This is a genomic window from Bradyrhizobium sp. PMVTL-01, from assembly GCF_051861855.1.
GTDB lineage: Bacteria > Pseudomonadota > Alphaproteobacteria > Rhizobiales > Xanthobacteraceae > Bradyrhizobium.
The window spans coordinates 3373700-3484451 of the sequence record NZ_CP193982.1; the positions used below are offsets into that span (position 1 = coordinate 3373700).

Consider the following 110752-nt stretch of genomic DNA (forward strand, 5'->3'; position numbering starts at 1 on the left):
CCCCGGGACCACGCTCTACAAGCGGCTGCCCGACCTGCCGCTGCCGTATGACGAGGCGCGGCAGCTCGTCGCCAGGGTCGCGACCGCGCTCGCCGACCTGCACAGGCAGAACGTGATCCATCACGACATCAAGCCCAGCAGCATCATGTTTCGCGAGAGCGGCGAGGCGGTGTTGATCGACTATGGCCTGTCGCACCATGACCATCTGCCCGATCTCCTGCAGGAGGAGTTCCGCCTGCCTTACGGCACCGCGCCGTACATGGCGCCGGAACGGCTGCTCGGCGTGCGCGACGATCCGCGCAGCGATCTGTTCTCACTCGGCGTGCTGCTCTATTTCTTCACCACCGGCGAGCGTCCGTTCGGCGAGGGCGAGACGCTGCGCGCGATGCGGCGGAGGCTCTGGCGCGATCCGCATCCGCCGCGCGCGCTTCGCGCCGACTATCCGCCCTGGCTCCAGGAGGTGGTGCTGCGCTGTCTGGAGATCGAGCCGGTGTGGCGCTATCCGACCGCGTCCCAGCTCGCCTTCGATCTGGCCCATCCGGGCCAGGTCAAGCTGACGACACGCTCGGAGCGGCTGAAGCGCGATCCACTCAGCATCGCCTGGCGGCGCCGCTTCAACCAGGGCGTCATGGCCCCGCGCGCGAAATCGGATGTCGCAGCGCAGATCGCATCGAGCCCGATTCTCGCGGTTGCACTCGACACGGCGGAAGGCGCGCCGGAGCTGAACGAGGCCCTGCGCGTCACCACCGAGCGCATTCTCGCCACGCTGCCCTCGGCGCGGCTTGCCTGCGTCAACGTGCTCAAGCTGAACCGCATCGCGATCGACCGGACTCTGGACGAGCAAGGCTCGAACAAGCATATCGACCGCCTGGTCGCGCTCCGGCATTGGGCGACGCCCTTGAAGCTCGACGAGAGTCGGCTCTCGGTTCACGTGCTGGAGGCCGTCGATCCCGCGGCGGCGCTCTTGGAATTCGCCGAGGTCAACCAGGTCGACCACGTCATCATCGGCGCGCGGCAGAGCTCGTTTCGCCGCACGCTGCTCGGCAGCGTCTCGGCCAAGGTGGCCGCGGAAGCGGCCTGCACCGTCACCGTGGTACGGCCGCCGCGGATGGCGGCGGATGCGGATGAGGTCAATTAGACCAAATCAGGCTGCGTGAGCGGTGTGGACGACGCGCTTGCGGCGGATGGGCCAGGAGAATTGCTGCCCCGGCTCGCCGTGATCCGCGCTGCCGCCAAAATACTGGATGATCTCGCGGCAGGGCTCGCAATTGAACAGGTTACGCGACGCGGATGCCTTGGTCATTTCCTTCAGGCAGTTGGGGCAATGCGGTTTCATGGCGTCGTTCCGAAAAGGAGATCGTCAGTGGTGGCGCTGGGACGGGTGGTCCAGGTCCGAATTGTCGGGCCTGGCATCGTCGACCGGCGCGCCGTCAGTGCGTTCGAGCCGACCGAAGAAATAGTCGAGGCTCGGATGGGGGCGCCGCGGAATCCGGCACCTGCGTTTCGGCAGGCGCTTCACGAGGGCGATCTGCATGGGCGTCAAGCCCGATGGCGGTCGTGACGGATGTTGCGGGCCGAACGCGCCGGGGCCTCGACCGGTCCGGCCGACGGGCCGAACACGACAAATGCACCGAAACCGATCCACAACGCCACGCCAGTCCAAACCAGGGTCGTCGTCATGATGTGCTCCTGCAAAAACCGGCAGGAATCACTTGCAGTGATTTGCACGAGGCAGTGAAGCCCGGATGAGTACGGGTCGAAGTTGCAATTTTAGGCATTGCCCGCCGCAGCACCCGTAAGGTCCGAAGGATGCGGGCGCTTCTTCGGTCTTCAGATCGCCTCGCCACGCGCCCCGAGCGCCGCGTTGCGGATCGCGGCGATGTTGGCCTTATAGGCGTCCTGCGTGCCGCCCCTGAACACGGAGGTGCCGGCGACGAAGGCGTTGGCGCCGGCGGCCGCCAGCGGGCCTGCGACGTCGGGGCCGACGCCGCCATCGACCTCGATGTCGATCGGACGGCCCGCGACCATTGCCCGGATGTCGCGGATCTTGTTGATCGCGGAGGGAATGAAGGCCTGGCCGCCGAAGCCCGGATTGACCGACATCACCAGCACGAGGTCGACGAGGTCGAGAACGTATTCGAGCGCGCTGATGGGCGTGCCCGGGTTGAGCGAGACGCCGGCCTTCTTGCCGAGCGCGCGGATGGCCTGGAGCGAGCGGTGCAGGTGGGGACCGGCCTCCGCATGCACCGTGATGTGGTCGCAGCCGGCCTTTGCGAAGGCTTCGAGATAGGGATCGCAGGGCGAGATCATCAGATGCGCGTCGAAGATCTTCTTCGTGTGCGGGCGCATCGCCTTGATGACCTCGGGGCCGTAGGAGATGTTGGGAACGAAATGCCCGTCCATCACGTCGAGATGGATCCAGTCCGCGCCGGCGGCGTCCACTGCGCGCACCTCCTCGCCGAGTCTCGAGAAATCCGAGGCCAGGATCGAGGGCGCGATGGCCAGGGGGCGGGGGGCGAAGGCTTGGGTCATGGCGCTGTTTCCCGTGGCGGCCGGACGACGAATGGGCCTCGCCTAACATGGGTCTCCGTGGCGGGCAATGAGGAGGGGCGCGCTTCCTGTGGGCGGAAATTTCTGCCGCGACCGGCATGAATTGCCGATGTTCCCGCGACCCGCCAAGCGTGGCTGATGCGGATTTCATTGAGCTTTTCGCGCTGGCACGACGCTTGCTGACTTCATCTGCAGAACGTTGGCTGCGGCATGCCGCATCGGTCGGAGTTGTGCAATGCTGTTCGCCCTTGGCGCCGTCTCGAGTGCCCTCGACGCGATCCAGTCGCTGACGAACTCGATATCGTCGTCGGCGCAGAAGACGGGATCCGCCCAGAGCGCGCCGACCAATCCGTTCGCGATCGACAGCCGCAGCAGCGCGACCAGTGGGGCGACCTCGTCGGTCAATGCCGGCAAATATCCGCAGATCTCGCCGGAGACCATGAACGCCTTGTTCGCCGCGCAAAGCCAGTCCTCGGACGGCATCGGCGGCGCGACCGGTTCGACTTCGTCGAGTTCGACGAGCCGGCAGGCGGCGCTCAAGAACCTGTTCTCGAAGATCGACGCGGACGGCGACGGCAAGATCACCAAACCCGAGTTCGAGAACGCGCTCGGAGCCGGCGGCACCAACCTCGCGCAGGCCGACCACGTGTTCTCGAAGATGGATGCGAATGGGGATGGCAGCATCGATCTCGGCGAGATGACGAAGGCGCTGAGGGCCGGCCATCGCGGACATCACGCGCAAGATGCGGGCGATGCGTCGGGCAGCGGCTCGAATTCCTCGTCGTCGTCGAGCGGCGGATCGACCTCGACCACGACGACCAACGCCGACGGCTCGACCACCACCACCGTCACCTATGCCGACGGTTTCAAGATGTCGACCACGGTGCCGGGTGCCTCCAGCAGCTCGAAGGCGAACGGTGGCGGCAATTCGCCCTATGACTGGTTCGGCCAGATGATGCAGCGCCAGGCGCAGGCCGCCACCGCGACCGCGTCCTCTTCGATGTCGATGAGCGTGTGACTTTTCACCGCGCCCCCGCTTGCGGCGAGAGCTCGAATTCGGGTGGGGAGCTCTCCGCGAGTCTAACTCTCACCGCTCCCGCGGAGATTCCCCTTCACCCCAACCCTCTCCCCGCAAGCGGGGCGAGGGAGCGCACCGTTGCCGCGGCTATCTGCCGAACCGATCCTTCCACGCCGGCTGAGCGCCGGGGAACGGCAACGCCGTCGCGCTGTACACGCCGCGGGCGATCGCGCGCGCGACCACATTGGCGGCGACCGTGCCGAGCTCGGTGAGGCCGGCCAGCGGCTCGATCGGCTTCTCGCCGGTCGCCGCCGCAAACAGCACGTCGCCGTCGGTCGGTGCATGCACCGGATAGATCGCGCGGGCAAAGCCGGTGTGCGCGATCATCGCCAGCCGCTTGGCCTGGGGCTTGGTCAGCACCGCGTCGGTGACGATGGCGCCGATGGTGGTGTTTTCGCGCGCGGTCGCCGCGGGACCGCCCTTGATGCGCATGCGCAGCATGTCGTCGGTGAACTTCTCGGGCAGGCCGCGTCCGCCGAATTCGCCTCCCAGCTCGAACGGCGCCGCCCAGAACCACGGCCCGTCGCCGACGGTGACAGTGCCGACCGCGTTGACGGCGACGATCGCCGCGACCTTCACGCCGTCAGGCGTGATCGCGGAGGCCGAGCCGAGCCCGCCCTTGAACGTCGCAGTGGTGGCACCGAAGCCCGCACCGACGCTGCCGAGCGCGAAGTCCGCGCCGGCCGCGGCCGCCGCGGCGTAGCCGAGGTCTCGATAGGGCGAGAAGCGTCCCCAGGCCTTGTCACCGCCATTGAGGAGGTCGAACAGGATCGCGCCCGGAACGATCGGGATCAGCGCCTCGCGGACGCGGTGGCCGCGTCCCTGCTCGGCGAGCCAGGCCTGCACGCCACCGCCGGTATCGAGGCCGAAGGCGGAGCCGCCCGACAGCGCGATCGCGTCGACGCGCTCGACCGTGTTGGCGAGATCGAGCAGTGCGTCCTCGCGCGTGCCGGGGCCGCCGCCGCGGACGTCGATCGCCGCGACCGCGGGCTGGTCGAAAATGATCGCGGTCGTGCCGGAGGCGACTTTGGCGTCCACGGCATGGCCGACGCGAACGCCGGCGATGTCGGTGAGCAGATTCTTCAAGACAGGCCTCGTGCGCTGAAGGAGTTCGTCCTTGCGATAGCGCAGGGATGCCGCCGGCTCAACTGGCGAGCGCGGTCCTCAGCATCTTGGCGAGCTCGGACTTGCGGTAGGGCTTTGCCAGCAACAGCACGCCGGAATCGAGCCTGCCGTGATGGACGATGGCATTCTCGGTGTAGCCGGAGGTGAACAGCGTCTTCAGGTCGGGGCGGCGGCGGGCCGCCTCGTCGGCAAGCTGGCGGCCGTTCATGGCCCCCGGCATGATGATGTCGGTGAACAGCAGGTCGATCTCCTCGTCGGCATCGATGATGGTGAGGGCTTCGGCCGCGTTGGCGGCTTCCAGCGCGGCATAGCCGAGGCTCTTGACCTGGGTCACCACATATTGCCGCACCAGGGCGTCGTCCTCGACGATCAGGATCTTCTCGTCGCCGCCGGCGAGGGGGACGCTCTGCAGCGCCTCGAACTCGGTCTCCTGCACGCCGTTCGAGCGCGGCAGGTAGATCTTCACGCTCGTGCCGTGACCTTCCTCGCTGTAGATCTTGATGTGTCCGCCGGACTGCTTGACGAAGCCGAACACCATGCTGAGCCCGAGTCCGGTGCCCTTGCCGACCTCCTTGGTCGTGAAGAACGGGTCGAACACCCGGTCGATCAGGTCGGCCGGAATGCCGCTGCCGGTGTCGCTGACCGCGATCATCACGTAATTGCCGGCGGTGACGTCGGGGTTCATGCTGGCATAGCCGTCGTCGAGGAAGACGTTGCGGGTCTCCAGCACCAGGGTGCCGCCGTCGGGCATGGCATCGCGCGCGTTCAGCGCCAGATTGAGGATCGCGGTGGAGAGCTGGCCGGGATCGACCAGGGTCGGCCAGGCATCCTCGGTGAGCTGCGGCATGATGGTGATCTGCTCGCCCAGCGTCGGATGCAAGAGCTTGGCAGCCTCGAGCGCCAGCGCATTGACGTCGATCTCGCGCGGCTGGAGCGGCTGCTTGCGGGCGAAGGCGAGCAGATGCTTGGTCAGTTGCGCGCCGCGCTCGGCGGCATCGTCGATCAGCTTGGTGATGGCGGCAAGCTCCGGCCGGTCGGCCACGGCGTCTGCCAGGATGCCGATCGTGCCGGTGATCACCGTCAGCACGTTGTTGAAGTCGTGGGCGACGCCGCCGGTGAGCTGGCCGATGGCGTCCATCTTCTGGACCTGCCTGAGCTGGGCCTCGGCAGCCTGCTTCTCGGTGAGGTCACGGCCGATGAAGAAATGGCGTTTCACGGGCTCGGACCAGGTGCCCATCCAGTTCAGCGTGACCTCGTGACCGTCGCGGTGGTAGTAGCGCGCCTCGAAGCTGCGCTTGACCGCGCCGCGCCGCGCCGCGCGCATCTCGCCCCGGGTCTTCTCGAGGTCATCAGGGTGGATGAACTCGATCGCGCTGTGCCCGACCATGTCCTCCGGGCTGAAGCCCAGGATGGTCTTCACGCTGGGGCTGACCTGGATGAAATTGCCAAAACCGTCGGTGACCAGGATCAGGTCCTGCGAGGTCTCGAAGATGCGCTGGCGCTCCTCGATCTCGCGATTGAGAGCCATCTCGGCCCGCTTCCGCTCCGTCACGTCGCGGGCCACCTTGGAGGCGCCGATGATCTTGCCGTCGGTCGAGCGCAGCGGGACCTGGCTCAGCACCACGTCGATCGGTTGACCGTTCTTGTGCAGCCGCACCGCTTCCTGCTGGTCGATGACCTCGCCATTGCGGGTGCGCGCCAAATTTTCTGCGATGTCCTCAAGCTGGTCGTCCGGCATGATGATGTCGATGGAGCGGCCGACCGCCTCGCTGGCGGAGTAGCCGAAGACGCGCTCGGCCGCGTGGTTCCAGGTCGTGATCGTGCCGTCGAGCGAGTTGGTGATGATGGCGTCGTTGGAGGATTCGACCACGGCGGTGAACAGCCGCTCGCGCTCGGCGTGGTAGTCGCGCTCGGCGTCCGACTTGCGTTTCAAGGCGCCGACCATGCCCGCGGTCTGGGCCTGGAGGCGGACGTTCTCGACAAGCAGCACCGCGAGCACGAAGGTCGCCGAGCAGAGGCCATAGAGGCGGCCGGCATAGAAGCCGAGATCGAAGCGTGCGACGTTCACGATCGCCGAGAGCGCGATGTCGAACAGCCAGGCGCACATCACGACCATGAGCCAGATGTCGATCACGGAATGCGGCTTGCGAAACCACAGCGAGACGAGGGCGGCAAAGCTCAGCGACCACACGAAGGCCACGACGCCGATCATGGTCGGCGTGTAGCGGCCGTCGCGCAGCAGGACCGGGAGCAGCTCGTGCTGGGCGGTAACGATCCAGGCGAAGACGACCATGGCGGCGATGACGCCGAACACGATGCTGCAGATCGCGCCGGCCGTCGTGCCGCGAATCCTGGCGCCGCCATCGGCCTCCTTCAACCAGGCGTAGCCCAGCACGCAGATCGGGAAGCCGGCGTGCCAGATCATGTAGAGCCAGACCGTGGTCTGCGGGCCCGCGCCGAGAAGCCCGGTCGGCGTGAACAGGCCGGGGAAGGTGAGGGCATGGACCACCGCGGCGGCGGCGGTGAACAGATAGCCGGTCGCGAGCCACAGCAGCGCGCGGGTCCGCAAGACCGAAAACTGCGACAGCAGCAGCACCGCGGTGACGATGTCGCTGACGGCGAGGGCGGATTGATAACTCGCGACAAAGGCGGGAACGGGCAGGAGCCGGATACCTGCGAAAGGCACGGCCAGCGCGAACAGGATTGCGGACACGCCGACGATCGCCAATGCGGCGGTGCGGTCGGTTGAGTTGGCCGGCAGCGTCGAAAGGAATGTGCTGCGGTCGATCGTTGCGGGCACGTCCATCTCTCGCAGACCGGTCTTCGCCATCGTCATCGACGTCATTTGGATTGCCTTGGGCCAGCTCCATGGTAGCGGGTTATAGGCTCGTATCGTGCACCGTTACGGCCGCGACTCAACCGAAGGTTACAGCTTACTTAATTTTAGGGGGGACGCGGAATAGGGTCGGTAAGATGGGCTTTACTGGACGGTGTCATAATGCCCTTCGGCCGTGGCGGGTTCCACGTTTGAATCCTTCGATCTGATCTCGATATCCGGGAGTAGTTCCCTATGCCCCGCGTTCTCATCATAGACGACCAGAAGGACGTCCGCGCGATGGTCGCGATCGTGCTCCGGGTCCATCGTTTCGAGGTCGTGGAGGCCGACAGCGGCGCGGACGGGCTGAAAGCTTTCGCGGAAAGCCCGTGTGACGCTGCAATCGTCGATATCTTCCTTGGCAACACCAGCGGCGTCGACGTCATCGCGAGCCTGCGCGAGCGTGCGCCGGGACTTCCCGTCATTGCGGTGTCGGGGATGACGACGCTCGATTTCCTGCACCAGGCGCCTCACCTCGCCAATGTGGTCTGCCTGCAAAAGCCGTTTCGGCCGAACGACCTCCTGCAAGCACTGCGGAAGGCCCAGGCCGAGACGGGCGGCGAGCTGCCCGCAGCCGTCTGACCTCGGCGCAAGAAGAAACGCCCCGCCGCAAGCCGGGGCGTTGTGACGGTTGGATGGCAGCCTGAGGCCCGAAAGCGCGTCAGGTGCCGTTGCCCTTGATCTCGGCGTAGCCGCCCTTGGCGTCCCACTTGTAGACGACGTAGTCGATCTGCTTGATGTCGCCCTTGGCGTCGTACTCGATCGGGCCGATCACGGTGTCCCACTTGCCGCCCTTCATAGCCTCCATGACCTTCTTGGCATCAGTGGTGCCGGCCTTCTTGGCCGCCTGCGACCACACCTGCATCGCCGCGTAGGTGTAGAGCGTATAGCCTTCGGGATCGATGTTCTTCGCCTTGAAGGCATCGACGATCTTCTTGGCCGTCGGCTTGTTGCGCGGATCGGGGCCGAACGTGAACAGGGTGCCTTCGCCGGCGGGGCCGGTGATGGAGGCGTACTCCTTGTCGGCGAGCGCGTCGCCGGCCATCAGCACCGTCTTGAGGCCCTGGTCACGCATCTGGCGCAGGATCAGGCCGCTCTCCTGATGGTAGCCGCCGACATAAACGAGGTCGATGTTGTCGCGCTTCAGGCGCGAGACGATCGCGTTGAAGTCCTTGTCGCCCTTGTTATAGGACTCGTACATCTTCTCAGTGATGCCCGCCTTGTTGAGCGCCTTCTTGGTCTCGTCGGCAAGACCCTTGCCGTAGGTGGTCTTGTCGTTGAGGATCGCGATGTTCTTGCCCTTGTAGTTCTTGGCGATGTACTGCGCAGCGATCAGGCCCTGCTGATCGTCACGGCCGCAGACGCGCGCCACGTTCCAGAGCTTGCGCTCGGTGAAGAGCGGGTTGGTCGAGGCCGGGGTGATCTGAAGGACGTTGCCGTCGGCATAGGCCTCGGAGGCGGGGATCGACGACGACGAGCAATAGTGCCCGGCGACGAAGGGGATCTTGGCGCCGGCGATCTTCTCGGCGATCGAGCGCGCCTGCTTCGGATCGCAGGCATCGTCCTCGACGGAGAGCGCAAGCTTCTTGCCGTTGACGCCGCCGGCGGCGTTGATATCGGCCACCGCCATCTCGGCGCCGTTCTTCATCTGGCGGCCGAAGGCGGACTCGCCGCCGGTCATCGGGCCTGCGACTGCGATGGTGACATCCTGCGCGAATGCCGCGCTCGACAGCGCGATCGACGCGCCGAATGCCAGACCGATGAGCTTCAGTGATTTCATGAGATACCTCGCGGGTGGTCGCCTGTGGAAGTCGCCGGGCATGCCCGGTCCAAACCGGCACCATTCTTGAATGAATTCGAGGAGAAGTCACCGGCAAAATACGGGCATTGGCGGAGATATCTCGCCGCATTGCGCTGCAGATGGCCGCGCTCAGCCGTGCCGGCCGCCTTCCAGATAGGCTGCGCGAATCTCGGGGCGCTGCAGCAACTCGGCGCCGGTCCCGGCCAGCGTGATCAGGCCATTGACCATGACGTAGCCGCGGTGGGCGAGCTTGAGCGCATGGTTGGCGTTCTGCTCGACGATCAGGACGGTCAGGCCGTCCTGCCGGTTCAGGGTGCGGATCGCGTCGAAAATCTGGCGGGCGATCAGCGGCGCGAGCCCGAGCGAGGGCTCGTCGAGCAGGAGCAGGCGGGGGCGGCTCATCAAGGCACGGCCGATCGCCAGCATCTGCTGCTCGCCGCCGGACAGGGTTCCGCCGCGCTGGGCGTAGCGTTCGTTCAGCCGCGGAAATAGCGTGAAGACGCGCTGGAGCGTCGCCTCGCGCTCCGCATCGGTGCATTCGGTGGCATCGGCCCCCATCTGGAGGTTCTCCGCCACGCTCATGCGCGGGAAGATGCGGCGGCCCTCCGGCGATTGCGCGATGCGCAAATGCGCGATCTCATGGGTCGGCACGTCGGTGATGTCACGGCCTTCGTACAGGATCTGGCCGGCGCGGGCGCGCGGCTTGCCGAAGATCGTCATCATCAGCGTCGACTTGCCGGCGCCGTTGGCGCCGATCAGCGCCACGATCTCGCCGGCATTGATCTCGACGTCGACGCCCTTCAGCGCCTCGATCTTGCCGTAGGCGGCGCGCAAGGACCGGATCGCGAGCAGGGGAGTGGGTGCCGCCGTCACGTCCCGCCCTCCATCACGGCCACCGCCTCTTGCTCGTCGGTGCCGAGATAGGCGGCGATCACCTTGGGATCGTCGCGGACCTCGCGCGGCGTGCCTTGCGCGATCTTGACCCCGTGGTCCATCACCACGATGTGGTCGGAGATCTCCATCACCACCGACATGTCGTGCTCGATCAGGAGGATCGAGGTGCCGAGCTCGTCACGGATCGAGAGCAAGAGCTCGCTCAGGGCGGCGCTCTCGCGCGCATTGAGGCCGGCGGCCGGCTCGTCGAGGCACAATAGCGCGGGCTCGGTGCACATCGCGCGCGCGATCTCGAGCCGGCGCTGGTCGCCATAGGCGAGGTTGCCGGCAGCGTCGTCGGCGCGGTCGAGCAGGTTGACGCGCCTCAGCCAGTCGGTGGCCAGATCAATCGCGTGCTTCTCGGCGTCCCGATACACGGGCGCGCCGACGAGGCCGAGCAAGGTGAAGCCGGAGGCGCGCATCAAGGCGTTGTGCTGCGCCACCATCAGGTTTTCCAGCGCGGTCATGCCGGGAAACAGGCGGATGTTCTGGAAGGTGCGCGCGACCTTGGCCTGCTTGGCGATGCGGAAATCGTTCAGCCGCTCCAGCGCGATGACCCGGCCGTCGTCATGGGTGAGGCGGATGGTGCCGCCGGTCGGCTTGTAGAAGCCGGTGATGCAGTTAAAGACGGTGGTCTTGCCGGCGCCGTTCGGCCCGATCAGCGCGGTGATCTTCTTCCGCTCGGCGGCAAAGGAGAGGTCCTGCACGGCGACGATGCCGCCGAACCGCATGGTCAGCCGGTCGACGCCAAGAATCTTATCGCCAGTCTCGTCGCTGCTCATCCGTGCCCTTCCTTGACGAGGTCGGAAGAGATCGCCTGGGCCTTGGTCAGATATACGGTCGGGGCACGATGGCCGATCAGGCCGCGCGGCCGCCAGATCATGATCAGCACCATGGCCAAGCCGAACACCAGCATGCGATAGGTCTCGAGGCCGCGGAACAGCTCGAAGCCGCCAATCATGGCGAGCGCGGCGAGCGCGACGCCGAGCTGGGATCCCATGCCCCCGAGCACGACGATGGCGAGCACCAGCGCCGATTCCTGGAAGGTAAAGGATTCCGGGCTGATGAAGCCCTGGCGGGTGGCGAAGAACGCGCCGGCGAAGCCGCCGAACATGGCGCCGGTCGCGAATGCGGTGAGCTTCGTCGTCGTGGTGTTGATGCCGAGTGCGCGGCAGGCGACCTCGTCCTCGCGCAGCGCCTCCCAGGCGCGGCCGATCGGCAGGCGGCGCAGGCGGATCGTCACCCAGTTTGTGAGCAGTGCCAGCGCAAGGATCAGGTAGAACAGGAAGATGATGCGGTGGGTCGAGGAGTACTCGATGCCGAGTTTTGCTGCTAACCCGTCATCGCTGTTGTCGAGCGGGATGCCGAAGAGGGTGGGACGCGGAATGCCTGAGACCCCGTTCGGGCCTCCGGTCAGGCTCTGCCAGTTGATGATGACGAGACGGATGATCTCGCCGAAGGCCAGCGTCACGATGGCGAGGTAGTCGCCGCGCAGCCGTAGCACGGGAAAGCCGAGCAGCACGCCCCAGAACGCGGCCAGGATGCCGGCGAGCGGCAGGCAGATCCAGAACGACCAGCCGAAATTGGTGGCGAGCAGCCCGTAGGAATAGGCGCCGACCGCATAGAAGGCGACGTAGCCGAGATCGAGCAGGCCGGCGAGGCCGACCACCACGTTCAATCCCCAGCCCAGCATGACGTAGGTGAGCACCAGGATCGCGAGGTCGAGGATGTAGCGCTGGTTATAGAAGATCACCGGCACCAGCAGGGTGAAGATTAGGAGCGCGGGCGCAAGATAGCGGCCGACGAACGACAGGCCGCTCTGCACCGCCGGCGGCACCAGCTTCTCGGTTCCGGTCGGGCCGATCCACTGCCGCAGCAGCTCGATCACGATCGAGCCGCTGAACACGATGGCGACCAGGGAGGCGAGCTCGCCAAAACGCGTCCAGTAGGTGAGCTGGCCGTCGGGGCCCGCCTCGGTACGGATGCCGACCATCAGCGAGAACAGCACCAGCGCGATCGCAGCGTTGATGAAGGCGGTCTTGAAGAGGGCTGGGATGCCCGTTGCAGGTTTGGCCGTGTTGATCGAGGGAGCTGTCACGCGCGACCGTCAGACTTTTTCGACTTCGGGACGGCCGAGCAGGCCGGTCGGCATGAAGATCAGCACGACGATCAGGATCGAGAACGCCGCGACGTCCTTGTATTCGACCGAGAAATAGGCCGACCAGAACGTCTCGATCAGGCCGATCGCCAGACCCCCGAGCATGGCCCCCGGCAGCGAGCCGATGCCGCCGAGCACGGCGGCGGTGAATGCCTTGATGCCGGCGACGAAGCCCATGAAGAAGTCGACCAGACCGTAATAGAGCAGGTACATCAGGCCGGCGACCGCGGCGAGCGCCGCGCCGATCACGAACGTCATGGAGATGGTGCGGTCGACATTGACCCCGAGCAGTGCCGCCATGGTCTGATCCTGCTCGCAGGCGCGCATGTCGCGTCCGAGCCGGGTGCGCGACACCAGCCAGGTGAAGATCGCCAGCAGCACGATGGTGATGATGACCACCATGATCTGGATGTTGGAGAGCTGGATCACGAAGCCGTCCGTGCTCTCGTGCAAGGTGTAGCCCCCGGTGATGAAGGGCGGGATCGGCTTGACCCGGGCGCCCTGCGCCACCTGCGAGTAGTTGGTCAGCACGAACGACATGCCGATCGCCGACAGCATCGGGGCGAGGCGGAAGGAATGGCGCAGCGGCCGGTAGGCGATGCGTTCGATGGTCCAGCCGTAGAGCGCGGTGATCGCCATCGACACCAGCAGCACGACCAGCAGGATCACGGGGATCGCGGTGAGGCCGAGCGAAATCAGGATCAGGAAGGTGATCAGGGCGATGAAACCGCCAATCATGAAGACGTCGCCGTGGGCGAAATTGATCATGCCGACGATGCCGTAGACCATCGTGTAGCCGATCGCGATCAGGCCGTAGATGGAGCCGAGCACGAGGCCGTTGATGAGCTGCTGGGCGAAATAATCCATAGGCTGCCGTTACCAAACCTGACGCGGAGCTCTTCGAGAGAGAGTGATTGAGTTTCTTCTCGGGCCCCGGCAGCCCTCGAGCGTTCTGCCGGTTTTGTAACAGGAGGGAACTGGCTGCCGCAACAGCTCGCGCCTTGGCAGAAGGTCTTGTACAGAGGTCATTTTCGTTTCCGGGTTCCGCAGCTGCGAGGAACCCGGGTTCCAGGGCAACCAAAGCCGGGATCGGCCGTTATCATCGTTCTCTGACGTCCAACAAGGGAGTTTCCCCCGATGACGAAGCAGCAGAACCAGAATCCGGGTCAGCAGAAGCAGAACCCCGGCCAGCGCAACCCGCAACAGGGCGGCGGCCAGAAACCCGGACAGCAGCAGCAGGACCCGATGCGCCAGGGCGATCGCCCCGGCCAGCAGCCGGGTGGCCAGCGCAGCGAGGACGAGTAGTTCGGGAGCCCCGGAGTGGGAGGGCCCCGCCGAAAGGCGGGGCCCTTTTCTTTGCCTGGCGTCATTCCGAGCCGGCTTGAAGAGTCGAACCTTGAACTCAAGATTCCGGGTCTGGTGCTGGCGATCCTGCCGCAAGGACGGCGTGGATCAGCCAGTTAAGGTAAACAAAGGGTTTAAATTGCCGCCAGCCTCTCATGCGAGTTAGCTCCCGGCAAAGCCTTCCCCTCGAAGGCGGATGGCAGGCGAAGCGGGTAGCGGCATGTTCAGGAATTGGCGGATCGGCTCAGTCAATGGCGCGCTGCTGGGGGCCTATTTCATCCCGGCCTGGGCGCTGGTCGCGTTCAACATCTTTGTTGAACCGGTGCACGGCCTCTACGAGCGTCCGAGCGTCGCGGTGGCGCTGTTCCTGAGCGATCATCTCCAGATGGCGGGGATAGACACGGTGCGTGCCGCCTGGCTGCTGGCGCTGGGACGGCTGACCGTCGTGGCGTTCTTCGTGATCCATCTCGCGCTGGTGTGCATTCCCCGGACCCGCAAGAACGGCGGCAGTGACGAGGCGCTCGCCATCGCGCTCTTGATCGGCAGCCTGATCTCGTTTGCCAGCATGGTCATGGCCTCGAAGGTCGGCGAGATGGCCGCCCTCCGCCTGCATGCCACCGAGCTGCTGCTGCTGCTGGGGGCCGCGATCGTGCTGGTGATCGAACGGCCGGAGGCGGCACCAAAGGCCGTCGCGGCCGCCGCGCCGCCAAGTCTTCAGCCGCTAGGACTTGAGCAGGCCGAGCTCCTGCACAATCGCTGAGGCTTCCTTGACGGCGTGGTTCGCCGCCGGCACGCCGCAATAGATCGCCTGCTGGAGCAGGACTTCCTTGATGTCATCGGGCGTGAAGCCGCCCTCGGCGAGCGCTGCACGCACATGCAGGCGGAATTCGTCCCATTGCCCGAGCGCGACCATGGTGCCGATCACGAGCACCCGCCGCGTGCGCTCGTCGAAATGTGGCCGGGTCCAGATCTCGCCCCAGGCGTAGCGCGTGATCAGGTCCTGGAAATCGGTGTTGAACGCATTGCGGTTGGCGATCGACTTGTCGACCCAGGCATTGCCCAGCACCTTGCGGCGCACGTTCATGCCGGCATCGCGGCGCTTCTGGTCGTCCATTCTATCCTCCTTCGCCTTGCGAGCGCAGCAATCCAGGATCTTTCCGCGGAGGCAGTCTGGATTGTTTCGCTGCGCTCGCAATGACGGCTGTGGCTAAGGCTGCGTCAGGAATCCCACCACCGCATCCGTGAATGCGTGCGGCTGTTCGACGTTCGAAATATGGGCGGCGTCGATGATGGTCATGCTGGCGCCCGGGATGTTGGAGCGGATCAGTTCGCCCGCCGAGACCGGCGTCGCCATGTCGTGGCGGCCGGCGATCACCAGCGTCGGGCTCTTGATCTTCGGCAACAGCGCGCGCTGGTCGAGCGTCGACAGCGCCTCGCAGCAGGCGAGATAGCCTTCGACGGGCGAAGCGAGCAACATCGATTTCATCCGTGCGGTGATCTCGGGCTCGCGCTCGCGGAAATCCTGCGTGAGCCAGCCCGCGAGCACCGTATCGGCGACCGCTGCGATGCCGCCCTTCTTCACCGCGTCGATGCGCTCCAGCCATCTGGTCGGCTCGGCGTAATAGCAGGAAGTGTTGGCGAGGATGAGCTTGCCGAAGCGCTCCGGCGCGTTGGCGCCGAGCCACTGCCCGACCATGCCGCCCATCGACAGCCCGCACCAATGCACCTTCTCGATGTTGAGGTCGTCGAGGATCGCGAGCACGTCGCGGCCGAAGCGCTCCATCGTGTAGGGGCCGGGCGGGACGTTCGACTTGCCATGGCCGCGGCGGTCGTAGCGGATGACGCGGAACACCTGCGTCAGCGCCTTCATCTGCGGCTCCCACATCTGCAGTGTGCAGCCGAGCGAGTTGGACAGCATCAAGGTCGGCCCGCCGTCGCGGCCTTCGACGGAGACATTGAGAAGGCAACCGTCGGCATCGATCATGGGCATGCGGCGTCTCCGTATCTATTCGCTGTCAAGGCTGCCGAGCAGCCGGTCGATCAAGGCCTGCGACGCCCCTTGATAGGCCATCGGCTCGAACAATGCCGCAATTTTTTCCGGCGTCAGATGCACGGTGACCTGCGAATCGGCTGACAGCACCTCGCGCAGATGCTTCTTCTCGGCGACCGCGCGCTTGCTCGCGGCCTCGATGAGATGATGGGCATCGCTCTTGCCGATCTTGTCCGCCAGCGCAAAGGTGACGGCCTCGGCCATGATCAATCCGTGCGTCGCGTCGAGATTGCTGCGCATCCGCGCGGCATCGACGTCGAGGCCTTCGGCGATGTCGACGATGGCGGCCAGCGCCCCGGAGGCGACCAGCATCAATTGTGGCAGCGTCGGCCATTCCGCGTGCCAGGGCCCGGCGCTGCGCTCGTGGTCCTGCACCTGGGCAGCAAGAATCGTCGCGGCGAGTTGCGGCGCCATGGTGGCTGCGCCCAGCGCGCTCGCCGCGGCCACCGGGTTGCGCTTGTGCGGCATGGTCGAGGAGCCGCCGCGGCCTTCGCCGGCGGGCTCGAAAGCTTCGCCGACATCGGTCTGCATCAGCAGCGAGACGTCGCGCGCGATCTTGCCGCAACTGCCGGCAAGAATCGCAAAGCTTGAGGCAGCCTCTGCGATACGGTCGCGATGGGTGTGCCAGGGCGCTTCCGGCAGCGGCAGGTCCAGCTCCTGCGCCAATCTTTCCGCAACGACGAGCCCCTTGTCGCCGAGGGCTGCGAGCGTGCCGGCGGCGCCGCCGAACTGCAGTGCCAGGCCCTCGCGGCGGAGCCGCCGCAGACGGCAGCGGGCGCGGGCGAGGCTCGATGCGTATTCCGCGGCCTTCAGCCCGAACGGCATCGGCAGCGCGTGCTGGAGCCAGGTCCGCGCCACCATGGCAGTGTTGCGATGGGCGCGGGCGAGCGCCGCAAACCCCTTGATCGCGCGGCTGAGGTCGGCATCGAGTGCATCGATGCCGGCGCGAACGGTGAGCATGGTCGCGGTGTCGATGACGTCCTGGCTGGTCGCGCCCCAATGCACGTAGCGCGCGGCCTCCGCATCGGCCTTGCCGACATTGGCGGTCAGCGCCTTGACCAGGGGAATCGCGAGATTGCCGGATCGCGTCGCGGCGTCGGCCAGGGCCGCGATGTCGAAGGAAGTCGCCTTGCAGGCGACTTCAATTGGCCCGACGGCGGCTGCGGGAATCACGCCCGTGGCGGCCTCCGCCCGTGCCAGCGCTGCCTCGAAATCGAGCATGTTCTGCAGGGTCGACTGGTCGTCGCAGACGGCGCGCATGGCTGGGCTCGACAGCATCGGCGCGAGCAGGGGGGAGAGGGATGTGCTCATGTTGCGCGGGACCTAACCATCATGGGCCGCCTCTGCCAATCCAAATCCGCTCGCGCAAGCTTTTTGCAGTTGCGAATATGCATTGAACGTGACCGGGGTGGCCTTTCCTTTGCGCCGTCCGTGCGTTACTTGAGCAACATTATTTTGATGCGATCTCGGGAGGCACCCCATGGCCATGACGATGAACGGCGAAGTCCAGCTCGCAGCGCCGCGCGAGGCCGTGTGGGCCAAGCTCAACGATCCCGAGGTGCTGAAGGCCTGCATCCCCGGCTGCGAGGAGCTGGAGAGGACCGACGACGGCGGCTTCCGTGCAACGGCAAAAATGAAGGTCGGGCCGGTGTCGGCGCGCTTCAAGGGCAAGGTGATGCTGTCGGATCTCGACCCGCCGAACGGCTACAAGATCTCGGGTGAAGGCGAGGGCGGGGTCGCCGGCTTCGCCAAGGGCGGGGCGGCGGTCAAGCTCGCGGAGAAGGACGGCGGCACGCTGCTCTCCTACGACGTCGAGGCGCAGATCGGCGGCAAGTTGGCGCAGCTCGGACAGCGCCTGATCAACGGCACGGCGAAGAAGCTGGCCGACGAGTTTTTCGCGAACTTCGCCAAAGCTGTACAGGGCTGAAACCTATCGCCTTTCGGCATGGCGGCTTGCGTCCGTGGTGATGTTGCCCCGGGGGACAATGGCCCATATGATGGGTTGGAATAATTATAAGAACCGCTTCGACGGGACCCGTCGGGGCGCTGATAGAGAGTGCTTATGGCAAAAATCTCCCTCATCGTGAACGGCAATCCTGTGACGGCCAACGTCGATCCCCGCACGCTTCTGGTGCAGTTCCTGCGCGAGAATCTGCGGCTGACGGGCACCCATGTCGGCTGCGACACCTCGCAGTGCGGCGCCTGCGTCGTGCATCTCGACGGCAAGGCCGTGAAGTCCTGCACCACGCTCGCCGTGATGGCCGACGGTCACGAGGTCAAGACGATCGAGGGACTGGCCGCCGACGGCGCGCCGCTGCATCCGATGCAGGAAGCCTTCCGCGAGCACCATGGCCTGCAGTGCGGCTTCTGCACGCCGGGCATGATCATGACCGCGATCGACATCGTGCACCGCAAGGGCCATGAACTCGACGACCACACCATCCGCGAGGAGCTGGAAGGCAATCTCTGCCGCTGCACCGGCTACCAGAACATCGTCGCCTCGATTTCCGCCGGCGCCAGGGCGATGGCGAAATCCGATCTCGCGTAACGCGCCTCCCGCGATCAGGACATTCAGATGTACGAATTCAAATATCATCGCCCTGGCACCGTGCGTCAGGCGGCCAACCTCCTGGTGAAGAACGAGGACGCCAAGGTGATCGCCGGCGGCCACACGCTGATTCCCGTCATGAAGCAGCGCCTCGCAAGCCCGCCGCATCTGGTCGACCTCTCCCACATCGAGGGGCTCAACACGATCGAGATGAAGGGCCGCTCGCTCGTGATCGGCGCCACCGCCAAGCACGCGGAGGTCGCGACCTCCGCGATCGTCGGTGAGGCGATCCCGGCGCTGGCGAGCCTTGCCGGCGGGATCGGCGATCCCGCCGTGCGCCACCGGGGCACGATCGGCGGCTCGCTCGCCAACAACGATCCGACCGCGGACTATCCGGCTGCCGTGCTCGCGCTCGGCGCCACCATCGTCACCAACAAGCGTCGCCTCAAGGCCGAGGAGTATTTCCAGGGCCTGTTCTCGACCGCGCTGGAAGCCGACGAGATCATCACCAGGGTGATGTTCCCGCTGCCGAAGAAGGCCGCCTATGTCAAATTCCGCAACCAGGCCTCGCGCTACGCGCTGGTCGGTGTGTTCGTCGCGCGGCGTCCATCGGACGTGCGTGTTGCCGTCACCGGCGCCGGGTCCGAAGGCGTGTTCCGTGTCACCGCATTCGAGGAGGCGCTGAAGAAGCGCTTCGCGTCGAAGGCGATCGAAGGCATCGAGGTGCCGGCGGAAGGGCTCAACAGCGACATCCACGGCAGCGCGGAATATCGCGCGCATCTCATCGGCGTCCTGACACGGCGCGCCCTTGATGCCGCCAACGCCAAGGGGTGAGGTGATCTCACCCCTCGGCACAAAGACTTGCCCCGTGAGGGGCGTAAACGAGACTGGCCTTTCATGACTTCAGCGGCCAATACTTCCGGTGCCATGCCGACATCGGTCGATGCGATGCTCGAACTCTTGACCTCGCGCGGCTATCTGGCCGAGCGGTCGCTGGCGACGGTGACATATCTGTCGCTGCGGATGGGCCGGCCGCTGTTCCTGGAGGGCGAGGCCGGCGTCGGCAAGACCGAGATCGCGAAGGTGCTGTCGGCAGCGCTGGGGCGGAAGCTGATCCGTCTGCAGTGCTACGAGGGCCTCGACGTCTCCTCGGCGGTCTACGAGTGGAACAGCGCGGCGCAGATGATCGCGATCCGGATGGCGGAAGCCGCCGGCGACACCGATCGCGATCAGCTCTCCTCCGACATCTTCGCCGACCGCTACATGATCAAGCGGCCGCTGCTCCAGGCGCTGGAGCCCGACGTCGCCGGGCCGCCGGTTCTGCTGATCGACGAGCTCGACCGCGCCGACGAGGCGTTCGAGGCCTACCTGCTCGAAATCCTCAGTGACTTCCAGGTGACCATCCCCGAATTCGGCACCGTGAAGGCGCCGCATCCGCCGATCGTCATCATCACCTCCAACCGAACCCGCGAGATCCACGACGCGCTGAAGCGGCGCTGCCTCTATCACTGGGTCGATTATCCCGCCGCCGAGCGCGAGCTGGCCATCGTCAAGACGCGCGTGCCCGACATCTCGGCAAAGCTCTCGCAGCAGGTCGTCCGTTTCGTGCAGGCGCTGCGCAACCAGGACTTCTACAAGTCGCCTGGTGTCGCCGAGACCATCGACTGGGCCACCGCGCTGTCCGAGCTAGATGCCCGCTCGCTGACGCCGCAAGTGGTCGGCGACACGCTGGGCGCGCTGCTCAAGTACCAGGACGACATCACCCGCATGCAGGGCGATGCCTTGCAGAAGGTGCTGAAGGAAGCGACGAGCGAGAATTGAAGCGCGCGCGTCATCACTACTCCCGTCATTCCGGGGCGACGCGCAAGCGTCGAGCCCGGAATCGATAACCACGATCGGGAGCATGGATTCCGGGCTCGCGCCAAGTGGCGCGCCCCGGAATGACGAGGGGATGGATACGAGACCCATGGCCATCAACCACCTTGCCCCCGAGCAGACCGAGCAGTTCGCCGACAACATCGTCGGCTTCGCCCGCGCGCTGCGTGCGGCGGGCATGCCGGTTGGACCGGGCGCGGTCATCGACGCCATGAGCGCGCTGCAGGTGATCGACATCGGCCACCGCTCCGATGTCTTCACGACGCTGGAGGCGATCTTCGTCAAACGTCATGAGCATGCGCTGATCTTCAAGCAGGCCTTCAACCTGTTCTTCCGGCCTTCCGAAGAATGGAAGCACATGCTGGATTCGGTGCCGCTGCCGGAGCAGGCCAAGAAGAAGCCGCAGGCCGGCTCCCGCCGCGTCCAGGAGGCGATGTCGCAGCCGCGCATGACCGAGACGCCGCAGCACCAGGAGCAGGATTTGCGCCTGTCGGTCTCCGACAAGGAGATCCTTCAGAAGAAGGATTTCGCGCAGATGAGCGCGGCGGAGATCACCGAGGCGCTCCATGCCGTCGAGCGGATGCACCTGCCGCAGGCCGAGCTGCTGACGCGCCGGCATCGGCCTGATGCTCGCGGCCTGCGCCTCGACCTGCGCCGGACGCTGCGCGCGTCCTTACGCACCGGCGGCGACATCATCGACATCCACCGTCTCGGCCGGATCGAGAAGCCGGCACCGATCGTGGCGTTGCTCGACATTTCGGGCTCGATGAGCGAATACACCCGCCTGTTCCTGCATTTCCTGCATGCGATCACGGACGCGCGCAAGCGCGTCTCGGTGTTCCTGTTCGGCACCCGCCTCACCAACGTCACCCGCGCGCTGCGCCAGCGCGATCCGGACGAGGCGCTGGCGAGCTGCTCGGCGTCGGTCGAGGACTGGGCCGGCGGCACGCGGATCTCGGCCTCGCTGCACAACTTCAACAAATTGTGGGCGCGGCGTGTGCTGAGCCAGGGCGCCATCGTGCTCCTGATCTCCGACGGGCTGGAGCGGGAGGCCGATTCCAGGCTCGCTTTCGAGATGGACCGGTTGCACCGGTCCTGCCGGCGGCTGATCTGGCTCAACCCGCTGCTGCGGTTCGGCGGCTTCGAGGCCAAGGCCCAGGGCATCAAAATGATGCTCCCGCACGTTGACGAATTCCGCCCGGTACATAATTTGAGTTCGATCCAGGAGCTGATCACCACGCTCTCCGAGCCGCTGCCGCCGCATCACCGCAGCCTGATCCGCTCCGCAGCTTGAGAGGCCAGCCATGCTCGATCGCGACGAGGACATCCTGAAGGCGGCGGAGGACTGGCAGAAGGCCGGCCGTGGCGTCGCGCTCGCCACCGTGGTCGAGACCTGGGGCTCGGCGCCGCGCCCGGCCGGCTCGAGCCTCGTCATCAACGACGAGGGGACCTTCCTGGGCTCCGTTTCCGGAGGCTGCGTCGAGGGCGCCGTGGTCACCGAGGCCATGGACGTGATCGAGAGCGGCAAGCCCAAGATGCTGGAATTCGGCGTCGCCGACGAGACCGCCTGGAATGTCGGGCTGTCCTGCGGCGGCACCATCCGCGTCTTCGTCGAGAAGGTCGGCTAGCCGTGAAGCTCGCGATCCTGCACGAACTCAATACCGAGCGTGCCGCGCGTCGGCCAGTGATCCTTGTTACCGACACCGAGAGTGGCGAGCAGCGCCTGGTGAAGGCCGCGGACTTTCCCAAGGACCCGCTGCGCGCCGAGCTGGAAAAGCAGCTTCGCATGGGCAAGAGCGCCAATGTCGAGGCCGGCGGCAAGAAACTCTTCCTCAATGTCTACGCGCCGACCGCAAAGCTCGTCATCATCGGCGCGGTCCATATCAGCCAGGCCCTGGCGCCGCTGGCGCGCTCGCTCGGCTACGACGTCACCGTCGTCGATCCCCGCACGGCGTTTGCGAGCCCCGAGCGCTTCCCCGACATTCCGCTTGTTGCCGAATGGCCTGATACCGCGCTGCCGCCGCTCAACGTCGATGCCTATACGGCGTTCGTCGCAGTGACACACGATCCCAAGATCGATGATCCAGCGCTGCTGCATGCCTTCGAGCGCAACTGCTTCTACATCGGCGCGCTCGGCTCGCGGAAGACGCACGCCAAGCGCGCTGACCGGCTGCGGGCGCAGGGCGCCAAAGAGAACGACATCGCGCGCATCCACGCGCCGATTGGGCTGGCAATCGGCGCGGTCTCACCGTCCGAGATCGCGGTGGCGATCATGGCCGAGATCACCGCGGTGCTCCGCCTCCCACCCAAAGAAAAAGAAGAAGCGGCATGAAGTTCGGCCCGGCGAGCCCCAGGGATGCAATCGGCGGGGTGACCGTCCACACCCTGCGCCAGGGACCGCTGGTGTTGAAGAAAGGCACGACGATCGGCCCTGCCGAGGTCGAGCAGCTCACGCGCGCCGGGATCAAGGACATCGTCGTGGTGCGGATGGAAGAGGGCGACGTCTCCGAGGACGTCGCGGCCGCCAGCATCGCGCTTGCCGTCGGCGGGGAGGGCATCCATGTCGAGCGCGCCTTCACCGGCCGCGCCAACCTGTTCGCCGCGCAGCCGGGCGTGCTGGTGATCGATCGCGCCGCGGTCGATCGCATCAACAATATCGACGAGGCCATCACCTTTGCGACGCTCACCGCCTACAAGCCGGTGGTCGAGGGCGAGATGGTCGGCACCGTCAAGATCATTCCGTTCGGCGTCGAAGGAAGCTTGCGCGATGCCGCGGTGAAGGCGGCGGGCAAGGACGTCCTGAAGATCGCGCCTTACGTGATCAAGCGCGTCGGCGTGGTCTCGACGCTGCTGCCAGGGCTGTCGTCCAAGGTGATCGACAAGACGCTGCGCGTCACCGCCGAGCGCCTCGCGCCGGCCGGCGCCAGCATCATCGCCGAGCGGCGGGTCCAGCACGACGAGCGCGCGCTGTCGGCCGCGATCAAGGAATTGCTCGGCTTGGGAGCCGAGCTCGTCATCGTGTTCGGGGCCTCCGCGATCGCCGACCGCCGCGATGTCATCCCCGCGGCCGTCACCGGCATCGGCGGCGAGATCGAGCATTTCGGCATGCCGGTCGATCCCGGCAATCTCCTGCTGATCGCCCGCGCCGGCAATGTGCCGGTGCTGGGCGCGCCGGGCTGTGCGCGTTCGCCGGTCGAGAACGGGTTCGACTGGGTCCTGATGCGGCTGCTCGCCGGCATCAAGGTGACGCGCTCCGAGCTGATGGGCATGGGCGTCGGCGGCCTCTTGATGGAGATCGTGACGCGACCACAGCCGCGCGCCCAGCCGGAGACCGAGGGCAACAGCCAGGTCGCGGCCATCGTGCTCGCGGCCGGGCGTTCCACGCGCATGGGCGGACCGAACAAGCTGCTCGCCGAGCTCGCCGGCAAGAAGCTGGTGCGGATCGCGGCCGAGCAGGCGCTCGCGTCGAAAGCATCCGAGGTGATCGTCGTCACCGGCCACCAGACCGAGCTGGTCGAGCAGGCGCTGCAAGGCCTCAAGTTGAAGTTCGTCAGGAATCCGGATTTCGCCGGCGGCATCGCGAGCTCGGTCAAGGCCGGCATCGCGGCCGTGCCCGAGACCTGCGATGGCGCCCTGGTTTGCCTCGGCGACATGCCGCTGATCGATGCCGGCCTGATCGATCGCCTGATCGACAGCTTTGCGCCGGACCGTGGCAATCTCATCGTCGTGCCCGTCAGCGAAGGCCGCCGCGGCAATCCCGTGCTGTGGTCGCGCCGCTTCTTCAAGGAGTTGATGACGCTGGACGGCGACGTCGGCGCGCGGCATCTGATCGCCAAGCACACCGAGGCCGTCGCCGAAGTGCCGGTGGATGGTGAGAGCGCCTTCCTCGACATCGACACGCCGCAGGCATTGGAAGCGGCGAGACGGGGATGACTGTGCCGTGATGCCGTGGGGTGGGTTAGCCTTGCGGCTGCGCGAAGCGCACGCGCTGGGCATAACCCACCATATTTCCGCGTTTGCCGAACGAAGGTGGTCGATTACGCCGTGCGGACTGCGCTTCGCGCAGCCGCGAGCTGATCCACCCTGCTCACCACCTTCGCCGCTCGCTACTTCTTCGTGTTCGACAGCTTCTCGCTGGCGGCCTTCAGCTCGACGCCACTCCCCGTCAGCAGGGCCTTGTCGCCGCTCGAGAACGTGAAGGTGTCGGCGCCCGCGCTGATGCCGTTCCATGCGACGGCCTCGGCGAGCGACAGATACCACAGTCCCTGGAATCCAGATGAGTTATTGAGCTGTCCGGTCCAGACGGTGGTCGAGCCGCAGCCGAGGAAATTCACCGAGAAGCTGATCGCGGTGCCGTTGTTGCCGGAGGCCAGCCAGCCCGTTACGCCCTGCGGCTTGCCCTCATCGCAACTGCTTGCCGCGTTGTTGGTGTAGGTCCCAGCGATCGCGCCCGTGCTCTGGTTGAAGCTGGTGATGGCCAGCGTCGAGCCGTACTGATTGGTCCAGGTCCAGTTCACCGACTGCGCATGCGCCGATCCGATCAGGCACGTCGATGCGATTATTCCAAAGAGCATTCCATTGATTCGATGCATGGCGGTTTCCTCCGGCCGTTTGCCTGGCGCTTCCAGCTGCAACCACCTTAAATAATGCGGTTTGGTAACACAACTAAAAGGTGCATCCAAGCTTTCAACCAGCCATTCACCATCTGGAAACGACCGCCGCTTAGAGTTGCCGCCACCTGCCTTGGGGGTGAGGGGTTTTCCATGGCTTCGAATGTCGTCGCGCGCCGTTGCGCGATGTTTTTCTTTGCGCTGTCGGTCTGTGTTGCCGGTGCCCGCCACATCACGAATGCGCATGCCGCCGGTGCCTTTGCTGTCGGCAAGTGCGGTGCCTATGGCCAGGCTTTTGACTACGGCGCGGAGCACGAAGCTCGCGCCGCGGCGCAGAAGCAGTGCAAGGGCGACTGCACGACCGTGACGATGAAGCGTGCCTGCGCGGCGATGTCGGTTGATCTCGCCAATCCCTGCGGTGCCTATGGTTATGCGGTGAAGCCGAAGATCTCTGCTTCGCTCAATGCCGCCACGCGCGAATGCTACAAATATGGCGGCAAGGAATGCGTGATCCGCGCCTGGGCCTGCGACGCCAAGGGCTGATTTCTCTTGCTGTCGTTCCGGGGCGATGCGTAGCATCAAGCTTCGAGAATGACAGTTGAGGAACGATATGCAGTTCGACACCAAGATCGCCGTCGTGATCCGCACCGATCTTCAGGCCTGGCAGAAGCTCAACGTTGCGTCCTTTCTCACCAGCGGCATCGCGGCTGCGTTTCCCGAATGTATCGGTGATCCCTATGAGGATGCTTCGGGCACGAAATATCTTTCACTGATCGGCCAGCCGATCCTGATCTACGGTGCCGATGGTCCTGCCTTGTCGCGCGCACTCGATCGTGCACTGACGCGTAACGTCAAGCCCGCCGTCTACACCGACGACATGTTCAAGACCACGCATGATGCCGCCAATCGCGAGGCGGTGAGGGCGGTCGCGCGTACCGATCTCAATCTCGCCGGCATCGCGTTGCGCGCCGAACGCAAGGTGATCGACAAGATCGTCGATGGCTTGAAGTTCCATAGCTGACCCGGCCGTCCAGCTATCCGTCGCGGCGCTGTCACCCGGCATCGAACGGCGGCTTCGCCGAATATGTCATCGCCTCGGCCGCCTTCCCGGCCAAGCTGCCGGCGAAGATCGATTCTCTGCGAGCGCGCCGGCCTCTCCCGCAAGCGGGAGAGGCGAAGCAAGCCCGCAGACGGGGTGCTATCGCTGCTCATCCCGGCGGCATGCCCTCGAATTTCGGCAAGTCCGGGTCGAACTGATCCCAGCCGTGCCCGCGCGCGGCGTAGGTCACGGCCTGCGGCTTGTAACGGGCGGGCTCGTCCAGGCTTGCGGCGCGGATGGTGAAGATGTCGGGCATGGCGGCGAAGGTCAGGTAGACCGGCAGGCCGCATTGCGGGCAGAAGCCGCGCGTCTTCACGTTGCCGCTGTCGCCGACCATGTCCCAGTGCTTCGCCTCGCCGCTCAGCGTGACGCCCGCGCGCGCGAAGGTCGCGTAAGAGCCGTGGCCGCTGCCGCTTTCCCGCTGGCAGTCCCGGCACTGGCAGTGATTGCTGAACAGCGGCTCACCGACGATCGAATAGCGGATCGCGCCGCAGGCGCAGCCGCCGGTATAGGGCTTGTCCATCGCAATAACTCCTTACTCGCCGCTGATCTCGTCGAGCTGGCGGACGACCTTCTTCCAGCCGCCGCTCATCACCGTGTAGGCCGACTCGTTCCTGGGCAGGACGAAGCCGGCATGAACCAGGCGGATCCGTGTGCCGGCTTCGACCGGGGTGAGGGACCAGGTCACGACGGTGTCGAGCGGCGCGCCGTAGCCGGTGTTGCGCTCATCGCCGCCCTTCCAGGCGTAGACGAGGCGGCGGTTCGGCACGACCTCGATGACCCGGCAATGGATGACGCCGTCCCAATTGCCGCCCGGTTTGGTCTGGAACGTGAAGGCGTTGCCTTCGACGGCTTCGAAGCCGGTCGGCTGCATCAGCCAGCGCGCGATCAGTTGCGCGCTGGTCAGCGCCTTCCAGATCGTCTCGGCCGTGTGAGGGAACACCTCGTCGATGACGATGTCTTTTGTTTCGGCTTGCAACGCGGCTGCACTCACGGATCGATCTCCTTCAAGAGGTCCCGCAGATTCTGGAAGCGCTCGCGCCAGAAGACGCCGTAATGATCCATCCAGGTCACCAGTGGCTCGAGTCCTTGCGGCGCGGCGCGGTAGTAGACGTTGCGGCCCTCGGCGCGCTCGGCGACGAGGCCGGCCTGCTTCAGCGACTTCAGGTGCTGCGAGACGGCTCCTTGGGTCACGCCGCTGCCGCGCGTCAGTTCGGCGACGCTGATCTCCTTGCTCTCGAATACACGCTCGAACACGGCGCGCCGCGTCGGATCGGCGAGCGCACGCATGACGGTGGTGACGGGGTTTGGGGTGGCTTCAAGCATGTAAATTAATTAGCGGTGGCTAATGCATTAGTCAATGCTAATTCATTCCTGGACTGCCTCACCGTCTTGACTATGACTGACCGGTCAGTCATAATCTTCAAATGAACAAGAAGCCGACTAAATCCGATCCGCCGTCTGCAACTCGCGCCAGCGCGAAGGGCTCGGCGCCTGCCGGCACCATGGAGGTACCCGCCTCGAACCGCGCCACGCGCGCGGCGGAGCGGCGTACGGCGATCGTGGAGGCTGCGATGGAGGAATTCATCGCCCGCGGCTTTGCCGCGACCAGGCTCGACGACATCGCCAAGCGCGCCGGCGTCGCCAAGGGCACGATCTACCTGCACTTCAAGGACAAGGAATCGATGTTCGAGGAGCTCGTGCGCATCGTCATCGTGCCTGTCGTGGCGCGGCTGACCACGCTGCCGCCTCCGGCGGGCTCGGTGCGCGACCTGATCGAGACCTTCGCCGGCAATTTCCTGAAGGAAGTGATCGGCACGAGGCGCGGCGATTTGGTGCGCCTGATCGTGGCGGAGGGGCCACGTTTTCCAGCGGTCGCCGACTTCTATTACCGCGAGGTGGTCTCGCGCGGGATCGCCGCCATGCGCGCGCTGATCGAGCTCGGCATCGCCCGCGGCGAGATCCGCGAGAAGGACCTCGCGCGCTATCCGCAGATCCTGGTCGCGCCCGCGATGATCGCGGTGATCTGGCAGAGCCTTTTTGCGCGGCATGCGCCGCTCGACGCACAGGACATGCTGCGCGTCCATCTTGATTTGATTTTTGGCGAACGGAGGACGACATGAGGTCGTCGCGAACCATCTCTCACCTCATCCTGAGGAGCGCGGAACGCGCGTCTCGAAGGATGCGGGCCCGGCTGTGGCTCCTCGCCCTTCGAGACGCCGCTTCGCGACTCCTCACGGTGAGGGATCGACAGAAGTATCTGACGCGGCTCTGCTCCATCGCAGTTCTCGTGCTCGCGACCGGCCTTGCTGCTTGCAAGGAGAAGCGTGAACCTGGCTTCCAGGGCTGGGTCGAGGCCGACATGATCTATGTCAGCCCCGATGAAGCGGGCCGGGTGACGAAGCTCAACGTGCGCGAGGGCGACGAGGTCAAGGTCGGCGATCAGCTCTATTCCGTCGACGACGACCTCCAGCTCGCCGATCTGAACCAGCAGAAGGCGACGCTGGCGAATGCGCAGCAGACCTACGACCGCGCGGCCTCGCTCAGCAAGACCGGGGCGGGCACGCAGGCAAATCTCGACTCGGCCGTCTCCGCCCTGCGTGTCGCGGAAGCGCGGGTGGCGACGTCGGAGACGCGGATGGCACGGCGCAAGGGTTTTGCGCCGGTCGCCGGCACCATCCAGCAGATCTATTTCCGCGAGGGCGAGATGGTCGCGGCGCAGCGGCCGGTGCTCTCGATCATGCCCCCCGGCAACATGAAGCTGCGCTTCTTCGTGCCGGAGACCGAGCTGCCGAAGCTTGCGATCGGCGACACGGTGCGGATCGCCTGCGACAATTGCGCCGCCGATCTCACGGCAAAGATCTACTTCATCGCCACCTCGGCGGAATACACCCCGCCTGTCATCTACAGCCTCGAGGAGCGCAACAAGCTGGTCTATCTGATCCAGGCGCGGCCCTCGCGTCCCGACGCTCTTCGCGTCGGGCAGCCGATCGACGTCTACCTCAACCCCAAGACTTCTGAAATCAAGACACCCGTGGCGGACAAGCGATGAACGGCGATAGCGGCATCGCGATCGACGTCAAGGGCCTGTCCAAGTCGTTCGGCGGCCGCGAGGTCGTGCACGATCTGTCGATGCAGGTGAAGCGCGGCTCGATCTACGGCTTCCTCGGGCCGAACGGCTCGGGCAAGACCACCACCATCCGCATCCTCTGCGGTCTGCTCACGCCCGACAGCGGCGAGGGCACCTGCCTCGGCTACGACATCCGGCGCGATGCCGAGAAGATCAAGCGCCAGGTCGGCTACATGACCCAGCGCTTCAGCCTGTACCAGGACCTGTCGGTGCGCGAGAATCTCGAATTCGTCGCACGGCTCTATGGCCTCGCTGACGCACGCGGCGCGGCCCGGGACATGATCAGGCGGCTAGGGCTGTCGGGGCGCGAGGAGCAGCTTGCGGGCGAGCTCTCCGGCGGCTGGAAGCAGCGGCTGGCGCTCGGGGCCTGCACGCTGCCGAGCCCAAAGCTGCTGCTGCTGGACGAGCCGACGGCGGGCGTCGATCCCAAGGCGCGGCGCGATTTCTGGAACGAGATCCATGCGCTCGCGGCCGACGGCCTCACCGTCCTGGTCTCGACCCACTACATGGACGAAGCCGAGCGTTGTCACGAGATCGCCTATATCGCCTACGGCCATCTGCTCGCGCACGGCACGGTGGAGGAGGTGATCGCGAAGTCGGCGCTCACCACCTACACCGTCACCGGAGAGGATCTGAACGGGCTTCAGGCCGCGCTCACCGGAAAGCCGGGCGTGGACATGGTGGCGCCGTTCGGGACCTCGCTGCACGTCTCCGGCCGCGACGTCGCCGCGTTAGAGGCCAGCATCGCGCCCTGGCGCGACAAGAGCGGCCTGCACTGGCATAAATCATCGCCGTCGCTCGAAGACGTCTTCATCGAGCTGATGAGCCGCTCCAGGGACAATTTCCAATGAGCGCAGCCGATCAACCCGCCCCGACGCACGAAATCCGCGAGCACTTCGGCTTCTGGAGGCGCTCCTATGCGATGCTGATCAAGGAGTTCATCCAGCTCCGGCGCGACCGCGTCTCGTTCGCGATGATCGTGATGCTGCCGGTGATGCAGCTCCTGTTGTTCGGCTATGCCATCAACACCACGCCGCACAACCTGCCTAGCGCGGTGCTGCTGCAGGAGGATTCCGATCTCGCCCGCTCGATCCTGAAGGCGCTGGAGAACACCGCCTATTTCCGTTTCCTCTACGAGGTGCGCGACGTCGACGACTTCGACAATCTCTTGAAATCCGGCAAGGTGCTGTTCGGCGTCGAGATCCCGCGCGGCTTCGAGCGGGCGGTGCGGCGCGGCGACAAGCCGGCGCTGCTGGTCGCGGCCGACGCCACCGATCCGGTTGCGGCGAGCTCGGCGATCGGTTCGCTCGGTACGGTCGTGCAGACCGCGCTCAAGCACGATCTCTACATCGGCGATCCCCCGGAGATGCCGTTCGAGATCCGCGCGCATGCGCGTTATAATCCGGCCGCGTCGTCGAGCCTCAACATCGTGCCGGGCCTGGTCGGCACCATCCTCACCATGACCATGCTGATCTTCACCGCGCTCTCGGTGACGCGCGAGGTCGAGCGCGGCACCATGGAGAGCCTGTTATCGATGCCGATCAAGCCGGTCGAGGTGATGTTCGGCAAGATCATCCCTTACGTGCTGGTCGGCTTCGTCCAGGCCTTCCTGATCATCGGCATCGGCGTGTTCCTGTTCGGCGTGCCCGTGCTCGGCAATCTGTTCCTGCTGGCGCTGCTCTCGACGCTGTTCATCACCACCAATCTGTCGATCGGCTACACCATCTCGACATTGGTGCAGAACCAGCTCCAGGCGATGCAGATGTCGATGATGTTCTTCCTGCCGAGCATTCTGCTGTCCGGCTTCATGTTCCCGTTCGCAGGAATGCCGGCCTGGGCGCAATATGTCGGCGAGGCCTTGCCGCTGACGCATTATTTGCGCATCGTCCGCGCCATCATGCTGAAGGGCGCGAGCATGCAGAACCTGCGCTTCGACGCGCTGGCGCTGGCCGCCCTGATGCTGATCGCCATGACCATCGCCGTGACGCGCTTCCGCCGCACGCTGGATTGAGGCAAAATAGCCCTCGGGAGCCATTCCGGGGCACGCGTAGCGTGAGCTATGGTGCGCAATTGTGCACCTGAGAATCTCGAGATTCCGGGTTCGCGCCTGGGTCGCGCCCCGGAATGACCAGGGGGAATGATGGTCCGGTTTGCGAGCAGGAAGTCGCGTCAGCACGCCGTGCTATCGGAGGATTTCGAGCGCGAGCTGACGAGGGAAGTGCTGCGCACCGAGCTGTTGCGGGTGCGGACACTGATCATCACCGGCTGCGTCATGGTCATGTTCCTCACCTCGACCTACCTGATCGACCCTGCTCTCGTGAACCGGGTCTGGCGCGGGACGGAGGGCCTCGTCCGCGAATACGTCCTGCTGGGAGGCTTCATCCTCTTCGAAGCCTGGGTTCACGGCCAGATCAGGCGAAACCTGAGGCTCGATCGCGACCTCCCGGTGATCAGGCGCTATGTCGGCGCCTTCATCGAAACGTCGCTGCCGACCATCATTCTGATCCTGCAGATTCGCAGCATGGGTGCGGCCCAGGCGCTCGGCTTCGTGCTGCCGCTGGCCTATTTCATCTTCGTCATTCTTTCGACGCTGCGGCTCGATTTCTGGCTGTCGACCTTTACGGGATTTGTGGCTGGAGCCCAGCTCCTGGCTGTCGCGCTGTATTACAATTCGGTGAACGACGCCGGCGAGCCGCTGATCTACTTCCACGTTGTGCGCAGCACCGTGATCCTGGTCTGCGGCGTGCTCGCAGGCTCCGTCGGCGCGCAGCTCCGCCGCCAGTTCGCCGCGAGCATCGCAGCCGCCACCGCGCGCGACCGCGTGACGAACCTGTTCGGCCAGCACGTCTCACCACAGGTCGTGGAACGGCTGATGGCGGCGGGAACCAGCGCAAGCGGCGACGTTCGCCGCGTCGCCGTGATGTTCGTGGATTTCCGCGGCTTCACCGCCGGCGCGCAGTCGCGCACCCCGCAGGAGGTGGTCGACCGGCTCGACGGCGCCTTCGCGGTGCTGGTCGACATCCTCGATCGCCAGGGCGGCATCGTGAACAAATTCCTGGGCGACGGCTTTCTCGCGCTGTTCGGCGCGCCACTGGAGGCCTCCGACGCCGCGCACCGCGCGGTCGCCGCAGGACGCGAGATGCTGACCGCCATGGACCACATCAACGCGGGGACGAGCTGGCCGCTGCGGATCGGCATCGGCATCCATTTCGGCGAGGTCGTCGCGGGCAATATCGGCTCGCCCCGGCGCAAGGAATATACCGTCATCGGTGACACCGTGAATTTTGCGTCGCGCCTGGAAGCCCTGAACAAAGAGTTCGGCTCGCAGCTCCTGATCTCCGCATCCGTGCGCGAAGCGCTGGGGAAGGACGGTGACGATGCCGTCGCGCTCGGCGAGGTCGAGGTGCGCGGCTACGAGCAGAAGGTGGCGGTGTTTCAGCTGGGCTAGGGCGCGTTCAGGCGCCGGTCGCGTTCCGTTGAAGGGACGTGAGCAAATATCGCGAGGCCTTGTTCCGCTCATGCACTCTGGAAGCCGAACCATCGGCTTTCCGTTTGTTCTACGGGGGAAACCAACACCCGATTGACCCTTGTCCGCCTTGATTGCCGCCCCCCGACCTCGCGTTCTCCACGATCCAGTCTCGCGCACCGCGTTATCAAGGAGGCGCTTGACATCGGTCTCATCTAGTCATCTATATGACTATATGAATTCATCGCCCCTCGACGACCGCCTACCCCGCTACCAGCGCCTGCGCGACGATCTCGCCGCGCGGATCAACCGCAATGAATGGCGGCCAGGCGAGCCGATCCCATCGGAGGCTGAGCTCGGTGCGCATTACGGTGTTGCCATCGGCACCGTGCGCAAGGCGATTGATCAGCTTGTCAGCGATAACGTGCTGGAACGGCAGCAGGGCCGCGGCACCTTCGTGCGCCGTGCGCGCTTCAATTCCTCGCTGTTCCGCTTCTTCCGCTTCCAGTCCGAAAGAGGCGAACGGCGCGTGCCGAAAAGCCGCATCCTCCGCCGCAAAAGCCTGCCGGCGACGTCGGCGGTGGCGTCCGCGCTGCGCATTCCCGTCGGCGAAGCCGTGATCAGCCTGTCGCGCCTGCGGCTGATCGACGATGTGCCGCTGCTCGCCGAGGAGATCTGGCTGCAGCAGTCGCGTTTCGCGCCGATCCTCGACATCGACACGGCCGATTTCGGCGACCTCCTCTATCCGCTCTACGAGGAGCGCTGCGGCGAGGTCGTGGTGTCGGCCGAGGAAATCCTGACCGTCGAGACCGCCAACGAGATGCAGGCCCGCCTGCTCAGGCTCGAGGCCGATGCGCCGCTGATCGTGATCGAGCGCCTCGCGCTCGACCTCGAGCGGCGGCCGATCGAATGGCGCAGGTCGCGCGGGCCGGCCGACCGCTTCCGCTATCACGCCGAGATCCGGTGAAGCGGCTCTTCAACGTCATCAAGCAATAACGAGTACAGGGTAGGAACACATGTCGAACTGGTACAGCGAAAGCTCGCCGCTGGAGCGGCGCACGTTCTGGGCTAGCTTTGGCGGCTGGGCGCTGGATGCGCTCGACGTCCAGATGTTCGGCCTCGCGATCCCCGCGCTGATCGCGGCGTTCGGCATCAGCAAGGCCGATGCGGGTCTGCTCGGCTCGATCACGCTGTTCTTCGGCGCGTTCGGCGGCTGGTTCGGCGGCGCGCTCGGTGACCGCTTCGGCCGCGTCAAGGCGCTGCAGATCACGGTGGCCACCTTTGCGCTCGCGACCTTCGCCTGCGCCTTCGCGATGACCTACACCCAGCTCCTGGTTCTGAAAGCGATCCAGGGCCTCGGCTTCGGCGCCGAATGGGCCTGCGGCGCGGTGCTGATGGCCGAGATCATCCGGCCCGAGCATCGCGGCAAGGCGCTCGGCTCGGTGCAGAGTGCCTGGGCCGTGGGCTGGGGCGCCGCCGTGCTGCTCTCGGCGCTGGTCTTCACCTATGCACCGGCCGACATCGCCTGGCGGCTCTTGTTCGCGCTCGGGCTATTGCCCGCGCTGCTCATCATCTTCATCCGCCGCGGATTGAAGGAGCCGCCGCGCGCGGTCGCAGCCGAGAAGACGCCGTTCTTCGCCACGCTCTCCGGCATCTTCCATCGTGACGTGTTGCGCTCGACCCTGATCGGCGGCCTGTTCGGCATCGGCGCCCATGGCGGCTATGCCGCGCTCACCACTTTCCTGCCGACCTATTTGCGCGAGGTGCGGCACCTGTCGGTGCTGGGCTCCAGCGGCTATCTCGCCGTCATCATCGTCGCCTTCTTCTGCGGCTGCGTGACCAGCGGCATCATCAGCGACCGCATCGGACGGCGGGCCAACGTCGCCTTCTTCGCCACCGCCTGCATCATCACGGTGCTGGTCTACATCTTCGCGCCGCTGACCGATGGGCAGATGCTGGTGCTCGGCTTTCCGCTCGGCTTCTTCTCCGCCGGGATCCCGGCCAGCATGGCGGCGTTGTTCAGCGAGCTCTATCCAGCCGGCGTGCGCGGCACCGGCGTCGGCTTCTGCTACAATTTCGGCCGCATCGTCTCCGCCGCGTTTCCGTTCCTGGTCGGATTCCTCAGCGATCACATCGGGCTTGGACCTGCGATCGGCATCGATGCCGCCTTCGCCTATTCGCTCGTGCTGATCGCGGTGCTGCTGCTGCCCGAGACCCGCGGCAAGGTCTTTGAACAGACCGCGGCGACGCGCGCCTGACGACGGATGGGGAGCATCAACCATGACATTCGCACAGCGCGGCCTCACGCGCCGCCAGTTCGGCGCCGGTCTCGCGTCGCTCGTCACAGTGGCCGCGGCCACAGCCAGGAGTGAGGCGGCCTTGCCGACGATCGATACCCATGCCCATGTCTTCCACCGCGGTCTCAAGCTCGCACCCGGCCGGCGCTATGCGCCGGACTATGACGCGCCGCTGGCGCTCTACCTGGAGCAGCTCGACCGGAGCGGCATGAGCAATGGCGTGCTGGTGCAGCCGAGCTTTCTCGGCACCGACAATTCCTACCTGGTCGACTGCCTGAAACAGGCCAATGGCCGCCTGCGCGCCATCGCCGTGGTCGATCCCGCAGTGTCTGCGGAGGAGTTGCGCGCACTCGATCGTGCCGGCGTCGTCGGCATTCGGCTCAATCTCGTCGGGCAGCCCTTGCCGGACCTCGCGGCCGGCGAATGGAAGGCGCTGCTCGGGCAAGTGAAAGCGATGGGCTGGCAGGTCGAGATCCAGCGCAACGCGGCCGATCTCGCCGTGCTTGCGCCGCAACTGCTCGATCACGGCCTCACCATCGTGCTCGATCACTACACGTTGCCAGATCCGAAGCTCGGCGTAGCCGATCCCGGTTTCCAGTCGGTGCTGAAGCTGGGCGCGACGAAGAACGTCTGGGTCAAGATCTCGGCGCCCTATCGCAACGGCGCGGCCGGCGAGGAGTTTGCGAAGCAGGCCTGTCCGCTGCTGCGCAACGCCTACGGCCTCGATCGCCTGTTGTGGGGCAGCGACTGGCCGCACACGCAGTTCGAGGCAACGCAGACTTACGCGAAGAACCGCGAATTTCTCGATGCGCTGATCGTCGACAACAGCGAGCGCGCGCAAGTGCTCGCCTCGCCCCGTCAGCTCTTTCGCTTCTAGAATCTCTTTCCGCCATTGCTCCGATTGCACTCAATTTTGGGGCATGACGAGCGATGTTTTCGACTTGTAGAGTGCTGCGCGATGCGGCCGGTCCTGGCCGCCATTTGCATGGGGAAGTGACGATGCAGCGCCGCTACATCACCGTCGACGTGTTCACCGACCGCGCCTTCGGCGGCAACCAGCTCGCCGTGGTGCTCGATGCCGGCGGCCTGTCGACCGCGCAGATGCAGGCGATCGCCACCGAGTTCAACTATTCCGAGACCACCTTCGTGCTGCCGCCGCGCGACAAGGCCAATGATGCCGAGGTGCGCATCTTCACGCCGGTGAGGGAGCTTCCCTTTGCCGGCCATCCCAATGTCGGGACCGCCTTCGTGCTGGCGAGTCTCGCCAGGGAGCCGAAGCCGTGCCTGCGGTTCGAGGAGAAGGCGGGGCTCGTGCCGGTCGACATTCGAAGAGAGCAGGGGAGGGTTGTCAGCACCGAGCTGACCGCGCCGCAGCCGCTGTCGCGACTGGCGGAAGTGTCCGCCGTCGATGTCGCGGCCTGCATCTCCCTGACGGCCGATGACATCAGGACCGATCGCCACGCGCCGCAGGTCGTCGGCGTCGGGACGCCGTTCCTGGTGGCGGAGCTGCATTCACGCGATGCGCTGGAGCGGGCGAGGCCCGATGCGGCCGCATTCGGCAGCGTGCTTCCGCGCGACGGTGCCTTCTCGGTCTGGTTTTACACGCGCGACGTGGTCGCGACGGAGGCGCCTTGCGACATCCAGGCGCGGATGTTCATGCGCGGCGCCAGCGGTTTCGCCGAGGATCCGGCCACCGGCAGCGCCACGGTCGCCGCCGCCGCGCTGTTCGCCGATCTCGATCCCACCCGCGACGGCGAATTGAAGCTCACCATCGGCCAGGGCTTTGACATGGGCCGGCCGAGCATCCTCCTGACGCGCGTGCGCAAGCATGACGGCAAGATCGTCTCAGCTCATGTCGGCGGCAGCTGCGTGCAGATGATGGAGGGGACGTTTAGGTTGGCGGGGGAAGGATAGGCGCGCCTGTCCAAACTCGCACCACGTAAACCCGTCATCCTGAGGTGCGAGAGCGCGATGCAAAGCATCGCGCTGGGAGCCTCGAAGGATGAATTGCCTGGGTGCAGCCCCGGGCACGCCGTCGTCCTTCGAGGGCCGCTGAAGAAGCGGCCGCCTCGGGATGACGGCTACGGTGAAGGCCGGTGCCAACGACGCCTACGCCTGCCGCCCCGCCAGATTCTTCACCGTCACCCCGTCGCGCTCCTCGATGATTTCCGCGATCATCTGGCGGTGGCAGTGGGTGTGATCGCGCTCGTAGCAGAGCAGGCAGACGGGGCCGGCCTTCTTCACCAGCGCCGAGAGCTCGTCCATCTCTTCCTTCGCCTGCGGCGTCTTCAGGTGCTTTGAATAGATCTTCTCCAGCACGTCGTATTGCCCGCTGCGGGCGGCTAGCCGCCCCTCCTTGGGCGTGCCGAGCGCGGCGAGATGGACATAGGCGATGCCGCGTTCGTCGAGGCCTGCGGACAGCTGCTTCTTGGAAAAGCCCGGCCGGCGCGACGACGTCACCGCGCGCACGTCGACGACGAGCTTGACGCCGGCGTCTTCGAGCTCGTCCAGCACCGCCTTGGGCGGCGTCTGCTCATAGCCGATGGTGAACAGCTTCTTCGCCTTTGCCATGAAGCATCCTCAGCTCACCCGCGCGATCAGTTCCATGGCGCCGTGCGGCGCGCGCACCTTGCCCTCGTGGATGACATAGGCGAACACGTCGCGTGGTTCCTTCTTCGGCTTTGCCTTGTCAACCTTCGGCAGGTCGTCCGGTTCACCGCCCGAAGCCCAATCCTTGAAGCGCTCGGCCCAGGCATCGAGCTGCTTCGGCGGATAGCAGGTCTTGATGTCGTCGTTGCCCTTCTGCAGCCGCGCATAGACGAAATCGCCGGCAACGTCGGCCATGGCTGGATATTTGCCGTGCTCGGCGAACACCACGGGCGTCTCGAATTCGCGGATCAGCGCGACGAAGTCAGGCGTGCAGAAGCTGTCGTGGCGGACCTCGACCACATGGCGCAGCGCACGCCCGTCGAGCTTGCGCGGCAGCAGCTCCAAAAACTTGCCGAAATCGGCGCCGTCGAACTTCTTGGTCGGCGCGAACTGCCACAGCACGGGGCCGAGATGGTCGCCGAGTTCCAGCACGCCGGAATCATAAAACCGCTTGATGGAGTCGCCGGCCTCGGCCAGCACGCGGCGGTTGGTGGCGAAGCGCGGTCCCTTCACCGAGAACACGAAGCCATCGGGCACCTCGCTCGCCCATTTGCGAAAGCTCTCCGGCTTCTGCGAGCCGTAATAGGTGCCGTTGATCTCGATCGAGGTCAGCTTCGATGCCGCATAGGACAGCTCCTTCGCCTGCGTCAGCTTCTCCGGATAGAACACGCCGCGCCAGGGCTCGAAGGTCCAGCCGCCGACGCCGATGAAGATCTTGCCGGATTTTTTGGACACGGTTTTTGCTTTGGCCACGGAAGGATCTCGCATCGACGTGGAGGGGAGGTCGGCATACTAGTCAAACCAGTTGTGATTGGCCAGTTGCCGCGTCCCGTCTAAGCTTGCGGAGATCATCTGCGCAGAAGGAGAACAAGATGCGGCTGCTGAGGCTGGGAGCGGCGCTCATCATGATGACAACTGCTGCCATGACGTCTGCTGTGATGGCGGACGATGACGACGACAAGAACGCGCAGAAGCTCGCCCTGCAGGGTCGCGACGATTACTGGCATTGCCTGGCGCGGGAATATTCGCGCGATTCCAATCAGGGCCTGTCGGAGCAGGATTTCGGCCGCTCGGTCGCCGGCGCCTGTCCGTCGGAGCGGCAATACTACCGCGTCGCCTTGCTCGACTATCTCACCACACAATATCCGAACATCGATGCGGGCGCCCATCTTGCGACCGCGAACAGGGCGGTGGAGTCGGCGCAGAAGGACATCGTGACGGCCTTCGTCAAGCACAGGCCGCCGCAGAAATAGTACGATTGACCACTGTGGCCCCGTGGCCCTTCCGGCACCGCGCGCATCCGTGGTATCACTCGCCGCATCTGGAACAGGGACGGGCTTCCATGTCGTCTGAGTCGGTGGGTGGCATTCTGGGCGCGATCGTGGCGGCTGTCGTGCTCGCGGTCGCCGTCGTCTTCGGGCCGATTGGCCAGTACGGCAAGCCCCCCAAGCCGGCCAGGGTCGAGCCGGCCCCAGCTGCGGCGCCCGCAGCCCCCGCCGCGCCCGCGCCGCGAGGCCCGGTGATCCGGGAAGTGCCCAACCAATAAGGGCGCGAGAATCGGCCCTTTTGCCCCCTTGCGAAGCGCTTTTGTCGTTCCTATCTAGCCTTCAACGGCGACGTTGAGAGAGATACTCCGGCGCTGGGACGACCTTGGAATAGCTTGGGCCTGCGCCGGATGTACGCGCGGTCTGCCGTTCCGGGGTCGTTGGCATTTTAGGGCCGCTTTTGGCCCGTTCCTCCTCAAAAACCCCGGCTTGGCAGCGCAGGACGCGGCGGATATACGCTGCCGTCATGAATGAAGCGATCAGACCGGGCTCCGACCATCCGCCGCAGGCTCAAGAAGGGCCGGAACTGTCGGTCATCGTCCCGACTTTCAACGAGCGCGACAATGTCACGGTGCTGTACCGGCGCCTTGAGGCGACACTCGTCAATATCGCCTGGGAAGTCGTGTTCGTCGACGACAATTCGCCCGACGGCACCTGGGACGTGGTGCGTGATCTGGCGCAGCGCGACAGCCGCGTGCGCTGCGTCCGCCGCATCGGCCGCCGCGGCCTGTCGGGCGCCTGCATCGAGGGCATCCTGGCCTCCAGCGCGCCGTATGTGGCCGTGATCGACGCCGACCTCCAGCACGACGAGACGCAGCTGCCGAAGATGCTGTTGCTGCTCGCCAGCGACCAGGCCGAGCTCGTGGTCGGCAGCCGCTACATCGAGGGCTACAAGAGCGAGGGCTTCAACAAGCAGCGCGCCGGCGCCAGCGCGCTTGCGACCGAGGTGGCAAAGAAGGTGCTGCGGGTCGAGATCGCCGATCCCATGAGCGGCTTCTTCATGATGCGCCGCGACCGTTTTGAGCAGCTCGCGCCAAAGCTGTCGGTGCACGGCTTCAAGATCCTGCTCGACGTCGTCGCGACCGCCCATGGCAGCTTGCGCACCGTCGAGATTCCCTACACCTTCGGCGCCCGCCAGCACGGCGAGAGCAAGCTGGATTCCATGGTCGCGCTTGATTTCCTCGGCCTCGTGCTGGCCAAGCTGACCAACGACATCGTCTCGCTGCGCTTCATCCTGTTCGCGATGGTCGGCGGCATCGGCCTTGTGGTGCATCTCACCACGCTGTTCATCGCACTCCAATTGTTCAAGGCCCCGTTCGCGGAGGCGCAGGCCGCCGGCGCCATGGTCGCCATGACCAGCAATTTCATCCTCAACAACTTCCTCACCTATCGCGACCAGCGGCTGAAGGGCTTTGCGCTGCTGCGCGGCCTGATCGCCTTCTACATCGTGTGCAGCGTCGGTCTGCTCGCCAATGTCGGCGTCGCCTTCTCGGTCTATGACCAGGAGCCGATCTGGTGGCTGGCCGGCCTGGCCGGCGCGCTGATGGGCGTGGTGTGGAACTACGCGATGTCCGGACTGTTCGTCTGGCGCAAGAAATAGCGCGAGATGGGCGGAGCTGACGCGCGGATCGTCCGCAACACCGCGCTGGCGATTCTCGCGCTGGTCGCCCTGCGGCTCGTCGCGGCCGCCTTCACGCCTGTTACCTTCGACGAAGCCTATTACTGGATGTGGTCGAAGAACCTGGCCGGTGGCTACTACGACCACCCGCCGATGGTCGCCTACGTCATCCGCGCCGGCACCATGATCGCCGGCGACACCGAGCTCGGCGTCCGCCTCGTCTCGATCCTGCTCGCGCTGCCGATGAGCTATGCGATCTACCGCTCGGCCGCGATCCTGTTCGGCGGCGCCCGTGTCGCAGCGACCAGCGCCATCCTGCTCAACGTGACGCTGCTGGCCTCGGTCGGCACGCTGATCGTGACCCCCGATGCGCCGCTGCTGGTCGCCTCCAGCTTCGTGCTGTTCTTCCTCGCAAAAGTGCTGGAGACCGGTCGCGGCGTCTGGTGGCTTGCGGTCGGCGCCGCGGTCGGCGCGGCGCTGCTGTCGAAATACACCGCGATGTTCTTTGGCGCCGCCATCCTGATCTGGCTCGCGTCCGTGCCGAAGCTCTGGCGGTGGTTTCTCTCGCCCTGGCCCTATCTCGGCGGACTCGTTGCGCTGGCGCTGTTCTCGCCGGTGATCCACTGGAACGCGGACCACCAATGGGTCTCGTTCGCAAAGCAGCTCGGCCGCGCCAGGATCGAGGACTTCCGTCCCGTCTTCATCGCCGAGCTGATCCCCACCCAGGTCGCGTTCGCGACCCCGCTGGTCTTCATTCTAGGGGCGATGGGCCTGCACGCGCTGACCTGGCACCGGGCCGGCGCGCTGGCCTCGCGCGTGCTGATCGAGGCGATGTTCTGGACCATCGTCGCCTATTTCGTCTGGCATTCGCTGCATGCCCGCGTCGAGGCCAACTGGTTCGCGCCGGTCTATCCGCCCTTCGTGATTGCGGCCGCGGCCGCCGCCAATCTCGTGCAATGGCCGCCGCGCCAGCGGCGCCTGGCGGACTTCTGCCTGCGCTGGGCCGCGCCCACCGGCATCGTGATGTTTGCGGCGCTGATCGTGCAGGCGAACACCGGCTGGCTGTCGGGCTATCGCCGCGACGCGACCGTGCGCAGTGTCGGCGTCGGCTGGCGCGAGCTCGCCGCGCAAATCGAAGCCGAGCGCGCGCGCAATGGTGCGACCTGTCTGCTCGCGCCGGATTACGGCACCACGGGCTGGCTCGCCTTCTATCTTCCGCGTGGCACCTGCGTGGTGCAGCAGAACCAGCGCATCCGCTGGGTCAACATGCCCGAGCCCGATCCCAGGCTGCTCGCCGGCAAGCTGCTCTATGTCGACGAGCTGCGCGCAGGCGGTCATCCCGCGCTCGACGAGCTCTTTGCGAAGGTGACGCAAATCGCGCAATTGCAGCGCAAGCGCGGCCCGCTCGTGGTCGAGACCTACGGTATCGATTTGCTGGAAGGCGCCAGGGGCGACGTGCTCGACCGCTCGCCGCCGCCGGAAGCGCGGTAGGCGGCCGCGCTGTCTCCGCCCGGACGACAGCGGAATGTTGGACGCATAGCGGCGGTTATTCAGTCGATCATCTCGGCTCCGGGGGCCGCCGCGCCCGGCTTGCTCTCGTCGCGCCAGAACCAGACCGCGACCGTACCGGAGCGGCCGCGGACCTGCGTGCGCAGCGGGCCTCTCAACGTGCTGTCGGGGTCGCCGAGGTAGTCGGCCGCATCCAGCAGCGTATCGCTCAGCGCGAGGCACGCGCCGTTCTGGGCCGCGACCTCCATCAGCCGGTTCGCGACGTTGACGGTGTCGCCGGTCGCGGTGATGTGCTGGTGGCTGCCGCCGAGCCGCGAGGCGACGATCGGGCCGCAATGCGCGCCGATCTTGAAGCCGAGCTGATCCCCGATTACGGGCGGCAGCGAAGCGATCCAGCGATCGACGCTGCGATGCAGCTCGATGGCGCATTTGAGCGCGCGCGCCGCATCATCAGGCATCGCGCCGGGCAGGCCGAACAGGATCATGGCGCCGTCGCCGAGGAAGCTGGTGACGATGCCGCCGCACGCGGTCGCAGCCGTGTCGATCCGCGCGTGAAACGCATTCAGGATGTCCCGCAACGCATCGGGATCGGTCCGCTCGCTGAGCGCGGTGAAGCCCGAGAGATCGATGAAGACGACGGCCGCATCCTGCCGCACCGGCTTCGCCAGGAAATCGGGATCCCGCGCCAGCCATTCCTGCACCGCCGGCGCCTGGAACTGCGCCAGCGACCTGCTCTTGGCAGTGAGATATTGCGCCTTGCGGCCGCCGGCCCAGAGCTGCACGCCGGCAAAGACCGCAACCGGCGGCACTGTCGCCGCGAGCGTGGTCGCAGCGTTGAGCCACAGGCCGTGCGTGAAAGCGAACAGGTTGAGCCCGGCCCAGGCGATCATCACGACGGCGGCCGCGACGAGCCCGAGCGCGCTGCGCCGCCAGGCGAGCAGGCCGACCAGCAGCACCGGCAGCAGGATCGCGGTCAGCGCGTCGGCGATATGAACCTTGTGGTCGCGCACGATGCCGTCGCCGGCGACGAGATGCGTGATGGCAGTGGAGATCACTTCGACGCCGGGCATGAGGGAATCGAACGGCGTCGGATAGAAGTCACCGCCGCCGGCGACCGAGGCACCGATCACCACGATCCGGTTCTCGATCGCCGCGCGGTTGAGCGTGCCGTCGAAGATGCTCTGTGCGCTCACGGTGCGGATGGTGCGGCGCGGACCGTAATAGGTGATCGGCAGCGCGAAGTCGCTGTCGGTCGGCACCGCGCGATCGCCCAGCATCAAGCGATCCGGCGCGATCGTCAGCGGCTTGTCGAGCGCGCGGGTCGCCACGCGCAAGGGGAATGAGAGCTCGACCTTGTCGTGCGTCCGGAACAGCATTGGCACCGAAAGCGGCGAGCCCGATTGCCCGGTCGCGACGTTGACGACGCCGACCTCGGCGTGGTCGGCAAACGCCGGCAACGGCAGCAGGAAGCGCTCGGCCTGCGGCAGCACGGCGAGGGGGCCCCGGCTGCCGGACTCCACGGTCTCGCTGGCGCTCGGGAAGATCGCCGCGGCGGCAAGCACCATGGGACCGGTGGCTAGCGTATTGGCGAGCGTGGCATCGCCGATCGCGGCGCTGGGGTCGACCAGCAGGAGGTCGATGGCGACGACCTTGGGCTTGAACTGCACGATGCTGTCGACGACACGGGCGAGATCGGCGCGCGGTAGCGGATAGCTGCCGCCGCGCTTCACCACGGTGTCGTCGATTGCGACAATGGTGACGAGATCTGGCGGCGCCTGCACGCCGCGGACCTGCGTCCGCCAATCCGTCAGCGTCGCCTCGAGGCGATCGAGAAAGCGCAGATGACCGTTGGCGTGAGCCGCATAGATGCCGGCGCCCCACAGCGCGGTGAGGACAAGAGCCACCAGAATCTGAACGCGTCTCGTCATGACGTCATGCAATCTTCTTTGTCGCCCGGGCCTTGCTGCGCGAACCTTAATCGTATTCTCGGGGCCTCATTGGCCCAGTCTTATTGACCCAGTCTTATTGACCCAGTCTTGCCATCAGCGCGTCGACGCGCGGCTGGCCCCATGTCTTGACGGTCAACGGGCCGGTCGCCTCGACGTCGACGCCTTCGCCCGCTCCGAGCACGACGCCGCGCCCGCCACTCCTGCGGGAGACGCCGACACGGCCATCGGCGACGAAGACCGCGGTTTTGGCCTCCGCGACATCGACGGCCCATTTCGTGCCGCGCACCGCGGCGATCGCCCGTGGCGTCAGCACCTTGAAAGGATTGCCGCCGGGCTTTTTGGGCACATCGACCAGCAGCGCCTTGCTGCTCAACTCGACGGAGTCGATATGTCCGTCGCGGTTGGCGTCCTTAAGTTCAAACCTGGCGCCATTCTCCGCAACGATCGTGATGCCGTTGTCGCAGCGCCAGACTTGCGTTCCGGCTGCGGATGGCGACGGCGTGCAACCTGCGTTGGCCGGCTGCGCCGCCGCGCGTCCCGTCAACGACAACGTCCACGCCAGGGCAATGAATCCGGCGCGTGCGACCCCTTTCATGCCAGCCTCCGTTTTGCGTGCTCGGCACAGTTCAAGGCGATGCTGATACGGTACCGTATCACCCGCGGAGGCTGCTGAACAGTGCCGCCTCTCGCAGGTATTTTCGCGCTGCGGCATTTTCCAGATCCGATGCGATCAACTTTCAGTCAGGGCAGCCGCGCTGCGTGAGCACCGACTCTTCTCCCTCTCCCCGTTCTGACGGGAGAGGGTCGGGGTGCGAATGGGACATGGCGCGCACCAGCCTCGCGCAAGCTTCCCCGTTATGATCGGGGCATTGAAGACCACGAAAATGACTTGGTTGGATGTCCTAGAGAGGTGGCCGTAAGACGTCGGTTGATCGCCAGATCCGGCCGAGAATTATGGTTAACAAACGCGACTAAGTCCGCAGTTCTGCGGGCTTTTTTCTCACAATGAGACAGCGTTAACGAGCTGCCCCACATCTGCCCGAACTTAATCCGCATTTAACTAAAAGTCGCCTTAATGACGCTCCGACCCTCTGCGAGATGCTGTTCCCGGATCGTGACCAGCGGCGCTTCGAAGGGGGACTGAGTGACACCGTTCTGGACGCAAGGCGAATGAGTACGAGTATCGCTGCGCAGAGTAACGCGGCACGAAAGTCCAAAAATCCTGGCAAGAATTCTCTTCGGAAGCCTTCCCGGAAAATGACGACCACCAATTGGCTTGGCGCCGCCGCGATCGGCTGCGCCGTGATCGGCGCCGCCTGGACCATCCACAGCAACATCTTCGGCGCGAGCGTCTATCCGACCGTCGGCAGCATTGGCTACGACGAGCCCGTGATCAAGCGTGCGCCCAAGGTGGTGCTGCGCGAGGCCAGCGAGGCCATCAACGAGACCTTCGCCCTGCTGCCGGACCGGCTCCAGGTCGCAGCGCCGATCTCGCGCGAGATGTTCAACGAGCGCTTTGCCGCCGCTGCCACGCAGGGCGTGCCGTCGAGTGCGGCGAGCGCCGCGCCGGCGACCCAGGTTGCTGCGGCCAAAGACGCCCCGAAGCAGAGCGTGATCGCGAAGGTCGCGGAAGCGCTGAAGCCGGCTTCTGCCAAGGTCGCGGATGCCGCCAAGGCCAAGCGCGCGCCGGAGGGCCAGGTGCAACTCGCCTCGGCGGATCCGGCCGAGATCGTGCCGGCGCCGGAGGCAAAACCAAAGTCCTTCGCCGACCGCGCCAAGGCCGCGGTGATGTCGATCACCGGTCCGCGCCAGTCGATGGTGGAGAAGCTCTGGGGCAAGCGTGAGCCGTCCGGCGGGCTGCTCGCCTATGCCTCGGCCGATGCCAGCGTGACCGCATCCATCGCGCCGAGGGAGCAGAACCCGATGCTCGGCGGCGCGCCGCCCTATGAGCGCGACACTGCGGTGTACGACATCACCGCCAAGATGGTGTATCTGCCCGATGGCACCAGGCTCGAGGCGCATTCCGGCCTCGGCTCCAATCTCGACGATCCGCGCTCCTCCAAAATCCGCATGCGTGGCGTGACGCCGCCGCACATCTACACGCTGAAGCCGCGCGAGGCGCTGTTCCACGGCGTGCCGGCGCTGCGCCTGACCCCGATCGGCGGCGAGAGCGCGATCTACGGCCGCGACGGCCTGCTCGCGCACACCTTCATGCTCGGGCCGAACGGCGACTCCAACGGCTGCGTGTCATTCAAGGACTACTACGCGTTCCTCGACGCCTACCGCAACAAGGGCATCCGCAAGCTCGCGGTGTTGGCGCGGGTGGATTGATCCGCGCCTAGGCCGCCACGCTCTTGCGCAGCGCCATCTCGGTCGCGATCGCCTCCCGCACCGCGGGCCGCGCCTGCATGCGTTCGAGATAGGCCGCCAGCGACGGCCACTGGGCGACGTCTACCCCTGCGGGACGGAGCAGCAGCAGCGCCCAGGTGAGATGGGCATCCGCGACGGTGAAGCTGTTGCCGACGAGGAATTCGCGGTTCGCAAGGTGCGCTGACGGCACCGACAAGGTCTGCGGGATTCGTGCCCGGGGCTTGGCGAGCGAGCCGTCGTCCTTGTACCAGAAGGTCGGAAACAGGAACGCTTTGTGGATCTCGGCGCCGATGAAGCTCAGCCATTCCTGCAGGCGATAGCGATCGGGATCGCCGAGCCGCGGCGCAAGACCCGTCTCCGGTTTCAGATCGGCGATGTATTGCAGCACCGCCGCGCTTTCAGTCAGCCGCTCGCCGTTCTCCAGCACGAGGACCGGCACGGCTCCCTTCGGCGATACGCCGTGAAAATCGCTGTCGTCGTCCGCGATCATCTTGGTCCTGAGATGCACCAGATGATAGCGCGCGTCGAAGCCTGCTTCCATCAGCGCGATACGGCTCGCGAGCGAGCAGGCCATCGGCGAGAAATAGAGTTGCAGCATTGCGTTGCTCCATTATTTCAGTGCATCGCCGCGCGCGATGATGGCGAAGCGGTCGGATAGCTCGGCGAGCGCAACCTCATGAATGGTCCGAGCGTCCAGCGTGCCGCCGCGGCCGTCCGGCAGGTCGCGCGTGGCGCAGGCGTCGGCGTCGATCGTGGTGCGAAAACCGAGGTCGAGCGCGGCGCGCGCCGTGGAGCTGATGCACATATGCGTCATGAAGCCGGCCAGCACGATGTTCTTCCTGTCGGTCGCGGCGAGGCGCGCCCGCAAATCGGTGCCGGCAAACGCGTTCGGCAGCTCCTTCTCGATCACCAGCTCACCCGCAACGGGGCTGAGTTCGGCGACGATGGCGCCGCGCTCAGCGCCGCGATCGAACAGGCCGCGGGCCTTGCCGCGATGGGCGATATGGATGATCGCGGCTCCGCTCTCGCGTCCCCGCGCCAGCAGCGCGGCTGCCCGCGCGATCGCAGGTCGTGCGTCGGCCAATGCGAGAGGGCCTGCGAGATATTCGTTCTGGATATCGATCAGCACCAGCGCTGCGTCGGCAAGACGCGGCGGGTTGAGATCGGCGCCGGCGAGCTGCAGCAGGGTCTTGGCGTTCGTCATGGTGTTTGAAATCTCCGGAGCAAAAGGCCGAACCAACATAGCCCCGGCGATGGCTGCCGATATGCAGGGATATTGCAGCGGATGGCTGCGATATTGCAGGCTCCTCCCGCCCGGTATAACCTCGCACGATGAATTGGGACGATCTGCGCATCATCGCCGCCGTCAGGGACGAGGGCAGCTATGCCGGTGCCAGCGCGCGGCTGCGCATCGACGAGACGACGGTCGGGCGCAGGCTGTCGCGCATCGAGCGTGCGCTCGGTTTGCGTCTGTTCGAGGCCGCCGACGGCGTCCGCAGACCGACGCGCAGTTGCGAGGCGGTGCTGGCGCATGTCGAGGCGATGGCCGCCCATGCCGCCGAGATCGGCCGTCTCAGCGCAAGCCTGGAAGGTCCGGTGGGACGCCTGCGCATCGCTTCCACCAACACGGTCGCCGAGGAGGTGCTGTCGCCGCGCGCGAGCGACTTCCTGCGTGCAAATCCCGGCCTGACGCTGCAATTCCTCACCTCGAGCGAGAACGTCAAATTTTCGCGCTGGGAGGCCGATCTCGCCATCCGCCTGCGCAAACCCGACAAGGGCGACTTCGCGATCTCGAGGCTCGGCGACATCCGCATCTATTATTTCGAGCCTGATACGACCGGGGGCGAGCCGATGCTGTGCGCCTATCCGGACGAACTCGGTGCCATTCCCGAGACGCAATTCCTGCGCACGAAGAAGGCCCGCGCGCGCTGCGTCACCGACAACGTTCGCGTCATTCGTAACCTGATCCGCGCGCATCAGGCCGCCGGTGTGCTGCCGGAATATGTTTGCGCGGACCTGCTCGGCGATCGCCGCCTGCGCGCCACGCTGCTGCCGAAGCGGCGCGACGTCTGGCTGCTGGTGCAGAACCATCTCAAGCGCGACGCTGCAGCGCGCGTGACCATCGACTGGGTGAGGGCGTGTTTCCACGAGATGTCGCGCGGTTGACGCGATGCCTCGGTGTGACGATCGCGTCACAGCGCGCAAGGTGCGAGGAAAAATCTTGCCACCCCTCTTGCAACCCGAACGTGCCTGGTCTATTAGCGCCGTCCTTCGCTAGGCCATGGGTTCGGGCTTCCTGGGATCCCGACTGGCGCGGGCCGGTCTCCGGTTTCGTGTTCCGCCGAATGAAGGAGAAACGCAGGACGTAGCTCATGGAGAGCGTCGGGCTGAACACCCGAAGGCATCGGTTCGATTCCGGTCTCTTGCACAAAGGATAGCTCAGTTTGGTAGAGCAGATGACTGTTACTCATCCTGTCGCGGGTTCGAATCCCGCTCCAGCGCTCCGTTTCAGCCTGATAAGCTGATACCTCTGAAGGGGACCGGACGCGCGCTTCAGTCGCCGTCCGGCCGCATTGCCCAAAAGGCTTTCGTCCGAACAACGACACTGTGAGACCGGCTTTGCGCCGCGGGTAGATACCGCTTGCGCCGATGCCGGGTGGCTCCGCACGGCCGCGCGACAGGCGTCGCGCGATCGCGCGCGTGCGCCCGTCGCGACGCAAGCTCAAGCCCCGGCCCGCCGATTTTTCAGGAAGCGTCGTCCGTGTCCTCACGTCCTTTGCAAACGCAACCCGCCATCCGGCCGCGTCCGGCCGGAGGCAACATGATGGAGGCGTGCGATGACTTCTGAACAGACTTGGCATCTGCTGACGCTGAACGTGACGGTGAAGGATGGCGAGCGTGCGTTGCTGACGCGCAACGGGCAGCTCGTGCGCGTGCTCGCGCCCGGCAAGCACCGGCTGTTCGATCCACTGCACGAGCTGAAGGCCGAGGTGCTCGACGTGGTCCGCAGCGAATTTTCTGCGGAGCGCTACGCGGTGCTGAAGGCCGCGCGGCCCGATCTTGCCGCCGAGCTGTTCGAGGCGGTCGAGACCAGGGCGGACGAGATCGCCATCGTCAGCCTCGACGGCCGGCCCGTGCATCTGATGACGCCCTGGCAGGTGCGCGTCTACTGGAAGGTCGCAACGCGCATCGATGTCGAGCGCATCGATGTGTCTGCTGATCCCAAGGTCAGCGCGCGGCATCTGGCCATGATCGAGCGCAACCGCTCGGCCGTGACGTCCGAAACGGTGGTCGAGAACCACGAGGCGGGCCTGCTCTATGTCGAGGGCCGGCTCGTCGAGCGGCTCGCGCCCGGCCGGCACGCCTTCTGGACCGTCGGCCGCAAGATCGAGGTGAAGCGCCTCGACCTGCGGCCCCAGGCGGTCGAGATCACCGCGCAGGAGATGCTGACCAAGGACCGCATCGCGCTGCGGGTGACGCTGACGGCGTTCCGTAAGGTGGTCGATCCCGAGCGGACGGTTGCGACCGTGCCCGACGTGGATGCGTGGCTGTACCGCTTGGTGCAGTTCGCGATCCGCGAAGCGGTCGCGGGCCGGACGCTGGACGAGGTGCTGTCTGCGAAGGCGGCGCTGGATGCGGAGCTGCGCGACTATGTGCGCGCACGCGTCGCGGAGTCCGGCGTGGAAGTGACGGAGCTCGGCGTCAAGGACGTGATCCTGCCCGGCGAAATCCGCGAGCTGGTGAACAAGGTGGTGGAGGCGGAGCGGGTCGCGAAGGCGAACCTGATCCGCCGGCAGGAGGAGACCGCGGCGACGCGTTCGCTCCTGAACACCGCCCGCCTGATGGAGGAGAACCCCCTGCTGCTGCGGCTCAAGGAGCTGGAGTCGCTGGAGCGGCTGGTCGAGAAGGTCGGCCGCATCGACCTCCATGCCGGCGACGGCCAGGGCCTCGATGCCCTCCTGACCCGGCTCGTGCGCCTGAAGGCGCCCGACAGCGCATGAAACCGAAGGGCCGCCCACGGGCGGCCCTTCACATCCGCGTCGCTTGCGGTGAACGCGATCCGCGCGACGCGCGACCAATTCGCAGGTTCGCGGGGGATTGCACGCGCGCGCAGGTTGCGTACTCTCGCGACGACTATTGTCTTGATCGGGGCAGGCGCATGAGCACTTTTCAGGAGAGCATCCGGCCCGCGGCGCGATCCAGCGAATGGAAGGCGATCGTCGTCCTGATCCTGCTGATCCCGGTGCCGTGGTCGCCGCCGTTCCTGGTTCGCTTCTTCCTCTACCAGCCGTTCAACGTCCCGTGGGCTCGATGACGCCGACGCTGGTGGTCGGCGACTACGTCTTAAGGAGGTGTTCGCCGATGCCGCGTGCGGAGGCGATGACCAGGCGAAGGCCAAACGCTGGCGCGAGACGCTGCCGAACGGCGCGAACTATGTGACCTACGACTGCATCGACAACGGCTTCCTCGACAACACCAGCGTCTACACCGTGTCGCCAGGCCATTTGTTCGTGCTCGGCGACAACCGCGACAACTCCACCGACAGCCGCATGATGAGTGCGATGGGCTTCATCCCGATGGACAATCTGATCGGCAAGGTGACGCGGATTTTCTGGTCGCTGGACGAGAACGGCGATCCGCATATGGAGAGGCTGGGGAAGGTGGAGTGAGGGGACCGTCGTCCGGGACGGCGCGGGACGCCTGGTTGCGCCACGCTATATCCGGCTGTCATTCCGGGGCAGCGCGAAGCGCTGAGCCCGGAATCCATCAATCTGGCTCAGCTCGCAATTTCTGGATATAGGTCGATCCACTGAGGATTCTTCTCCTCAATAAGCCGGACCTTCCATTCCCTTCGCCACTTCTTCAATTCCTTCTCGCGTGCGATGGCGGTGAGGAGATCGTCGTAAATCTCGAACCAAAACGAGCCTGTCGACAGAGTATCTTTTGCTGAAACCGGCGACGGCTTTGCTCTTATGCTCATGGATGCGGCGGACGATGTCGTTCGTCACGCCGATGTAGAGCGTACCGTATTTCTTGCTGGCAAGGAGATAGACGTAATAGGCCATGTGCAAGTAGTGAAATGGATTCCGGGCTCGCGACTTCGTCGCGCCCCGGAATGACCAATTGTACTACTTTGGCGTGTATCGCTCAAAACAAAAACCCGGCATCGCTGCCGGGGTTTCGTAGTCCTCGAGGTAGCCGGACCTTAGAAGTCCATGCCGCCCATGCCGCCGCCCGGGGGCATCGCCGGGCCGGCGCCGCCCTTCTTGGGCAGCTCGGCGACCATGGCTTCCGTGGTGATCAGGAGCGCGGCCACCGAGGCAGCGTTCTGGATCGCGGTGCGGACCACCTTGGTCGGGTCGATGATGCCCTTCTTGACGAGGTCGGCATATTCGCCGGTCTGGGAGTCGAAGCCGTAATTGTAGGCCTTGTTCTCCAGGATCTTGCCGACGATCACCGAGCCGTCTTCACCGGCGTTGATCGCGATCTGGCGAGCGGGCGCCGACAGCGCCTTGCGCACGATCTCGACGCCGGTCTTCTGGTCGTCGTTCTTGGTGCGCAGGCCCTTGAGCTGCTCGGAAGCACGGAGCAGGGCGACGCCGCCGCCCGGGACGATGCCTTCCTCGACGGCCGCGCGGGTCGCATGCATCGCGTCATCAACGCGATCCTTGCGCTCCTTCACCTCGACCTCGGTCGCGCCGCCGACGCGGATCACCGCGACGCCGCCGGCGAGCTTGGCGAGACGCTCCTGGAGCTTCTCACGGTCGTAGTCCGAGGTGGTCTCCTCGATCTGCGCCTTGATCTGGGCCACGCGCGCCTCGATGTCGGCCTTCTTGCCGGCGCCGTTGACGATCGTGGTGTTCTCCTTGTCGATCATCACCTTCTTGGCGCGACCGAGCATGTTGAGCGTCACGTTCTCGAGCTTGATGCCGAGATCTTCCGAGATCGCCTGGCCGCCGGTCAGGATCGCGATGTCCTGCAGCATGGCCTTGCGGCGATCGCCGAAGCCTGGAGCCTTGACGGCCGCGACCTTCAGGCCGCCGCGCAGACGGTTCACGACCAGGGTCGCGAGCGCTTCGCCTTCGACGTCCTCGGCGACGATGACCAGCGGCTTGCCGGTCTGCACCACCGCCTCGAGCAGCGGCAGCAGCTCGTTCAGCGAGGAGAGCTTCTTCTCGTTGATGAGGATGTAGGCGTCGTCCATCTCAACGCGCATCTTGTCGGCGTTGGTGACGAAGTAGGGCGAGATGTAGCCGCGGTCGAACTGCATGCCCTCCACGACGTCGAGCTCGGTCTCGAGCGACTTGGCTTCCTCGACGGTGATGACACCCTCGTTGCCGACCTTCTTCATGGCGTCGGAGAGGAACTTGCCGATCTCGGCATCGCCGTTCGCCGAGATGGTGCCGACCTGGGCGATCTCGTCGTTCGAGGTGACCTTCTTCGAGTTCTTCTCGAGGTCAGCAACCACGGCTTCGACCGCGAGGTCGATACCGCGCTTGAGGTCCATCGGGTTCATGCCGGCGGCGACCGACTTGGCGCCTTCCTTCACGATCGCGGCCGCGAGTACGGTCGCGGTGGTGGTGCCGTCGCCGGCCGCGTCAGCGGACTTGGAGGCGACTTCGCGCACCATCTGCGCGCCCATGTTCTCGAACTTGTCCTCGAGCTCGATCTCCTTGGCGACGGTGACGCCGTCCTTGGTGATGCGGGGCGCGCCGAACGACTTGTCGAGCACGACGTTGCGGCCCTTCGGACCGAGCGTGACCTTCACCGCATTGGCGAGGATGTCGACGCCGCGCAGCATCTTGTCGCGCGCTTCAACCGAGAATTTGACTTCTTTGGCTGCCATCTGGAATTTTCCTTGGATAATGTTTGACTGGAGGGAGGAGAGGGGCTCTTAAGCCGCCTTCTTCTTGGACTCGTTGACCTCGAGAACGCCCATCACGTCGCTCTCCTTCATGATCAACAGGTCCTGGCCGTCGATCTTGACCTCGGTGCCGGACCACTTGCCGAACAGCACGCGGTCGCCGACCTTGAGGTCGATCGGGATCAGCTTGCCAGCTTCGTCGCGGCCACCCGGGCCAACGGCGACGACTTCGCCCTGGGAGGGCTTTTCCTTGGCAGTGTCGGGAATGATGATGCCGCCTGCGGTCTTCTCTTCTGCGTCGATGCGCTTGACCACGACGCGGTCGTGAAGCGGACGGAATTTCATGCAGTCCTCCTAAACATTTGCACGAGTTGAGGATTTTGGATTGTTAGCAATCGATGCCCGCGAGTGCTAGCACGAGCGAGGTTGAAATAGGACAGGATTTTTGCGGGGGCAAGGGCTTCTAGCAGAAAAATCAGCACCCGGAAGCGGGGACTGCCAGAATCTCTTTTCCATCGTTAACCAGCCTGGAGGCCTCTTCGAGGCCCCTTGGGAGACCGTATTAGCACGGAGACATGTCTGCTGCTAACGCATTGAACTTCAACAGCTTGTTAAACTTTTGGGCTTGAGATGGGTTGTCAGTTTGCGTCACATTTCTCTCATGTGAGCGCATCGATTCCGGGTGGCTCCCGGGGCATGGATCAAGCCACCCCCTGTATGCGCTCCTGCAAAGGAGGTTTGGCATGGGACTGCGCGTTGGGGGTGTTTCCGAAGACTTCCGGAAACAGATGCTGGGCTACGGGCTGACGACGGCACAAATTCTCTACCGGATGCCGGATCATCCCTCGCTGCTCCAGACCTATGTCTGGCAGAACTACGACATGTTTCCAAAATTCCCGGCGCTGACGGATTTCCTGGCCTTCTGGCAGGAAAAGCTCGACGGTCCGCTCCATTCGGTCACCGTGGCGCATTCCAAGCTGATCAAGCCGGCCGAGCTGCGCGCCGTCGACGGCGTGTTCCGGCTAAATTGATTTAAGGCGTGGTCTCGTCGGGTGGGCAAAGGCGCGCTCCTCGCGCGCCGGGCTTGCCATTGCTCCGCGATCGCATCCGATATGGTGGGCACGCTTCGCTTTCCCCACCCCACGAACACGCTGCTACTCCTGGCTCATCATGCGGGAGATTAAGTCGCGGGGGAACGGATACGAGACGACGGCCGTTCGCCACGACAGCTTCGGACAAGCTACGAGCGGTCGGCTCCATCGCGTCTGCTGGCCCGAGCCCGCAATTGCTGCCTGGTCCAGGACTGGCTAGTCTGCCGTCGGGTTGCACCCGTCCGGCGGGCGCGGCCCAGATCAGGGAGGCAGACAATGGCCAGGCAAAAGGCATCAAGACCCGCAACCAAGACCGCGGTGAAGAAGCGGAGCGGCGCCAGGGCCGCGGCGCGGTCCTCCGCGCGCAAGGCGGTGAAGGCAAAGGCGCGCACCACCGCACCGAAGAGGCCCGCACGTCGGAAGCAGCGCATCGCGATCAGCCATCACCGCGAAGAAGACTTCAAGGCCGACGGCTTGCGCGCCTACGCAAAATACCGCGACCTCGGCATCGCCGATGCGACCCATGGCCTCGCGCAGGCGCATGTGATCCGCCTGCAAGGCCCCTGCGATCCGGCAGAGGTCTCAAAGCTGCATTTCCACGACGTCGAATTCCAGATGGTCTATGTGCTCAAGGGCTGGGTGAAAACCTACATGGATGGGCAGGGCGAGACCTTGATGAAGCAAGGCAGCGCCTGGACCCAGCCGCCGAAGATCAAGCACATGATCCTGGATTATTCGGACGATGTCGAATTGCTGGAGGTGATCCTGCCGGCGGAATTCAAGACGGTGGAGCTGAAGGCTTAGAGGCGTAGGTGTCGGAGGGGGCGCCCAGGTCTCTCGCTCGTCATTGCGAGGAGCCCTTGCGACGAAGCAATCCAGACTAACTCCGTAGACGCATTTCTGGATTGCTTCGCTTCGCTCGCAATGATGGGTGGACAGAGCTAACTCAACACCCCCACCACTGCCCCGATCAAGCACGTGGTCAGCGTCCCCGATACGATCGACTTGAGTCCCAGCGCGTTGATCTCCTCGCGCCGCTCCGGCGCCATCACTCCCAGGCCGCCGATCATGATGCCGAGACTGGCGAAATTGGCGAAGCCGCACATCGCGTAGAGCATGATCAGGCGCGAGCGCGGGTCGAGCGCATCGGGCGGCAGCTTCGAGAAGTCGACATAGGCGATCAGCTCGTTGAGCACGGTCTTGGTGCCCATCAGGCTTCCGGCCGTCACCGCCTGGTCCCACGGCAACCCCATCAGCCAGCACACCGGCGCCATGACGAGGCCAAGCAGGCGCTGCAGCGAGATCGCGGCGCCCCCGATGTTTGGCAACAGGCCGAGAATGGCGTTGACGAGATAGACCAGCGCCACCAGCACCAGCAGCATCGCGACGATGTTGATCAGCAGCTCGATCCCTGCGCTCGCGCCCTTCACGATCGCGTCCATCGTGCTGGCGACCTCCATCTCCGGATCGTCCAGCGCGCCGCCGGTGCGCTTGTCGGAGGTTTCCGGCACCATGATCAGGCTGACGAGGATCGCCGCCGGTGCGCCCAGCACCGAGGCGATGACGAAATGGGCTGCGGCGTCGGGGATGAGCGGAGCCAGCAGCGTCGCATAGAGCACCAGCACCGTTCCGGCGATGCCGGCCATGCCGCCGGTCATGACCAGGAACAATTCGCTGCGGGACATTTGCGAAAGATACGGCCGCACGAACAGCGGCGCCTCGACCATGCCGAGGAAGATGTTGGCCGCGGTCGACAGGCCGACCGCGCCGCCGACCCCGAGGGTGCGCTCCAGCAGCCAGGCCATGCCGCGCACGACCGGCGGCAGCACGCGCCAATAGAACAGCAGCGTCGTCAGCACGCTCATGACGAGCACGATCGGCAACGCCTGGAACGCCAGGATGAAGTCGGCGCCGGGCACCTTCAGGTCAAAGGGCAGGGGGCCGCCGCCGACATAGCCGAACACGAAGGCGGAGCCGGCGCGCGAGGCCGCCGAGATCGCGCCGACGGCGTCGTTGATGGCGCCGAAGGCATGGGCGACGACCGGCAGCTTCAACAGCACGACCGCGGTGATGAAGGTCGCGGCGAGGCCGATCGCCGCCTGGCGCAGCGAGACCGCGCGGCGATTCTCTGCCAGCGCGAAGGCGATCAGCAGCAATGCGAAAATGCCGAGTGCCGATTGCAGGCGAAGCATGATGTCCCCAAAACCCCCAATGATTATGGCCGCGCGTGCGTTGCAAAGGCAATGCCGACCGGTCACCGAAGTGCCCCGTTGTTGACAAGCGGAGCCGTCTCAGCCACGCGGGAAGGCCCATCAGATCAAGGAGCGGCAGTCCGAGGTGACCGAAGAGGCGATGCCAGAGCAGCGAAGATCCCAAAATCCGCCGGTCAGCGCCGGCGCGCTCCTCGCCCACCGCGCCTTCCTGTTCTTCCTGCTCTCACGCAGCCTGTCGCGCTTTTCGAGCCAGATCGCGGCGGTCGCGATCGGCTGGCAGATCTACGATCTCACCGGTTCGGCCTTCGATCTCGGCATGGTCGGGCTCGTGCAGTTCCTGCCCACCGCGCTGCTGGTGTTCGTCGCCGGCCATGCCGCCGACCGTTTCGAGCGCAAGCGCGTCGTCCAGCTCTGCCAGCTCGTGGAAGCTCTGACCGCGCTCTATCTCGCAACCATCACCTATCTCGGCGCGGTCAGCGAGGTGCAGATCTTCATCGCGACTTTCGTGCTCGGCATTGCCGGCGCCTTCGAGAGCCCGACAACCGCGGCGCTGCTGCCGCTGATCGCGCCGCAGGGATCGCTCCAGCGCGCCACCGCGGTGGCGAGCGGTGCGGGGCAGGTCGCGACCATCACCGGTCCCGCACTCGGCGGTTTCGCCTACGCGATCGCGCCACATTTCGCCTATGCCTTGATGCTGCTGTTCTGGATTCTTGGGATGATCCTGACGGGCTTCATCCGGCCGCGCCCGCAGGCCGTCACCAAGGACATGGACGACGCGGACAATATCTTCGCCGGGGTCCGATTCATCCGCAGCAATCCCGCGATTCTCGGCACCATCTCGCTCGATCTGTTCGCGGTGCTGTTCGGCGGCGTCACCGCGCTGCTGCCGATCTACGCCCGTGACATCCTGCAGACCGGCCCGGTCGGTCTCGGCGTGCTGCGTGCGGCGCCCGCGGTCGGCGCGCTGCTGATGACCATGGTGCTGGCCCGTCAGGCCATCTCGCGCCATGTGGGCCTGCGCATGTTCCAGGCCGTGATCGTGTTCGGCATCGCCACGATCGTGTTCGCGTTGTCGTCATGGATGTGGCTGTCGGTGCTGTCGCTCGCGATCCTCGGCGCAGCCGACACGATCAGCGTCGTGATCCGCTTCTCGCTGGTGCAGCTGTCGACGCCGGACGAGATGCGCGGCCGGGTCGGTGCGGTGAATTTCCTGTTCATCAACGCGTCGAACCAGCTCGGCCAGTTCGAGAGCGGGCTGACGGCCGCCCTGTTCGGCACCATGCCCGCCGCCGTGCTCGGCGGCGTCTGCACGGTTGCAGTGGCGCTGCTCTGGATGAAGCTGTTTCCGAGCCTGCGGCAGGTGGAGAGCCTGGAGTAGGGGATACCCCTCTCGACGTCATTGCGAGGAGCCCTTGCGACGAAGCAATCCAGAATCTCGCCGCGGAGGCAGCCTGGATTGCTTGGCTTCCGCCGTCGCTCTTCGAGCTATGGCGGACAAGGCGCGCGCAAGGAGGATTGTTGAAACAGCTCGTGGACTTAACTCGCGCCATCCCAGCAGCCGGCAGAAGTCGGCGCCTCTTGCCGCCTACTGTGCATGGGGTTGTTTTCGCAATTTTTGTCAGCCCCGTCCGACGAACGGCATCTTGGTCGCCATGACCGTCATCGTCAGCACGTTGGCATCGAGCGGCAGGCCGGCCATGTAGGCGACCGCATCGCCGACCGCCTTGGCGTCCATGCGCGGCTCGTGCTTGGTGGTGCCGTCGGGCTGCAGCACGCCGGGGCCATTGACCATGCGGTCGGTCATCGGGGTTGCGGCATTGCCGATATCGACCTGGCCGACCGCGATGTCATACATGCGTCCGTCGAGGTTGCTGGCCTTGGTGAGGCCTGTGATGGCGTGCTTGGTCGAGGTGTAGGCCGCCGAGAACGGCCGCGGCGCATGCGCCGAGATCGAGCCGTTGTTGATGATGCGGCCGCCGCGCGGGGTCTGGTCCTTCATGATGCGGAAGGCGTGCTGGGTGCACAGGAACGGGCCGGTGAGGTTGGTGTTCACCACCGCCTGCCACTGCTCGAGGCTGAGGTCCTCGAAGTTGACGGCGGGCGCGCCCATGCCGGCATTGTTGAAGAGCACGTCGAGCCGGCCATAGGTCGCCTTCACCTTGTCGAACAGCGCGGCGATCTGGTCCGGCTTGGTCATGTCGGCGGTGACGCACAGGCTCTTTCCCGCCGGGCCGAGCTTGGCGGTCTCCTCGAGCATGTCGAGCCGACGGCCTGCGAGCACCACGGTGAAGCCGGTGTTCATCAGCGCCAGCGATGCCGCGCGCCCGACACCGGTGCCCGCGCCCGTCACCACTGCGATCTTTTTCGCTTCACTCATCGTTTCCTGCCTTTTCTCTTCTGTCAGGTTTTGGATTCTTTTTCGTTCTTGTAGGGCGGGCGCGGGATGTTCTGGTGCGCGGCGCGCAAGGCCGCCGACCAGCGCGAGCGCAGATCGTGGAAATAGGGCTCGCCCGCCTCGATGCGGTGGTTGAGATCGGCTTCGCAGGCGTCCGTGCGCACCACCAGAACGTCGATCGGCAGGCCGACGCCGAGATTGGACCGCATCGTCGAGTCCATCGAGATCAGGCCGGTCTTCAGCGCCTCATAGAGTTCGACGTCGTAATGCATGGCGCGGTCGAGTACCGGCTTGCCGTATTTGTGCTCGCCGATCTGCAGGTAGGGGGTGTCGGTGGTGCACTCGATGAAGTTGCCGGCGGTGTAGACCATGAACAGGCGCATGCGCGCGCCCTTGATCTGGCCGCCGAACAGGAAGGAGACGTCGAAGGAAACGTCCTCGGACTTCAGCGCGGGCCCTTCGGTTGCATGCACCGCCCGGATCGCCCGGCCGATGCGCTGGGCGGCCTGGAACATGGTCGGCGCGTTCATCAGCGTCTCGATCTCGCCCGTGTTGGGGTCCTCGAGGCCTTCGGTCAGCGTCGAGAGCACCGATTGGCTGATGGCGAGGTTGCCGGCGCTGGCAATCGCCATGATGCGGTCGCCGGGCTTGGAGAAGATGTGCAGCTTGCGGAAGGTCGAGACGTTGTCGAGACCGGCATTGGTGCGGGTGTCGGCGATCATCACCAGACCGTCCCGAACCAGGATTCCGCAACAATAGGTCATTTCAAGTCCTCGAACGCGAGCGCTTTTGCCAGCGCCAAACTAGTAGCCAATTTCGCCGGCCGCTCCAACCCCCGAATCCCGCGGGGGGAGGTCGTCAATCCGGGGCGCGACGGTAGTCCGACTCAGTCGACGGCATCGACCAGAAATGCCTCGTCGACGGGGACGCCGAGCGCTGTGACCAGCCGGTTCGTTTCCGCCGCCATCCCGACGATGGCGAGCAGCTCGCCATATTCGGCCGCGGTCATGCCCTTGGCCCGGGCGGCAGCGGTGTGGGAATGGATGCAATAGCTGCAGCCATGCGCGATCGAGACCGCGACATAGAGCATCTCCTTGACCTTGGGATCGAGCGCGCCCGAAGCCATCACCTCCTTGAGGCTCTCCCAGGTCCGCCGCAGCGTCTTCGGATCATGCGCCAGCGCGCGCCAGAAATTGTTGACGAAATCCGACTGCCGCACCTTGCGGATGTCGTCGAAAACGGCGCGCGCCTCGCTGGAGAGCTCATCGTCCGAAAGCAGCTTCACGGTCGCCATGGGTATCCCTCGCAGGGTCTGATCTGAATCCTGCGATTGTAACACGGCTCAGTTGTCCGGCTGGCTGTGCCTAGCTCTGCCGCTGTGACTGCCACTGCGATTGCCCGCCGCGGCCGGCCTGCTCGACCTTGACCGCGACCGTCAGCGTCTCCGCGCCGCCGCCATAGCGGGTGCCGCGCACGGGGGCGGCGCCGAGATAGTCGAGCCCGATCGCGACGCGAACATGGGCGTCCGTGGTGCAGATGCAATTGGCGGGATCGAAGCCGACCCAGCCGAGATCAGGGACATAGGCCTCCGCCCAGGCGTGGCCGGCGTCCTGGTGCACCGTGCCGTCGGAGCGCAGGAAATGGCCGGAGACGAAGCGCGCCGGCACGCCGCCGGTGCGGGCGCAGGCAATGAAGATGTGCGCGTAGTCCTGGCAGACGCCGCGCTTGAGCGTGAACGCCTCGGCCGCCGAGGTGCCGCTGTTGGTCGGGTCTTCGTCGAAGGTCATGTGGTCGCTGATCTCGCTCATCAGCGTGTGCAGGAAGCCGAGCGTGTCGCTCTCCGCCTCGCTGCGCAGCTGCCGTGCGACCGCCGTCATCGCCGGATTGACCGAGGTGAGATCGGTCGGGCGCAGGAACATGCCGGGCGGAAAGCGCTCGTCGGCGCCGCGCAGCACGCCGCCGGTGTCGTGGGTCTCGATCAGCCCTTCGGCGGTGATCTTGATGTCGCCGACGGGGCCGCAGGACAGCACATGGGTGACGTTGCCGAAAGCGTCCTCGTGGGTGTCGAGCCTGGTGTCGGTAAAGACGTCTATCTGCCACTCCGCCACATATTGTCCGTCATGGCTGCACGGCGTCATGCGCAGGATCTGGATCACGCTAGTGGCCGGCGGCTCGTAGCGATAGGTCGTGGTGTGCTGGATTCGCAGGCGCATGGTGTTTCTAGATCGGTCATTCCGGGAGGCGCGACGTTACCGCAAAGCGGCCCGGTGCGCCGGACCCGGAATCTCGAGATTCCGGGTTCGATGCTGCGCATCGCCCCGGAATGACGAAGGGTGAGTGGTTCGGTCCTGACTAGATCAAATACTGCTTCGTGATGATTTCGCCCAGCCTGGAATTGTCCGCGATGAATTCCTGAATGAATTCATGCACCCCATGCTGGAAAATGTCGTTCATGTTGCTGTGTTCCAGCCGGTTGCGGATGCCGCGGGCGTGGCGCTGGGCCGGACCCTGGCGGCCATAGGCGACGCCGATCTGGTCGAGATTGCGCACGAGGTTGCCGTAGCAGCTGGCGAGCGAGCGCGGCAGCGTGTCGTTGAGGATCAGGAGATCCGCGATCAGCCAAGGCTTCAGCGTCTCGCGATAGACCCAGTGATAGGCCGTCAGCGCCGAGACCGAGCGCAGGATCGAGCTCCACTGATAGAAGTCGAGCGGACCGCCGACATGCTCTTCCTCGGGCAAGAGCACATGGTACTTCACGTCGAGGATGCGGGCGGTGTTGTCGGCGCGCTCGAGGTGCACGCCCATGCGCGAGAACCAGTAGGCGTCGTTGCGCAGCATGGTCCGGTAGGCCGAGCCGTCGAAGCGCAGCGAGGTCTCCTGCACGAAGCGCAGGAATTTGGCGAGATCCTCGCGCGTCGAGGTGCCCTTGCTCCAGACCGCCTGGAGCTCGATCCAGGCCGAGTTGATGGTGTCCCACATCTCGCTGGTGAGCGCGGTGCGCACCGAGCGCGAGTTCAGCCGCGCCGCCTCGATGCAGTTCCTGATGGAGGACGGGTTGTTCGGCGAGAACGACAGGTACTCGACGACGTTGTGCTCGTTGGCTTCTTCATAGGCCTGATAGAAGCTCGCCGCGACGCCGGCGGTGAGCAGCGCCGAGTCCCATTCATTGGTCTTGCCGATATAGGCGGCGGGAAGCGCGGTGACACGCAGCGTCGCATCGATGGTGCGCGCCAGATATTCGGCCCGTTCGACGTAGCGGGCGAGCCAGTAGAGGTTTTCGGCGGTACGCGACAGCATTCTCTCTACTCGTCCAAAATCCAGGTGTCTTTGGTGCCGCCGCCCTGGCTCGAATTCACCACCAGGGAGCCTTCCTTCAGCGCGACGCGGGTGAGGCCGCCCGGCACGATCGTGGTGCTCTTGCTGCCGGTGAGCACGAAGGGGCGGAGGTCGACATGGCGCGGGGCAAGGCCGCTTGCGGTGCAGGTCGGACAGGTCGAGAGTGCCAGGGTCGGCTGGGCGATGAAGCCTTCGGGCTCGCGCTTGAGCTTTTCACGGAAGGCTTCGATCGTCGCCTTGGTCGCGGCGGGGCCGATCAGCATGCCGTAGCCGCCGGAGCCGTGCACTTCCTTGACGACGAGCTCGCCGAGATTGTCCAGCACATAGGCGAGATCCTTCGGCTCGCGGCAGCGCCAGGTCGGCACGTTCTTCAGGATCGGCTCCTCGCCGAGATAGAATTTCACGATGTCAGGCATGTAGGAGTAGATCGCCTTGTCGTCGGCGATGCCCGTGCCGACGGCGTTGGCGAGCGTGATGTTGCCGGCCGAATAGGCCGACATCAGCCCGGGCACGCCGAGCACGGAATCGGGACGGAAGGTGAGGGGATCGAGGAAGTCGTCGTCGACGCGGCGGTAGATCACGTCGACCCGCTTCACACCCTCGGTCGTCCGCATGAACACTTCGTTGTTCTTGACGATGAGGTCGCGGCCCTCGACCAGCTCGATGCCGAGCTTGTCGGCCAGGAACGAGTGCTCGTAATAGGCGGAGTTGTAGACGCCCGGCGTGAGCAGGGCGACCGTCGGCTCGCCCGAGGCGCTCTGCGGCGCGACCGAGCGCAGGGCCGCGAGCAGCTCGTCCGGATAGCGCTCGACCGGCGCCACCTTGTGGCGGGCGAACAGGTCCGGAAACAGCCGCATCATGATCTCGCGGTTTTCCAGCATGTAGGACACGCCCGAGGGCGTGCGTGCATTGTCCTCCAGCACGATGAAGTCCTCGGCGTCGACCCGGACGATGTCGATCCCGGCGATGTGCACGTAGACGTCGTGCGGCACCTGCTGGCCGTTCATCTCGGGGCGGAAGACCGGGTTCTGGAAAATCAGATCGTCGGGCACGACCTGGGCGCGGATGATATCGCGGCCGTGATAGATGTCGCGCAGAAACATGTTGAGCGCGCGCACGCGCTGCTTCAGGCCCTTCTCCAGCAGCGCCCATTCCTTGCCGGACATGATCCTGGGGATCACGTCGAACGGGATCAGGCGCTCGGTCGATTCGGAATCGCCATAGACCGCGAAGGTGATGCCGATCCGGCGGAACAGGAGCTCGGCCTCCTGGCGGCGATATTCGAGCGCCTCGGGAGGCGTCTCCTTGAGCCAGCGTGCCAGCTCCTGATAGGCGGGGCGAAGGTCCCCGCCGGGAATATTCATTTCATCAAACGCGACTGCCATAGATCCCGACTTGTCTCCGCAAGGCCTTGCGCCATTGGACAGGTCGTCAGGCCTTGGTGAAGACCGCAACGTCCTGGCCATGCGGCAAGAGTGCATGACTTTCATGTGGTAGCAAGGGCCGGGCCAGCGCGATAAGCATGGACTGGCAGGATTTGCCGGGGATGACCGGTGGCTTGCCTGAAAAAATGGCTGAGGACTGCTTATTTCGGCAGCAAAACCGCGTGACTTCAACGCGTTACCTCGGCAAAGTCGGACCACAGGTGAGGGACAGAGTTTATGAGCGAGATCGTCACGGCGGGCATTCTGGTCATCGGGGATGAAATCCTGTCCGGCCGGACCAAGGACAAGAATATCGGCTTCATCGCCGAATACCTGACCAACATCGGCATCGACCTGAAGGAAGTCCGGATCGTCTCCGACGACGAGGCCGACATCATCGCCGCGTTGGATGCACTGCGGCGTCGCTACACCTACGTCTTCACCACCGGCGGCATCGGGCCGACGCATGACGACATCACCGCCGACAGCGTCGCCAAGGCCTTCGGCGTCGGCATCGATCATCACCCGGAGGTGGTCGCCCGCTTCCGCGAGCGCTGGAGCGAGCAGGACCTCAATGAGGCCCGCCTGCGCATGGCCCGCATCCCCGACGGCGCCGAGCTGATCCAGAGCGCCACCATCCTCGCCCCGGGGTTCAAGATCGGCAATGTCATCGTGATGGCGGGCGTGCCCTCGATCATGCAGGCGATGATGGACATCGTCTCGCCCAAGCTGAAATCCGGCGTGCGCATGCTGTCCGAATCGGTCCGCGCCAATGCGCGGGAGGGTGACATCGGCAGCCCGCTGCGGGCGATTGCCGCCGCCCATCCCGACACCATCATCGGCAGCTATCCCTTCATGGACGAGGAGCAGAAGCCGAACACCAATCTGGTGGTGCGCTCGCGCGATCCGGATAAGCTGGCAGCAGCGATGGCGGCGGTGAAGGAAATGCTGGCGGGATTGAACATCACTCGCTAGCAGAGAGTTTGCCGGCAGATGAAGCAGGAGAGGACAATGGCTGGTGAAGCACCGGAGCTGAGCGCGCAGGAGCGGGCAGGCAAAGCCTTTCCGGTCTCGTGGGACCAGTTCCACCGCGATTGCCGGGCGCTGACCTGGCGACTCAACGAGGTCGGCCCGTTCCACGCGGTGATCGCGATCACCCGCGGCGGCCTGGTGCCGGCCGCGATCGTCGCGCGCGAGCTAGGGGTGCGCGTGATCGATACGGTCTGCATCGCCAGCTACGATCACAACAAGCAGGGCGAGCTGCAGGTGCTCAAGGGCATTTCCGAGGCTGCCATGAAGCTCGGCAACGGTACCGGCAGGGGTCTCCTGATCGTCGACGACCTCGTCGACACCGGCAAGACCGGCAGGCTGGTGCGCGAGATGCTGCCCGATGCGCATTTCGCCACGGTCTATGCCAAGCCGATGGGCCGCCCACTGGTCGACACCTTCATCACGGAGGTGTCGCAGGATACCTGGATCTTCTTCCCCTGGGACACCGCGCTTTCCTACCACCCGCCACTGCGCGATGGGGCGGCGTGAGGGACGCCGTCATTGCGAGCGCAGCGAAGCAATCCAGAAATGTATCCGCGGCGGCAGTCTGGATTGCTTCGCTGCGCTCGCAATGACGGCGCAGCACCATGCCCCTGCAAAACCGCGTCACGGCCACCGGGGACATCATCGCAACGCCACATCGGGGCCTCTTCACCGGCAATCGCGGCATCATCCACGATCCCGCAACGAAGACGCTGCTGAACAAGCGCTGGTCGTCACCGGCCTGGATTACCTGCCTGTGCGAATTCCGGGGATGGCGGCGTCCGGTGATGGCTCGGCGGAGCTGGACCGAGCTGTTCTTCCTCGACGAGGCGACCGCGTTTGCCGCAGGGCACCGGCCCTGCTTCTTCTGCCGCCGCGACGACGCCAATCGCTTTCGCGCGGCGTGGGAGAAGGGGAACGGTGTCGGCGGCATCAGCGCGAAGGCGATGGATGCCGTCCTGCATCAGGAGCGGCTCGATCGTGGCAGGAAACGGCTGCATGAATTGCCGATGCCGCTCGCGCAATTGCCCGACGGGGCAATGGTGCATCAGGGTGACCAGAGCTTTCTTGTGATGCAGGGCAGGACGCTGCTGTGGTCGTTCGCGGGCTACGCCCCGCATGCGCGCGCTCTCGATCGTCCGATGTTGCTGACGCCGCCGTCGACGCTGCGTGCGATCATTGCCGGATATCAGCCGGTGCTGCATCCGACGGCGCGCAGCTAGCGCAGCGGCTTGCCCTCTTCATCGACGGCCATCCGCGCATCGCGCAGCGCCCATTCGCGGATCAGCTGACGGCAGCGGGTCAACTCGGCTTCGCGGGCGGCATGCGCATCCTTCGACGCCCGTTCGACAATGGCCTTGCAGTTGACGAGCACGGAGCGATCCTCCGCGCGCGCCGGCAACGCGCCGACCACCAGCGCAGCGACGATACAGGCGACGCGCATCGCCATCATCCCAGCTTCTCGCGCGCCAGCGCCGCGCCGGCGCCGAGCGCCATCAGCTTGGCCTCTGCGATCTCGCGCCGCATCGGCGCCATGCCGCAATTGGTGGTGGCGATGATGTTGCTCTTCGGCACGAATTTCGACACCGCCTCGATCACCTTCACGACGTCCTCGGCGGTCTCGACCGTGTCGCTGGCGACGTCGATCACGCCGGCCTGCACGATCTTGGCCTTGAGCAGTGCGAGCAGGTCCAGCGGCACCTTCGAATTGCGGCACTCGATCGCGACCTGCTGGATCGGGCTCGCATCGATCGCCGGGAAAATCTGCTCGTATTGCCGCCATTGCGCGCCGAGCGTCTCCTTCCAGTCGGTATTGGCCTTGATCCCGTAGCCGTAGCAGATGTGCACGGCGGTGGCGCAGGTGACACCCTGCGCGGCGCGCTCCAGCGCCTTGATGCCCCAGTCGTTGACCTCGTCCATGTAGACGTTGAAGGCGGGCTCGTCGAACTGCACGAGATCGACGCCGTCGGCCTGCAGCGCCTTGGCCTCCTCATTCAGCAGCTCGGCGAAGGCAAAGGCCATCTTGACGCGGTCGCCATAGTAGCGGTCGGCAATGGTGTCGACGATGGTCATCGGGCCGGGCAGGGTGAATTTCAGCTTCTTCTTCGTGTGCGTGCGCGCGACGCGCGCCTCAAAGTCATGGACGCGGCTATTGAGGCGGAGCGGCGCGACCACCTGCGGCACCATCGCCTTGTAGCGGTCCTTGCGGATGCCCATCTCGACCTTGTGGGCGAAATCGATGCCCTCGATCTTCTCCAGAAAACCGTGCACGAAATGCTGCCGGGCCTGCTCACCCTCGGTGACGATATCGATGCCGGCGTCCTCCTGGACCTTCAGCCAGATCAGCGTCGCATCGCGCTTGGCGCGAGCAAGTTCGTCGCCCTGCAACTTCCAGGGCGCCCAGAGCATGTTGGGCTCGGCGAGCCATTCCGGCTTGGGCAAGGAGCCGGCGATCGTGGTTGGAAACAGCATGGCGGCCCTCCCGGCGGGTTGAGTTGCGCCCCTTCCTGCCATGTCCTAACGTCGAGGGTACAGAACAACGAAAGTCGCTCTCTATTCCGGCGGCGGCGATGGGGAAGGCCGAAACAAAGGCCAAAGGAAAGACCGGGGGACAGGTCATGATCGACCTCTATTGCGCACCGACGCCGAACGGCTGGAAAATCTCGATCATGCTGGAGGAACTCGCGCTTCCCTACACGGTGAAGCCGGTCAACATCCGAACCGGCGAGCAGTTCAATCCTGAGTTTCTGGCGCTGTTTGCCACACCCCTGACTGCGAGGAGCCCTTGCGACGAAGCAATCCAGAATCGTTCCGCGGAGACACTCTGGATTGCTTGTGCGCCAGGCAAGCTGGCGTGGTCCAACCGGTGGAAGTCCGGTCCGGGTAAGCGGTAGCGAGCGCCCGGTAGTGAGTGTTGCGTGGCCGTCGGCAACGGCGGCTGCGAAGCGTACACAACGATGCTGTGGGGTGGGCTATTGAGCCGCGAAAGACAGAAACTCGCAGAGGCCGAGCCGGTAAGCAACGTCGAAGGCAACATGTGCGGCGCCGTTATGCGAGGCGCTGACGCTCTGCCGTGGTCGAAGACCCCATCACGCAGCAAAGGACCGCGTCGGAACCTGGGAGGTCCCGCATCTGACCGATGGCAACATGCCCCCAAGGTCCGCATCGGGAAGGCGAGGAGCCAAAGCCGATGACGAACGGATGCGGGAAGTCGGACGCGGCCGTAGTAGCGTCGAAGCCTGCGAACGAAGCGGAGCGATCCGCGGAGGAGTTGGTGGAGCGAAGGGCCGCGACCAAGGGGAATGCGGACCAGCAAAGCACGCCCCGGACGCCGAGCCGGACAAGCGTGACACAGGCGTTGGAACGCATACGGCGAACTGCAAGGGAAAGGAAGAAGGAGAGGTTCACTGCGCTGCTTCACCACATCACGCCTGAACTGCTCGAGGCGGAGTTCTTCGCGCTGAAGAAGCATGCCGCGCCGGGTGTGGACGGAATGATGTGGCGGGACTACGAGCAAGACCTCAAGGCCAATCTTGAGGACCTGCATGCTCGTGTTCACCGGGGAGCGTACCGGCCGCAGCCGTCGCGGCGGGTCCATATCCCGAAGCAGGATGGGCGGCAGCGACCGCTGGCGATTGCGTCCCTCGAGGACAAGATCGTTCAGCGGGCAACCGCTACGGTGCTCAACGCGATCTACGAGGAGGACTTCCTCGGGTTCTCGTATGGGTTCCGGCCCGGGCGCAGCGCGCACGATGCGATGGATGCGCTGCTGGTCGGAATCGAGAGCCGGCGGGTGAACTTCATTGTTGACGCCGATATCCGCTCGTTCTTCGACATGGTGGACCAGGAATGGCTCATCCGCTTCGTCGAACATCGGACCGGCGACCAGCGTATCATCCGTCTGATCCGCAAATGGCTCAAGGCGGGTGTTCTCGAAGAAGGAACGGTCAGGGTCAGCGAACAGGGGACGGCACAAGGGGCGGTGATCTCGCCGCTGCTTGCCAACATCTACCTGCACTATGCCCTCGATCTGTGGGCCGAACGCTTCAGACGGCGCGAGGCCGCGGGTGACATGATCATCGTGCGCTACGCTGACGACTTCATCGTCGGCTTCGAGCATGAGAATGAGGCCCGGCACTTCCTCGAAGAATTGCGCAAACGGCTGCAGGAGTTCGCGCTGTCACTGCACCCTGAGAAAACCCGGCTGATCGAGTTCGGACGTCATGCGGAGGACAACCGCAGGCGGCGCGGGCTCGGCAAGCCGGAGACCTTCAACTTCCTCGGCTTCACCTTCATCTGCAGCCGATCCAAGCAAGGCAAGTTCCAGATCAGGCGCAAGTCTCGCAAAGACCGCATGCGGGCGAAACTGCAAGCCGTGAAGCAGGGAATGCGACGGCGTATGCACCAGTCGGTGCTCGAACAGGGCAAATGGCTGCGGCAGGTCGTTACCGGGTACTTCAACTACCACGCGGTACCGACCAACAGCCGAGCGCTCAGCGCCTTCCGCTACTTCGTCACCGAACAATGGAGGCGGATGCTTCGGCGCCGCAGCCAGATTGACGGGACCACGTGGCAGCGGGTCGCGCGGCTTGCCTCCGACTTGCTCCCCAAGCCACAAATCCTCCATCCTTGGCCCCGAACACGCTTCACCGCTACTCACCCGAGGTGGGAGCCGTATGCGGGAAAGCCGCACGTACGGATCTGTGCGGGGGGCGCCCAGCAATGAGCGTCCCTACCGCGACCGCTGCGCTCGCAATGACGAGGTGAGCGCGACTAACGTAACAAGGAGACGCCATGATCGAATTCTTCTTCGACTGTTCCAGCCCCTGGACCTATCTCGCCTTCCACAACATCCAGCCGCTGGCGAAAGAGCTCGGCGCCGAGATCGTCTGGCGGCCGATCCTGGTCGGCGGCATCTTCAACACGGTCAACCCCAGCGTCTACGCGCAACGCGAGAAGCCGGTGCCGCTGAAGGCGCGCTACATGAAAAAGGATCTCGCCGACTGGGCGCGCTCGGCAGGCCTGTCGATCAAGATGCCGCCGACGGTGTTTCCGGTGAACAGCGTCAAGGCGATGCGCGGCTGCATCTGGCTCGGAAAGGACATGGTGCCGTTCGCAACCGCCGTGTTCGAGGCCTATTGGGGCGACGACAAGGACATCTCGCAGGACACGGTGCTGGCCGAGATCTGCAGGAAGGTGGGCATCGACGCGCAGAAGTTCCTTGCCGGCATTTCCGAGCAGGGCATCAAGGACCAACTCAAGGCCAATACGGAGGAGGTCGTGGCGCGCGGCGGCTTCGGTTCGCCGACGGTCTTCGTCAACAAGACCGACATGTACTTTGGTAACGACCGCCTGCCGCTGATCCGTGAGGCACTTCAGCGCAGCAAGGCGAGCGCGGCCTGATGGTGCGCGCTGTCGTCTGCCGCGCGCTTGGTGCGCCCGAGACCTTGCGGCTGGAGGAGTTTCCGTCGCGCGCGCTGAAGCCGGGCGAGGTGCGCGTCGCCATCCGCGCCGCTGGCTTGAATTTTCCCGACGTGCTGATGGCGGCCGGTGAATATCAGCTCAAGCCCGAGCTGCCATTCACGCCTGGCATGGAAGCTGCCGGCGATGTCACCGAGGTCGGCGCGGAGGCGAGGGGCGTTGCCGTCGGGGACAAGGTCATCGTCAAGATGCGCCATGGCGCCTTCACCGATGAAGCCGTGGTGACGCCGGCGCAGCTCACGCCTAAGCCGTCCACGTTCGACTACGCGGAGGCTGCGGCCTATCTGGCCGGTCATGGCACCGCCTATCATGCGCTGATCGATCGCGGCCGGGTCGAGCCGGGTGAGGTGCTGCTGGTGCACGGCGCCGGCGGCGGTGTCGGCCTTGCCGCCGTCGAGATCGGCAAAATGCTGGGCGCAACCGTGGTCGCGACGGCTTCGAGTGACGAGAAGCTCGCGATCGCGAAATCGCGCGGCGCCGATCATCTCGTGCGCTACGACCGCGAGCCGTTTCGCGATGCCGTCAAGCGCATCACCGATGGCCGCGGCGCCGATGTCGTCTTCGATCCCGTCGGCGGGCAGGTTTTCGAAGACTCGATGCGCTGCATCGCCTGGGGCGCACGGCTATTGGTGATCGGCTTCACCGGCGGCATCGGCTCGGCCAGGACCAATCTCTTGCTGATCAAGGGCGCAAGCGTGCTCGGCGTGCGCGCCGGCGAAGCGGTGCGGAAGAACCCTGCGCTCGGCGAGGTCCGCCTGAAGGCGCTTTTGCAATGGGCCGAGGAGGGCAAGCTGCGCCCCAACGTCTCGCACCGATTGCCGCTGGAAGATTATGCAAAAGCGATGCGGCTGCTGATCGAGCGCAAGGCGATCGGGCGTGTGGCGCTGGTGATGGAGTGACGGTGCCGTAGGATGGCAAAGCCAAGCGAGCCCACCATTGCCAATGTTGAAAGATGGTGGGCACGGCGCAAGGGCGCCTTTGCCCACCCTTGAGAGCGTCACTTATAGTCCCGCTCCGTCCACCACGGGAAATAGTCCGGCATGTCCGTCGAGACCTTGTTCTTGAACTGTGCGGGACGCTTCTCCAGGAATGACACCACGCCTTCCTTCACGTCCTCAGAGCGACCGCGCGCATAGATGCCGCGGCTGTCGACCTTGTGGGCTTCCATGGGATCGTCGGCGCCCATCATGCGCCACATCATCTGGCGGATGAGTGCCACCGATACCGGCGCGGTCTTGGCCGTGAACTCTTTTGCCAATGCACGTGCGGTGGGAAGCAGATCGTCCGGCGCAACGACCTTGCTGACGAGGCGGCCGGCGAGAGCTTCCTGCGCCGGGAAGACGCGTCCCGAATAGCACCATTCCAGCGCCTGCGAGATGCCGACGATGCGCGGCAGGAACCAGCTCGAGGCCGCCTCCGGCACGATGCCGCGCTGGGAGAACACGAAGCCGAAGCGTGCAGCCTCCGAGGCGATACGGATGTCCATCGCGAGCTGCATGGTGACGCCGATGCCGACCGCGGGGCCGTTCACCGCTGCGATGACGGGCTTGAGGCACTTGAAGATGCGCAACGTCACCTGGCCGCCGCCGTCGCGGACCTGCGGGTCGCTGTAGTCGACCTTGCCGTCGGCAAAACGCTTGACGGGCCCGCGCCGCGCGTCGCGATCGAACGTGTCGGCGCCCGACGACAGATCGGCGCCCGCGCAAAAACCGCGGCCGGCGCCGGTGACGATGATGGCGCGGACATTGTCGTCCTTGTCGGCGGCGTCGAACGCGTCGATCAGCTCTGCTTGCATCTGCGCGTTGAAGGCGTTGAGCTTGTCGGGCCGGTTCAGCGTGATGGTGAGGATCTGCTCGGCGACCTCGTACTTGATCGTCTCATACGCCATGGTGGTTTCCTTCCTTTGGTTTTTCGCTGCGCAGATGGCAGGGCTCGAGTTTTCTTTACCCTGCCCTGGAGGCCCTCCAGAGGAGGGTAAGCAAGAGGCTCCGCATGCTACCTGTCTCAGGTCATTCGGGCTTGCGCCTAAAGGGCGCGCTTCCCCGGATGACGAGAGCGTCTTACTGCCCTGGCGGCTTCGGCCAGGGCCGCTGCGCGCCGCGCAGGCCTTCAAATGCCTTGGCCATGCCGAGCACGCCGATGTCGTCGAAACGGCGGCCGACGATCTGCACGCCGATTGGAAAACCCTTGGCGTCGAAACCGCCGTTGATCGAGACCGCCGGGTTCTCCGACATATTCCACGGCACGGTATAGCAGATGTGCTCGAACGGCTTCATGGGATCGTTGGTCGGCGAGGCCCACTCCGCCGGATAGTTCACGTTCGGGGCGGTCGGCGAGATCACGTAGTCGAGCTCGCAGAACAGCTTTGACGCCGCCGCGCGGATCGCCATGGTCTGGTTGAAGCCGCGGATGACATCCACGCCTGAGAGCTTCGCGCCGGACTCGCCCCATATGAAGATATAGGGCAGCACCTTGGCCTGCTCGGCCGGCGTCAGCTTCGACAGATCGTCCCACATCCGGGCGCGCCAGAAATTGTCGAGGCCGTCGAGCATCTCGCGGGTGAGGATGCCGTCGACTTCGGTCACGACGCTGCCTGCGGATTCAAATGCCTTCGCGGCCTTCACCGCGACCTCGCGCACCGGCTTCTCCAAGGGCAGGCCGCAGCCGGGATCGAGCATCAGGCCGATGCGCAGTTTTCGTGGAGATTTTTCCAAGCCCTTCCAGTTCAGCGGCTCGGCCGGCAGGCTCATGCCGTCGCGCCGGTCGGGCTTGGCGATCGCGCTCATCATCAGCGCGCAATCATCGACGGTGCGGGTCATGGGACCGGCGACACGGCCGACATAGGTGGGATCGATCGGCACGCGGCCAAAGCTCGGCTTCAGGCCGACGAGGCCGCACCAGCCTGCGGGCAGGCGAATCGAGCCGCCGATATCGGTGCCGAGATGCAGGGGACCATAGCCGGCCGCGGCCGCGGCGCCAGCGCCCGCACTGGAGCCGCCCGGATTCTTGCTGAGGTCCCAGGGGTTGCGCGCGAGCGCGTGGAAGCTGGAGAGCCCGGACGACAGCATGCCGTAATCGGGCATGGTGGTCTTCGCGAAGATGACTGCGCCGGCCTCGCGCAGCCGCGCGGCGGGCGGTGCGTCCCTCTCGGCCGGCACCAGCTTGACGCTGGCCGCGCCCAGCGGCACCGGCACGCCCTTGGTCGCGATGTTGTCCTTCACCGTGACAGGCACGCCGTCGAGCGGGCCAGAGGGCTCGCCGCCGGTCCAGCGCGCGGTCGAGGCCTTTGCGGCCTCGCGCGCGGCGTCGGGGTCGAACGCATAGAGCGCCTTCAGATGCGGTTCCCACGCAGCGACGTGCGCGAACACGTCCTCCAGCACCTCGCTCGGCGAGAACTGTTTCGCGCGATAGCCCGCGATCAGGTCGACCGCGGACAGATCGTGCAGTGAGGTGACCGCTTCCTCAGGGGTCTTCTTGTGCATTGCTAGCTCACCGGCATGCGCGTCTCGATGATCCGGGCGAACATGCTGGCGCCGATCGGCAGGATCTTGTCGTCGAGCACGAAGCCGGGATTGTGCACCGGCACCGATCCGTCATGGCCGACCCAGAAATAGGCGCCGGGAATGGTCTGCAGCATGTCGGCGAAATCCTCGCTGCCCATCTTCGGTTGGGCCCGGGTGATCACGTTGGCGGGATCGACGATGGTGCGCGCGACCTCCTCGACCACCTTGGACTGCTCGACCTGGTTGACCAGCACGCCGAACGTGTCGCGGATGTCGGCTTCGATCGTGCACTGATACGCGGCCGCGATGCCGGCGCAGATCGTGCGGATGCGTTCGGCGATCAGGGCGCGGACTTCATTCGAGAAGGTACGGATGGTGCCGCAGAGATGGGCTTCGCCAGGGATGACGTTGTAGGCGGAACCCGCATGGATCTGGGTGATCGAGATGACCGCGGCCTGCAGCGGCTCGACGTTGCGGCTGACGATGGTCTGGATCGCCTGCGCCAACGTGGTCGCGATGATTACCGCGTCCTTGGAGCGCTCGGGCATCGCACCATGGGCACCGTAGCCGGTGATGCGGAGGTCGAAGAAGTCGGCACTGGCCATCGCCGGGCCGGGCAGGATCGCGATCTCGCCGTGGTTGAGATCGGGCGCGTTGTGCAGGCCGTAGAGCTCGTCGCAGGGAAACTTCTCGAACAGGCCGTCCTTGATCATCGCGCGGGCGCCCCCGAGGCCTTCCTCGGCCGGCTGGAAGATCAGATGCACGGTGCCGTCGAAGTTCCTGGTCTCGGCGAGATAGCGCGCGGTGCCGAGCAGCATGGTCGTGTGGCCGTCATGACCGCAGCCGTGGAAGCGGCCGGGGATCTTCGAGCTCCATTTCAGATTGGTGTTCTCTTCCATCGGCAGCGCGTCCATGTCGGCGCGCAGGCCGATGCGCTTGCCGCCCGAACCCTTGCCCTTGATGACGCCGATCACGCCGGTGCCGCCGAGACCGCGATGCACCTCGATGCCCCAGCTCTTCAGCTTGTCGGCGACGATGCCGGAGGTGCGGACTTCCTCGAAGCCGATCTCGGGATGGGCGTGAAGGTCGCGCCTGATGGCGGTGAGTTCGTCGGCGTAGCCGTCGATGCGGTCGATTGTGGGCATGTGTCCTGTCCGGTTAGCGTGAAGGAGGATTGAAAACGGGTCCGTTCGGCTTGATGCGGATGCCTGGATGCAGCCGCGTCCAGGGGAGGGATCCAGTGTCGGCCGGCATCGCGCCGGGCGCGGCGCAGATCATCAGCTTCTCTGCGATCGGCTCGAAATCGGCGCGGAAGTGCACCGAGCTCTTGTTGACGAGGATCTTCTCCTGCGTCGGCTCGATGCCGACATAGCGGTACATCGCCTGATCGGCGAGCTGCGCCTTGTGCGAGGAGACGACGACGCGGACGTTGTCGATGCGCAAGGCCGCGGAGGGACCCATCTCCATCGGGCTCGCGCCGCAGGCAATGGTCGGGATGAGTTCCCAGCCGTTCGCCTCGGCGCTGTCGACGAAACCGGCAAGGCCGACATTGATGCGGCGCATGACCTTCAGGACATCGGCACCTTCGGTCATGGCCGGCCAGCCGCCGCCATGCTGGAAGTCCGCGAAGGTCGCCTTGGTCGGGGCGAAGGTGTTGGTCTCGTGCAGGAAGCCGCCGACGGCGATACGTGTCATCAATTCCAGTCCCAGACAAAGAATGCCGCGACGTTACCCGCCTTTGCGGCAAGCGCAAGCAAGGCAGACAATCGCGCCACGCATGGCCTCAAGCTGTTTTGGGAATGCTTGCAGCGGTCGCCGTCATTGCGAGTGCAGCGATGCAATCCAGAATCTTTCCGCGGCGGCAGACTGGAGCTTCGCTTCGTTCGCAATGACGGAGTATGCGGATCAAGCCGTGGCCGCCACGCCTTCCGCCACCGGCCGGAAGTTCGCGAAATCCCAGTTACGCCCCGGCGCCGCATCCAGCAGCGCCTTGGTGTAGGCCACCCTGGGATGCGTCAGCACCTCTGCGGCGGGGCCCTGTTCGACGACGCGGCCGTGCTGCATCACCACGACCTCATCGCAGATTTGGGCTGCGACGCGCAGATCATGAGTGATGAACAGGATGGCGATGCCGAGCCGATTCTGGATCTCGTCGAGCAGTTCCAGCACCTGCGCCTGCACCGAGACGTCGAGCGCGGAGACTGCTTCGTCCGCGACCAGCACGTCCGGATCGAGCGCAAGCGCGCGCGCGATCGCAATGCGCTGGCGCTGGCCACCGGAGAACTGGTGCGGATAGCGTGACACCGCATCGGCCGGCAGGCCGACGAGCTCGAGCAGCTCGCGGGCGCGCTTCATCGCGTCGGCATGCGAGGTGCCGTAATTGATCGGGCCTTCGGCGATGCTCTCCCCGACGGTGACGCGCGGGTTGAGCGAGCGGTAGGGATCCTGGAACACGATCTGGATCTTCTGCCGGTGCGGCTGCAGCAGGCGGCGCGAGACGTCGGCGATCTCGCGGCCGGCGAGGCGTACCCCGCCGGAGGTCGGGTCGATCAGGCGCACGATGCAGCGCGCCACCGTCGACTTGCCCGAGCCGCTTTCGCCGACGATGCCGAGCGTGCGGCCCTTGCGCAGCGTGAGCGTGACCTTGTCGGCGGCAACGACTTCGCGGCCCTTGCCGAAGAACGCGCGCTCCTTGTAGACCTTGCTGAGCTCGTTGGCCTCGAGCACCACGGGCTCGCGGCTCTCCTCGCGGGGCGGCCGCGGCAACAGGCTCGGCACCGAGGCGAGCAGGTTGCGGGTGTACTCCATGGTCGGATTGCGCAGCACGGTCTCGAGCGGGCCGGTTTCGACGAGGCGGCCCTGCCGCATCACCGCGACGCGGTCGGCGATCTCGGCGACGACACCCATGTCATGCGTGATGAACAGCACGGCGGTGCCGTGGTCGCGCTGGAGGTCGCGGATCAGGGTCAGGATCTGCTTCTGCGTGGTGACGTCGAGCGCGGTGGTCGGCTCGTCCGCGATCAGCAGCTTCGGTTCCAGCACCAATGCCATCGCGATCATGATGCGCTGGCGCTGGCCGCCGGAGAGACGGTGCGGGTAGGAGGCGAAGATGCGCTCGACCTGAGGCAGGCGAACCTGCTCCATCATGTCGAGGATGCGCCTCTTGCGCGCCCTCGCATCGAGCTTGGTGTGGGCGCGCAGCACCTCGTCGATCTGCCGGCCGACCGGCACCACCGGATTGAGCGCGGTCATCGGCTCCTGGAAGATCATGGCCATCTGCGTCGCGCGGAGCTGGCGCAGGCGGCGGTCGGTCGCGGTGAGCAGCTCCTCGCCGACCAGCTTGACGCTGCCGGAGGTCGGTACCAGCGTGCCCTTCGGCAAGAGGCCCATCGTGGTGAGCGAGGTCACCGACTTGCCCGAGCCGCTTTCGCCGACGAGGCACAGCGTCTCGCGCTCGTGCACCTGGATCGAGATGCCGTCGATGATGTTCGCGCCCTTCGGCTTCTTGCCGACGGAGACGACGAGGTTGTTGATGTCGAGAACGGGGTTGGTCATCAGGTCACTCCGTCGTCATTGCGAGGCGCGAAGCGACGAAGCAATCCAGAATCTTTCCGCGGAGGCAGACTGGATTGCTTCGCTTCGCCCGCAATGACGGAACAAGGGGATGGGCCGGCGAAACAAATCACTTCCCTTCCCGTTGCTTCATGCGGGGATCGAGGGCGTCACGGGCGGCGTCGCCGATCAGGTTGATGCTGAGGATGGCGATCGAAAGCAAAAGGCCCGGCCAGAAGATCAGCGAGGGCTTGATCTGGAAGTACTGGCGGCCCTCGGCCATGATGTTGCCCCAGGTCGGCGTCTCCGGCGAGATGCCGGCGCCGAGGAAGGAGAGGATCGCCTCGGTGAGGATCGCGGAGGCGCAGACATAGGTGCCCTGGACGATCAGCGGCGCGATCGTGTTCGGCATCAGGTGCCGCCACATGATCTTCGGCAGGCTGGAGCCGACCGAGATCGCGGCCTCGACGTAAGGCTCCTCGCGCGCCGACAGCACGACCGAGCGGACCAGGCGCGCCACGCGCGGAATCTCGGGGATCGTGATCGCGATCAGCACGGTCCAGATGCTGGCTCCGGACAGCGAGACCACCGCGATCGCGAGCAGGATGCTCGGCATCGCCATCAGGCCGTCCATGATGCGCATCATCACGGAATCGACCAGCTTGAAGAAGCCGGAGACGAGGCCGATCGAAAGGCCGATGACGATCGACAGGATCGCCGAGCCGATGCCGATCAGCAGCGAGATGCGGCCGCCATAGACCACACGCGACAACAGGTCGCGTCCGTAGGCGTCGGTGCCGAGTAGGAATTGCGCCGAGGCCGGCTTCAATCGCTGCGACGGTGCGAGCTGGATCGGATCATGCGGGGCGATCAGCGGCGCGAGGATCGAGATCACCACGATCAGGGCGAGCAGGAACGTCGCCGTCGCGATGATCGGCGTCGAGGTGAGGAATCCGAAGCGCGGCCGCAGCGGCGACGTGATCGGAATGGACGACTGGGGAAGGGTATCGACCGACATTTGTTCTTGTCCTTGCCTCAGTACCGGATCCGGGGATCGAGCAGGGTATAGGCGACGTCGATGAGAAGATTGACGACGACGTAGATCAGCGACGTCAGCAGGATCATCGCCTGGATCACCGGATAGTCGCGCGCCAGCACCGCATCGACGGTGAGGCGCCCGATGCCGGGGATGTTGAACACGCTTTCGGTGACGACGACGCCGGAGATCAGCAGCGCAAAGCCGGTGCCGATCACGGTGATCACGGGCACGGCGGCGTTGCGCAGCGCATGCCGCATCATCACGGCGACTTCGTTGATGCCTTTCGCACGCGCGGTGCGGACATAGTCCTCGCCCAGAACGTCGAGCATCGCCGCGCGCGTCATGCGCGCGATCAGCGCGATGTAGATGAAGGACAGCGCGCAGGTCGGCAGGATCATGCGCTCGAAGAACGGACCGAAGCCGTTGAAGATGCTGCGGAAGCCCTGCACCGGTACCCAGCGCAGATCGATCGCGAAGATCTCGATCAGGACATAGCCGACCACGAACACCGGCACCGAGAAGCCGAGCACCGACAGCCCCATGACGAAGCGGTCGATCCAGGTGCCGTGCTTCCACGCGGCGATCACGCCCAAGGGGACTGCGACGACGACGGCGAGGATGATGGTGCACAGCGCGATCGAGATCGACGGCTCGACGCGCTGGCCGATCATCTTCATCACCGGCAGGTTGGAGATCAGCGACGTTCCGAGGTCGCCGTGCAGCAGCTTGTTCACCCAGGTGATGAACTGCACGATCAGGGGCTCGTTGAGGCCGAGCGATTCGCGGATCCGCTCGAGCCGTTCGGGCGTGGCATTGTCGCCGGCGAGGATCGCGGCGGGATCGCCCGGCGTCAGCCGCAACAGCAGGAACACGAACAGCGCGACGACGCCCATCACGGGCACCGCAGCCAGAACGCGGCGAATGAGATAACCTAGCATGCACCTATCTCCGGCTGCGGAACTTGCGGGGCCCTGGGCCGCCCGTGGATTCGAACGTGTCTATCATGCGCGCCTGTCACTCGGGCTGGGAAAGCCGGCCGGAGATGCCGGTCTTTCGGGGCAAATTGTGTGCCAAGGGCAAGGCGGTCGCAAGAGGCCGCCCAGCGCCCGATTGGAACCAGTCAGGATGCATGACGCAGCTCGCGCTCAACCCCAAGTGACGGCACGGTCGGCGGCGCATTGAGCCCACGCCAGCCGTCGATGGTCCCGGCAATCATCTGCGCGGTCGCGGCCGACAGGGTCCAGCCGAGATGGCCGTGGCCGGTATTGAAGAACACGCCCGGTATCCTCCCTGCGCGCACCACCGGCATCATGTTCGGCATCATCGGGCGCAGCCCGGCCCAGGGCACGACGCGCGACGTTTCGATGGCGGGAAAGTTGCTGCGGACCCAGTCGACCAGCGGCTGCACGCGGTCGGCTCGGATATCGCGATTGAAGTCGTTGAACTCGGCCGTGCCGGCCACCCGAAAACGATCTGCGCCGAGCCGGCTGGTGACGATCTTGGCGGCTTCGTCGAGCAGGCTCACGGTCGGCGTCGCGTTGCGGCTCTCGGCAGTGTCGAGCTGCACGGTGATCGAGTAGCCCTTCACGGGATAGACGTTGATGCGATCGTCGAGGAGGGCGGCGAAGTGGCGGCTGGCGACGCCGGCGCAGACCACGACCCCGTCCGCCTTCAGCATGCCGCGCGCGGAGGCGAGGGCATCGCTTGCAGCAAGATCGGCCCAGCCGAGCACGAAGCCGCTGCCGGCGCGCGCGATTGAATCGATATGGGCTTCGTGGATGAAGGTCGCGCCGCGCCGCTTGCAGGCGTCCGCAAGTCCGCGGGTGAACTTGTGGATATCGCCGGTCGCATCCGACGGCGTGTAGAAGCCGCCATAGTACGCTTTGCGCAGCGTCGGCTCGATCGCGCGGATCTCCTCCGACGTGACCGGACGGCGATCGAGGCCACCTTCCTGCAGCAGCGCGTTGACGCGCAGGCCGGACTCGAAACCGGTCTTGTCGTGATAGATGTGGAGGATGCCGCGGAGCTCGAGATCGAAGTCGATGCCTTCGCGATCCGCGATCTCGAACAAATGCTTGCGGGCTTCGATCGCGAGCCGGGTGGTCTCGATCGTGTTGGCGCGGTAGTTGCCGATGTTGGCGACGAACTCGCTCATCCACGAATATTTGTGCCAGTTCGGCCGCGGGTTCATCAGCAGCGGCGCATCGCGCCGGAACATCCAGCGCAGGCCCTTCAGGATCGTCGCGGTGCTGTTCCACACTTCGGCATTGCTGGCCGAGAGTTGTCCGCCATTGGCGAACGATGTCTCCATCGCGGCGTAACGGTGCTTGTCGAGGACCGTTACTCTGTAGCCGCGTTCGAGCAGGGCATAGGCGGTCGTCACGCCGGTGATGCCGGCGCCGATGATGGCGATATGGGTCATGGCAGGTTCGGGGCTCCCGTGAGTTAGGATAGGCTGACCGCCGGCCAAAGGCCGTTGGCGGCGCCCCATCTGTCACGGGTACCTGAGAGCTTGATCCGCTGCGGATCACGCAACGGACGATCCCCTTCGGTGGACGTCACGATTGCCTGAAATCGCGTCGCCTCTCTCCAGATTGTCCTGACGACACAGTCCTTTTGCCTGAGAGTTTCCGGGGCGGTTGCTCCGTCGGCGCCGCAACGAAAGCCGAAAACCTTCGCCGCGATCTCTCCCGCATCGTCGCGCGGACCATCGAGCAGTACGATACGCCTCATTTTTAGACAAGGCTAAATTTAGACCGCACCTGCCAATGCATTGTGCAGTGCGAAGTTGATTCAACTTACTCCAGCGTCGCGAGCAATCCCGCCATCAGGCGCCCGCGTTCGACGAGGCTATCAACCTCGATGAACTCCTCCAGCGTGTGGCCGTTGCCGCCGCGCACACCGAGGCCGTCGAGAGTCGGAATGCCCATCGCACCGGTGAAATTGCCGTCGGAGCCGCCGCCGGAACTCGCATGGGGTAATTCCGCGCCGAGGGATTTGGCGATGCCGCGCGCCTTATCATACAGCGCCATGGTGCCCGCATCCGGCTCCCACACCGGCCGCGTCACGCCGCGCGTGACCTTGAAGGTGACGTCGTTGTTGGTGCCCGAGAGTGCCAGCATCCGCTCGACGCCGCGGTCGAGATCGGCCTGGCGCTTGGCCATCGACAGCGCCTCGCCGGTCGCGGTCGTGGCAACGCAATTGACCCATTGTCCGCCATGCACGACGCCGACCGAGAAGGTGCAGTCCTCCGTCGTCATCGCGTCGATTGCGAGAATCTGCCGCGCCATTTCGCGGATCGCCGAACGTCCCGCCGACAGCGTCGCGCCGGCGTGGCTCGGCCGTCCCGTCGCCTCCAGATTGAAACGTGCGATGGCGTAACGTCCGGTGGTGACGCCGTTGTCGGCGCGGCCGGGCTCGGGCACCAGCACGTATTTGTTGCGCGCGGCTTCCGCTTCGATGATGTCGCGGGTCGAAGGGGTGCCGACTTCTTCATCCGGCGTGAACAGCACGGTGATCGGCAGCGGCGTCGTGAACGATGCGCGCGCCAGCTGCCGGATCGCTTCCAGCGAGAGATAATTGCCGCCTTTCATGTCGTAGATGCCGGGGCCGTAGCACCTGCCGCCCTCGCGCCGCCATTTCAGCTTCTCGATGGTGCCGACGGGGTGGACGGTATCCATGTGACCGGCGATCAGGATCCCCGGCTCGCCCTGTTTCGGATGCGGAAAGCGCGCGCGGATCACGCCGCCAAAACCCTGACGACCGGCGATGCGCTCGATCGTCGCACCCATGATCGCCATGTCCCGCGCTGCGATATCGAGCATGCGGTTCACCGCGTTCGCGTCCCAGGTCGGGCTCTCGCATTCCACCCAGGTGCGCAGGCCCGCGAGCATGGCCTCGGAATCGAAGGGAAGATTGGCTGGATTCATTTCAATGTCTCTCAAGCTGCGAAAGATGGAACGCGCATTGCATCGGCGCGGCAGGACAAGTGGAGAGCGTTGTAGAGCCAAACCGATGTTTGTGGAGCCCGTGCGCGCGCCGCGAGGGCTTGCGACGAAACCGGATTGACGCGCTCAACACTGTCTGCAAGTCTCGAAAAGATAAAGGCATTGCATGAGGTTAGTTCGCCCAAGGAACGAACCGGATGCTCAACCAATAACCTGCCTTTGACCAGTTTCACGTCAGGAGAAACTTTTATGTCCAACTTCATGCGCCGGGGGCCTCGCGCGTTCACCTCCAAACTTGCGCTGTCGGTCGTCGCGCTTTCAACCGCACTGGCCTCGCCGGTGCTTGCGGCCGGCAAGACCCTCACCGCGGTGATGCATTCCGACCTTCGCATCATCGACCCGATCTTCACCACGGCCTACATCACGCGTGACCACGGCTACATGGTCTACGACACGCTGGTGGCCACCGATTCGAATTTCAAGATCCAGCCGCAGATGGCGGACTGGAAGATCTCCGACGACAAGCTTACCTACACCTTCACGCTGCGCGACGGCCTGAAGTGGCACGATGGCGCGCCCGTGACGGCGGAAGACTGCGTCGCCTCGCTCAAGCGCTGGGCGGCGGTCGACGGCATGGGCCAGAAGCTCTGGGACTTCACCGCGAGCCTCGAGGCGACCGATGCCAAGACCATCACGCTGAAGCTGAAGGAGCCCTACGGCCTCGTCCTCGACTCCATCGGCAAGCCGTCCTCGCGCGTCGCCTTCATGATGCCGAAGCGTCTTGCCGAGACACCGCCGGACAAGCAGATCCCCGAGCAGATCGGCTCGGGCCCCTTCAAGTTCGTGCAGGGCGAATTCCAGCCCGGCGTGAAGGCGGTCTATGTCAAGAACACCGATTACGTGCCGCGCAAGGAGCCGGCGAGCTGGACTTCCGGCGGCAAGGTGGTGAAGGTCGACCGCGTCGAGTGGATCACGATGCCGGACTCGCAGACCGCGGTGAACGCGCTGCAGTCGGGCGACATCGACTTCATGGAAAATCTTCCCTACGACATGCTGCCGGTGCTGGAAGCGAACAAGGAACTCACGATCGAGGTCTCCAACAAGTTCGGCTTCCAGACGCTCGGTCGGATGAACTTCCTCTATCCGCCGTTCGACAACGTGAAGGTGCGCCGTGCTGCCTTGCTGGCGATGAACCAGAAGGACGTTCTCGACGCGCTCGTCGGCAACACCAAGTACCAGAAGATCTGCGGCGCGTTCTTCGTCTGCGACACCCCGTTCGCGACCGAAATCGGCGCCGAAACCCTGGTGAAGGGCAACGGCATGGCAGAGGCCAAGAAGGCGCTCGCCGAGTCCGGCTATGACGGCACCCCGGTTGTGGTGATGGCTCCTGGCGACGTCACGACGCTCAAGGCGCAGCCGATCGTGGCGGCCCAGCTGCTGCGCGAGGCCGGCTTCAAGGTCGACCTGCAGGCAACCGACTGGCAGACGGTGGTGAGCCGCCGGGCCAGCCAGAAGCCGCCGAAGGAGGGCGGCTGGAACATGTTCTTCACCAACTGGGTCGCGGCCGACGTCTCCAACCCGATCGCCAATCTGTCGATCGGCGGCCAGGGCAAGAAGGGCTGGTTCGGCTGGGCGGAAGACGCCAAGATCGAGCAGCTCAAGGACGCCTTCGTCCGCGCCTCCTCGGTCGACGAGCAGAAGAAGATCGCAGCCGACATCCAGAAGGAAGCCTATGAGCAGGTGATCTACATCCCGCTCGGGCAGTATCTGCTGCCGAGCGGCTGGCGCAAATCGCTCACCGGCGTGCTCGACGGTCCGGCAACGCCGCTGTTCTGGAACGTCGACAAGGCGGAGTAAGGCGAGGGCGCTTCTCGCGCCTTTCGCTTCGACCATCGCGCGGCGCCGCCGTCATCGGCGGCGCCGCTTGCCGGAAGAACTGCCAAGAGAACTGCCAAGAGAACTGCGAAGAGAACGGCGAAGAGAACTGCCAAAGAAAACTGCCAAAAGAACCGTCAGGAGACCTTCGATGTTCCAACTGATGCGCCGGGGACGTCTCGCGTTCGCTTCAAGGCTTGCGCTTTCGGTGGCGGCCCTTTCCGCGCTGGCCTCGCCGGTTCTCGCCGCAGGCAAGACTATCACTGCCGTGATGCATTCGGATCTGCGCATCCTCGATCCGATCTTCACCAGCGCCTACATCTCGCGCGACCATGGCTACATGGTCTATGACACGCTGATCTCGACGGATTCGAACTTCAAGATCCAGCCGCAGATGGCGGATTGGGAGATCTCCGACGACAAGCTGACCTACACCTTCACGCTTCGCGACGGTCTGAAGTGGCATGACGGCACGCCCGTCACGGCGGAAGACTGCGTCGCCTCCCTGAAGCGCTGGGCCGCCGTCGACGGGATGGGGCAGCAGATGATGCTGTTCACGGCCGGCATCGAGGCGACCGATCCCAAGACCATCACGCTGAAGCTGAAGGAGCCCTACGCGCTCGTGCTGGAATCGATCGGCAAGCCGTCCTCGCGCGTCGCTTTCATGATGCCGAGGCGTCTTGCCGAGACGCCGGTGGACAAGCAGATCCCCGAGCAGATCGGCTCCGGTCCCTTCAAGTTCGTGCAGGGTGAATTCCAGCCCGGCGTGAAGTCGGTCTACGTCAAGAACACCGATTACGTGCCGCGCAAGGAGCCGGCGAACTGGACCACCGGCGGCAAGGTGGTGAAGGTCGACCGCGTCGAATGGATCACGATGCCGGACGCGCAGACGGCGTTGAACGCGCTGCAGTCGGGCGACATCGATTTCATGGAATTTCCCGCCATCGAAATGTTGCCCGCCATTGAAGCCGACAAGGATCTCAAGATCGATATCCTGAACAAGTTCGGATTCCAGACGGGCGCCCGGATGAACTTCCTTCATCCGCCGTTCGACAACGTCAAGGTCCGCCGCGCCGCATTCCTGGCGGTCAAGCAGAAGGACGTGCTCGATGCGCTGATCGGCAATCCCAAATACTACAAGACTTGCGCTGCGGCCTTCATTTGCGACACCCCGTTCGCGACAGATGTTGGCGGCGAGACCCTCGCGAAGGGCGGCGACATGGCTGCGGCCAGGAAGGCGCTCGCCGAGTCCGGTTACGACGGGACCCCGGTCGTGCTGATGGCGCCGGGTGACGTGCTGACGCTGAAGGCGCAACCGATCGTGGTGGCTCAGCAACTGCGCGAGGCCGGCTTCAAGGTCGACCTGCAGGCGACCGACTGGCAGACGGTGGTGAGCCGGCGCGCCAGCCAGAAGCCCCCGAAGGAGGGCGGCTGGAACATGTTCATTACCAACTGGGTCAGCGCCGACGCGGACAACCCGATCTCCAACGTCGCCGTCGGCGGGCAGGGAAAGAAGGGCGGCTGGTTCGGCTGGGCGGAAGACGCCAGGATCGAGCAGCTCAAGGATGCCTTCGTTCGCGCGTCCTCGGCGGAGGATCGGAAGAAGATCGCGGCCGAGATTCAGAAGGAGGCCTATGACCAGGTGCTTTACATGCCGCTGGGTCAATATCAGGCGCCGAGCGCGTGGCGGAAGTCGCTCACGGGCGTGCTCGACGGCCCGGCGACCCCGGTGTTCTGGAACATCGACAAGACGGAGTAAGGCGAGGGCGTTTCTCGCACCTGTCGTCCGGATCATTATGCGGCGCCGCTGTCACCAGCGGCGCCGTTGCCCTTTGTTGAGCTTCTCACTGAGAAGGGAGACGCCTTTTAACTGTTCCAGTTTCCAATTGTTGCTATTTGTTTCCATCCTGAAATAGATGTGTCGTCCTCGTACATCACTTCCTTGTCCCATTTGATTCCCGTGCCGTTCGATTTTGCATTCCAGGCGATGGCCGAACGCTCCGATCGAGCGCCGGCGCGCTGGCGTTGGCCTTTCCTGCGCTGGCTCGATGGCATTGAGGCAGGCTGGGCCGTGCCGCTTCTCATCACCTGCTTTGTCGCGATGTGGACGCTCTATCTCACCATCGCCTATGCCGGCAGCGGCCTGCATCCCGATACGCTCGAGGCCTGGACGCTGGGGCGGAATTTCGCCTTCGGCTATCACAAGCACCCGCCGTTGATGGGGTGGGTTGCGGCGGCGTGGACCTCGCTGTTTCCGCTCAGCGATTGGTCGCTGCAATTGATGGCGATGGCCAATGCCGGACTCGCGCTGTTCTTTGTCGATCTGATCTCACGGCAGTTCGTGACCGGGCACAAGCGCGTGCTGGTGCTGCTGCTGTTGATGCTGACGCCGGCCTATCAATTCCACGCCCAGCGCTTCAACGCGAATGCGGTGCTGCTTGCGACCTGGCCGCTGGCGACCGGGTGCTTCCTCCGCGCGTTCGAGACCCGCACCGCCCTGTGGGCGATTGCGGCGGGATGCACGACGGCGCTGGCGATGGTCGGCAAATATTACTCTATCTTCCTCGTCGCGAGCTTCGCCTTTGCCGCGCTGGCGCATTCGCGGCGGCGCGCCTATTTCTCCTCTGCATCGCCCTGGATCTCGGTCGTCGTCGGTCTCGCGGTGCTGTCGCCACATCTGTATTGGCTCGCGACGACGGGCGCATCGGCCTTCTCCTACGCGTTGGCCCACGCAAACGGCAACGTCGTGAACTCGCTCAGCGAGGTCAAAAACTTCCTGCTGGGGCTGGCGGCGGCCATGAGCGTGTCGGCCGTGTGCTGGGCGTTGATCGCCGGAACGCGGCTGAAGCAGTTCCAGGCCGACTTCGCCGCGATGAGCCCGGGCCTGCGACTTCTCTTCTACGTTGCGATCGGAACGATCGCACTGCCGGTGCTGACGTCGCTCGCGTTCGGAACCGATCTGCCTTCGCTGTGGGCGTCGCAGGGGCTGTTCCTGTTCGTCGTGCTCATCGTCTGCGGCACCGGCTATCCGATCGAGCGCTTCTACACCGTCAACCTCACGGTGATCGTGGCTGGCGTCGCGCTCGCCGCGGTTCTGGTCGCGGCCCCGATCCATGCCTTCTATCGCAACGACAACGGCTATGAAGAAGGGCGGAATTTCTACGCGCAGATGGCGAACGAGTTGACCCGTCAATGGCGAGAGTTGACCGGCGAGCCGCTGAGCGCCGTCAGCGGTGACGATTCACTGGCGTTCGCGACCGCATTCTACAGCCCCGACCATCCGCGCTATGCACGGCCGTTCGAATATCAATACAGCTGGGACTTACCCAGCGGGACGACGCTGGACCGCGGCTGGGCTGCGCTCTGTTTCCGCGACCAGGACCATTGCACTCTCTGGATGGAGGGGCTGTCCTCGCGCGCCGAGCATTCCGTCAAGCCCGAGTTCGCGGTGCAGGCAACGCTTTGGGGCAAGCCGGGCCTGACGCGTGAGGTGGTGGTGCTGATGGTGCCGCCGCGTGGAAGAAGCGGGGCACCGCAGAGCCCTGCCGAGGATTTCAGCTCCAGCAGGCGGGCTCCGAAGTAGGGCGCGCTCAACAGTGACTGTCGCGCACCTGCTCGAGCCCTTCGCTGGCGAAAGGCGCGGTGAACGCGGCCTGCTCCGCATTCGGCTCGGGACGCTTCGAGTCGGTCGGCTCCGAGGCGTGGTGGTCTTTGCGGAGTTCCAGTTCCATAGCAGCGGCCTTTCGAATTGCTGCAGTACAACATCGAGGCCGCCGCGAAGTTCCTACGCCACGGGTCGATGATGCGGCTTGAACAGCCGTCCCTTTTCCACCACGAGCACGATCGCAAGCGCCGCCACGGTCGACAGGAAGAAGCCGACCGAGAACGGCAGCAGCGTGCCGTCAAAGCTCTGGCCGATCGCCATGCCGACCACGATGCCGATCAGGGTCGTGATCGAGCCGTACAGCGATGAAGCGGTCCCGGCGATGTGGCCCTGCGGCTCCATGGCGAGCGCGGTGAAGTTCGCGACCATCATGCCGAACGAGAACATCATCAGCGCCGAGAGCGCCATGAACAGCGCAAGCGGCAGCACGCCGAGGATCTCCGTCAGCAGCATCAACCCTGCCACCACCGCGTAGAGCGTCAGCGCGCCGTGCGAGATCACGCGCATGCCGAGCCGCCCGACCAGCTGGGAATTGAGGAAGCCGGCCACAGCCGTGCCGGCCGCGATCGCAGCGAAGGCGAGCGGGAAGTAATGGCCGAGATGATAGATGTCGGTGAAGACCTGCTGGGCGCAGAACACATAGGCAAACAGCGCGCCGATGACGCTGCCCGCGGCCGTCGCATAGCCGATGGTCTGGCGGTTGGTGACGGTCTGGCGGAAGGCCGAGAGCACGTCGGCGGGCGCGAGCGACCGGCGTTCCGATTCGGGGAGGGTTTCGGGCAGCCGCAGCACGCACCATGCGAGCGCGAGAAGGCCGTAGAGCATCAGCACGACGAAGATGCCGCGCCAGGCGGTCACCAGCAGCACCGCCTGTCCGAATGACGGTGCGATCACGGGCACGGCGATGAACACCATCATCGCGAGCGACATCACGCTCGCCATGCGGCGGCCCACATAGCAGTCGCGAACGATCGAGGTCGCGATCACGCGCGTTGCCGAGGTGCCGAGCCCCTGCAGCGCGCGCGCCAGCAGCAGCGTCTCGAAAGAAGGCGCGGCGACCGCCAGCACGCTCGCCACCGCATAGACCGCCATGCCGCCGAGCAGCACCGGGCGACGGCCGAAGCGGTCGGACAAGGGGCCCATGACGAACTGGCCGGCGCCGAAGCCGACCAGGAAGGTCGACAGCACCAGCTGGAGATGATTGGCCACGGGTATCTTGAACGCGGCCCCTATATTGGGCAGCGCCGGCAGCATCATGTCCATCGCGAGCGGATTGAGCGCCATGATGGACGCGATCACGATGACGAATTCGGGAAACCCCATGGGCCGATGTCCGGAGGACACCCAGCCGTCGGCATTGACGTCGGACAAGAAGCTCACCTCTGAAATTCAGGGCTTTTTCTAGCGTCCATGCTGCGACGCACAACCCATGTTTCGGGATGGCTGTCAGGCGGGACGAAGGCGGACACGAGTTGGTGAGGTCGCCCGTCACCCGGCGGCGGCGCCCGCGGGCGCGCCGGCAACCAGTCATTCACCATGAGATTGCGGACGCCGCGCCGGGGAGATGAATCCGCAACGCATCCTGTCCATTGTGGCCGGACGGGGCGCCGCGCAGGCCTCCCGGAGGAACCCGGCAAGGCAGGTATTTCGCGATGTCCGACGTGACCGGCATAGCACGAGGGTTGGGGCCCTCGCTCGACATCACCGCAAGGCGAAACACAGGGCGAAACACTTGGCTTGCCTGGCTGATCGGGCTGACGGTGCTGCTGGTGCTCGGCAATCTCCTCAGCGACGGCACGCTTCTCCTGAATTACGGCTGGGACGTTCGCGTCAATTGCGCCGCGGTCGATGCCTATGCCGACGGGCTCGATCCCTACTTCGTCAAGAACCTGAAAGGCACCAGGTTCTCCTACCCCTATCTGCCCGTGACGCTCGACGTCTTCCGCGCGGTGTGCGCGGGCGGCGTCCTCGTCGCTCATCACATGGGCGTCTATCTCGTCCTCGCCGCGGTCTGTGGCCTGCTCCTGCCGGGGCTTGGCCGGACGCGAACCAGCCCGCGCGACGTCGCGCTCAGGCTGCTCTGCGTGTTCGGCGCGTTCATCGGCTTCGAATGGGTCTGGGCGTCGGGAAATTTCGCGATCCTGGGCGGCGTGCTGATCGCGCTCGCGCTGAGGCTCCTGCTTCGCCCAACGGCAAGCGGCGCATGGGACCGCGACTTCGCCTTGCGCGTCGGCGGCGCCGCACTGCTTGGTCTCGTGACCTCGTTCAAGCTGGTGTTCTGTCCCGTGATCGCCGCGCTGTATTTTCTGCCGCTGCCGCGCCCGCGCAAGCTGGTGCTGATCGCGGTGGCCGCGCTCGGATTCGCATGGCCGATCCTGATCTCGAAGGTGTTCTACGCCGATCTGTTCTCGAGCTGGGTGGGGGTGCTGACGAAGCAGATCCCCGATCAGCATGCGGTCGAGCTGATGGAAACCAATCCGTCTCTACTGCTGCTGTCACGCAGTCTCCTGCAGCAGGTCGGGCTCGGCGACAGCAAGCCGGCGATGTTCGCGACCTATGCGCTCGCAGCACTCGCGCTCGTGCTGGTGCCGTTCGTGCTGTCCGTCCTGCGCACGGTCGGCAGCGGACCGGTTCGGGCAGGGGGATCGCTTCTGACGCGGCTCGATCGCTGGTTGATGGACCATCCCCGCGTGGCCTCGCGCCTCACCGTGCTCGCGATGTTTGCACTCTATGTCAGCTCGCCGCGCCTCAAGGAATATGCCTTCTTCGAGCTCGCGGTCTATGCCGCGGTCCTCATTGCCGATCTTCCGGCCCTGGCACTCGCCGCCATGCTCACCGTCGGCTTCATCGCTCCCGGCCTGGTCTCGATCACAGGGCACACCGTCGAAGGCGGCTTCATCCTCCTCATTGTCGCGCTGGCATGCTTCTGGATCCTGCTGCTGGATTTTCGCGCGGAGCCGATGCGACTTGAGGCGCAGGGCGTGCGTTCATGACGGGCATCGCCTCGTCCGCAGATGCCGGACCCCTGGCCGCGAACGCGTCAGGGGGCCGCTGGCCGACCTGGTCGATCCTGCTCGCGACGGCACTGGTCGCAGTTTCCGTTACTGTCGACCTCGCCGCGGAAAATACCTTTGGCTGGGACGTGCGGATCAATTGCGCTGCGGTGGACGCTCACCTGGCGGGGCTCGATCCCTACTTCGTCAAGAACCTGAAGGATACGAAGCTCTCCTATCCCTATCTTCCGGTCACACTCGACGCCTTTCGGCCACTCTGCACCGGCGGTTTTCTGGTCGCTCACTACAAGCCGATCTATCTTGTGCTTGCCGTGATCTGCGCCCTGCTGCTGCCAGGTCTCGGCACGACCTGCCGGCGCTGGCAGGACACCGTGCTGCGCGGCGCAGTCGTGCTCGGTGGCTTCCTCGGCTTCGACTGGGTCGTTGCAACCGGTAATTTCGAGATCCTCAGCGGCCTGCTGACGGCGGTCTCGCTCGCATTGTTGTTGCGTCCCCTGCGGTCCGGGGGGCGGGGTGAGGCGAGCCTCGTGCCGCAGCTCGCCGGTGCGGCCGTGCTCGGCCTCGTCACCGCGTTCAAGCTGGTGTTCCTGCCGATCCTCGCCGCGCTCTATTTCCTGCCGCAGCCGAGACGTCGCAAGCTGCTTCTGATGGCAGCGGCGGCGGGCGCGTTCGTCCTGCCGATCCTGGCTTCGCTGGCGTTCTACCCGGATCTGTCCCGGAGCTGGCACAGCGCGATCACCGGCCAGATTCCCGGACAGCATTCGCCCGCAAGCGAGGTCAATCCGTCGCTGCTCCTGATTGCCTCGACATTTGCGGGCCGAATTGGCCTTGCCGGCAGCAAGCTGTTCGTCATCGGCCTGTACGCGGCAATCGCGATCACGCTCGTGCTCGCGCCGTTCGCCGTCTCGGCGTGGCGCATGGTCAGGCCGCAGGGGCGCGCCGGCAACGCCTCGCGGCTGCAGGCGCTCGACCACTGGCTGGTCGATCATCCCGCCGCGGCGATGCGCATCACCGTGCTTGCGATGTATGCCCTCTATCTCTGCACGCCCCGACCGAAGGAGTACACCTTCTTCCAGGTGGCGCTCTACACGGCCGTCCTCGTCGCCGATCTGCCTGCGATGATGATGGTCGCCGTGCTCACGGTCGCGGTCGCCATCCCGATCCTGGCGTCGGCCTCGGTCACCGCGTTCATGGGCGGCTACGGCCAGCTCGCGCTCGCGCTGATCTGTTTCTGGATCCTGCTTCCGCACGAGCAGCAGGGGACGTGATCCTATTTTGACGCGGCCGCGTTCGCTCCCTCAGGCGGCGCGGTGTAGAGGCTCATGTAGGCGCCGCTGTAGTCTTCTCTCCAGCCTCTCCGGCCGACCAGGAACTGCCTGAGCTGCTCATGTCCTCCGACCCAGAGCACCGCATCGATTTTGTACTTCCTGATCACCGTATCCCAGGCAGCCTCGTCGATGTCCCAGCGCACCAGCTTGAGATAGTCGCGCAGCAGCTCGTCCGGATAGGCGGTCGCGGCCCGGCCGTCCACGAACAAGGGCACAGCGCCGTGGGTGCGGAAGATCAGGAGCCCGCCGGCATTCCAGTGGTTCAGCACGCGCGAATGCGTGGAATGCGCGAGCAGATAGGCGGCATCCTGCTCCGAGAGCATGTCCGGCAGCGCCAGCGCCGGTCGCACTTGCAGGAAGCTGAGCGGCAGCACGAAGACCCCGACGATCCCCGCCGCGAGCATCGCACCGCGGATGTCGAGCCTCGACAGGCGCGCGGGCAGCAGCCGGTCGACGTGCAGCGCCATCGGGACTGCCGAGAAGATGAAGAAGAACGCGATGTACCTGAACTGGTAGAGGCCCAGGAATAGAAACAGCCATGCCAAGAGGCACGGCTCCACCGGAATGGGTCTCGAGTTTCGGTCGCGCAGCTCCAGCGCAATGAACGTCAACGCATAGACGATGGCGGGAATGCTTCCGGGCAGCTCCATGTTGTGGAAGTAGGGACGCCACTCGCCGATATTGGCCTGGATGAAATGGCCGAGCGTCGCCATCACGCCGTCATGGATGTGCCATCCCAGCGGATTGACGAAGATCGCAGCGACGCACCCGACGCCCGCGAGGCAATATTTCCTGAAGTTTGTCCAGTCCCGCCGCAGCAGGGCCACGCCGGCGAAGACGCCGATGATCGGAAAGGCGAGCATGAAGCCGCCATGCAGATTGACCCACAGCACCATCAACACCGGCAGCAGGAACCATCTGCGCCGCTGCAGGCATTCCCCGTAGAAGATCACCGCGAACAGCATGGTCGCGACATTCGGCGATGCTGCCAGATAGGTGTTGGGCGCCGCCTCGTAGCAGGGGTACAGCAGGCACGCGGCGAAGACGGTGATGCAGACCGCCGGCACCGACGCGCCGCTGCGCAGGCCGCATGAGGTGAGGTAGGCGACGATGACCGCGCCGCAGGCGACGACCACCAGGACGATCCCGGCGAGCCCCGTGTGCTGATAAAGCACGCTGGCAATCACGTCCCAGAGCCACGACAGATTGTACCATCGCTTGTCTGCGAGCGTGAACGCCCACGGATCCTGAAACGGGATCTCGCCACGCTCCCTGATCAGGTCTCCCGCGCCGATGTGCCAGCCGAGGTCGTAATGGCTGAGCTGCACCGGTCCGTTCGAAATGTAGAACACCGACAGGAACGCGATCAGCACGAGGTAGATCTCACGCCCGTGCAGGTCACGTCCGAACGCCGTGGGCGCCCCGCCAATCCCGGATCGGGACCAATTCTCGCGCGCGTCCATGAGAGCTCTCACCTCGAAGCCGGCGCTGCAGGCCTCAGCGTTTCGCCTGACGTCTGCGGCGACCTGCGGCAGACATCGTTCGATTTAGGGGACGACGGTCTAAGGCCGAGTAAAGGTCGGTTGTATCCGGGGGGTTCCGCAAGGCGACGGAGGAGTTGGTAAACCAATGGTTGCGCGACGTGGGGGGTACGGACCTGCTTGCGGATCCTCTCGCAAGCGCGTGCCGGCGGAACGGCGCGGTAACACTACCCAGGGTGGCAGGATTCTTGCTGCGCAGTTCTCGCTGGATTGGCTGCGGAGAACCATGATGCTCTCGACGCAACGCACACTCGCGACGGCCCAGTGGCCGCAGCAGTTTTCGAGGAGATCTTTGAATCCTGGACGCCGTTGCGCGAGGCGCCGCCGATCGAAGAGGGGATTCCCGCCGACAAGTTCTGGATCGTCACGGTGTCGGCCGCGGTAGCGACGCCGCCGCGGTACAGGAAGATCGTCGACGTGATGGGCACGATCGACGGCTTCGGCGTGCTCAAATCGACGCCGGGAATCTCGATCGAGAAGAACTGCCCGTTCTGCTGGCACCACGCCAACACGGATTTGCCGTTTCACCTGCCGGTGACCAAGGTTTTCAGGGAGCTTCAGGTCGAGCGAAAGCTCGCCATCTGAGCACGCCCGGATTCGGCGCAACGGGACCAGGCGACGCGATTGCAGACGGCACCATCCACCATTCTCGCCCCGTCAGCTCTCGTGGTGCGGGCAGCCGGGGTCGAACCGGCACAGCGCTTGCGCACCGAGGGATTTTAAGTCCCTTGCGTCTACCAATTCCGCCATGCCCGCTTGATCCAACGAGATCAAACACTTAAGTCCACCTGCGGCCGTCTGGAATTGGCGTCTCGCCGGCCCGGCGGGTGCTCTTCCTTAAGCGAGCCGGGCGCACAAGGCAAAGCCTCAATCCGGACATCTGTTGCTGCTTTAGGCATTCTCAATCCACGGGGACTATTCGTCGCGCATGGCTGCTTCGTTTTCCGCTTCGCTGCGTTCCTGCGGCGCGCTTCTCGTGCTGCTCGCAGGCAGCGCCGCCCTGGGCGGCTGCGCCGGCATCAGCGAGACGGTCGCACCGGCCTTTGCCGATCCCGCCAGGTACGAATTGTACGATTGCAAGCAGCTCGAGGCCGAGCGCAAGGCGCTTGCCAACCGGACCGGCGATTTGCAGAGACTGATGGACAAGGCCGAGACCGGGGCCGGCGGCGCCGTCGTGTCCGAGCTCGCCTATCGCAACGACTACGTCTCGGTGCGCGGGCAGGCGCAGCTCGCCGAGGACGCCTGGCGCCGCAACAGGTGCCGCGAGACGCCGCCCGACGCAAAACCGCAGCCCGCCACGCCGCAGCCGCCGGTGATCAAGCCCGCCCCGACGAGACCCGGCAGCGCCGCGCGCTGAGACTTCGCCAGCCTCAGGGCCGCCAGCCGTAGATCCAGTCCTGCCGCGCCAGCATGCGGTCCGGGCCGAGCGCACGGATCGCAAGATCGCGCGCGATCGCGAGCGGCCCGCTGAAATGATAGATGCGGCCCTGCCGCCGCGCGGTCCGCTGCACCCGCCGCACGCGGGCCTGGCGCGCGGCTCCATAATGCTTCAGCGCGGCGGTGATGCCCGCGGTGCTCTCGGCTGCCTCGAGGCTCACGAGCTGCGCGAGCACGGCGGCGTCCTCGATCGCCATGCCGGCGCCTTGCGCGGCGAAGGGCAGCATCGCATGGACGGCGTCGCCGAGCAGGGCGACCGGGCCTTTGCTCCAGGGACAGCCGTCGGGCACGCCGAACAGCGCCCATTTCCGCCAGCCGTCGACCGCGGTGAGCATCATCCGCGCCGCCGGCGGCCAGCGGGGAGCGGCGAACGCGTCCATCACCTCGCGCGGATCGCCGGGCGTACTCCAGCCCGGCCTGTTCCAGGTGCCCGGCAGGACCGCGACCACGTTGACCTGGCGTCCGCCTGTGATCGGATACGCGACGAGATGAGCGTTCGCCCCCATCCAGAGCTGCACCCGCCGGGCCGTGTAGTCCTTCGGCAGCTGCGTGGCATCAAACGTGCCGCGCCAGGCGATCAGCCCGGAGAAGCGCGGCTGCACTTCGGGAAACAGATGCTGGCGTACGGTCGACCAGATGCCGTCGGCGCCGATCAGGGCGCTGGCGAGATCGTTGCGGCGGATGGTGCCGCTGCGATGGACCACGGTCAGTCCCTTGGCATGAGATGCGACGTCCTCGAAGGTTGCTCCGAGCTTCAGGTCGATATCGGGATGGTCGGAGACCGCGCCGGCGAGCGCCGATTGCAGATCGGCACGGTGCACCACCCAATAGGGCGCGCCAGCGCGCAGGGAGGCGGCTTCGCCGAGCGGCATGCGCAGCAGCTCGCCGCCGGCCCGCGCGCTCATGATCGAGACCGCCTCGGGAACGACGGCGCGCAGCTTGAGGCGCTCAGTGAGGCCGAGCTCGACCAGCACGCGGCTGGCATTGGGAGAGAGCTGCAGGCCCGCGCCGACTTCCTCGAGGCGCTCGGCCTTTTCCAGCACGACGATGCGGAAGCCGCGGGCGGCCAGCGCAAGGGCGGCCGTCAGTCCACCGATGCCGGCACCGGCAATGACAATCGTTCGGGAGAGCGCCACCCCTGACCGATGGACGCGGTCAAGCCACCTTGTCCTTGAGGACGCATTCCGGCGGCCGCGCTTCGCCCGCCTTCAGGTCGGCCGCGAAGCGGTACAGCGTCGAGCAGTAAGGGCAGATGATCTCGTTGTCGTTGCCGAGGTCGAGAAAAACGTGCGGATGATCGAACGGAGGGTTGGCGCCCACGCACATGAACTCTTGCGAGCCGATCTCGATGACGGGGACACCGGCATCGTTGTGGAAGTGTGGAACGACATGGTCGGACATCGTAGTTCATCCTGGAGTGGCAGTGGCGGCAGACACAATCGACGCTGACGCGGGTATCCTATGAGACGCCGCGGACCATACTGGGGGGTACGGATGATTGCTAGCCCAGTGGAACCGAAAGGTTGCAACTGCCCCATGCTCATTTGCTCATCCAAATTCGACACAATCTTGTCGCCCCAGAGAAGCCCTTCTTTCGTCGGGGACGTTGTGTCGCAATTTTGGCATCCTATGTCTGTGGACGCGCGCAGTTTGAGACGAACGACGAATCATCGGGCGCTGGCGACCTTGGGACCATCGGGCTTTTCCGCATGAAATGGCTGCGAATCAGCGCTGCATTGATCGGTATCGCGGCTTGCAGCCTTCTACTGGCACAGGTAGCGCCGCAGGCCCGTGACGCCGGCGCGGTCTTCGCCGCCCAGGACGACCCGGCTGCGCTCTCCGAGCTCAGGCTCGACGCGCTGCTGCGGCAGAACGACCACCTGGTTCGGGACAACATCGAGGCCGCGCTCGTTGCCGGCGACGCCGATCTCGCCGACAGTTTCGTGGCGCTGGCGCGTGACCGCACCATCGCGCTTCCGGACGACGTCCTCAATCGCGTGAGCGATGCGGTCAAGGCGGAGAGCTCCACCTCGCATTTCGCAAAACGTTTCGCCACCGGCCTCGTCACCGGCAATGCCGACGACGTCGCGAGCCTGTCCGGGACTGTTGCCGGCGACCTCTTCGTGATCGGGGACGTCAGGGACGTCGTGCGCGAGGGCAAGCATCTGGCGATGGGCGAGGAGACCGACCGTCTGGTACTGGGCCTTGCGACCGCGGGCCTTGCGGTCACGGCGGCAACCTACGTCTCCGTCGGCGGCGCAGCGCCGGTGCGAGCCGGGCTGACGCTGGTGAAGGATGCGCGAAAGGTCGGACGGCTCGGCAAAGGGCTGGCTGCATGGGCCGGCCGTTCCGCACGCGAGATCGTCGACACCCCGATGCTTCAGAACGCGGTCGCCAAGGGTTCCGTGTTCCGCCCGGGCGAGACCGTGAGCGCGATCAGGGCCGCGTTCCGGGCCGAGAAGGCGGGGGCGCTGGTCCGGCTCGGCAAGGACGTGACGCGCGTCGCCGAGAAGACCGGCACGCGTGGTGCCATGGACACGCTGCGGATCGCCGAAGGCCCCAAGGACGTCGCGCGCGCGGCGCGGCTCGCCGAAGCGCAAGGCAGCAAGACACGTGCGATCATGAAGCTGCTGGGGCGCGGCGCGCTGCTGCTCGTCGGCGGCGCGTTCGATCTGGCGATCTGGCTGTTCGGCGCGGCGGTGACATTGTTCGGCCTGTTGTCCTCGATCAAGGCGACCACCGAGCGCCTGACCCAGGCCTGGTGCGATCGCAAGAGGGCGCAGCGGCTTCGCCGCGCGCAGGTCGCCGCCGAAGCCGCTCTGGCGGATGCAGCCCTTAAGGCCTAAAGCGCGACGAGATTGAGGTCATTCGTCGTCGTGCGTTGGGCTATTGTTTGGGCATGATCTCCGCGCAAACGCGTTCCGCGTTTGCCGCGAGGAAAAACCGCTGCACACTGTTCCGGATCGTGCTCTAAGATCGGTTGTCCCCCCTCAAGACCTCTGGAACTGATGATGCCGAGCTTTCACAACGGCGCCGTTGAAATTGCCTATCTCGACGAAGGCGAGGGCGATCCGATCATCCTGGTGCACGGCTTTGCCTCGAGCAAGAACGTGAACTGGGTCTATCCGACCTGGGTCTCGGAGCTGCGCAAGAACGGCCGCCGGGTGATTGCACTCGACAATCGCGGCCATGGCGACAGCGCAAAACTCTATGAGCCCGCGCAATATTCGATTCCCGTCATGGCCGGCGACGTGCTGGCGCTGATGGACCATCTCGCCATCCCGCAGGCCGATATCATGGGCTATTCGATGGGCGGACGGATGACCGCCTGGCTCGGCCTCAACGAGCCGCAACGCCTGCGCTCGGCGATCCTCGGCGGCATCGGCATCGGCGGCCTCATCGAGGGCACCGGTCCCGGCGAGAACGTGGCGAAGGCGCTGGAAGCGCCTGCGCTCGACGATGTCACCGATCCCGTCGGCCGGACGTTTCGTGCCTTCGCCGATCAGACACGGTCCGACCGCCGCGCGCTCGCCGCGTGCCTGCGCGGCACCCGCGATCTCATGACGCGGCAGGAGGCCGCGCGCATCGACGTGCCCGTGCTGATCGCGGTCGGCTCCGCCGACGACGTCGCGGGATCCGCCAGCGCGCTCGGCGCCATCATTCCGGGTTCGGAAGTGCTCGATATTCCGGGGCGCGATCACATGCGTGCGGTCGGCGACAAGGTCTACAAGACCGGCGTGCTCGATTTCCTGTCACGCCGCGGCTGAGGGGCGTCCGCCGGCTCTGCACTCAGCAGACGTGACAGTGCCATCAGCACCACGAATGTCGCCACCCAGACCATGCGTGCGCCGTAGCGGTCGTGCGGGCCGGAGATGACGGCGCAGATGAAGGCGTTGCCGAGCAGCGCCAGCGTCACCGTCGCCCCCAGCAGCGTCAGATCGTCGAGCCGGCGGTACGCGAGCCCATGCACGAGCAGCGCGACCAGCGCCAGCATCGAGGCCAGCGCGACGGGGACGTGCAGCCAGTTGACGTCGTTGAAATCGACGCCCCAGTGCTGCTGGCGCGCGGCGCGCATCGGCGCGAGCTGCGCGGGGATGTAGCGCTCGATGATCCCATAAGTGTGCGGGATCCAGCCATTGGTGCCTTCGCCGGTCGCCACATGCAGCAATTGCTGGCCCGTCGCCCGCAACGCCGCACCGACCTGCCAGGCAGGATAGTCGGCGAGCGAATGCACGACGATGTAGCTCATCTCGTCGTTCATGCCTTCGAAACGGCCGAGCGTGTTGAACATGCTCTTGCCCCACAGGAACTCGTCGGCGGTCGCCGGCAATTGGTTGCGATAGGGACAGAGCTTGAAGTTTTCACGCGGGCAATGGTCGTTGAGGAAGTGCGTGACGATGCCGTCCTGCATCATGCGGCCGAAGGCAACGCCATAGCCGCCGGGTGTCCAGGCCCATCTCCCGGACAGGGCGTGGTTCGCCGACACCAGCATCAGGCCGCCCACGACGATGGTCAGGCTCGCCTGCGCCAGTCCCGCGCGCGGAAGCCTGCGGCCCAGGAACGGCCGCGCCATCCAGCCTGCGACGCAGAGGCCGAGCAGCACACCGAGCGTGGCGCTGTGGGTTGCGGCGGCAAAAGCGGTGAAGCCGAACAGCGAGATCTTTTCGAGCGTCGATGTCCGTTTCCCGCCGATGACCAGCAGGAACAACGACAGGATCGAGAGCCCGGCGAAGATGTCCGTGAGCAGCATGCTGGCGAGCCAGGGCAGGGCAGTCGAGACGATCAGGAGGAGGCTGATCGCGACGAAGCGGGACGTCTGCATCAGGCCGAGCACGCGTAAGGTGAGCTGCAGCAGCCAGAGCGCGGCCAGCGATTGGACCGCGAGATTGATCCAGAAGCCGAAGCCTTCGCCGTAGTGCAGATAGAGGCCGAACACGGTGGAGCGGCTAGGGACGAGATAGCCTTCGTACCAGCGCGCCAGGTAGCCGCCGGTATCCCATTGCAACAGCGGATAGCCGTTCCAGAACGCCGGCGCGATCATGAGGAGGGGCAGAAAGATGGCCGCCAGCCGCAGCCAAAGCGATCCTGCGGCGCCTGCGCGCAATTGTTCGGTGGTGATGCTCAAAACCGCTCCGTCGTCGCCGGGACCATGCCCGCAACAAGGCTTGGGAGAGAATTCACCAATAGTTTGACCCGCCCCGGCTTGAATTTGGTAAAAAGCTGACCACGTTGAGCCAACCTCGTCGCTTGGGGGGCGCCAGAATAAATCGTTGTGTTTCAAGGTGTTGGCATGCTTTCGCGGGGCAAGGTGCTGTTCACTCTCAGGCAAGCCGGTCAGGACTTTGTCGTCTAGACTGTGCTATAGAGCCCGCAAAACCAGCCAATTCGAAAGAGCAAATTCCATGGCAGTGCATCAGGTCAATCCGGGAGGAAAGCTCGCCTCGCTCGATCCGATCTGGGACCGGATCCGGGGCGAAGCGGAGGACATTGTCCATCGCGAGCCCGAGCTTGCGACCTTCATCTATTCGACGGTGCTGCATCACAGCCGCCTCGAGGATTCGGTGATCCATCGTCTGGCCGACCGGCTCGATCACTCCGCGCTGTCGGGCGACCTCGTGCGCCAGACCTATGACGAGGCGCTGCGCGACGATCCCGATCTCGGCAACGCCTTCCGTGCCGATCTCGTCGCCGTCTACGATCGCGACCCCGCCACCTCGCGCTTCATCGATCCCTTGCTCTACTTCAAGGGCTTTCACGCGATCCAGACCCATCGCCTGGCGCACTGGCTCTATCTCAAGGGCCGCAAGGACTTTGCGTATTATCTCCAGAGCCGCGCCTCGGCGGTGTTTCAGACCGACATCAATCCGGCCGCGCGCATCGGCCGCGGCATCTTCCTCGATCACGCCACCGGCTTCGTCTGCGGTGAGACGGCGGTCATCGAGGACGACGTCTCGATCCTGCACGGCGTCACGCTCGGCGGCACCGGCAAGGAGAATGAGGACCGTCATCCCAAGATCCGCCACGGTGTGCTGATCGGCGCCGGCGCGAAAATCCTCGGCAACATCGAGATCGGCCATTGCGCGCGCATTGCGGCGGGCTCGGTCGTCGTGAAGCCCGTGCCGCACAACGTCACGGTCGCGGGCGTGCCCGCCAAGGTCGTCGGCGAAGCCGGCTGCGCCGAGCCGTCGCGCACCATGGATCAGATGATCAACGCGATGGGGCTTTGATCTCGCGAGTTAAGGGCTGGATTCTCCGGCCCTTTTCGTTCCCAAATTCTTTGGCAATTCATGCTGGCGGTTCGTCGCGTCTCGTCCTAAAACCCGCCGACCAATTTCGATCGGAGACTTGCCGTGGACGTCAAAGAAGTCAGAAAGCTGGACGCGTATCTGAAGCGCGTATTCGGCAATCCCAAGATCCGCGTCGTGCCGCGGCCGAAGAAGGATGATTCCGCCGAGGTCTATATCGGCGAGGAATTCATCGGCGTGCTCTTCGTCGACGATGAGGACGATGATCGCTCGTTCCAGTTCCAGATGGCGATCCTCGAGGACGATCTCGTCGATCAGGAATAGTTGTTGTCACGCCGTCGTCGCGGGCGAGGCGGATCTTCGCCGCGCGCGGCGTTCTCTCGTGTCCGGACCCACTGCAGCGCCGGAACCCAGACGCCACACAGCACGTCTCTGCAACATGGCCCCGGGCTCAGCAGCGCACCGTCGAGGAGACGCTACGCTGCCCAGGGCACGCATGGATGATGGAGGTGCGCTCTCTCCCGATCGTCATTGCGAGCGAAGCGAAGCAATCCAGGAATTTTTCCGCAAAGGAATCTGGATTGCATTGCTTCGCTCGCAATGACACCGGCCAATTTCAACCGCGCCTTCCGCAAGGCGGTCGGGACGCCAAGTCTGTAGGGCGCAGAAGGGCCGGGACCGAGCGCGCGGGCTTGGCGATCATATTTCATCAACGGCGTGTCCTGATAAATCCGAGCGCTCCGCTTTTGGGCCATGAGGGGACCAGGCTCGGGCAAGTCCGGAATACCTGATCGCGACCCATTGCCGAGCCCACGAGGGCCTCCCGCCCGGGGCCGCTTGTGACCAAAGTGGGGCACGTCGAGTTGCGAGGCCAGAAAGCCTGCTCTCGTTCACCACATTTAAACCTTAAGATTCTACGAAAAATTCCTCACCCACAGGCCGAAGGAACATGCGAACAGCCTTCTTACAGAAGCCACCCGTGGACTTCGGGCAATGAAGGTTTGGCAGACCAGCTGCATCGTGGCTGCTATCGCATCCGTGGGACTCTATCTGGCCGCTGGTAACAGACCGGCCGCAACTTTGCCGGATGTCATGCCGGAAGCGGCAGCGAGCATGGCGGCTCCTGCGAACATGGTGACGCCTGCCTTGTACGCAGAGGCATCCGCGAGGCTTGCGGCAGCGCTTCGGGCGGAAAGAGCAGAGCTTGGCTCGGTGACGTCGGCAGGTCCCGGGCCTTTGAGCACCGAAGCCGGGATCGTCGATGAACCCGCCGCGCCAAAATTGGCGTCGTTGGGACAGGATGTCGTCCAACCGCTGCCCCCAGAACGCAATGCGTCCAACGATGCTCCGAAAGCGGCGTCGACGCAGGATTTCCGTTATCTGGTTTACTACGTCTGGTCCGAACTGCCGCCCGCCGAGAAACCGGCGGAGATCGTCCTGCGTGCGTTCAAGGACATTCCAGTCGGAACGCCGGCCGAGGAGATCAAGCGCGCTTCCGACGCGTTTGGTCTCGACTTCAATTTCATGATGACGGTTGCCAAGATCGAATCCGGTTTCAACCCCAATCAACGCACCGGGTCGTATATCGGGCTGTTTCAGCTGAGCCAATATGAGTTCGGGAAGTTCGGCTTCGGGCAGATTCGCAGTCCGCGGGACAACGCCGTTGCGGCCGCCTACAAGATCATTACCGAAGGCGTCCAGTTCGAGTGGATCACGCACCGGACGCCGGACCTGAGCGATCTTTACCTGATCCATCAGCAGGGCTGGGAAGGCGCCGCCGAGCACATCAGCCGGCCCGCCCGCGCCGCATGGAAATCGATGTGCGCCACCAGCGAAGGCAAGGAGAAGGGTGAGAGGTGGTGCAAACGCGCGATTTGGGGCAATGCACTTCCGGCCTTCAAGCGCGCCTGGAAATCGGTGGACAACGTGACGTCAGAGGCGTTCGTCGGCATGTGGCGCGGCCGGGTCGCCGAGTTCTACACCAAATATGTGGCGACTGCCGCTGCGGCGGCAAGCCAATAATTCCGTTGTCGGCAGGGCCCCGCCACGCTTGCTTTGCCTTTAGCCGCCGTGGAGAAACAGACTCAGCTGGGTAGACCAAGTCTGCTCACGGCCCGTTGCCGGCGTGGTAGCGCAGCTCGCCGGCCGTCAGCCTTTGACCGTCCCAGACATTCAAGATCGGGTCGCTCATTGATTGAGTACAAGCTTTTCTTGATTCAGATCAAGTGGCCGCGGGTTTTCCTGAGTTGACTTGAGCCAATTGGGGAGTTGCTGCTTTTCAAATCACCTCACGACGAAGCTTCTGGCCAAGCGGGGGCGAACATGCGCTGCGAGCAGAGTCAATTCAAGGCGGGAATTCTGGCAACAGCTGTGCTCATCTTCACCTCCGTGCCGGTCTTGGCTCAGCAGCGGAATCCCGAGCGCAACGCATATTTCGGTGAGACCCACCTGCACACCAGCTGGTCGGTTGATGCGTGGGTGATGGGCAATCGTCTCACCGGCCCCGACGATGCACTGAAGTACGCGCAGGGCCAGACTATCAAGCATCCGACCGGGTTCGATATCAAGATCGACACACCACTGGATTTCATGGGCGTGACCGATCACTCCGAGTATGTCGGCGTAACCAGAGAAGCCAACAAGCCCGGCTCCTATGTGAGCAAGCTGCCCGAAGCGCAGCCCATGATCATGAAGGACCCGAACAGTTCGGCCGAGCAAAATCGGGTGTTCTCGTACTTGCTGAAACTTGCGGCCAGTCCACCCGTCAAAGCCTTCATGGACCCGAAGGTGACTTCGTCCGTGTGGAAGGACAACGTCAGGATCGCCAACGAGAACAATCAACCCGGCAAGTTTACAGCGTTCTGTTCCTACGAATGGACGTCGATGCCTGGGCAGCGAAACCTCCACCGCAACATCTTCTTCCGTGATTGCGAAAAGGTGCCGGATTATCCGTTCAGTGCGCTCGATTCCAAGCGCCCGACCGATCTCTGGAGCTGGATGGATACCCAGCGCAAAGCAGGCAATGAACTGCTCGCCATCTCGCACAACGCCAATGTGAGCGATGGCTGGATGTATCCGGTTGATGTCGACAATACGACTGGGCGGCCAATCGATGCCGCCTGGGCGGCCGCGCGTGATCGTAACGAGCGCCTGATCGAGATCAAGCAGGGCAAGGGACAATCGGAAACGCACCCATTGCTCTCCCCCACGGACGAGTTCGCCAATTACGAGCTGTTTCAGGCTATCCTTGGCCAGCCGGCGAATGTCGGCCGGATTGACCACATTACTGGCAGCTTCGCGCGACAGGCGCTGAAGGATGGGATCGCTATGCAGGATGTGCGTGGCTACAACCCCTACAAGCTCGGCATGGGCGGCGGCTCAGATGCGCACAACAGTGCGAGCCCGTATCGTCAAGATAATTTTTTCGGTCTTCACGCCGATGCCGATGCGTCAGTGGAGCGACGCTTTGCCGGTGTGCTTATCGGCGGAACCATGGACGTCCGTTTGGAAAATCCCGGCGGATTAACGGGCGTGTGGGCTGAGGAGAATACGCGCGCCTCAATCTGGGATGCGATGTATCGCAAGGAGACGTTCGGCGTCAGCGGACCGCATATCAAGGTTCGCTTCTTTGGCGGTTGGGGCTACGACAGGGAACTCGTGAATGACACGGACTGGGTCAAACGAGCCTACGCAGGCGGTGTGCCGATGGGCGCGGACCTCGCCCCCATGCCTGCGGGCGGACAGGGTACGGCGCCGACATTCCTCTTGTGGGCGGTCAAGGATCCGACCTCGGCCAATCTCGATCGGATCCAGGTGGTCAAGGGCTGGACGCAGAACGGCCAGAGCTTCGAAAAGATCTACGACGTTGCCTGGTCTGGCGATCGCCAGCCCGACAAATGGACCGGCCGTGTGCCGGCAATCCAGAGCACTGTCGACGTCAGGACAGCTACCTATACGAACAGCGTCGGGGCGGTGGAGCTCAAGGCCGCCTGGAGCGACCCCGATTTCCACGCGAGCTTGCATGCATTTTACTATGTCCGCGTGCTTGAAATTCCGACGCCACGCTGGACGCTGATTCAGGCGGTCAAATCCGGACTGCCACCGCCCGATGTCGTGCCCCTGACGGGACAGGAGCGGGCGTGGACGTCGCCGATCTGGTACACGCCTTCCCCGGAGGCTCGCAAGAATGCGCCCCCGGGCATGATGGTTGCCGACCTCAACAAGAAGGGCGCCACGGCTCTGAGCGACTCGCAGCTCAAGGCCTTGATCGTCGGAAAGGCTCTTTGGCTGCGCAACAACGTGACCGGAGAGCAGTTCTGGCAGACGTTTACGGCCGAAGGCCATACAAATCTCTTCCGAATTGGACAAAATGCCACGATGCCGAGCGGGTACGGCAACGTCGGGCGTGACGGATATCAAGGCACGACCAGCCCTTACAAGATCCAGGATGGCAAGCTCGTCACCTTCGTCTCGCAGGATCCTTATGCGCTCACATTTTACAAGCTGGGAGACGTCACCTACGCTGCGCGTAGCAACGAATTCGGCTACGTCAATTACGAGATCGTGGCTGAGCCCCCGCAGTTCGCGGTCAATCCGCTTACCGAGATCATCGACCGATTCTCGACCGAGTTGGGTCTCACGGAGGAGCAGCGTCGTCAGATTGTTCCGATCCTGACAGACGAAAGCAAGCGGATGGAGGCGCTGAAGAAGGACACCTCCCTTAACGCAATTCGCAGGATTGAGAAGGTCCGGGAGATAGCGAGTTCAATCGACGAGAAGCTGACTCCGCTGATCAATCCAAGCCAGCAGGCCAAATTTCGGGAAATCCGGGAGGCACTCCGCAAACGGTTCGTGGAAAAAATCGCCACGGACGCCAAGGATAAAGCCGAATCTCGCCTGGAAACCTGGTTCCCGGACAAGAGCGTCAAATGACGTCCGTCGAGCCGGGACAGCGCGCCACTTGGGCCAGCGGTGGGCGCCTGTTCAGGAGTCGGTTTCTCCAGCGGCTTGTTCGTGAACCGCTTGCACACTTCCTTTTGGCGGGCGCTATTCTGTTCGCCGTGTATGCCTACGCAGGCAAAAGCCCGGGCGCCACCGAGCGGTCGCGTCAGATCGCGCTTTCAATCGAAGATCTTTCGCAGCTGGTTCTGGTGTTCCGATCGCAATGGCGACGCGACCCGACCGCGGACGAGATGCGCCTGCTCATTGAAGACAAGGTGCAGGAGGAGGTCCTCTACCGCGAGGCGCTCGCGCTCGGCATCGACAAGGACGACACCATCGTCAGGCGCCGCATGGCGCAAAAGATGCAATTTCTCGCTGAAGATGTCGCTGCTGCGCGCGAACCTGCGCAAGAAGAACTCGCGACATGGTACGCGACGAACAGGGAACGTTTCGCGCTGCCTCCTCGCCTGAGCTTCCGCCACCTCTATTTTTCGCCAGACCGGCGTGCGAATCGCGCGCGCGCCGACGCAGCAGCCGCGCTCGTGGGGCTGACACAAGAGCCTGAGGACTCCCCGCTTGTTGCCGGGTTTGGCGATGCCTTTATGTTCCAGGAGTATTATCGCGATCGTACGCCGGAGTTTCTGGCCAAGGAGTTCGGTCCCGGTTTCGCCGTTGCCGCCGCGAAACTGCCGGCAGGATCGTGGCAGGGGCCCGTCGAGTCGGGATTCGGTTGGCATCTGTTGTTCGTCGACACGGTGACCTCCGGCCGACTGCCCGCGTTCGAAGAGGTCGAAGCGGAGGTCAAGACCGCTTGGCTCGCCGAGCAAAAGGTTCAGGCCTGGCAAAAAGCCTACGAAGAGATGCGTTCGAAGTACGAGGTGCTCTTGCCTGCAGAGCGCGCCCCAGGCAACGACTCGCCGAGCAACGGGGAGACTTCACAGCGCACTGCGCCGCCGGTGTCGTCGTCAAGGCGGAGCTCATGAAGCTGCAACGGAGCATCGTCCAGCTGGGGCTCGCAGTGAACCTGCTTGCGATCGTGCTGATGCCGCTTGCGGCACGAGGGCACGAGTCGCGGCCGGCCTATCTTGCCTTGAACGAGACTGCGCCTGGCCAGTTCAGCGTGTTGTGGCGCACACCCGTGCTTGCGGGCATGCGCCTGCCGGTCGCCCTCAACTTCCCAGGAAGTGTGAGGGATCGCAAGGAGCCGGTTGTCAGCGAATTATCGGACTCGCTCGTCGAGCGTCGCTGGATTGACGCGGGCCCGACCAGGCTCGCGGGTGAGCGCATCGTTTTCTCCGGCTTGCAATTGACGATCACAGATGTACTGGTGCGCCTGCAGAGACTGGACGGCACCGTTTCGACCGTGCTGGTGAGGCCAAGTCGTCCTTGGTTCGAAGTAGTCCCCGCGTCCGGCATCACAGAAATCGCGATCGGCTACAATCTCCATGGAATCGAGCACATTCTGTTCGGATTCGACCACCTCTTGTTCGTCTGCGCCCTTATCTTAATCGTACCCAACCGCCGGATTCTCCTTTGGACGATTACCGCATTCACGTTCGCCCATTCCATCACCCTGAGCCTGGCGACGCTGAGGCTCGTCCATGTCCCTGCGCCACCCGTGGAGGCGATGATTGCGTTGAGCATCATGTTGCTCGCTTGCGAGATCGTTCGCTCACGTTACGGCCAAATTGGACTGACCTCGAGATGGCCATGGATCGTGGCGTTCTCGTTCGGGCTGTTACACGGATTTGGTTTTGCAAGCGCTTTGATGGATATCGGTTTGCCGCACGGCGATATTCCCCTCGCACTGCTCTCGTTCAATGTCGGCGTGGAGATTGGGCAATTGCTCTTCATTGGCGCCGTGCTCGGGGTATTTGTTCTGATCCGGCGTCATCAGGTCCCGTCACGGATTGCGGGGGCTGCCGTGCCCGTCGCGAGCTATGCGATCGGTATCATTTCCTCATTTTGGTTCATCGAGCGCCTCACCGGGATTATCGGCTGAACGGAGTCGATCTTGAAAGGCTGCCCGGGACACGAATAAGGTGCCGTGGTATGAGACCGCTCGTATACTGCTCCGACGCGACCTTTTAACCTCGATTTCCTGGCGGGGATGCGTTGAGCCATCGCGCCGGTGCCTCGCATTCTTCTTATGGACACTCGGCTGGCGCGAGATGTCAAATTGCAAATGAATTTTTCGAAGATCAAACAACGGAGGAGTTTTTGATGTTGCAAGTCAAGCATCTGGTCGCAGTCTCCCTACTGCTGTTTCCGTATTTACTGAACACGACCAGCCTCGCCGCGGAGCAGATCAAGACGGCTCCTTTACAAGTGGCAGCGGCTCAGGGGGCGAAACAGCAATGTGCTAATGCTTGCCGGGCTCGATATAGGGATTGTCTTGGTCGAAAAGATATACCTTCCTTCGAATGCCGGAATGTCTACCAGGATTGCACTCGATTCACCTGCACTGGGCGCGGGCCTGGATAACCTTCTGGCTATCGTGCAGGCTATTGCAATCGGCACGATACCTGAGCAGCATCTGAAACGTGATGTCGGCTTCCGGGAAGGCTTTCGGATGCCGGCTGCTTGAGGGATGGCGCGGCGTATTCGGCGGCCGGGGTCCGAAAACGTCCAAAGGAGGAAACCGCGCCGGGAGGACGTAGGACGATGCCGCGTGATCGAGTTAAGTCCCGTCAAACAACTCAATAGGGTCGTCTATGGGGGATTAATGTTTGGCGGCACCTGTACGTTCATGGACTTGGCCGTCGTAAAAATACCACGCCACACAAGCTAAACGTGAGTTCCTCGATATTCGAATCTCATGAGGCAAACTGATCTCTGTCGATCTGGAAGGCCCCGAAGCTACTGAGCCGAAACTCTTTCGAGTTGCTCGTCAAGAGCATCACCGCATTTATAACTCTGCTTGCGTCGAGGTTCCTCGGCTAGGTCCAACGAGCGCAAGGTGCACACAATCACGGTCGAGAATACCGAGTTCGAGTTGGCTCTTGCGCATTGGGAATGCTCCGCCCGAACTTCCAGATCAGCTGGTCTCGATCATCGGATCATCGCCAGCAAATGGCTAATTGCACCGCGCGTCGCGATGAGCCGTCGCCTCGCCGTGTCGCCAGCCGCGGCATTCTACCGCGCGAGCGGTTTAGCTAGTCCTCCGGCCATTTGCGAAGTTGCGTCGGGTCTGACCCAGGTCCTCACTGCGCTAGAGCGGACGAGATTGGCTCGACCTGAGTTCTTCGCTGTTTGACCTGGCTGTGCAAAAACGCGAAGGATCGAAACACGGCTAGAATTACATTCTTCAGGGCGTTCTCTTGGTTTGATGCGCCTGCAAGGTTGTCCGCTAAGACGGTCTTGAACGAATAACTTCTTCTATCGCGGTCAAGCATCCTGCCGTTTTCGCACAGCCAAGACCCGGAGCCGGCATCCATAGCGGTGTGCGCATATTCTACCGCACCTGCTCCAAGGCTGTGTGTATGAAACTCTCTACCTTCGGCAGCGCGTATTGGCGGCCGGCGTAGACGAAGTAGCAAGTTCCCAGTTGCTGCAGCTTCGGCCTCCACTGCGATAGCACCCGCACGAGCTTTCCGGATCTAGCCTCATCCTCGACCAGGTAGTCCGGCAGCCATGCGATACCCTCTCCCATAACAGCCAGGGTCTTGATCGCCTGGAGGTCGTCGGCGCGCAGACGTCCGCTCCTCTGAACCTCGAAGTCCGATTTTCCGTTCGTGAGCAATACTGCCCCTTTCCAGCTGGGATGTATCACGAACGCTGCATTCGCCAGGTCACGCGGATGAGTGATGCTGCCAAGCCGTTTTAGATATTTCGGCGAGACCCACAAATCCGATTCGGTCTCGAAGAAGCGCCGGGCGATGAGCGACGAATCCTTCATGGCCGCGGTCCATCGAAGAGCAAGGTCGATACCTTCTTCGACCAAATCAACGATCCGGTTCGTGATGATGAGCTCAAGGGATACATCCGGATATTTGGTCGCATAGACCCGTGCAATGCGCGGCAGAAGAGCTTGCCCTAAATCCACGGACGCCGTGACCTTGAGAACTCCGGACGGCTTCGCCTTCGCGGATTGGAGCGCGGCTTCGCCGAGCTCGACTTCGCGAATCGCAATTGCACAATGATGGAAATACTTCTCGCCCGCTTCGGTCACCCGCAGCTTGCGGGTTGTGCGCTGGATCAGGCGGACGGCGAGTCGGTTTTCCAGCCCCGCCACTTTAGCGCTCACCGTCGCCTTGGGCATTCTCAATTGTCTTGCGGCAGCCGAGAAGCTGCCGGTCTCGACGACCTTCACGAACACTGCGATTGCATCCATGACGATATTGTCCAGATTTTGAGACGGTAATTCTTGATTTTACTACTTGGTGAATAATCCGCCAGCTCTCTACTTGCCGAGTTGTGGGCGGCCTCGGGTCGCTCCGTCCGATCGCACCAGGAAATCTACTCATGGAA

General features: G+C 64.7%; 110 protein-coding genes, 3 tRNA genes, 2 pseudogenes and 2 riboswitches (2 of these 117 cut by a window edge). Of the genes and pseudogenes, 62 read left to right on the forward strand and 53 right to left on the reverse strand.

Going from position 1 to position 110752, the window contains the following annotated elements; translation table 11 throughout:
- Window positions 1–1138: the 3' portion of a serine/threonine protein kinase gene (locus ACRQ5Q_RS15955; RefSeq protein WP_439398864.1), read on the forward strand. 284 nt of this gene lie to the left of the window's left edge; only the last 1138 of its 1422 coding nucleotides appear in the window; its start codon lies off the left edge, out of view; it ends in the stop codon at window positions 1136–1138.
- Between the two features lie 6 nt (window positions 1139–1144).
- On the opposite strand, the gene ACRQ5Q_RS15960 is transcribed toward ACRQ5Q_RS15955, so the two are convergent.
- From ACRQ5Q_RS15960 to rpe, 4 genes are all read right to left on the reverse strand, one after another.
- Window positions 1145–1336 carry a hypothetical protein gene (locus ACRQ5Q_RS15960; protein WP_439369111.1) on the reverse strand — a complete coding sequence of 64 codons (192 nt, stop codon included), beginning with the start codon at window positions 1334–1336 and terminating at the stop codon, window positions 1145–1147.
- 24 nt (window positions 1337–1360) lie between these two features.
- On the reverse strand, window positions 1361–1534 hold the full coding sequence (locus ACRQ5Q_RS15965; RefSeq protein WP_439369109.1) for a hypothetical protein: 174 nt from the start codon (window positions 1532–1534) through the stop codon (window positions 1361–1363).
- A gap of 5 nt (window positions 1535–1539) precedes the next feature.
- Complete coding sequence (locus ACRQ5Q_RS15970) at window positions 1540–1680, reverse strand: hypothetical protein (RefSeq protein ID WP_439369107.1); 141 nt, start codon at window positions 1678–1680, stop codon at window positions 1540–1542.
- Between the two features lie 150 nt (window positions 1681–1830).
- Window positions 1831–2532, reverse strand: coding sequence for a ribulose-phosphate 3-epimerase (gene rpe, locus ACRQ5Q_RS15975; RefSeq protein WP_439369106.1), 702 nt, complete (start codon window positions 2530–2532; stop codon window positions 1831–1833).
- Between the two features lie 253 nt (window positions 2533–2785).
- On the opposite strand from rpe, the gene ACRQ5Q_RS15980 reads away from it, so the two are divergent.
- Window positions 2786–3568 (forward strand): EF-hand domain-containing protein, encoded by a 783-nt coding sequence (locus ACRQ5Q_RS15980; protein ID WP_439398866.1) that lies wholly within the window; start codon window positions 2786–2788, stop codon window positions 3566–3568.
- A gap of 147 nt (window positions 3569–3715) precedes the next feature.
- Here the strand turns inward: ACRQ5Q_RS15980 and ACRQ5Q_RS15985 are convergent, their stop codons facing one another.
- Together ACRQ5Q_RS15985 and ACRQ5Q_RS15990 are read right to left on the reverse strand one after the other, a co-directional pair.
- A complete protein-coding gene (locus ACRQ5Q_RS15985; RefSeq protein WP_439369103.1) occupies window positions 3716–4714 on the reverse strand; it encodes a P1 family peptidase in 999 nt (332 codons plus the stop codon).
- Window positions 4715–4772: 58 nt separating this feature from the next.
- Entirely contained in the window at window positions 4773–7598 is a 2826-nt protein-coding gene (locus tag ACRQ5Q_RS15990) for a PAS domain S-box protein (RefSeq protein WP_439398868.1), read from the reverse strand.
- A 225-nt stretch (window positions 7599–7823) separates the two neighbouring features.
- Between ACRQ5Q_RS15990 and ACRQ5Q_RS15995 the strand changes: the two genes are divergently transcribed.
- Entirely contained in the window at window positions 7824–8210 is a 387-nt protein-coding gene (locus tag ACRQ5Q_RS15995; protein ID WP_439369101.1) for a response regulator, read from the forward strand.
- 79 nt (window positions 8211–8289) lie between these two features.
- Here the strand turns inward: ACRQ5Q_RS15995 and ACRQ5Q_RS16000 are convergent, their stop codons facing one another.
- From ACRQ5Q_RS16000 to ACRQ5Q_RS16020, 5 genes are all read right to left on the reverse strand, one after another.
- Complete coding sequence (locus tag ACRQ5Q_RS16000; protein ID WP_439369099.1) at window positions 8290–9408, reverse strand: branched-chain amino acid ABC transporter substrate-binding protein; 1119 nt, start codon at window positions 9406–9408, stop codon at window positions 8290–8292.
- Window positions 9409–9558: 150 nt separating this feature from the next.
- Window positions 9559–10302, reverse strand: a complete 744-nt coding sequence (locus ACRQ5Q_RS16005) for an ABC transporter ATP-binding protein (RefSeq protein WP_439369097.1) — start codon at window positions 10300–10302, stop codon at window positions 9559–9561.
- On the reverse strand, window positions 10299–11144 hold the full coding sequence (locus tag ACRQ5Q_RS16010; protein WP_439398870.1) for an ABC transporter ATP-binding protein: 846 nt from the start codon (window positions 11142–11144) through the stop codon (window positions 10299–10301). Before ACRQ5Q_RS16010 ends, ACRQ5Q_RS16005 begins: the two co-directional genes overlap by 4 nt.
- A complete protein-coding gene (gene livM / locus ACRQ5Q_RS16015; protein ID WP_439369095.1) occupies window positions 11141–12460 on the reverse strand; it encodes a high-affinity branched-chain amino acid ABC transporter permease LivM in 1320 nt (439 codons plus the stop codon). The genes ACRQ5Q_RS16010 and livM overlap by 4 nt, the downstream gene beginning before the upstream one ends.
- A 9-nt stretch (window positions 12461–12469) precedes the next feature.
- Window positions 12470–13387, reverse strand: coding sequence for an ABC transporter permease subunit (locus tag ACRQ5Q_RS16020; protein WP_439369093.1), 918 nt, complete (start codon window positions 13385–13387; stop codon window positions 12470–12472).
- A gap of 270 nt (window positions 13388–13657) precedes the next feature.
- On the opposite strand from ACRQ5Q_RS16020, the gene ACRQ5Q_RS16025 reads away from it, so the two are divergent.
- Together ACRQ5Q_RS16025 and ACRQ5Q_RS16030 are read left to right on the forward strand one after the other, a co-directional pair.
- A complete protein-coding gene (locus ACRQ5Q_RS16025; protein ID WP_439369091.1) occupies window positions 13658–13825 on the forward strand; it encodes a hypothetical protein in 168 nt (55 codons plus the stop codon).
- Window positions 13826–14084: 259 nt separating this feature from the next.
- Window positions 14085–14624: a hypothetical protein gene (locus ACRQ5Q_RS16030; protein WP_439399818.1), complete on the forward strand. Its 540-nt coding sequence runs from the start codon at window positions 14085–14087 to the stop codon at window positions 14622–14624.
- On the opposite strand, the gene pcaC is transcribed toward ACRQ5Q_RS16030, so the two are convergent.
- From pcaC to ACRQ5Q_RS16045, 3 genes are all read right to left on the reverse strand, one after another.
- Window positions 14586–14978 carry a 4-carboxymuconolactone decarboxylase gene (gene pcaC, locus ACRQ5Q_RS16035; RefSeq protein WP_439369089.1) on the reverse strand — a complete coding sequence of 131 codons (393 nt, stop codon included), beginning with the start codon at window positions 14976–14978 and terminating at the stop codon, window positions 14586–14588. The two genes, ACRQ5Q_RS16030 and pcaC, sit on opposite strands and share 39 nt — an antisense overlap.
- Before the next feature lie 93 nt (window positions 14979–15071).
- A complete protein-coding gene (pcaD, locus tag ACRQ5Q_RS16040) occupies window positions 15072–15854 on the reverse strand; it encodes a 3-oxoadipate enol-lactonase (protein WP_439369088.1) in 783 nt (260 codons plus the stop codon).
- A 15-nt stretch (window positions 15855–15869) separates the two neighbouring features.
- The gene (locus tag ACRQ5Q_RS16045) at window positions 15870–17225 is read right to left on the reverse strand and encodes a 3-carboxy-cis,cis-muconate cycloisomerase (protein ID WP_439369087.1); all 1356 of its coding nucleotides are present in this window, start codon (window positions 17223–17225) and stop codon (window positions 15870–15872) included.
- Window positions 17226–17394: 169 nt separating this feature from the next.
- Here ACRQ5Q_RS16045 and ACRQ5Q_RS16050 point away from each other — a divergent pair, with 169 nt between their 5' ends.
- From ACRQ5Q_RS16050 to ACRQ5Q_RS16085, 8 genes are all read left to right on the forward strand, one after another.
- The gene (locus tag ACRQ5Q_RS16050; protein ID WP_439369086.1) at window positions 17395–17841 is read left to right on the forward strand and encodes an SRPBCC family protein; all 447 of its coding nucleotides are present in this window, start codon (window positions 17395–17397) and stop codon (window positions 17839–17841) included.
- A gap of 135 nt (window positions 17842–17976) precedes the next feature.
- Window positions 17977–18462: a (2Fe-2S)-binding protein gene (locus tag ACRQ5Q_RS16055; RefSeq protein WP_439369085.1), complete on the forward strand. Its 486-nt coding sequence runs from the start codon at window positions 17977–17979 to the stop codon at window positions 18460–18462.
- A 27-nt stretch (window positions 18463–18489) separates the two neighbouring features.
- The gene (locus tag ACRQ5Q_RS16060; protein ID WP_439369084.1) at window positions 18490–19296 is read left to right on the forward strand and encodes an FAD binding domain-containing protein; all 807 of its coding nucleotides are present in this window, start codon (window positions 18490–18492) and stop codon (window positions 19294–19296) included.
- Window positions 19297–19359: 63 nt separating this feature from the next.
- The gene (locus tag ACRQ5Q_RS16065; protein ID WP_439369082.1) at window positions 19360–20283 is read left to right on the forward strand and encodes an AAA family ATPase; all 924 of its coding nucleotides are present in this window, start codon (window positions 19360–19362) and stop codon (window positions 20281–20283) included.
- Window positions 20284–20428: 145 nt separating this feature from the next.
- Window positions 20429–21631: a vWA domain-containing protein gene (locus ACRQ5Q_RS16070; RefSeq protein ID WP_439369080.1), complete on the forward strand. Its 1203-nt coding sequence runs from the start codon at window positions 20429–20431 to the stop codon at window positions 21629–21631.
- A 10-nt stretch (window positions 21632–21641) separates the two neighbouring features.
- Complete coding sequence (locus ACRQ5Q_RS16075) at window positions 21642–21965, forward strand: XdhC family protein (protein WP_008564652.1); 324 nt, start codon at window positions 21642–21644, stop codon at window positions 21963–21965.
- Between the two features lie 2 nt (window positions 21966–21967).
- On the forward strand, window positions 21968–22669 hold the full coding sequence (locus ACRQ5Q_RS16080; protein WP_439398872.1) for an XdhC family protein: 702 nt from the start codon (window positions 21968–21970) through the stop codon (window positions 22667–22669).
- The gene (locus ACRQ5Q_RS16085; protein ID WP_439398874.1) at window positions 22666–24270 is read left to right on the forward strand and encodes an NTP transferase domain-containing protein; all 1605 of its coding nucleotides are present in this window, start codon (window positions 22666–22668) and stop codon (window positions 24268–24270) included. The genes ACRQ5Q_RS16080 and ACRQ5Q_RS16085 overlap by 4 nt, the downstream gene beginning before the upstream one ends.
- A gap of 173 nt (window positions 24271–24443) precedes the next feature.
- On the opposite strand, the gene ACRQ5Q_RS16090 is transcribed toward ACRQ5Q_RS16085, so the two are convergent.
- Window positions 24444–24929, reverse strand: coding sequence for an avidin/streptavidin family protein (locus tag ACRQ5Q_RS16090; protein ID WP_439369077.1), 486 nt, complete (start codon window positions 24927–24929; stop codon window positions 24444–24446).
- Between the two features lie 171 nt (window positions 24930–25100).
- Here ACRQ5Q_RS16090 and ACRQ5Q_RS16095 point away from each other — a divergent pair, with 171 nt between their 5' ends.
- Both ACRQ5Q_RS16095 and ACRQ5Q_RS16100 read left to right on the forward strand, forming a co-directional pair.
- Window positions 25101–25490, forward strand: coding sequence for a DUF4189 domain-containing protein (locus ACRQ5Q_RS16095; protein ID WP_439369076.1), 390 nt, complete (start codon window positions 25101–25103; stop codon window positions 25488–25490).
- 67 nt (window positions 25491–25557) lie between these two features.
- Complete coding sequence (locus ACRQ5Q_RS16100; RefSeq protein WP_439369075.1) at window positions 25558–25968, forward strand: DUF2000 family protein; 411 nt, start codon at window positions 25558–25560, stop codon at window positions 25966–25968.
- 187 nt (window positions 25969–26155) lie between these two features.
- Here ACRQ5Q_RS16100 and ACRQ5Q_RS16105 read toward each other — a convergent pair whose 3' ends face one another.
- Genes ACRQ5Q_RS16105 through ACRQ5Q_RS16115 form a run of 3 tightly spaced genes read right to left on the reverse strand, consistent with a single transcriptional unit; the run spans window position 26156 to window position 27372 of the window.
- On the reverse strand, window positions 26156–26569 hold the full coding sequence (locus tag ACRQ5Q_RS16105) for a GFA family protein (RefSeq protein ID WP_439369073.1): 414 nt from the start codon (window positions 26567–26569) through the stop codon (window positions 26156–26158).
- Window positions 26570–26581: 12 nt separating this feature from the next.
- A complete protein-coding gene (locus ACRQ5Q_RS16110) occupies window positions 26582–27040 on the reverse strand; it encodes an SRPBCC family protein (protein WP_439369071.1) in 459 nt (152 codons plus the stop codon).
- The gene (locus ACRQ5Q_RS16115) at window positions 27037–27372 is read right to left on the reverse strand and encodes an ArsR/SmtB family transcription factor (protein ID WP_439369070.1); all 336 of its coding nucleotides are present in this window, start codon (window positions 27370–27372) and stop codon (window positions 27037–27039) included. Before ACRQ5Q_RS16115 ends, ACRQ5Q_RS16110 begins: the two co-directional genes overlap by 4 nt.
- Before the next feature lie 101 nt (window positions 27373–27473).
- Between ACRQ5Q_RS16115 and ACRQ5Q_RS16120 the strand changes: the two genes are divergently transcribed.
- The 9 genes from ACRQ5Q_RS16120 to ACRQ5Q_RS16160 all read left to right on the forward strand — a co-directional run bounded on the left by ACRQ5Q_RS16120 (window position 27474) and on the right by ACRQ5Q_RS16160 (window position 36853).
- Window positions 27474–28169, forward strand: coding sequence for a TetR/AcrR family transcriptional regulator (locus tag ACRQ5Q_RS16120; protein ID WP_439398875.1), 696 nt, complete (start codon window positions 27474–27476; stop codon window positions 28167–28169).
- Window positions 28166–29098: an HlyD family secretion protein gene (locus ACRQ5Q_RS16125; RefSeq protein ID WP_439369068.1), complete on the forward strand. Its 933-nt coding sequence runs from the start codon at window positions 28166–28168 to the stop codon at window positions 29096–29098. The genes ACRQ5Q_RS16120 and ACRQ5Q_RS16125 overlap by 4 nt, the downstream gene beginning before the upstream one ends.
- The gene (locus ACRQ5Q_RS16130) at window positions 29095–30027 is read left to right on the forward strand and encodes an ABC transporter ATP-binding protein (protein WP_439369067.1); all 933 of its coding nucleotides are present in this window, start codon (window positions 29095–29097) and stop codon (window positions 30025–30027) included. The genes ACRQ5Q_RS16125 and ACRQ5Q_RS16130 overlap by 4 nt, the downstream gene beginning before the upstream one ends.
- The gene (locus ACRQ5Q_RS16135) at window positions 30024–31187 is read left to right on the forward strand and encodes an ABC transporter permease (protein WP_439369066.1); all 1164 of its coding nucleotides are present in this window, start codon (window positions 30024–30026) and stop codon (window positions 31185–31187) included. Before ACRQ5Q_RS16130 ends, ACRQ5Q_RS16135 begins: the two co-directional genes overlap by 4 nt.
- Before the next feature lie 129 nt (window positions 31188–31316).
- On the forward strand, window positions 31317–32624 hold the full coding sequence (locus ACRQ5Q_RS16140; protein ID WP_439375641.1) for an adenylate/guanylate cyclase domain-containing protein: 1308 nt from the start codon (window positions 31317–31319) through the stop codon (window positions 32622–32624).
- 253 nt (window positions 32625–32877) lie between these two features.
- Window positions 32878–33609: a GntR family transcriptional regulator gene (locus ACRQ5Q_RS16145; protein ID WP_439398877.1), complete on the forward strand. Its 732-nt coding sequence runs from the start codon at window positions 32878–32880 to the stop codon at window positions 33607–33609.
- 49 nt (window positions 33610–33658) lie between these two features.
- The gene (locus ACRQ5Q_RS16150) at window positions 33659–34900 is read left to right on the forward strand and encodes an MFS transporter (RefSeq protein ID WP_439369065.1); all 1242 of its coding nucleotides are present in this window, start codon (window positions 33659–33661) and stop codon (window positions 34898–34900) included.
- A 22-nt stretch (window positions 34901–34922) separates the two neighbouring features.
- Window positions 34923–35816 carry an amidohydrolase family protein gene (locus ACRQ5Q_RS16155; protein ID WP_439398879.1) on the forward strand — a complete coding sequence of 298 codons (894 nt, stop codon included), beginning with the start codon at window positions 34923–34925 and terminating at the stop codon, window positions 35814–35816.
- Window positions 35817–35938: 122 nt separating this feature from the next.
- Window positions 35939–36853: a PhzF family phenazine biosynthesis protein gene (locus ACRQ5Q_RS16160; RefSeq protein ID WP_439398880.1), complete on the forward strand. Its 915-nt coding sequence runs from the start codon at window positions 35939–35941 to the stop codon at window positions 36851–36853.
- A gap of 195 nt (window positions 36854–37048) precedes the next feature.
- Here the strand turns inward: ACRQ5Q_RS16160 and ACRQ5Q_RS16165 are convergent, their stop codons facing one another.
- Both ACRQ5Q_RS16165 and ACRQ5Q_RS16170 read right to left on the reverse strand, forming a co-directional pair.
- The gene (locus tag ACRQ5Q_RS16165) at window positions 37049–37510 is read right to left on the reverse strand and encodes a DUF488 domain-containing protein (protein ID WP_439398882.1); all 462 of its coding nucleotides are present in this window, start codon (window positions 37508–37510) and stop codon (window positions 37049–37051) included.
- A gap of 9 nt (window positions 37511–37519) precedes the next feature.
- Window positions 37520–38356 (reverse strand): DUF72 domain-containing protein, encoded by an 837-nt coding sequence (locus tag ACRQ5Q_RS16170; protein WP_439369059.1) that lies wholly within the window; start codon window positions 38354–38356, stop codon window positions 37520–37522.
- 104 nt (window positions 38357–38460) lie between these two features.
- Between ACRQ5Q_RS16170 and ACRQ5Q_RS16175 the strand changes: the two genes are divergently transcribed.
- The 4 genes from ACRQ5Q_RS16175 (at window position 38461) to ACRQ5Q_RS16190 (ending at window position 42022) form a co-directional block, all read left to right on the forward strand.
- A complete protein-coding gene (locus tag ACRQ5Q_RS16175) occupies window positions 38461–38841 on the forward strand; it encodes a hypothetical protein (RefSeq protein WP_439398884.1) in 381 nt (126 codons plus the stop codon).
- A gap of 89 nt (window positions 38842–38930) precedes the next feature.
- The gene (locus ACRQ5Q_RS16180) at window positions 38931–39134 is read left to right on the forward strand and encodes a hypothetical protein (RefSeq protein ID WP_439369057.1); all 204 of its coding nucleotides are present in this window, start codon (window positions 38931–38933) and stop codon (window positions 39132–39134) included.
- 245 nt (window positions 39135–39379) lie between these two features.
- Window positions 39380–40513 carry a glycosyltransferase family 2 protein gene (locus ACRQ5Q_RS16185; protein ID WP_439369055.1) on the forward strand — a complete coding sequence of 378 codons (1134 nt, stop codon included), beginning with the start codon at window positions 39380–39382 and terminating at the stop codon, window positions 40511–40513.
- Between the two features lie 6 nt (window positions 40514–40519).
- A complete protein-coding gene (locus ACRQ5Q_RS16190) occupies window positions 40520–42022 on the forward strand; it encodes a glycosyltransferase family 39 protein (RefSeq protein ID WP_439369053.1) in 1503 nt (500 codons plus the stop codon).
- A gap of 59 nt (window positions 42023–42081) precedes the next feature.
- Here ACRQ5Q_RS16190 and ACRQ5Q_RS16195 read toward each other — a convergent pair whose 3' ends face one another.
- Complete coding sequence (locus tag ACRQ5Q_RS16195; protein WP_439398886.1) at window positions 42082–43968, reverse strand: CHASE2 domain-containing protein; 1887 nt, start codon at window positions 43966–43968, stop codon at window positions 42082–42084.
- Window positions 43969–44062: 94 nt separating this feature from the next.
- On the reverse strand, window positions 44063–44584 hold the full coding sequence (locus ACRQ5Q_RS16200; protein ID WP_439369049.1) for a FecR domain-containing protein: 522 nt from the start codon (window positions 44582–44584) through the stop codon (window positions 44063–44065).
- A gap of 662 nt (window positions 44585–45246) precedes the next feature.
- On the opposite strand from ACRQ5Q_RS16200, the gene ACRQ5Q_RS16205 reads away from it, so the two are divergent.
- Window positions 45247–46320 (forward strand): DUF2778 domain-containing protein, encoded by a 1074-nt coding sequence (locus ACRQ5Q_RS16205; RefSeq protein ID WP_439369048.1) that lies wholly within the window; start codon window positions 45247–45249, stop codon window positions 46318–46320.
- A 7-nt stretch (window positions 46321–46327) separates the two neighbouring features.
- On the opposite strand, the gene ACRQ5Q_RS16210 is transcribed toward ACRQ5Q_RS16205, so the two are convergent.
- Together ACRQ5Q_RS16210 and ACRQ5Q_RS16215 are read right to left on the reverse strand one after the other, a co-directional pair.
- The gene (locus ACRQ5Q_RS16210) at window positions 46328–46957 is read right to left on the reverse strand and encodes a glutathione binding-like protein (protein ID WP_439369047.1); all 630 of its coding nucleotides are present in this window, start codon (window positions 46955–46957) and stop codon (window positions 46328–46330) included.
- Window positions 46958–46969: 12 nt separating this feature from the next.
- The gene (locus tag ACRQ5Q_RS16215) at window positions 46970–47563 is read right to left on the reverse strand and encodes a cysteine hydrolase family protein (RefSeq protein ID WP_439398888.1); all 594 of its coding nucleotides are present in this window, start codon (window positions 47561–47563) and stop codon (window positions 46970–46972) included.
- A 128-nt stretch (window positions 47564–47691) separates the two neighbouring features.
- On the opposite strand from ACRQ5Q_RS16215, the gene ACRQ5Q_RS16220 reads away from it, so the two are divergent.
- From ACRQ5Q_RS16220 to lepB, 6 genes are all read left to right on the forward strand, one after another.
- A complete protein-coding gene (locus tag ACRQ5Q_RS16220; protein ID WP_439369045.1) occupies window positions 47692–48525 on the forward strand; it encodes a LysR family transcriptional regulator in 834 nt (277 codons plus the stop codon).
- Between the two features lie 192 nt (window positions 48526–48717).
- Window positions 48718–48787, forward strand: a tRNA-Phe gene (locus tag ACRQ5Q_RS16225).
- Between the two features lie 4 nt (window positions 48788–48791).
- Window positions 48792–48857: transfer RNA gene (locus ACRQ5Q_RS16230), tRNA-Asn, on the forward strand.
- A 339-nt stretch (window positions 48858–49196) separates the two neighbouring features.
- On the forward strand, window positions 49197–50360 hold the full coding sequence (locus ACRQ5Q_RS16235; RefSeq protein WP_439398889.1) for a slipin family protein: 1164 nt from the start codon (window positions 49197–49199) through the stop codon (window positions 50358–50360).
- A 158-nt stretch (window positions 50361–50518) separates the two neighbouring features.
- A complete protein-coding gene (locus tag ACRQ5Q_RS16240; protein ID WP_439398891.1) occupies window positions 50519–50674 on the forward strand; it encodes a hypothetical protein in 156 nt (51 codons plus the stop codon).
- 37 nt (window positions 50675–50711) lie between these two features.
- Window positions 50712–51029 (forward strand): signal peptidase I, encoded by a 318-nt coding sequence (gene lepB, locus ACRQ5Q_RS16245; protein WP_439369042.1) that lies wholly within the window; start codon window positions 50712–50714, stop codon window positions 51027–51029.
- Between the two features lie 107 nt (window positions 51030–51136).
- Here the strand turns inward: lepB and ACRQ5Q_RS16250 are convergent.
- The 3 genes and pseudogenes from ACRQ5Q_RS16250 to ACRQ5Q_RS16260 all read right to left on the reverse strand — a co-directional run bounded on the left by ACRQ5Q_RS16250 (window position 51137) and on the right by ACRQ5Q_RS16260 (window position 53569).
- Window positions 51137–51425, reverse strand: a pseudogene (locus ACRQ5Q_RS16250) (GIY-YIG nuclease family protein).
- Window positions 51426–51565: 140 nt separating this feature from the next.
- Window positions 51566–53206, reverse strand: coding sequence for a chaperonin GroEL (groL, locus tag ACRQ5Q_RS16255; RefSeq protein WP_247458406.1), 1641 nt, complete (start codon window positions 53204–53206; stop codon window positions 51566–51568).
- A 48-nt stretch (window positions 53207–53254) separates the two neighbouring features.
- Window positions 53255–53569, reverse strand: a complete 315-nt coding sequence (locus ACRQ5Q_RS16260; RefSeq protein WP_439369038.1) for a co-chaperone GroES — start codon at window positions 53567–53569, stop codon at window positions 53255–53257.
- A gap of 398 nt (window positions 53570–53967) precedes the next feature.
- On the opposite strand from ACRQ5Q_RS16260, the gene ACRQ5Q_RS16265 reads away from it, so the two are divergent.
- Both ACRQ5Q_RS16265 and ACRQ5Q_RS16270 read left to right on the forward strand, forming a co-directional pair.
- A complete protein-coding gene (locus tag ACRQ5Q_RS16265) occupies window positions 53968–54255 on the forward strand; it encodes an usg protein (protein WP_212301796.1) in 288 nt (95 codons plus the stop codon).
- A gap of 336 nt (window positions 54256–54591) precedes the next feature.
- The gene (locus tag ACRQ5Q_RS16270) at window positions 54592–55119 is read left to right on the forward strand and encodes a cupin domain-containing protein (RefSeq protein ID WP_439398893.1); all 528 of its coding nucleotides are present in this window, start codon (window positions 54592–54594) and stop codon (window positions 55117–55119) included.
- Between the two features lie 137 nt (window positions 55120–55256).
- On the opposite strand, the gene ACRQ5Q_RS16275 is transcribed toward ACRQ5Q_RS16270, so the two are convergent.
- Complete coding sequence (locus ACRQ5Q_RS16275) at window positions 55257–56507, reverse strand: NupC/NupG family nucleoside CNT transporter (RefSeq protein WP_439398895.1); 1251 nt, start codon at window positions 56505–56507, stop codon at window positions 55257–55259.
- 160 nt (window positions 56508–56667) lie between these two features.
- Here ACRQ5Q_RS16275 and ACRQ5Q_RS16280 point away from each other — a divergent pair, with 160 nt between their 5' ends.
- A complete protein-coding gene (locus tag ACRQ5Q_RS16280) occupies window positions 56668–57906 on the forward strand; it encodes an MFS transporter (protein WP_439369033.1) in 1239 nt (412 codons plus the stop codon).
- A 240-nt stretch (window positions 57907–58146) separates the two neighbouring features.
- Here the strand turns inward: ACRQ5Q_RS16280 and ACRQ5Q_RS16285 are convergent, their stop codons facing one another.
- The 6 genes from ACRQ5Q_RS16285 to ACRQ5Q_RS16310 form a co-directional block, all read right to left on the reverse strand.
- Window positions 58147–58905 carry an SDR family oxidoreductase gene (locus ACRQ5Q_RS16285; protein ID WP_439398897.1) on the reverse strand — a complete coding sequence of 253 codons (759 nt, stop codon included), beginning with the start codon at window positions 58903–58905 and terminating at the stop codon, window positions 58147–58149.
- Window positions 58906–58928: 23 nt separating this feature from the next.
- Window positions 58929–59687: a peptidase gene (locus ACRQ5Q_RS16290; RefSeq protein ID WP_439369031.1), complete on the reverse strand. Its 759-nt coding sequence runs from the start codon at window positions 59685–59687 to the stop codon at window positions 58929–58931.
- A gap of 122 nt (window positions 59688–59809) precedes the next feature.
- The gene (locus tag ACRQ5Q_RS16295; protein WP_439398899.1) at window positions 59810–60217 is read right to left on the reverse strand and encodes a carboxymuconolactone decarboxylase family protein; all 408 of its coding nucleotides are present in this window, start codon (window positions 60215–60217) and stop codon (window positions 59810–59812) included.
- 70 nt (window positions 60218–60287) lie between these two features.
- Window positions 60288–61136 carry a transglutaminase family protein gene (locus tag ACRQ5Q_RS16300; protein ID WP_439369028.1) on the reverse strand — a complete coding sequence of 283 codons (849 nt, stop codon included), beginning with the start codon at window positions 61134–61136 and terminating at the stop codon, window positions 60288–60290.
- A 139-nt stretch (window positions 61137–61275) separates the two neighbouring features.
- Window positions 61276–62220 (reverse strand): alpha-E domain-containing protein, encoded by a 945-nt coding sequence (locus tag ACRQ5Q_RS16305; protein ID WP_122402567.1) that lies wholly within the window; start codon window positions 62218–62220, stop codon window positions 61276–61278.
- Between the two features lie 5 nt (window positions 62221–62225).
- Entirely contained in the window at window positions 62226–63644 is a 1419-nt protein-coding gene (locus ACRQ5Q_RS16310) for a circularly permuted type 2 ATP-grasp protein (RefSeq protein WP_439369027.1), read from the reverse strand.
- Between the two features lie 276 nt (window positions 63645–63920).
- Between ACRQ5Q_RS16310 and ACRQ5Q_RS16315 the strand changes: the two genes are divergently transcribed.
- The 3 genes from ACRQ5Q_RS16315 (at window position 63921) to ACRQ5Q_RS16325 (ending at window position 65938) form a co-directional block, all read left to right on the forward strand.
- Window positions 63921–64658, forward strand: a complete 738-nt coding sequence (locus ACRQ5Q_RS16315; RefSeq protein WP_439398901.1) for a competence/damage-inducible protein A — start codon at window positions 63921–63923, stop codon at window positions 64656–64658.
- 36 nt (window positions 64659–64694) lie between these two features.
- Window positions 64695–65222 carry a xanthine phosphoribosyltransferase gene (gpt, locus tag ACRQ5Q_RS16320; protein WP_439369024.1) on the forward strand — a complete coding sequence of 176 codons (528 nt, stop codon included), beginning with the start codon at window positions 64695–64697 and terminating at the stop codon, window positions 65220–65222.
- Between the two features lie 98 nt (window positions 65223–65320).
- On the forward strand, window positions 65321–65938 hold the full coding sequence (locus tag ACRQ5Q_RS16325; protein WP_439369023.1) for a hypothetical protein: 618 nt from the start codon (window positions 65321–65323) through the stop codon (window positions 65936–65938).
- On the opposite strand, the gene ACRQ5Q_RS16330 is transcribed toward ACRQ5Q_RS16325, so the two are convergent.
- Both ACRQ5Q_RS16330 and ACRQ5Q_RS16335 read right to left on the reverse strand, forming a co-directional pair.
- Window positions 65935–66168: a hypothetical protein gene (locus ACRQ5Q_RS16330; protein ID WP_439398903.1), complete on the reverse strand. Its 234-nt coding sequence runs from the start codon at window positions 66166–66168 to the stop codon at window positions 65935–65937. The genes ACRQ5Q_RS16325 and ACRQ5Q_RS16330 overlap by 4 nt on opposite strands.
- Window positions 66165–67187, reverse strand: a complete 1023-nt coding sequence (locus ACRQ5Q_RS16335; protein WP_439398905.1) for a methionine synthase — start codon at window positions 67185–67187, stop codon at window positions 66165–66167. Before ACRQ5Q_RS16335 ends, ACRQ5Q_RS16330 begins: the two co-directional genes overlap by 4 nt.
- Before the next feature lie 146 nt (window positions 67188–67333).
- On the opposite strand from ACRQ5Q_RS16335, the pseudogene ACRQ5Q_RS16340 reads away from it, so the two are divergent.
- From ACRQ5Q_RS16340 to ACRQ5Q_RS16355, 4 genes and pseudogenes are all read left to right on the forward strand, one after another.
- Window positions 67334–67471: pseudogene (locus ACRQ5Q_RS16340) on the forward strand (thiol:disulfide oxidoreductase); the annotation flags it as partial.
- 590 nt (window positions 67472–68061) lie between these two features.
- The gene (ltrA, locus tag ACRQ5Q_RS16345) at window positions 68062–69441 is read left to right on the forward strand and encodes a group II intron reverse transcriptase/maturase (RefSeq protein WP_439368145.1); all 1380 of its coding nucleotides are present in this window, start codon (window positions 68062–68064) and stop codon (window positions 69439–69441) included.
- A 68-nt stretch (window positions 69442–69509) separates the two neighbouring features.
- Complete coding sequence (locus tag ACRQ5Q_RS16350; RefSeq protein WP_439369020.1) at window positions 69510–70118, forward strand: 2-hydroxychromene-2-carboxylate isomerase; 609 nt, start codon at window positions 69510–69512, stop codon at window positions 70116–70118.
- Window positions 70118–71095, forward strand: coding sequence for an NADPH:quinone oxidoreductase family protein (locus ACRQ5Q_RS16355; protein WP_439369018.1), 978 nt, complete (start codon window positions 70118–70120; stop codon window positions 71093–71095). The genes ACRQ5Q_RS16350 and ACRQ5Q_RS16355 overlap by 1 nt, the downstream gene beginning before the upstream one ends.
- A gap of 98 nt (window positions 71096–71193) precedes the next feature.
- Here the strand turns inward: ACRQ5Q_RS16355 and ACRQ5Q_RS16360 are convergent, their stop codons facing one another.
- The 9 genes from ACRQ5Q_RS16360 to ACRQ5Q_RS16400 all read right to left on the reverse strand — a co-directional run bounded on the left by ACRQ5Q_RS16360 (window position 71194) and on the right by ACRQ5Q_RS16400 (window position 82219).
- The gene (locus ACRQ5Q_RS16360; RefSeq protein ID WP_439398907.1) at window positions 71194–72084 is read right to left on the reverse strand and encodes a crotonase/enoyl-CoA hydratase family protein; all 891 of its coding nucleotides are present in this window, start codon (window positions 72082–72084) and stop codon (window positions 71194–71196) included.
- Window positions 72085–72256: 172 nt separating this feature from the next.
- Entirely contained in the window at window positions 72257–73678 is a 1422-nt protein-coding gene (locus ACRQ5Q_RS16365; protein ID WP_439398909.1) for an amidase, read from the reverse strand.
- A gap of 2 nt (window positions 73679–73680) precedes the next feature.
- A complete protein-coding gene (locus ACRQ5Q_RS16370) occupies window positions 73681–74844 on the reverse strand; it encodes a M20 aminoacylase family protein (RefSeq protein ID WP_283025492.1) in 1164 nt (387 codons plus the stop codon).
- 13 nt (window positions 74845–74857) lie between these two features.
- Window positions 74858–75394 (reverse strand): MlrC C-terminal domain-containing protein, encoded by a 537-nt coding sequence (locus tag ACRQ5Q_RS16375; protein ID WP_439369013.1) that lies wholly within the window; start codon window positions 75392–75394, stop codon window positions 74858–74860.
- Between the two features lie 210 nt (window positions 75395–75604).
- Entirely contained in the window at window positions 75605–77254 is a 1650-nt protein-coding gene (locus tag ACRQ5Q_RS16380) for an ABC transporter ATP-binding protein (RefSeq protein WP_439398911.1), read from the reverse strand.
- 127 nt (window positions 77255–77381) lie between these two features.
- Complete coding sequence (locus ACRQ5Q_RS16385; protein ID WP_018647026.1) at window positions 77382–78269, reverse strand: ABC transporter permease; 888 nt, start codon at window positions 78267–78269, stop codon at window positions 77382–77384.
- Window positions 78270–78286: 17 nt separating this feature from the next.
- Entirely contained in the window at window positions 78287–79228 is a 942-nt protein-coding gene (locus ACRQ5Q_RS16390; protein WP_439369008.1) for an ABC transporter permease, read from the reverse strand.
- A 182-nt stretch (window positions 79229–79410) separates the two neighbouring features.
- On the reverse strand, window positions 79411–80712 hold the full coding sequence (locus ACRQ5Q_RS16395; RefSeq protein WP_439398913.1) for a D-amino acid dehydrogenase: 1302 nt from the start codon (window positions 80710–80712) through the stop codon (window positions 79411–79413).
- 65 nt (window positions 80713–80777) lie between these two features.
- Window positions 80778–80887, reverse strand: a riboswitch (glycine riboswitch).
- A 1-nt stretch (window position 80888) separates the two neighbouring features.
- Window positions 80889–80993, reverse strand: a riboswitch (glycine riboswitch).
- 95 nt (window positions 80994–81088) lie between these two features.
- On the reverse strand, window positions 81089–82219 hold the full coding sequence (locus ACRQ5Q_RS16400; protein ID WP_439398915.1) for a M20/M25/M40 family metallo-hydrolase: 1131 nt from the start codon (window positions 82217–82219) through the stop codon (window positions 81089–81091).
- 267 nt (window positions 82220–82486) lie between these two features.
- Between ACRQ5Q_RS16400 and ACRQ5Q_RS16405 the strand changes: the two genes are divergently transcribed.
- The 3 genes from ACRQ5Q_RS16405 (at window position 82487) to ACRQ5Q_RS16415 (ending at window position 87695) form a co-directional block, all read left to right on the forward strand.
- Window positions 82487–84094 carry an ABC transporter substrate-binding protein gene (locus ACRQ5Q_RS16405; protein WP_439369004.1) on the forward strand — a complete coding sequence of 536 codons (1608 nt, stop codon included), beginning with the start codon at window positions 82487–82489 and terminating at the stop codon, window positions 84092–84094.
- 169 nt (window positions 84095–84263) lie between these two features.
- Window positions 84264–85871, forward strand: a complete 1608-nt coding sequence (locus tag ACRQ5Q_RS16410; RefSeq protein ID WP_439369003.1) for an ABC transporter substrate-binding protein — start codon at window positions 84264–84266, stop codon at window positions 85869–85871.
- 228 nt (window positions 85872–86099) lie between these two features.
- The gene (locus ACRQ5Q_RS16415; protein ID WP_439399820.1) at window positions 86100–87695 is read left to right on the forward strand and encodes a glycosyltransferase family 39 protein; all 1596 of its coding nucleotides are present in this window, start codon (window positions 86100–86102) and stop codon (window positions 87693–87695) included.
- A gap of 7 nt (window positions 87696–87702) precedes the next feature.
- Here the strand turns inward: ACRQ5Q_RS16415 and ACRQ5Q_RS16420 are convergent, their stop codons facing one another.
- Both ACRQ5Q_RS16420 and ACRQ5Q_RS16425 read right to left on the reverse strand, forming a co-directional pair.
- Entirely contained in the window at window positions 87703–87843 is a 141-nt protein-coding gene (locus ACRQ5Q_RS16420) for a hypothetical protein (RefSeq protein WP_439369002.1), read from the reverse strand.
- Window positions 87844–87896: 53 nt separating this feature from the next.
- Window positions 87897–89147 carry a multidrug effflux MFS transporter gene (locus ACRQ5Q_RS16425; RefSeq protein ID WP_439398917.1) on the reverse strand — a complete coding sequence of 417 codons (1251 nt, stop codon included), beginning with the start codon at window positions 89145–89147 and terminating at the stop codon, window positions 87897–87899.
- 281 nt (window positions 89148–89428) lie between these two features.
- On the opposite strand from ACRQ5Q_RS16425, the gene ACRQ5Q_RS16430 reads away from it, so the two are divergent.
- Together ACRQ5Q_RS16430 and ACRQ5Q_RS16435 are read left to right on the forward strand one after the other, a co-directional pair.
- On the forward strand, window positions 89429–90769 hold the full coding sequence (locus ACRQ5Q_RS16430) for a hypothetical protein (protein WP_439398919.1): 1341 nt from the start codon (window positions 89429–89431) through the stop codon (window positions 90767–90769).
- Window positions 90766–92058: a hypothetical protein gene (locus ACRQ5Q_RS16435; protein ID WP_439398921.1), complete on the forward strand. Its 1293-nt coding sequence runs from the start codon at window positions 90766–90768 to the stop codon at window positions 92056–92058. Before ACRQ5Q_RS16430 ends, ACRQ5Q_RS16435 begins: the two co-directional genes overlap by 4 nt.
- Before the next feature lie 2 nt (window positions 92059–92060).
- Here ACRQ5Q_RS16435 and ACRQ5Q_RS16440 read toward each other — a convergent pair whose 3' ends face one another.
- Window positions 92061–93581, reverse strand: a complete 1521-nt coding sequence (locus ACRQ5Q_RS16440) for a hypothetical protein (protein ID WP_439398922.1) — start codon at window positions 93579–93581, stop codon at window positions 92061–92063.
- Between the two features lie 342 nt (window positions 93582–93923).
- On the opposite strand from ACRQ5Q_RS16440, the gene ACRQ5Q_RS16445 reads away from it, so the two are divergent.
- On the forward strand, window positions 93924–94244 hold the full coding sequence (locus ACRQ5Q_RS16445) for a hypothetical protein (protein ID WP_439398924.1): 321 nt from the start codon (window positions 93924–93926) through the stop codon (window positions 94242–94244).
- Window positions 94245–94326: 82 nt separating this feature from the next.
- Here ACRQ5Q_RS16445 and ACRQ5Q_RS16450 read toward each other — a convergent pair.
- Window positions 94327–94415: transfer RNA gene (locus ACRQ5Q_RS16450), tRNA-Leu, on the reverse strand.
- A 172-nt stretch (window positions 94416–94587) separates the two neighbouring features.
- Between ACRQ5Q_RS16450 and ACRQ5Q_RS16455 the strand changes: the two genes are divergently transcribed.
- Window positions 94588–95016 (forward strand): twin-arginine translocation pathway signal, encoded by a 429-nt coding sequence (locus ACRQ5Q_RS16455; protein WP_439368993.1) that lies wholly within the window; start codon window positions 94588–94590, stop codon window positions 95014–95016.
- 13 nt (window positions 95017–95029) lie between these two features.
- On the opposite strand, the gene ACRQ5Q_RS16460 is transcribed toward ACRQ5Q_RS16455, so the two are convergent.
- Together ACRQ5Q_RS16460 and ACRQ5Q_RS16465 are read right to left on the reverse strand one after the other, a co-directional pair.
- On the reverse strand, window positions 95030–96232 hold the full coding sequence (locus ACRQ5Q_RS16460; protein ID WP_439398926.1) for an FAD-dependent monooxygenase: 1203 nt from the start codon (window positions 96230–96232) through the stop codon (window positions 95030–95032).
- Window positions 96233–96251: 19 nt separating this feature from the next.
- Window positions 96252–96497, reverse strand: a complete 246-nt coding sequence (locus ACRQ5Q_RS16465) for a zinc-finger domain-containing protein (protein WP_007602543.1) — start codon at window positions 96495–96497, stop codon at window positions 96252–96254.
- Between the two features lie 308 nt (window positions 96498–96805).
- On the opposite strand from ACRQ5Q_RS16465, the gene ACRQ5Q_RS16470 reads away from it, so the two are divergent.
- Both ACRQ5Q_RS16470 and ACRQ5Q_RS16475 read left to right on the forward strand, forming a co-directional pair.
- Window positions 96806–97942: a hypothetical protein gene (locus ACRQ5Q_RS16470; RefSeq protein WP_439398928.1), complete on the forward strand. Its 1137-nt coding sequence runs from the start codon at window positions 96806–96808 to the stop codon at window positions 97940–97942.
- 165 nt (window positions 97943–98107) lie between these two features.
- Window positions 98108–98863: an alpha/beta fold hydrolase gene (locus ACRQ5Q_RS16475; protein ID WP_439368989.1), complete on the forward strand. Its 756-nt coding sequence runs from the start codon at window positions 98108–98110 to the stop codon at window positions 98861–98863.
- On the opposite strand, the gene ACRQ5Q_RS16480 is transcribed toward ACRQ5Q_RS16475, so the two are convergent.
- Window positions 98821–100221, reverse strand: coding sequence for a hypothetical protein (locus tag ACRQ5Q_RS16480; RefSeq protein WP_439398930.1), 1401 nt, complete (start codon window positions 100219–100221; stop codon window positions 98821–98823). The genes ACRQ5Q_RS16475 and ACRQ5Q_RS16480 overlap by 43 nt on opposite strands.
- A gap of 277 nt (window positions 100222–100498) precedes the next feature.
- On the opposite strand from ACRQ5Q_RS16480, the gene cysE reads away from it, so the two are divergent.
- The 7 genes from cysE (at window position 100499) to ACRQ5Q_RS16515 (ending at window position 108869) form a co-directional block, all read left to right on the forward strand.
- A complete protein-coding gene (gene cysE / locus ACRQ5Q_RS16485; protein WP_439368986.1) occupies window positions 100499–101323 on the forward strand; it encodes a serine O-acetyltransferase in 825 nt (274 codons plus the stop codon).
- Between the two features lie 123 nt (window positions 101324–101446).
- Window positions 101447–101665, forward strand: coding sequence for a DUF3126 family protein (locus ACRQ5Q_RS16490; RefSeq protein WP_007602550.1), 219 nt, complete (start codon window positions 101447–101449; stop codon window positions 101663–101665).
- A gap of 669 nt (window positions 101666–102334) precedes the next feature.
- Window positions 102335–103363 carry a transglycosylase gene (locus ACRQ5Q_RS16495; RefSeq protein WP_439398931.1) on the forward strand — a complete coding sequence of 343 codons (1029 nt, stop codon included), beginning with the start codon at window positions 102335–102337 and terminating at the stop codon, window positions 103361–103363.
- A gap of 300 nt (window positions 103364–103663) precedes the next feature.
- Window positions 103664–106273: a DUF3604 domain-containing protein gene (locus ACRQ5Q_RS16500; protein WP_439398933.1), complete on the forward strand. Its 2610-nt coding sequence runs from the start codon at window positions 103664–103666 to the stop codon at window positions 106271–106273.
- Window positions 106270–107265: a peptidylprolyl isomerase gene (locus ACRQ5Q_RS16505; RefSeq protein ID WP_439398934.1), complete on the forward strand. Its 996-nt coding sequence runs from the start codon at window positions 106270–106272 to the stop codon at window positions 107263–107265. The genes ACRQ5Q_RS16500 and ACRQ5Q_RS16505 overlap by 4 nt, the downstream gene beginning before the upstream one ends.
- A complete protein-coding gene (locus ACRQ5Q_RS16510; protein ID WP_439398936.1) occupies window positions 107262–108284 on the forward strand; it encodes a HupE/UreJ family protein in 1023 nt (340 codons plus the stop codon). Before ACRQ5Q_RS16505 ends, ACRQ5Q_RS16510 begins: the two co-directional genes overlap by 4 nt.
- A gap of 363 nt (window positions 108285–108647) precedes the next feature.
- Window positions 108648–108869: a hypothetical protein gene (locus ACRQ5Q_RS16515; protein ID WP_439398937.1), complete on the forward strand. Its 222-nt coding sequence runs from the start codon at window positions 108648–108650 to the stop codon at window positions 108867–108869.
- Window positions 108870–109736: 867 nt separating this feature from the next.
- Here the strand turns inward: ACRQ5Q_RS16515 and ACRQ5Q_RS16520 are convergent.
- Complete coding sequence (locus ACRQ5Q_RS16520; protein WP_439368982.1) at window positions 109737–110615, reverse strand: LysR substrate-binding domain-containing protein; 879 nt, start codon at window positions 110613–110615, stop codon at window positions 109737–109739.
- 131 nt (window positions 110616–110746) lie between these two features.
- On the opposite strand from ACRQ5Q_RS16520, the gene ACRQ5Q_RS16525 reads away from it, so the two are divergent.
- Window positions 110747–110752 carry the 5' portion of an epoxide hydrolase family protein gene (locus ACRQ5Q_RS16525; RefSeq protein WP_439398939.1) on the forward strand. It continues 1323 nt past the right edge of the window, so the window shows 6 of its 1329 coding nt (coding positions 1–6); its start codon is at window positions 110747–110749; its stop codon lies beyond the right edge, outside the window.

Coding starts and splice junctions, on each gene's coding strand:
- ACRQ5Q_RS16420 (WP_439369002.1), bottom strand. CDS start 87,843: ATGGAACTGGAACTCCGCAAAGACCACCACGCCTCGGAGCCGACCGAC.
- ACRQ5Q_RS16165 (WP_439398882.1), bottom strand. CDS start 37,510: ATGGCAAAGGCGAAGAAGCTGTTCACCATCGGCTATGAGCAGACGCCG.
- ACRQ5Q_RS16505 (WP_439398934.1), top strand. CDS start 106,270: ATGACGTCCGTCGAGCCGGGACAGCGCGCCACTTGGGCCAGCGGTGGG.
- ACRQ5Q_RS16415 (WP_439399820.1), top strand. CDS start 86,100: ATGGCCGAACGCTCCGATCGAGCGCCGGCGCGCTGGCGTTGGCCTTTC.
- ACRQ5Q_RS16135 (WP_439369066.1), top strand. CDS start 30,024: ATGAGCGCAGCCGATCAACCCGCCCCGACGCACGAAATCCGCGAGCAC.
- ACRQ5Q_RS16065 (WP_439369082.1), top strand. CDS start 19,360: ATGACTTCAGCGGCCAATACTTCCGGTGCCATGCCGACATCGGTCGAT.
- ACRQ5Q_RS15965 (WP_439369109.1), bottom strand. CDS start 1,534: ATGCAGATCGCCCTCGTGAAGCGCCTGCCGAAACGCAGGTGCCGGATT.
- ACRQ5Q_RS15990 (WP_439398868.1), bottom strand. CDS start 7,598: ATGACGTCGATGACGATGGCGAAGACCGGTCTGCGAGAGATGGACGTG.
- ACRQ5Q_RS16290 (WP_439369031.1), bottom strand. CDS start 59,687: ATGACCTATTGTTGCGGAATCCTGGTTCGGGACGGTCTGGTGATGATC.
- ACRQ5Q_RS16280 (WP_439369033.1), top strand. CDS start 56,668: ATGCCAGAGCAGCGAAGATCCCAAAATCCGCCGGTCAGCGCCGGCGCG.
- ACRQ5Q_RS16200 (WP_439369049.1), bottom strand. CDS start 44,584: ATGAAAGGGGTCGCACGCGCCGGATTCATTGCCCTGGCGTGGACGTTG.
- ACRQ5Q_RS16180 (WP_439369057.1), top strand. CDS start 38,931: ATGTCGTCTGAGTCGGTGGGTGGCATTCTGGGCGCGATCGTGGCGGCT.
- ACRQ5Q_RS16410 (WP_439369003.1), top strand. CDS start 84,264: ATGTTCCAACTGATGCGCCGGGGACGTCTCGCGTTCGCTTCAAGGCTT.
- ACRQ5Q_RS16030 (WP_439399818.1), top strand. CDS start 14,085: ATGTTCAGGAATTGGCGGATCGGCTCAGTCAATGGCGCGCTGCTGGGG.
- ACRQ5Q_RS16205 (WP_439369048.1), top strand. CDS start 45,247: ATGACGACCACCAATTGGCTTGGCGCCGCCGCGATCGGCTGCGCCGTG.
- ACRQ5Q_RS16170 (WP_439369059.1), bottom strand. CDS start 38,356: ATGCGAGATCCTTCCGTGGCCAAAGCAAAAACCGTGTCCAAAAAATCC.
- ACRQ5Q_RS16335 (WP_439398905.1), bottom strand. CDS start 67,187: ATGCTGTTTCCAACCACGATCGCCGGCTCCTTGCCCAAGCCGGAATGG.
- groL (WP_247458406.1), bottom strand. CDS start 53,206: ATGGCAGCCAAAGAAGTCAAATTCTCGGTTGAAGCGCGCGACAAGATG.
- ACRQ5Q_RS16070 (WP_439369080.1), top strand. CDS start 20,429: ATGGCCATCAACCACCTTGCCCCCGAGCAGACCGAGCAGTTCGCCGAC.
- ACRQ5Q_RS16315 (WP_439398901.1), top strand. CDS start 63,921: ATGAGCGAGATCGTCACGGCGGGCATTCTGGTCATCGGGGATGAAATC.
- ACRQ5Q_RS16375 (WP_439369013.1), bottom strand. CDS start 75,394: ATGACACGTATCGCCGTCGGCGGCTTCCTGCACGAGACCAACACCTTC.
- ACRQ5Q_RS16060 (WP_439369084.1), top strand. CDS start 18,490: ATGTACGAATTCAAATATCATCGCCCTGGCACCGTGCGTCAGGCGGCC.
- ACRQ5Q_RS16025 (WP_439369091.1), top strand. CDS start 13,658: ATGACGAAGCAGCAGAACCAGAATCCGGGTCAGCAGAAGCAGAACCCC.
- ACRQ5Q_RS16325 (WP_439369023.1), top strand. CDS start 65,321: ATGCCCCTGCAAAACCGCGTCACGGCCACCGGGGACATCATCGCAACG.
- ACRQ5Q_RS16100 (WP_439369075.1), top strand. CDS start 25,558: ATGCAGTTCGACACCAAGATCGCCGTCGTGATCCGCACCGATCTTCAG.
- ACRQ5Q_RS16150 (WP_439369065.1), top strand. CDS start 33,659: ATGTCGAACTGGTACAGCGAAAGCTCGCCGCTGGAGCGGCGCACGTTC.
- ACRQ5Q_RS16390 (WP_439369008.1), bottom strand. CDS start 79,228: ATGCTAGGTTATCTCATTCGCCGCGTTCTGGCTGCGGTGCCCGTGATG.
- ACRQ5Q_RS16355 (WP_439369018.1), top strand. CDS start 70,118: ATGGTGCGCGCTGTCGTCTGCCGCGCGCTTGGTGCGCCCGAGACCTTG.
- ACRQ5Q_RS16120 (WP_439398875.1), top strand. CDS start 27,474: ATGAACAAGAAGCCGACTAAATCCGATCCGCCGTCTGCAACTCGCGCC.
- ACRQ5Q_RS16465 (WP_007602543.1), bottom strand. CDS start 96,497: ATGTCCGACCATGTCGTTCCACACTTCCACAACGATGCCGGTGTCCCC.
- ACRQ5Q_RS16300 (WP_439369028.1), bottom strand. CDS start 61,136: ATGCGCCTGCGAATCCAGCACACCACGACCTATCGCTACGAGCCGCCG.
- ACRQ5Q_RS16075 (WP_008564652.1), top strand. CDS start 21,642: ATGCTCGATCGCGACGAGGACATCCTGAAGGCGGCGGAGGACTGGCAG.
- ACRQ5Q_RS16185 (WP_439369055.1), top strand. CDS start 39,380: ATGAATGAAGCGATCAGACCGGGCTCCGACCATCCGCCGCAGGCTCAA.
- ACRQ5Q_RS16515 (WP_439398937.1), top strand. CDS start 108,648: ATGCTTGCCGGGCTCGATATAGGGATTGTCTTGGTCGAAAAGATATAC.
- ACRQ5Q_RS16400 (WP_439398915.1), bottom strand. CDS start 82,219: ATGAATCCAGCCAATCTTCCCTTCGATTCCGAGGCCATGCTCGCGGGC.
- ACRQ5Q_RS16395 (WP_439398913.1), bottom strand. CDS start 80,712: ATGACCCATATCGCCATCATCGGCGCCGGCATCACCGGCGTGACGACC.
- ACRQ5Q_RS16010 (WP_439398870.1), bottom strand. CDS start 11,144: ATGAGCAGCGACGAGACTGGCGATAAGATTCTTGGCGTCGACCGGCTG.
- ACRQ5Q_RS16130 (WP_439369067.1), top strand. CDS start 29,095: ATGAACGGCGATAGCGGCATCGCGATCGACGTCAAGGGCCTGTCCAAG.
- ACRQ5Q_RS16430 (WP_439398919.1), top strand. CDS start 89,429: ATGTCCGACGTGACCGGCATAGCACGAGGGTTGGGGCCCTCGCTCGAC.
- ACRQ5Q_RS16470 (WP_439398928.1), top strand. CDS start 96,806: ATGAAATGGCTGCGAATCAGCGCTGCATTGATCGGTATCGCGGCTTGC.
- rpe (WP_439369106.1), bottom strand. CDS start 2,532: ATGACCCAAGCCTTCGCCCCCCGCCCCCTGGCCATCGCGCCCTCGATC.
- pcaC (WP_439369089.1), bottom strand. CDS start 14,978: ATGGACGACCAGAAGCGCCGCGATGCCGGCATGAACGTGCGCCGCAAG.
- ACRQ5Q_RS15980 (WP_439398866.1), top strand. CDS start 2,786: ATGCTGTTCGCCCTTGGCGCCGTCTCGAGTGCCCTCGACGCGATCCAG.
- ACRQ5Q_RS16385 (WP_018647026.1), bottom strand. CDS start 78,269: ATGTCGGTCGATACCCTTCCCCAGTCGTCCATTCCGATCACGTCGCCG.
- ACRQ5Q_RS16260 (WP_439369038.1), bottom strand. CDS start 53,569: ATGAAATTCCGTCCGCTTCACGACCGCGTCGTGGTCAAGCGCATCGAC.
- ACRQ5Q_RS16240 (WP_439398891.1), top strand. CDS start 50,519: ATGAGCACTTTTCAGGAGAGCATCCGGCCCGCGGCGCGATCCAGCGAA.
- ACRQ5Q_RS16495 (WP_439398931.1), top strand. CDS start 102,335: ATGAAGGTTTGGCAGACCAGCTGCATCGTGGCTGCTATCGCATCCGTG.
- ACRQ5Q_RS16105 (WP_439369073.1), bottom strand. CDS start 26,569: ATGGACAAGCCCTATACCGGCGGCTGCGCCTGCGGCGCGATCCGCTAT.
- ACRQ5Q_RS16210 (WP_439369047.1), bottom strand. CDS start 46,957: ATGCTGCAACTCTATTTCTCGCCGATGGCCTGCTCGCTCGCGAGCCGT.
- ACRQ5Q_RS16115 (WP_439369070.1), bottom strand. CDS start 27,372: ATGCTTGAAGCCACCCCAAACCCCGTCACCACCGTCATGCGTGCGCTC.
- cysE (WP_439368986.1), top strand. CDS start 100,499: ATGGCAGTGCATCAGGTCAATCCGGGAGGAAAGCTCGCCTCGCTCGAT.
- ACRQ5Q_RS15960 (WP_439369111.1), bottom strand. CDS start 1,336: ATGAAACCGCATTGCCCCAACTGCCTGAAGGAAATGACCAAGGCATCC.
- ACRQ5Q_RS16350 (WP_439369020.1), top strand. CDS start 69,510: ATGATCGAATTCTTCTTCGACTGTTCCAGCCCCTGGACCTATCTCGCC.
- ACRQ5Q_RS16195 (WP_439398886.1), bottom strand. CDS start 43,968: ATGACGAGACGCGTTCAGATTCTGGTGGCTCTTGTCCTCACCGCGCTG.
- ACRQ5Q_RS16265 (WP_212301796.1), top strand. CDS start 53,968: ATGGGACTGCGCGTTGGGGGTGTTTCCGAAGACTTCCGGAAACAGATG.
- ACRQ5Q_RS16140 (WP_439375641.1), top strand. CDS start 31,317: ATGGTCCGGTTTGCGAGCAGGAAGTCGCGTCAGCACGCCGTGCTATCG.
- ACRQ5Q_RS16220 (WP_439369045.1), top strand. CDS start 47,692: ATGAATTGGGACGATCTGCGCATCATCGCCGCCGTCAGGGACGAGGGC.
- ACRQ5Q_RS16055 (WP_439369085.1), top strand. CDS start 17,977: ATGGCAAAAATCTCCCTCATCGTGAACGGCAATCCTGTGACGGCCAAC.
- ACRQ5Q_RS16175 (WP_439398884.1), top strand. CDS start 38,461: ATGCGGCTGCTGAGGCTGGGAGCGGCGCTCATCATGATGACAACTGCT.
- ACRQ5Q_RS16275 (WP_439398895.1), bottom strand. CDS start 56,507: ATGCTTCGCCTGCAATCGGCACTCGGCATTTTCGCATTGCTGCTGATC.
- ACRQ5Q_RS16090 (WP_439369077.1), bottom strand. CDS start 24,929: ATGCATCGAATCAATGGAATGCTCTTTGGAATAATCGCATCGACGTGC.
- ACRQ5Q_RS16085 (WP_439398874.1), top strand. CDS start 22,666: ATGAAGTTCGGCCCGGCGAGCCCCAGGGATGCAATCGGCGGGGTGACC.
- ACRQ5Q_RS16155 (WP_439398879.1), top strand. CDS start 34,923: ATGACATTCGCACAGCGCGGCCTCACGCGCCGCCAGTTCGGCGCCGGT.
- ACRQ5Q_RS15995 (WP_439369101.1), top strand. CDS start 7,824: ATGCCCCGCGTTCTCATCATAGACGACCAGAAGGACGTCCGCGCGATG.
- ACRQ5Q_RS16145 (WP_439398877.1), top strand. CDS start 32,878: ATGAATTCATCGCCCCTCGACGACCGCCTACCCCGCTACCAGCGCCTG.
- ACRQ5Q_RS16310 (WP_439369027.1), bottom strand. CDS start 63,644: ATGGCAGTCGCGTTTGATGAAATGAATATTCCCGGCGGGGACCTTCGC.
- ACRQ5Q_RS15970 (WP_439369107.1), bottom strand. CDS start 1,680: ATGACGACGACCCTGGTTTGGACTGGCGTGGCGTTGTGGATCGGTTTC.
- ACRQ5Q_RS16510 (WP_439398936.1), top strand. CDS start 107,262: ATGAAGCTGCAACGGAGCATCGTCCAGCTGGGGCTCGCAGTGAACCTG.
- ACRQ5Q_RS16235 (WP_439398889.1), top strand. CDS start 49,197: ATGACTTCTGAACAGACTTGGCATCTGCTGACGCTGAACGTGACGGTG.
- ACRQ5Q_RS16365 (WP_439398909.1), bottom strand. CDS start 73,678: ATGCACAAGAAGACCCCTGAGGAAGCGGTCACCTCACTGCACGATCTG.
- ACRQ5Q_RS16440 (WP_439398922.1), bottom strand. CDS start 93,581: ATGGACGCGCGCGAGAATTGGTCCCGATCCGGGATTGGCGGGGCGCCC.
- ACRQ5Q_RS16270 (WP_439398893.1), top strand. CDS start 54,592: ATGGCCAGGCAAAAGGCATCAAGACCCGCAACCAAGACCGCGGTGAAG.
- ACRQ5Q_RS16190 (WP_439369053.1), top strand. CDS start 40,520: ATGGGCGGAGCTGACGCGCGGATCGTCCGCAACACCGCGCTGGCGATT.
- ACRQ5Q_RS16305 (WP_122402567.1), bottom strand. CDS start 62,220: ATGCTGTCGCGTACCGCCGAAAACCTCTACTGGCTCGCCCGCTACGTC.
- ACRQ5Q_RS16520 (WP_439368982.1), bottom strand. CDS start 110,615: ATGGATGCAATCGCAGTGTTCGTGAAGGTCGTCGAGACCGGCAGCTTC.
- ACRQ5Q_RS16380 (WP_439398911.1), bottom strand. CDS start 77,254: ATGACCAACCCCGTTCTCGACATCAACAACCTCGTCGTCTCCGTCGGC.
- ACRQ5Q_RS16330 (WP_439398903.1), bottom strand. CDS start 66,168: ATGATGGCGATGCGCGTCGCCTGTATCGTCGCTGCGCTGGTGGTCGGC.
- ACRQ5Q_RS16020 (WP_439369093.1), bottom strand. CDS start 13,387: ATGGATTATTTCGCCCAGCAGCTCATCAACGGCCTCGTGCTCGGCTCC.
- ACRQ5Q_RS16475 (WP_439368989.1), top strand. CDS start 98,108: ATGCCGAGCTTTCACAACGGCGCCGTTGAAATTGCCTATCTCGACGAA.
- ACRQ5Q_RS16160 (WP_439398880.1), top strand. CDS start 35,939: ATGCAGCGCCGCTACATCACCGTCGACGTGTTCACCGACCGCGCCTTC.
- pcaD (WP_439369088.1), bottom strand. CDS start 15,854: ATGCCCATGATCGATGCCGACGGTTGCCTTCTCAATGTCTCCGTCGAA.
- ACRQ5Q_RS16500 (WP_439398933.1), top strand. CDS start 103,664: ATGCGCTGCGAGCAGAGTCAATTCAAGGCGGGAATTCTGGCAACAGCT.
- ACRQ5Q_RS16000 (WP_439369099.1), bottom strand. CDS start 9,408: ATGAAATCACTGAAGCTCATCGGTCTGGCATTCGGCGCGTCGATCGCG.
- ACRQ5Q_RS16125 (WP_439369068.1), top strand. CDS start 28,166: ATGAGGTCGTCGCGAACCATCTCTCACCTCATCCTGAGGAGCGCGGAA.
- ACRQ5Q_RS16095 (WP_439369076.1), top strand. CDS start 25,101: ATGGCTTCGAATGTCGTCGCGCGCCGTTGCGCGATGTTTTTCTTTGCG.
- ACRQ5Q_RS16455 (WP_439368993.1), top strand. CDS start 94,588: ATGGCTGCTTCGTTTTCCGCTTCGCTGCGTTCCTGCGGCGCGCTTCTC.
- ACRQ5Q_RS16360 (WP_439398907.1), bottom strand. CDS start 72,084: ATGGCGTATGAGACGATCAAGTACGAGGTCGCCGAGCAGATCCTCACC.
- ACRQ5Q_RS16295 (WP_439398899.1), bottom strand. CDS start 60,217: ATGGCGACCGTGAAGCTGCTTTCGGACGATGAGCTCTCCAGCGAGGCG.
- ACRQ5Q_RS16215 (WP_439398888.1), bottom strand. CDS start 47,563: ATGACGAACGCCAAGACCCTGCTGCAGCTCGCCGGCGCCGATCTCAAC.
- ACRQ5Q_RS16435 (WP_439398921.1), top strand. CDS start 90,766: ATGACGGGCATCGCCTCGTCCGCAGATGCCGGACCCCTGGCCGCGAAC.
- ACRQ5Q_RS16405 (WP_439369004.1), top strand. CDS start 82,487: ATGTCCAACTTCATGCGCCGGGGGCCTCGCGCGTTCACCTCCAAACTT.
- ACRQ5Q_RS16045 (WP_439369087.1), bottom strand. CDS start 17,225: ATGAGCACATCCCTCTCCCCCCTGCTCGCGCCGATGCTGTCGAGCCCA.
- gpt (WP_439369024.1), top strand. CDS start 64,695: ATGGCTGGTGAAGCACCGGAGCTGAGCGCGCAGGAGCGGGCAGGCAAA.
- ACRQ5Q_RS16285 (WP_439398897.1), bottom strand. CDS start 58,905: ATGAGTGAAGCGAAAAAGATCGCAGTGGTGACGGGCGCGGGCACCGGT.
- ACRQ5Q_RS16050 (WP_439369086.1), top strand. CDS start 17,395: ATGGCCATGACGATGAACGGCGAAGTCCAGCTCGCAGCGCCGCGCGAG.
- ACRQ5Q_RS16370 (WP_283025492.1), bottom strand. CDS start 74,844: ATGCCCACAATCGACCGCATCGACGGCTACGCCGACGAACTCACCGCC.